The sequence below is a fragment of the Pseudomonas sp. 22082 genome, from assembly GCF_052046055.1.
In the GTDB taxonomy this organism is placed as follows: domain Bacteria; phylum Pseudomonadota; class Gammaproteobacteria; order Pseudomonadales; family Pseudomonadaceae; genus Aquipseudomonas; species Aquipseudomonas pharyngis.
The window spans coordinates 54245-169587 of record NZ_JBQEQB010000004.1 but is presented as its reverse complement, the minus strand read 5'-3'; the positions used below and the strand labels follow the sequence as shown (position 1 = coordinate 169587).

General features: G+C 61.2%; 98 protein-coding genes, 1 pseudogene and 1 riboswitch (2 of these 100 running past the window's edge). Of the genes and pseudogenes, 49 read left to right on the top strand and 50 right to left on the bottom strand.

Features of this window, described 5'->3' with window-relative positions; all coding sequences use genetic code 11:
- The 7 genes from ACTJK9_RS06700 to ACTJK9_RS06670 form a co-directional block, all read right to left on the bottom strand.
- Positions 1–1983, bottom strand: the 5' portion of a protein-coding gene (locus ACTJK9_RS06700) for a GMC family oxidoreductase N-terminal domain-containing protein (RefSeq protein ID WP_440813005.1). 1470 nt of this gene lie to the left of the window's left edge; the window shows 1983 of its 3453 coding nt (coding positions 1–1983); it begins with the start codon at positions 1981–1983; its stop codon lies beyond the left edge, outside the window.
- Positions 1984–2977: 994 nt separating this feature from the next.
- The gene (gene etfB, locus ACTJK9_RS06695; RefSeq protein WP_221398239.1) at positions 2978–3748 is read right to left on the bottom strand and encodes an electron transfer flavoprotein subunit beta; all 771 of its coding nucleotides are present in this window, start codon (positions 3746–3748) and stop codon (positions 2978–2980) included.
- A 9-nt stretch (positions 3749–3757) separates the two neighbouring features.
- A complete protein-coding gene (etfA, locus tag ACTJK9_RS06690) occupies positions 3758–4978 on the bottom strand; it encodes an electron transfer flavoprotein subunit alpha (protein ID WP_007959785.1) in 1221 nt (406 codons plus the stop codon).
- Positions 4978–6927, bottom strand: coding sequence for a dimethylglycine demethylation protein DgcB (dgcB, locus tag ACTJK9_RS06685; RefSeq protein WP_440813002.1), 1950 nt, complete (start codon positions 6925–6927; stop codon positions 4978–4980). Before dgcB ends, etfA begins: the two co-directional genes overlap by 1 nt.
- A gap of 159 nt (positions 6928–7086) precedes the next feature.
- The gene (gene dgcA / locus ACTJK9_RS06680) at positions 7087–9147 is read right to left on the bottom strand and encodes a dimethylglycine demethylation protein DgcA (protein ID WP_011336289.1); all 2061 of its coding nucleotides are present in this window, start codon (positions 9145–9147) and stop codon (positions 7087–7089) included.
- 15 nt (positions 9148–9162) lie between these two features.
- Positions 9163–9693, bottom strand: coding sequence for a DUF5943 domain-containing protein (locus tag ACTJK9_RS06675; RefSeq protein WP_011336290.1), 531 nt, complete (start codon positions 9691–9693; stop codon positions 9163–9165).
- Between the two features lie 77 nt (positions 9694–9770).
- Positions 9771–10748: a dipeptidase gene (locus tag ACTJK9_RS06670; protein WP_039768004.1), complete on the bottom strand. Its 978-nt coding sequence runs from the start codon at positions 10746–10748 to the stop codon at positions 9771–9773.
- A 234-nt stretch (positions 10749–10982) separates the two neighbouring features.
- On the opposite strand from ACTJK9_RS06670, the gene ACTJK9_RS06665 reads away from it, so the two are divergent.
- The 3 genes and pseudogenes from ACTJK9_RS06665 (at position 10983) to ACTJK9_RS06655 (ending at position 12068) form a co-directional block, all read left to right on the top strand.
- The gene (locus ACTJK9_RS06665; RefSeq protein ID WP_064599962.1) at positions 10983–11384 is read left to right on the top strand and encodes a lysozyme inhibitor LprI family protein; all 402 of its coding nucleotides are present in this window, start codon (positions 10983–10985) and stop codon (positions 11382–11384) included.
- 16 nt (positions 11385–11400) lie between these two features.
- A pseudogene (locus ACTJK9_RS06660) lies at positions 11401–11619 on the top strand (helix-turn-helix domain-containing protein); the annotation flags it as partial.
- A 32-nt stretch (positions 11620–11651) separates the two neighbouring features.
- Positions 11652–12068, top strand: coding sequence for a DUF3010 family protein (locus ACTJK9_RS06655; protein WP_085612989.1), 417 nt, complete (start codon positions 11652–11654; stop codon positions 12066–12068).
- On the opposite strand, the gene ACTJK9_RS06650 is transcribed toward ACTJK9_RS06655, so the two are convergent.
- Both ACTJK9_RS06650 and ACTJK9_RS06645 read right to left on the bottom strand, forming a co-directional pair.
- Positions 12069–13241 carry a hypothetical protein gene (locus ACTJK9_RS06650; protein WP_440812997.1) on the bottom strand — a complete coding sequence of 391 codons (1173 nt, stop codon included), beginning with the start codon at positions 13239–13241 and terminating at the stop codon, positions 12069–12071.
- Positions 13242–13309: 68 nt separating this feature from the next.
- Entirely contained in the window at positions 13310–14254 is a 945-nt protein-coding gene (locus ACTJK9_RS06645; protein ID WP_011336294.1) for a GlxA family transcriptional regulator, read from the bottom strand.
- A gap of 193 nt (positions 14255–14447) precedes the next feature.
- Here ACTJK9_RS06645 and ACTJK9_RS06640 point away from each other — a divergent pair, with 193 nt between their 5' ends.
- From ACTJK9_RS06640 to ACTJK9_RS06615, 6 genes are all read left to right on the top strand, one after another.
- A complete protein-coding gene (locus ACTJK9_RS06640; RefSeq protein WP_440812993.1) occupies positions 14448–15392 on the top strand; it encodes a choline ABC transporter substrate-binding protein in 945 nt (314 codons plus the stop codon).
- 75 nt (positions 15393–15467) lie between these two features.
- Positions 15468–16355 carry a 3-keto-5-aminohexanoate cleavage protein gene (locus ACTJK9_RS06635; protein WP_285354365.1) on the top strand — a complete coding sequence of 296 codons (888 nt, stop codon included), beginning with the start codon at positions 15468–15470 and terminating at the stop codon, positions 16353–16355.
- A gap of 143 nt (positions 16356–16498) precedes the next feature.
- Positions 16499–17464, top strand: a complete 966-nt coding sequence (locus ACTJK9_RS06630) for an L-carnitine dehydrogenase (protein WP_440812990.1) — start codon at positions 16499–16501, stop codon at positions 17462–17464.
- Positions 17465–17721: 257 nt separating this feature from the next.
- Positions 17722–18198: a thioesterase family protein gene (locus ACTJK9_RS06625; protein ID WP_440812987.1), complete on the top strand. Its 477-nt coding sequence runs from the start codon at positions 17722–17724 to the stop codon at positions 18196–18198.
- Positions 18199–18221: 23 nt separating this feature from the next.
- Positions 18222–19385 carry a gamma-butyrobetaine dioxygenase gene (locus tag ACTJK9_RS06620; RefSeq protein WP_440812984.1) on the top strand — a complete coding sequence of 388 codons (1164 nt, stop codon included), beginning with the start codon at positions 18222–18224 and terminating at the stop codon, positions 19383–19385.
- A gap of 401 nt (positions 19386–19786) precedes the next feature.
- Positions 19787–20050 (top strand): hypothetical protein, encoded by a 264-nt coding sequence (locus ACTJK9_RS06615; protein WP_039767996.1) that lies wholly within the window; start codon positions 19787–19789, stop codon positions 20048–20050.
- An 87-nt stretch (positions 20051–20137) separates the two neighbouring features.
- On the opposite strand, the gene ACTJK9_RS06610 is transcribed toward ACTJK9_RS06615, so the two are convergent.
- Positions 20138–21241: a GlxA family transcriptional regulator gene (locus tag ACTJK9_RS06610; protein WP_011336300.1), complete on the bottom strand. Its 1104-nt coding sequence runs from the start codon at positions 21239–21241 to the stop codon at positions 20138–20140.
- Positions 21242–21781: 540 nt separating this feature from the next.
- Positions 21782–23158 carry an L-serine ammonia-lyase gene (locus ACTJK9_RS06605; RefSeq protein ID WP_007959754.1) on the bottom strand — a complete coding sequence of 459 codons (1377 nt, stop codon included), beginning with the start codon at positions 23156–23158 and terminating at the stop codon, positions 21782–21784.
- Positions 23159–23592: 434 nt separating this feature from the next.
- Between ACTJK9_RS06605 and ACTJK9_RS06600 the strand changes: the two genes are divergently transcribed.
- From ACTJK9_RS06600 to choV, 3 genes are all read left to right on the top strand, one after another.
- Entirely contained in the window at positions 23593–24540 is a 948-nt protein-coding gene (locus tag ACTJK9_RS06600) for a choline ABC transporter substrate-binding protein (RefSeq protein WP_440812981.1), read from the top strand.
- 66 nt (positions 24541–24606) lie between these two features.
- Positions 24607–25452: a choline ABC transporter permease subunit gene (gene choW / locus ACTJK9_RS06595; RefSeq protein ID WP_007959749.1), complete on the top strand. Its 846-nt coding sequence runs from the start codon at positions 24607–24609 to the stop codon at positions 25450–25452.
- On the top strand, positions 25449–26627 hold the full coding sequence (gene choV / locus ACTJK9_RS06590) for a choline ABC transporter ATP-binding protein (RefSeq protein WP_041063385.1): 1179 nt from the start codon (positions 25449–25451) through the stop codon (positions 26625–26627). The genes choW and choV overlap by 4 nt, the downstream gene beginning before the upstream one ends.
- A gap of 90 nt (positions 26628–26717) precedes the next feature.
- On the opposite strand, the gene ACTJK9_RS06585 is transcribed toward choV, so the two are convergent.
- Entirely contained in the window at positions 26718–28658 is a 1941-nt protein-coding gene (locus ACTJK9_RS06585; RefSeq protein WP_223290698.1) for a BCCT family transporter, read from the bottom strand.
- Between the two features lie 483 nt (positions 28659–29141).
- Between ACTJK9_RS06585 and betI the strand changes: the two genes are divergently transcribed.
- From betI to yccS, 9 genes are all read left to right on the top strand, one after another.
- On the top strand, positions 29142–29735 hold the full coding sequence (gene betI / locus ACTJK9_RS06580) for a transcriptional regulator BetI (protein WP_011336305.1): 594 nt from the start codon (positions 29142–29144) through the stop codon (positions 29733–29735).
- 108 nt (positions 29736–29843) lie between these two features.
- On the top strand, positions 29844–31316 hold the full coding sequence (gene betB / locus ACTJK9_RS06575; protein ID WP_064599979.1) for a betaine-aldehyde dehydrogenase: 1473 nt from the start codon (positions 29844–29846) through the stop codon (positions 31314–31316).
- 178 nt (positions 31317–31494) lie between these two features.
- Complete coding sequence (gene betA, locus ACTJK9_RS06570; RefSeq protein WP_440812976.1) at positions 31495–33198, top strand: choline dehydrogenase; 1704 nt, start codon at positions 31495–31497, stop codon at positions 33196–33198.
- A 267-nt stretch (positions 33199–33465) separates the two neighbouring features.
- Positions 33466–34908 (top strand): TldD/PmbA family protein, encoded by a 1443-nt coding sequence (locus ACTJK9_RS06565; protein ID WP_085612998.1) that lies wholly within the window; start codon positions 33466–33468, stop codon positions 34906–34908.
- Complete coding sequence (locus tag ACTJK9_RS06560) at positions 34908–36245, top strand: TldD/PmbA family protein (protein ID WP_440812974.1); 1338 nt, start codon at positions 34908–34910, stop codon at positions 36243–36245. Before ACTJK9_RS06565 ends, ACTJK9_RS06560 begins: the two co-directional genes overlap by 1 nt.
- A 186-nt stretch (positions 36246–36431) precedes the next feature.
- Positions 36432–37859 (top strand): multidrug transporter subunit MdtD, encoded by a 1428-nt coding sequence (gene mdtD, locus ACTJK9_RS06555; protein ID WP_039767988.1) that lies wholly within the window; start codon positions 36432–36434, stop codon positions 37857–37859.
- 121 nt (positions 37860–37980) lie between these two features.
- On the top strand, positions 37981–39366 hold the full coding sequence (gene dbpA / locus ACTJK9_RS06550) for an ATP-dependent RNA helicase DbpA (RefSeq protein WP_007959732.1): 1386 nt from the start codon (positions 37981–37983) through the stop codon (positions 39364–39366).
- Between the two features lie 151 nt (positions 39367–39517).
- The gene (locus ACTJK9_RS06545; protein ID WP_440812972.1) at positions 39518–40696 is read left to right on the top strand and encodes an NAD(P)/FAD-dependent oxidoreductase; all 1179 of its coding nucleotides are present in this window, start codon (positions 39518–39520) and stop codon (positions 40694–40696) included.
- 162 nt (positions 40697–40858) lie between these two features.
- Positions 40859–43042 carry a YccS family putative transporter gene (gene yccS, locus ACTJK9_RS06540; protein ID WP_085611943.1) on the top strand — a complete coding sequence of 728 codons (2184 nt, stop codon included), beginning with the start codon at positions 40859–40861 and terminating at the stop codon, positions 43040–43042.
- A gap of 6 nt (positions 43043–43048) precedes the next feature.
- On the opposite strand, the gene ACTJK9_RS06535 is transcribed toward yccS, so the two are convergent.
- The gene (locus tag ACTJK9_RS06535; RefSeq protein ID WP_039767985.1) at positions 43049–43786 is read right to left on the bottom strand and encodes a substrate-binding periplasmic protein; all 738 of its coding nucleotides are present in this window, start codon (positions 43784–43786) and stop codon (positions 43049–43051) included.
- Between the two features lie 255 nt (positions 43787–44041).
- On the opposite strand from ACTJK9_RS06535, the gene ACTJK9_RS06530 reads away from it, so the two are divergent.
- Positions 44042–44494 (top strand): GNAT family N-acetyltransferase, encoded by a 453-nt coding sequence (locus ACTJK9_RS06530; RefSeq protein WP_064599990.1) that lies wholly within the window; start codon positions 44042–44044, stop codon positions 44492–44494.
- Positions 44495–44536: 42 nt separating this feature from the next.
- On the opposite strand, the gene ACTJK9_RS06525 is transcribed toward ACTJK9_RS06530, so the two are convergent.
- The 3 genes from ACTJK9_RS06525 to ACTJK9_RS06515 are packed head-to-tail and all read right to left on the bottom strand — an operon-like array spanning position 44537 to position 47514.
- Positions 44537–44833, bottom strand: coding sequence for a winged helix-turn-helix domain-containing protein (locus tag ACTJK9_RS06525; protein ID WP_064380184.1), 297 nt, complete (start codon positions 44831–44833; stop codon positions 44537–44539).
- Positions 44834–44857: 24 nt separating this feature from the next.
- Entirely contained in the window at positions 44858–45349 is a 492-nt protein-coding gene (locus ACTJK9_RS06520; protein WP_440812968.1) for a M48 metallopeptidase family protein, read from the bottom strand.
- Positions 45350–45390: 41 nt separating this feature from the next.
- On the bottom strand, positions 45391–47514 hold the full coding sequence (locus ACTJK9_RS06515) for a putative bifunctional diguanylate cyclase/phosphodiesterase (protein WP_064599992.1): 2124 nt from the start codon (positions 47512–47514) through the stop codon (positions 45391–45393).
- A gap of 351 nt (positions 47515–47865) precedes the next feature.
- Between ACTJK9_RS06515 and ACTJK9_RS06510 the strand changes: the two genes are divergently transcribed.
- The 8 genes from ACTJK9_RS06510 to ACTJK9_RS06475 all read left to right on the top strand — a co-directional run bounded on the left by ACTJK9_RS06510 (position 47866) and on the right by ACTJK9_RS06475 (position 57757).
- Entirely contained in the window at positions 47866–48534 is a 669-nt protein-coding gene (locus ACTJK9_RS06510) for a polysaccharide lyase family 7 protein (protein WP_011336318.1), read from the top strand.
- A gap of 364 nt (positions 48535–48898) precedes the next feature.
- Positions 48899–49258 carry a DUF6124 family protein gene (locus ACTJK9_RS06505; protein ID WP_440812965.1) on the top strand — a complete coding sequence of 120 codons (360 nt, stop codon included), beginning with the start codon at positions 48899–48901 and terminating at the stop codon, positions 49256–49258.
- Positions 49259–49531: 273 nt separating this feature from the next.
- Entirely contained in the window at positions 49532–50722 is a 1191-nt protein-coding gene (locus ACTJK9_RS06500) for an AAA family ATPase (RefSeq protein ID WP_047596531.1), read from the top strand.
- A 16-nt stretch (positions 50723–50738) separates the two neighbouring features.
- Positions 50739–53156 carry a S8 family peptidase gene (locus ACTJK9_RS06495; protein ID WP_440812963.1) on the top strand — a complete coding sequence of 806 codons (2418 nt, stop codon included), beginning with the start codon at positions 50739–50741 and terminating at the stop codon, positions 53154–53156.
- 149 nt (positions 53157–53305) lie between these two features.
- Positions 53306–54283, top strand: a complete 978-nt coding sequence (locus ACTJK9_RS06490) for a caspase family protein (protein WP_440812961.1) — start codon at positions 53306–53308, stop codon at positions 54281–54283.
- Positions 54280–55563: a hypothetical protein gene (locus ACTJK9_RS06485; protein ID WP_440812959.1), complete on the top strand. Its 1284-nt coding sequence runs from the start codon at positions 54280–54282 to the stop codon at positions 55561–55563. The genes ACTJK9_RS06490 and ACTJK9_RS06485 overlap by 4 nt, the downstream gene beginning before the upstream one ends.
- 15 nt (positions 55564–55578) lie before the next feature.
- Positions 55579–56628 carry a ComEC/Rec2 family competence protein gene (locus ACTJK9_RS06480; RefSeq protein WP_440812956.1) on the top strand — a complete coding sequence of 350 codons (1050 nt, stop codon included), beginning with the start codon at positions 55579–55581 and terminating at the stop codon, positions 56626–56628.
- A gap of 337 nt (positions 56629–56965) precedes the next feature.
- A complete protein-coding gene (locus ACTJK9_RS06475; protein ID WP_440812955.1) occupies positions 56966–57757 on the top strand; it encodes a hypothetical protein in 792 nt (263 codons plus the stop codon).
- 329 nt (positions 57758–58086) lie between these two features.
- Here ACTJK9_RS06475 and ACTJK9_RS06470 read toward each other — a convergent pair whose 3' ends face one another.
- From ACTJK9_RS06470 to tkt, 8 genes are all read right to left on the bottom strand, one after another.
- A complete protein-coding gene (locus tag ACTJK9_RS06470; RefSeq protein WP_052032671.1) occupies positions 58087–58371 on the bottom strand; it encodes a hypothetical protein in 285 nt (94 codons plus the stop codon).
- Positions 58372–58568: 197 nt separating this feature from the next.
- Positions 58569–59342 carry a hypothetical protein gene (locus ACTJK9_RS06465; protein WP_440812953.1) on the bottom strand — a complete coding sequence of 258 codons (774 nt, stop codon included), beginning with the start codon at positions 59340–59342 and terminating at the stop codon, positions 58569–58571.
- 869 nt (positions 59343–60211) lie between these two features.
- Positions 60212–61276, bottom strand: a complete 1065-nt coding sequence (gene fba / locus ACTJK9_RS06460; RefSeq protein WP_440812951.1) for a class II fructose-bisphosphate aldolase — start codon at positions 61274–61276, stop codon at positions 60212–60214.
- Positions 61277–61401: 125 nt separating this feature from the next.
- The gene (locus tag ACTJK9_RS06455; protein WP_085611947.1) at positions 61402–61734 is read right to left on the bottom strand and encodes an MliC family protein; all 333 of its coding nucleotides are present in this window, start codon (positions 61732–61734) and stop codon (positions 61402–61404) included.
- 56 nt (positions 61735–61790) lie between these two features.
- A complete protein-coding gene (locus tag ACTJK9_RS06450) occupies positions 61791–62012 on the bottom strand; it encodes a hypothetical protein (RefSeq protein ID WP_007959706.1) in 222 nt (73 codons plus the stop codon).
- Positions 62013–62046: 34 nt separating this feature from the next.
- On the bottom strand, positions 62047–63210 hold the full coding sequence (locus ACTJK9_RS06445; RefSeq protein ID WP_440812949.1) for a phosphoglycerate kinase: 1164 nt from the start codon (positions 63208–63210) through the stop codon (positions 62047–62049).
- A 12-nt stretch (positions 63211–63222) separates the two neighbouring features.
- Positions 63223–64275: an erythrose-4-phosphate dehydrogenase gene (gene epd / locus ACTJK9_RS06440; protein ID WP_064600007.1), complete on the bottom strand. Its 1053-nt coding sequence runs from the start codon at positions 64273–64275 to the stop codon at positions 63223–63225.
- Positions 64276–64466: 191 nt separating this feature from the next.
- On the bottom strand, positions 64467–66464 hold the full coding sequence (tkt, locus tag ACTJK9_RS06435) for a transketolase (protein ID WP_085611949.1): 1998 nt from the start codon (positions 66462–66464) through the stop codon (positions 64467–64469).
- Positions 66465–66735: 271 nt separating this feature from the next.
- Here tkt and ACTJK9_RS06430 point away from each other — a divergent pair, with 271 nt between their 5' ends.
- The 4 genes from ACTJK9_RS06430 (at position 66736) to ACTJK9_RS06415 (ending at position 71253) form a co-directional block, all read left to right on the top strand.
- Positions 66736–67731, top strand: coding sequence for an ArsR/SmtB family transcription factor (locus ACTJK9_RS06430; RefSeq protein ID WP_085611950.1), 996 nt, complete (start codon positions 66736–66738; stop codon positions 67729–67731).
- 18 nt (positions 67732–67749) lie between these two features.
- Entirely contained in the window at positions 67750–68940 is a 1191-nt protein-coding gene (gene metK / locus ACTJK9_RS06425) for a methionine adenosyltransferase (protein WP_011336330.1), read from the top strand.
- 143 nt (positions 68941–69083) lie between these two features.
- Entirely contained in the window at positions 69084–70760 is a 1677-nt protein-coding gene (gene ligB / locus ACTJK9_RS06420) for an NAD-dependent DNA ligase LigB (protein ID WP_440812946.1), read from the top strand.
- 97 nt (positions 70761–70857) lie between these two features.
- Complete coding sequence (locus tag ACTJK9_RS06415; RefSeq protein ID WP_039767970.1) at positions 70858–71253, top strand: DUF1090 domain-containing protein; 396 nt, start codon at positions 70858–70860, stop codon at positions 71251–71253.
- A 42-nt stretch (positions 71254–71295) separates the two neighbouring features.
- Here ACTJK9_RS06415 and ACTJK9_RS06410 read toward each other — a convergent pair whose 3' ends face one another.
- Positions 71296–71745 carry a c-type cytochrome gene (locus ACTJK9_RS06410; protein WP_064600014.1) on the bottom strand — a complete coding sequence of 150 codons (450 nt, stop codon included), beginning with the start codon at positions 71743–71745 and terminating at the stop codon, positions 71296–71298.
- A 128-nt stretch (positions 71746–71873) separates the two neighbouring features.
- On the opposite strand from ACTJK9_RS06410, the gene mltA reads away from it, so the two are divergent.
- Entirely contained in the window at positions 71874–73046 is a 1173-nt protein-coding gene (gene mltA / locus ACTJK9_RS06405) for a murein transglycosylase A (protein WP_410236632.1), read from the top strand.
- A 49-nt stretch (positions 73047–73095) separates the two neighbouring features.
- On the opposite strand, the gene ACTJK9_RS06400 is transcribed toward mltA, so the two are convergent.
- Both ACTJK9_RS06400 and ACTJK9_RS06395 read right to left on the bottom strand, forming a co-directional pair.
- On the bottom strand, positions 73096–73479 hold the full coding sequence (locus ACTJK9_RS06400; RefSeq protein ID WP_039767967.1) for an MAPEG family protein: 384 nt from the start codon (positions 73477–73479) through the stop codon (positions 73096–73098).
- A gap of 39 nt (positions 73480–73518) precedes the next feature.
- Positions 73519–74352: an EamA family transporter gene (locus ACTJK9_RS06395; RefSeq protein WP_064600018.1), complete on the bottom strand. Its 834-nt coding sequence runs from the start codon at positions 74350–74352 to the stop codon at positions 73519–73521.
- 219 nt (positions 74353–74571) lie between these two features.
- On the opposite strand from ACTJK9_RS06395, the gene ACTJK9_RS06390 reads away from it, so the two are divergent.
- The gene (locus tag ACTJK9_RS06390) at positions 74572–75741 is read left to right on the top strand and encodes an MFS transporter (protein WP_007959692.1); all 1170 of its coding nucleotides are present in this window, start codon (positions 74572–74574) and stop codon (positions 75739–75741) included.
- 105 nt (positions 75742–75846) lie between these two features.
- The gene (locus tag ACTJK9_RS06385; protein WP_085611954.1) at positions 75847–77112 is read left to right on the top strand and encodes a cation:proton antiporter; all 1266 of its coding nucleotides are present in this window, start codon (positions 75847–75849) and stop codon (positions 77110–77112) included.
- Here ACTJK9_RS06385 and ACTJK9_RS06380 read toward each other — a convergent pair whose 3' ends face one another.
- Positions 77113–78018 (bottom strand): formate/nitrite transporter family protein, encoded by a 906-nt coding sequence (locus ACTJK9_RS06380; protein WP_085646948.1) that lies wholly within the window; start codon positions 78016–78018, stop codon positions 77113–77115.
- Positions 78019–78179: 161 nt separating this feature from the next.
- Positions 78180–78587: an acyl-CoA thioesterase gene (locus ACTJK9_RS06375; protein WP_011336338.1), complete on the bottom strand. Its 408-nt coding sequence runs from the start codon at positions 78585–78587 to the stop codon at positions 78180–78182.
- A 197-nt stretch (positions 78588–78784) separates the two neighbouring features.
- Positions 78785–78883, top strand: a riboswitch (S-adenosyl-L-homocysteine riboswitch).
- Positions 78884–78906: 23 nt separating this feature from the next.
- Here ACTJK9_RS06375 and ahcY point away from each other — a divergent pair.
- The 4 genes from ahcY (at position 78907) to ACTJK9_RS06355 (ending at position 84284) form a co-directional block, all read left to right on the top strand.
- The gene (ahcY, locus tag ACTJK9_RS06370; protein ID WP_085611955.1) at positions 78907–80316 is read left to right on the top strand and encodes an adenosylhomocysteinase; all 1410 of its coding nucleotides are present in this window, start codon (positions 78907–78909) and stop codon (positions 80314–80316) included.
- A 70-nt stretch (positions 80317–80386) separates the two neighbouring features.
- Positions 80387–81232, top strand: a complete 846-nt coding sequence (gene metF, locus ACTJK9_RS06365) for a methylenetetrahydrofolate reductase [NAD(P)H] (protein ID WP_007959683.1) — start codon at positions 80387–80389, stop codon at positions 81230–81232.
- 148 nt (positions 81233–81380) lie between these two features.
- Entirely contained in the window at positions 81381–82193 is an 813-nt protein-coding gene (locus tag ACTJK9_RS06360) for a substrate-binding periplasmic protein (protein ID WP_085611956.1), read from the top strand.
- A 222-nt stretch (positions 82194–82415) separates the two neighbouring features.
- Positions 82416–84284: a DEAD/DEAH box helicase gene (locus tag ACTJK9_RS06355; RefSeq protein WP_440812939.1), complete on the top strand. Its 1869-nt coding sequence runs from the start codon at positions 82416–82418 to the stop codon at positions 84282–84284.
- 138 nt (positions 84285–84422) lie between these two features.
- Here ACTJK9_RS06355 and ACTJK9_RS06350 read toward each other — a convergent pair whose 3' ends face one another.
- From ACTJK9_RS06350 to ACTJK9_RS06340, 3 genes are all read right to left on the bottom strand, one after another.
- Positions 84423–85001: a YceI family protein gene (locus tag ACTJK9_RS06350; RefSeq protein WP_085612093.1), complete on the bottom strand. Its 579-nt coding sequence runs from the start codon at positions 84999–85001 to the stop codon at positions 84423–84425.
- Between the two features lie 32 nt (positions 85002–85033).
- Positions 85034–85585, bottom strand: coding sequence for a cytochrome b (locus ACTJK9_RS06345; protein ID WP_440812936.1), 552 nt, complete (start codon positions 85583–85585; stop codon positions 85034–85036).
- A 215-nt stretch (positions 85586–85800) separates the two neighbouring features.
- Positions 85801–87573 carry a flavin monoamine oxidase family protein gene (locus tag ACTJK9_RS06340; RefSeq protein WP_440812934.1) on the bottom strand — a complete coding sequence of 591 codons (1773 nt, stop codon included), beginning with the start codon at positions 87571–87573 and terminating at the stop codon, positions 85801–85803.
- A gap of 223 nt (positions 87574–87796) precedes the next feature.
- Between ACTJK9_RS06340 and ACTJK9_RS06335 the strand changes: the two genes are divergently transcribed.
- Together ACTJK9_RS06335 and ACTJK9_RS06330 are read left to right on the top strand one after the other, a co-directional pair.
- Positions 87797–89203 carry an adenosylmethionine--8-amino-7-oxononanoate transaminase gene (locus ACTJK9_RS06335; protein WP_085611958.1) on the top strand — a complete coding sequence of 469 codons (1407 nt, stop codon included), beginning with the start codon at positions 87797–87799 and terminating at the stop codon, positions 89201–89203.
- Positions 89204–89355: 152 nt separating this feature from the next.
- Complete coding sequence (locus ACTJK9_RS06330) at positions 89356–90075, top strand: 16S rRNA (uracil(1498)-N(3))-methyltransferase (RefSeq protein ID WP_440812931.1); 720 nt, start codon at positions 89356–89358, stop codon at positions 90073–90075.
- A 4-nt stretch (positions 90076–90079) separates the two neighbouring features.
- Here the strand turns inward: ACTJK9_RS06330 and ACTJK9_RS06325 are convergent, their stop codons facing one another.
- The gene (locus ACTJK9_RS06325) at positions 90080–90982 is read right to left on the bottom strand and encodes a transporter substrate-binding domain-containing protein (RefSeq protein WP_085611960.1); all 903 of its coding nucleotides are present in this window, start codon (positions 90980–90982) and stop codon (positions 90080–90082) included.
- A gap of 41 nt (positions 90983–91023) precedes the next feature.
- Positions 91024–92265, bottom strand: a complete 1242-nt coding sequence (locus ACTJK9_RS06320) for a D-amino acid dehydrogenase (RefSeq protein WP_085611961.1) — start codon at positions 92263–92265, stop codon at positions 91024–91026.
- Between the two features lie 108 nt (positions 92266–92373).
- On the opposite strand from ACTJK9_RS06320, the gene ACTJK9_RS06315 reads away from it, so the two are divergent.
- On the top strand, positions 92374–93285 hold the full coding sequence (locus tag ACTJK9_RS06315; RefSeq protein ID WP_440812927.1) for a LysR family transcriptional regulator: 912 nt from the start codon (positions 92374–92376) through the stop codon (positions 93283–93285).
- Between the two features lie 51 nt (positions 93286–93336).
- On the opposite strand, the gene trhA is transcribed toward ACTJK9_RS06315, so the two are convergent.
- Positions 93337–93954 (bottom strand): PAQR family membrane homeostasis protein TrhA, encoded by a 618-nt coding sequence (gene trhA / locus ACTJK9_RS06310; protein WP_011336351.1) that lies wholly within the window; start codon positions 93952–93954, stop codon positions 93337–93339.
- A 142-nt stretch (positions 93955–94096) separates the two neighbouring features.
- Here trhA and ACTJK9_RS06305 point away from each other — a divergent pair, with 142 nt between their 5' ends.
- Positions 94097–95017 carry a LysR family transcriptional regulator gene (locus tag ACTJK9_RS06305; protein WP_064380129.1) on the top strand — a complete coding sequence of 307 codons (921 nt, stop codon included), beginning with the start codon at positions 94097–94099 and terminating at the stop codon, positions 95015–95017.
- A gap of 37 nt (positions 95018–95054) precedes the next feature.
- Here the strand turns inward: ACTJK9_RS06305 and madM are convergent, their stop codons facing one another.
- From madM to pilG, 15 genes are all read right to left on the bottom strand, one after another.
- The gene (gene madM, locus ACTJK9_RS06300) at positions 95055–95819 is read right to left on the bottom strand and encodes a malonate transporter subunit MadM (protein WP_007953314.1); all 765 of its coding nucleotides are present in this window, start codon (positions 95817–95819) and stop codon (positions 95055–95057) included.
- 1 nt (position 95820) lies between these two features.
- Positions 95821–96237 carry a malonate transporter subunit MadL gene (gene madL / locus ACTJK9_RS06295; RefSeq protein WP_008063455.1) on the bottom strand — a complete coding sequence of 139 codons (417 nt, stop codon included), beginning with the start codon at positions 96235–96237 and terminating at the stop codon, positions 95821–95823.
- Positions 96238–96301: 64 nt separating this feature from the next.
- Positions 96302–97222, bottom strand: a complete 921-nt coding sequence (gene mdcH / locus ACTJK9_RS06290) for a malonate decarboxylase subunit epsilon (protein ID WP_440812924.1) — start codon at positions 97220–97222, stop codon at positions 96302–96304.
- A complete protein-coding gene (locus ACTJK9_RS06285) occupies positions 97219–97839 on the bottom strand; it encodes a malonate decarboxylase holo-ACP synthase (protein WP_440812921.1) in 621 nt (206 codons plus the stop codon). Before ACTJK9_RS06285 ends, mdcH begins: the two co-directional genes overlap by 4 nt.
- Entirely contained in the window at positions 97833–98618 is a 786-nt protein-coding gene (gene mdcE, locus ACTJK9_RS06280; RefSeq protein WP_085611964.1) for a biotin-independent malonate decarboxylase subunit gamma, read from the bottom strand. The genes ACTJK9_RS06285 and mdcE overlap by 7 nt, the downstream gene beginning before the upstream one ends.
- Positions 98615–99466: a biotin-independent malonate decarboxylase subunit beta gene (locus tag ACTJK9_RS06275; RefSeq protein ID WP_440812918.1), complete on the bottom strand. Its 852-nt coding sequence runs from the start codon at positions 99464–99466 to the stop codon at positions 98615–98617. The genes mdcE and ACTJK9_RS06275 overlap by 4 nt, the downstream gene beginning before the upstream one ends.
- Positions 99459–99758 (bottom strand): malonate decarboxylase subunit delta, encoded by a 300-nt coding sequence (locus ACTJK9_RS06270; protein WP_039767948.1) that lies wholly within the window; start codon positions 99756–99758, stop codon positions 99459–99461. Before ACTJK9_RS06270 ends, ACTJK9_RS06275 begins: the two co-directional genes overlap by 8 nt.
- On the bottom strand, positions 99758–100630 hold the full coding sequence (locus ACTJK9_RS06265) for a triphosphoribosyl-dephospho-CoA synthase (RefSeq protein ID WP_440812915.1): 873 nt from the start codon (positions 100628–100630) through the stop codon (positions 99758–99760). Before ACTJK9_RS06265 ends, ACTJK9_RS06270 begins: the two co-directional genes overlap by 1 nt.
- On the bottom strand, positions 100630–102300 hold the full coding sequence (mdcA, locus tag ACTJK9_RS06260) for a malonate decarboxylase subunit alpha (RefSeq protein ID WP_440812913.1): 1671 nt from the start codon (positions 102298–102300) through the stop codon (positions 100630–100632). Before mdcA ends, ACTJK9_RS06265 begins: the two co-directional genes overlap by 1 nt.
- Positions 102301–102399: 99 nt before the next feature.
- Positions 102400–102870, bottom strand: coding sequence for a chemotaxis protein CheW (locus ACTJK9_RS06255; RefSeq protein WP_221398265.1), 471 nt, complete (start codon positions 102868–102870; stop codon positions 102400–102402).
- Entirely contained in the window at positions 102863–108778 is a 5916-nt protein-coding gene (locus ACTJK9_RS06250) for an Hpt domain-containing protein (protein WP_440812909.1), read from the bottom strand. The genes ACTJK9_RS06255 and ACTJK9_RS06250 overlap by 8 nt, the downstream gene beginning before the upstream one ends.
- Positions 108779–108813: 35 nt before the next feature.
- Entirely contained in the window at positions 108814–110874 is a 2061-nt protein-coding gene (locus ACTJK9_RS06245; RefSeq protein WP_440812906.1) for a methyl-accepting chemotaxis protein, read from the bottom strand.
- 13 nt (positions 110875–110887) lie between these two features.
- A complete protein-coding gene (locus ACTJK9_RS06240; protein ID WP_007953327.1) occupies positions 110888–111427 on the bottom strand; it encodes a chemotaxis protein CheW in 540 nt (179 codons plus the stop codon).
- A gap of 10 nt (positions 111428–111437) precedes the next feature.
- On the bottom strand, positions 111438–111803 hold the full coding sequence (gene pilH, locus ACTJK9_RS06235) for a twitching motility response regulator PilH (protein ID WP_011336365.1): 366 nt from the start codon (positions 111801–111803) through the stop codon (positions 111438–111440).
- A gap of 60 nt (positions 111804–111863) precedes the next feature.
- Entirely contained in the window at positions 111864–112268 is a 405-nt protein-coding gene (gene pilG, locus ACTJK9_RS06230; RefSeq protein ID WP_007953330.1) for a twitching motility response regulator PilG, read from the bottom strand.
- 224 nt (positions 112269–112492) lie between these two features.
- On the opposite strand from pilG, the gene gshB reads away from it, so the two are divergent.
- The 4 genes from gshB to ruvX form a co-directional block, all read left to right on the top strand.
- Positions 112493–113443: a glutathione synthase gene (gene gshB / locus ACTJK9_RS06225; RefSeq protein ID WP_085611972.1), complete on the top strand. Its 951-nt coding sequence runs from the start codon at positions 112493–112495 to the stop codon at positions 113441–113443.
- A 107-nt stretch (positions 113444–113550) separates the two neighbouring features.
- Positions 113551–114450 carry an energy transducer TonB gene (locus ACTJK9_RS06220; RefSeq protein WP_039767939.1) on the top strand — a complete coding sequence of 300 codons (900 nt, stop codon included), beginning with the start codon at positions 113551–113553 and terminating at the stop codon, positions 114448–114450.
- Positions 114451–114509: 59 nt separating this feature from the next.
- On the top strand, positions 114510–115082 hold the full coding sequence (locus ACTJK9_RS06215; protein WP_011336368.1) for a YqgE/AlgH family protein: 573 nt from the start codon (positions 114510–114512) through the stop codon (positions 115080–115082).
- Positions 115082–115343, top strand: partial view of a Holliday junction resolvase RuvX gene (ruvX, locus tag ACTJK9_RS06210; protein ID WP_007953334.1) — the 5' portion only. Its footprint extends 176 nt past the window's final position; only the first 262 of its 438 coding nucleotides appear in the window; it begins with the start codon at positions 115082–115084; the stop codon falls past the right edge of the window. The genes ACTJK9_RS06215 and ruvX overlap by 1 nt, the downstream gene beginning before the upstream one ends.

Here is a 115343-nt window from a genome sequence, read left to right as displayed (position 1 = left end):
CGGTTCCGGCGACAGCGCCGGGGCAATCACCGTGCCGACGATGGTCGCGGCGTGCTCCGGCTCCTTGATCATCCGGTTGAGGTCGTTGGCGGTGATGGTCAGGGTGAAGTCGATCGGCGAGTTGTCCGCCTCGCCGCGTTTGGCAGCCGCCTCGTAAACCTTCAGGTCGGTGCTTTGCGCGGCGGTGAAGGCGCGGGAGAAGTAGCCTTTCATGGTTTCAGTGAACTGCACGCCAAGGGTCGGCGGCGCGGTCTGTTTGCGCGGCGCCGACGGCAGCGTGTAGTCGATCGTCCAGCCTCGGTCTGCCGCCAGCAGGCCCATGTTGCGCTCGCTCACGGCGGAGATGGTCAGCAGCGGATTGACCGCCAGTGACGTCGGGATCACCGCGCCGTCGGTCACGTACAGGTTGGCGTAGACATCGGAGCCACTGGCACCGCTGAACACCTGGCCCTTGTGGTTGACCACGCCTTGCGCGGCGTCTTCACCCATCACGCAACCGCCCAGCGGATGCACCGAGACGATGCTGTGCTTGAGCAGCTTGGTCCAGATCGGATTCTCGACCCAGATCCCGCCCAGGGCCTTGGTGCTCTGGTACAGGCGTTGGTTGCCGATCTTGAAGTTTTCCTGCTCGCCGACGCCCGGCCAGTCGATGCGCAGTTGATCCTTGCTGTCGAGAACCATGCGTCCCTGGCCGCTGTCGTGGCTCATGATCAGGTAGGTCTGCATGTTGTGCAGCGCGCCGTGGTACGGGCCGCGCAGGAAGCTTTCGGCTTCGCGCTCCTTGTACTTCACCTTGCCACTGAAGCTGTCGTCGGTGGGCTTGCCGATCATCTCGGCGAACCCGGCCATCGCCGGCACCATCGGCCGGCCTAGAGCGCCGGGGATCGAGCCTTCCTCGATGACCATGCGACTGCTGCGGTCACCCTCGGTGCGCATGTCGATGATCGAGGTGATGCATGGGCCGACCGGTTGCAGTTCCTTGGCCGAATGCGCGCCGAAACCGATGCCGTTGATGGTCTGCTCGCAGTTGTGGCCGAAGCCGAGGATGTCGCCGTTGCCGCTCATGTTCTCGCCGAGCTGGCCGGACATCACCAGACCTTTGTCCCGTGAGCGCAGCAGAATTTCGGTAGAGCCGAGGGTGCCGGCGGAGACCACGACGATGTCGGCTTTCACAAACAGCGTCGGCGCGTCGAATTTCTCGCGACCGCTGTCCAGATACTGGAAGTGCACGATCCAGCCATTGCCGTCGCGCTCCAGATGCCGCACCTGGGCCTGGCAGAAAATCTCTGCGCCGTGGTTAGTGGCGTCCGGCAGGTAGTTCATCAGCGTGGTGTTCTTGGCCTTGTTGTTACAGCCCGAAACGCAGTCGCCACAGTGGTTGCACGGCAGTTGCTCGACGCCGACGTGGTTGAGGTTGTTCGGCAGTTTGTCGAAGGTCACGTTGATCGGCGGCTTGTAGAAGTGCGCGCCTTGCTTGAGGAAATCTGCGGATTTTTTGTTCGCATCGAGCTTCGGCAGGTTCGGCGCGGTGCTCGGGTAGGGATTGGGTTTGAGCATCTCCCGGGCTTTTTCGTAACCCGCCTTGAGCAAGCCGTCGTGGTCCTCGCGCACAGCCAATGGCCAACGCGGATCCTGGAATACCTCATCGGTCGGCTCGAGGGAAACGTTGGCATTGATCAGCGACGTGCCACCGAGGCCACAACCGACCACCACGTTCTGCTGCGCGTTGACGTGCAGATCGAACAGCCCGGTGCGCGAGCCGATGTGGCCGTCCGGGTCGTGCACCTGCAATTCTTCGGTCGCGGCGATCATGGTGTTGGGGTATTCGCCGGGCTGGATCTCCCGACCGCGTTCCAGCAGACAGACCCTTTTACCGGCCCGGGACAGGCGCGACGCGGCAATGCCGCCGCCGTACCCGGAGCCGATGACGATCACGTCGTAGTGTTCCTTGATTTCGCTGATGGGCGTTGCGATCCGTGTCATGAGGTGGTTCCTCTCTCAGGCAGATGGGGCAACTCTGCGGTTGCCTGCAATCGATGGGCGAACGGGCACCTGGCCTTCGGGTAATCCCGACGGCAGTACAGCGGTTTGGGCAGGAATCAGGCGCTACAGACGGGCGTGCTGATTGGCGGCACGACGCAACGTGCGCTTGCGCGGCGAAGGTGCCGGCAGAGCACGAAGCATGCAGGGATTGAGGGGTAAGCGGTGGGGCCGGGTATCCATCACGCGTTCTCCCTGAACCAGATGTGGATAAGTGACAGCTGTCCTTGTGCCATTGCAGTGAAGACAGGCACCGGATCGAAGTCAAGGAAGCCTCTTAGAACTGTATGAAATCTGATCAATCGCCTTTTGGACTAAGCCCGCCGGGGGTTGCAGGGTTTGGCGAACAAGTTATCCACATAGCCACCCACAGCTATTGGGGACAACTGTGAATGACCTGGAAAAATAATCGAGGTTTTGTGAAGAAAAACCGTGACTTATCCAGAAGCAGGGTTTCCATAAGCGATTGAGTGTTTTTTGATCAAGTCGCTACATGGCACGGATTACGTGGCTTGCAGAGGATGGCGAACACCTTATCCACAGAAGCGCCAACAGAGTTCGGGGGTAACTTGGCGGGTGCTGTGGAAAAGCGCTGGAGGCGTTGATAAATCGGGGTTTGCGTTGGGTTTGGTGGATTAAAAGGGTGGATTGATCGTTTTTTGATCAGGTCGTTGTAAGCCACGGTTTATAGGGCTCTCAGCGGATAGCGAACATCTTATCCACAGAAGCGCCAACAGAGATTGGGGGCAAGTCCGGGAGTTGTTCTGGAGAAAAACTCAGAAAAAACCGCTAGTTAGACTGGTTGTTTTTTGATCTGGGGGCTGGAGAGCTTGATTGGCGTGGGGTGCAGGGAGGGGCGAACACGTTATCCACAGATCCGCCAACAGGGATTGTGGGTAAAGCGCCCTCTCCCAAAGGGAGAGGGTCAGCAAAGGTCTCAGCGGACAACACCTTCTTCGATCAGCAGTTTGAGAATGGCTTCAGCACCGGCCTGCGCCGTCACGCCTTTCAGGACTTGCCCACCACCGCCACTGGCCTTGGCCGTCGCCGCCTTCATCCGGTCCGCCCCGCTCTTGGCCTTGATCACCTTCAACCGTTTCGGCCGGGGCTTGGCCGGTTGCAGGGTCGCCACCGCGAGCAGTTCGTCATCCACCACTTCCACGTCTTTCGCCTGAAGAACCCCACGCCGCGCCGGACCGTAAGCACTCTGCCGAGGCTTGGGCGCAGCGTTATCCACAGTCGCCAGAAACGGCAGCCGCACCTTCAACCGGCGCCGCTGCCCACGGGGCAACGCTTGCAGCACCAGCGCTGAACCGTCGTTGATCGACTCGACCTGCGCCAGACCCACCACCAATGGCCAACCCAGCCCTTCGGCCAGCAGGAACGGCAGCATCCCCGAACCTTCTCCGGTTTCCGCCTGACTGCCGGTCAGTACGACTTGCGCGCCAGCATCACGCAGATACTCGGTCAATGCCGGCAACGCATCGGCGCCGGCCGGTTGTTCCAGCACGTGCAACTGTTCCAGTCCCATGCCCAGATAGGCGCGCAGCGCCGGTTCCGCGATGTCGCCGGCGTGCAGCACTTGCAGGTTATCCCCCGCCAGTTGCAGGCCGAGCTCCACCGCACGGGCGTCCTGGTCGGCGCGGCGCGGGCGGCCGGAAGTCGGGTGGGCGCCGATTGAAACCAGACTGATGATCTTTGTGCTCATAACCGTTCCTTAAGCCGCATCGCGCTTGGCTTCGTTGCGGTAAGCCTCTACCGCCGCGATCAAGGCCTGAAGAATTTCCGCGCTTTCGCCGATCACCGACAGGTCGGCACGCTTGATCATGTCGCAACCCGGATCGAGGTTGATCGCCACCACTTTGTCGCAGGCACCGATGCCCTGCAGGTGCTGGATCGCCCCGGAAATCCCCACGGCCACGTAAACCCGCGCGGTGACCCAGGTGCCGGACGCGCCGACCTGACGGTCGCGGGCCATGAAGCCGTCGTCCACTGCCACCCGCGAGGCGCCTTCGGTGGCGCCGAGAGCGGCGGCGGTCCTGTGGAAAAGCTCCCAGTCCTTGACCCCGTTGCCGCCGGAGAAGATGAACTCGGCCTCGGCCATCGGAATAGCTGCCGGATCCACCGCCACCGCGCCCAGATCCTCGATCCGCGACAAGCTGCGCGCGACGGGTGTGGATAACTCCACCGGCAGCGCTTCGTGACGGGTTTCGCTGACCGGTTCGGCACATTCGGCGGACGCCAGAATCAACCGCGCCACCGGGCGGGCCAGATCCTGCAACCCGGCACCGGCGCGGCCGATGCACTCCTGATCCTTGACCTGCCACACCCGTGTCGCCGGGCGTTCACCCAGTGCAGCGGCAAAGCGCCGCCCGAGTTCGCCGCCACCGCTGCGGCTGTCCGGCAGCAGCCAGTGACGCGGGTTGAACTGGTTATCCACAGCCCGCAGGCCCTGGATCCGTTGCTCCGGTGCATAACCGCTGAATTCTTCGCCTTCCAGCACCAGCAAGCGGTCAACGCCTGCGGTGGCGAAAGCGTTCTCCTTGTGCTCGCCGAACACCACGGCCAGCACCGCGCCGTCGCTGCCGGCCAGCTGATGAGCCAGACCGAGCAGGTCACGGTCGTGGCTGCTCAAGCGGCCGCCGACCATGTCCGGCACCACGCTGATATAGAACGCCGGGGCCGGCACCTGATGCAGCGGCAATTGCACTTCGACCGCGGCCGAGCGTTTGACCGCCCCGCCCTGTTGAGCGCCGCTGCGGTCGATGCGCTTGATGCCGTTCGGTCCGATAAAGCCGATGCCGTGCAGGTTCTTGCGGATGATCCCGTTGGGGCCCATCCAGCTGTGTTGCGCCGGTTGCATGGCCGCGTGCAGCGGGTGCAGGCGGTTGCGTGCGATCCATTCGGCGCGGGGGTCGCGGCGGATAATGTCGCTCATCAGTGGGCCTCCGCGGGTTCACGTTTGGCCGGGGTGGCAGGCTTGTTCGGCGCGGCGTCTTCGAGCAGCGCGTCGGCCACCAGTTCGGCGATGTCCTTGATCAGCGGACGCGGTTCGACCACGCCTTCGAGCATCGCCGTGCACTGTGGACAACCCACGGCCACCAGCTCGGCGCCGGTCTCGCGAATGTCTTCCATGCGCATGTCGGGGATCCGCTGCTTGCCCGGAATGTCAGTGATCGGCGCCCCGCCACCGCCGCCGCAGCAGCGCGAACGGAAGCCGGAACGTTGCATTTCCTTGATCTCGATGCCGAGGGCGCGCAGCACTTCGCGCGGCGCTTCGTACTCGTCGTTGTAGCGTCCGAGGTAGCACGGATCGTGATAGGTCACGCTGTTGCCTTTGTGCTGACCGAGGTTCAGCGCGCCGGCCTGAATGATTTCCGCCAGATAAGTGCTGTGGTGCTGGACAAGGTAGTTGCCATCGAACGCGCCGTACTCGTTTTTCAACACGTGGAAGCTGTGCGGATCGCAGGTGACGATGCGGTTGAAGCTGTATTTGGCCAGGGTCTGGATATTGCGTTTGGCGAGCAACTGGAAAGTCGCTTCATCACCCAGACGTCGAGCCACGTCGCCGCTGTCGCGTTCCTCCAGACCGAGCACCGCGAAGTCGACCTTGGCCGCTTTCAGCACTTTGACGAACGCCCGCAGAGTGCGCTGGTTGCGCATGTCGAAGGCACCGTCGCCAACCCAGAACAGCACGTCGGTGGACTTCTTCTCGCTGAGCAGGTTGAGGTTCAGGTCCGCCGCCCAGTTCATCCGTCCGCCCGGGGCGAAACCGCCGGGGTTGTCGGTGGCAATCAGGTTTTCCAGGACTTCGGCGCCCTTGTTCGGGGTCGCGCCTTTTTCCAGAGTCAGGTGGCGGCGCATGTCGACGATGGCATCGACGTGCTCGATCATCATCGGGCATTCCTCGACGCAGGCGCGGCAGGTGGTGCACGACCACAAGGTTTCGGCGTCGACCAGACCGTTGACGATCGGTTGATGTGGATTGCCGCCGTGTTCGCCCACCGGTTTGCCCGGATACGGGCTGCCGGCGAACTTGGCATCGGTGCCGCCGGCGAGGCCGACGACCATGTCCTGAATCAGCTTTTTCGGGTTCAACGGCTGGCCGGCGGCGAATGCCGGGCACGCCGCTTCGCACTTGCCGCACTGCACGCAGGCGTCGAAACCGAGCAACTGGTTCCAGGTGAAATCCTTGGGTTTTTCCACGCCCAGCGGCGCGGTCGGATCATTCAGGTCCAGCGGTTTCAAACCGGTGGAACGGCCGCCACCAAAACGTTCGGCGCGGCGGTGCCAGGCCAGGTGCAACGCACCGGCGAAGGCGTGTTTCATCGGGCCGCCCCAGGTCATGCCGAAGAACAGCTCGGACACGCCCCACAGCACACCGATGCCGAGAATCGCTGCCAGCACCCAGCCACCGAAGTTCTCCGGCAGGATCCCGGCCACGGGCAAGGTCACCAGGAAAAACGACGCCGAGAACGCCAGCAGGCTTTTCGGCAGGCGCATCCACGGGCCTTTCGACAGCCGCGCCGGCGGGTTGAGCCGGCGCCGATAAACGAAGACCGCCCCGACGAACATCACCGCCGTCATCAGCAGCAACGCGTAGCCGAGAATGCGGTTATGCAGGCCGAAACCGTGCACCAGAATCGCCAGCACGATCGACGCCACCGCACCGCCCGCCGTGGCGACGTGGGTGTTGGCGATGTATTTGTCCCGCGCCACCACGTGGTGCAGATCGACCATGTAACGCTTGGGCATGGCGAACAGGCCGCCGATCAGATCGACCTTCGAGGCCCGGCCCCGGCGCCACATGGCCACCCGCCGCAACGCCCCCAGCACCGCGAGGGCCAGGGCTGCGAACAACAGGATTGGAAGAAGGGTGTTCAACATGGTGAAGCTCCCACCAGTACAGCCTGGAGAAACACGTGACGATCGTTCCCACGCTCTGCGTGGGAATGCCTCAATGGACGCTCTGCGTCCGCTTTGGGACGCGGAGCGTCCCGGGCTGCATTCCCACGCAGAGCGTGGGAACGATCAGTCCATCAGCGTTTAGAAGTCTTTGCACAACCGCAGGGCGTCGTAGATCGCAGCATGGGTATTACGCTGCGCCACGCAGTCACCGATGCGGAACAGCAAGTAACCGTCGCCGGTGCTGCTCAACGAAGGTTGCGGCTGGATCGCGAACAGCGCCTCGACGTCGATCTGGCCCTTGTTGCGCGAGCCGTCCTTGAGGGCGTAGTAGATTTCCTCGTCCGGGCGCACGCCGTTCTCGACGACCACCTGATCCACCACCCGCTCCTCTTTGGCGCCGGTGTATTCGTTCTCCAGCACGGCGACGAGTTTGTCACCTTCGCGGTAGACCTTTTCCAGCATCATGTCGCCGGTCATGATCACTTCTTTCGGGTACATGCTGCGGTAGTAGGTCGGGAACGACGTACCACCGATGGCCACGCCCGGCTTGATGTCGTCGGTGACGATCTCGACCTGGCTGCCCTTGTCGGCGAGAAAGTCGGCCACCGACATCCCGGTGAACTCGCAAATGGTGTCGTAGACCAGCACGTTCTTGCCCGGCGCCACTTTGCCGTCGAGCACGTCCCAGCTGCTGACCACCAGCCCTTCGGCGGCGCCCCAGTGTTCGTTCTGTTCCAGGTACGGATGACCGCCGACAGCCAGCACCACGATGTCCGGACGCAGGTCCATGATGGTGTCGGCGTCCGCCGCAGTGCCCAGACGCAGGTCGACTTTCAGGCGTGCAAGTTCCAGCTGGAACCAGCGGGTGATACCGGCAATCTGGTCACGCTGCGGCGCTTTCGAGGCGGTGGTGATTTGCCCGCCGATGAATTCCTTCTTCTCGAACAGGGTCACATCGTGGCCACGCTCGGCCGCCACACGGGCAGCTTCCATCCCCGCCGGACCGGCACCGACGATCACCACCTTGCGTTTCGGCCCGGTGGATTTCTCGATGATGTGCGGCACGCCCATGTATTCACGGGAGGTCGCGGCGTTCTGGATGCACAGCACGTCCAGACCCTGGTACTGACGGTCGATGCAGTAGTTGGCGCCGACGCACTGTTTGATCTGGTCGATCTGGCCCATCTTGATCTTGGCGATCAGGTGCGGGTCGGCGATGTGGGCGCGGGTCATGCCGACCATGTCGACGTAACCGCCCTCGAGAATCCGCGTGGCCTGGTTCGGGTCCTTGATGTTCTGCGCGTGCAGGACCGGAACCTTGACCACTTCCTTGATCCCGGCCGCCAGGTGCAGGAACGGCTCCGGCGGATAACTCATGTTCGGAATCACGTTGGCCAGGGTGTTGTGGGTGTCGCAACCCGAGCCGACGACGCCGATGAAATCGAGCATGCCGGTGTCGTCGTAATACTTGGCGATCTGCTTCATGTCTTCGTGGGACAGACCGTCCGGGTGGAACTCGTCACCGCAGATTCGCATGCCGACGCAGAAATCGTCACCGACCTCGGCGCGTACGGCTTTCAGGACTTCCAGACCGAACTTCATCCGGCCCTCGAAAGTGCCGCCCCATTCGTCGGTCCGCTTGTTGACGCGCGGGCTCCAGAACTGGTCGATCATGTGCTGGTGCACGGCTGACAGTTCGACGCCGTCCAGGCCACCGGCCTTGGCGCGGCGCGCGGCTTGCGCGTAGTTGCCGATCACCCGCCAGATTTCTTCCGGCTCGATGGTCTTGCAGGTGGCGCGGTGCACCGGTTCGCGGATACCCGACGGCGACATCAGGGTCGGCCAGTGGAAACCGTCCCAACGGGAGCGACGGCCCATATGGGTAATCTGGATCATGATCTTGGCGCCATGCTTGTGCATGGCGTCGGCGAGATTCTGGAAGTGCGGGATGATCCGGTCGGTGGACAGGTTCACCGAACTCCACCATTGCTGCGGGCTGTCGATCGCCACCACGGACGAACCGCCACAGATCGCCAGGCCGATGCCGCCCTTGGCTTTCTCTTCGTAATACTTGACGTACCGCTCGGTGGTCATGCCGCCGTCGGTCGCGTAGACCTCGGCGTGCGCGGTGCTGAGCACGCGGTTGCGGATGGTCAGTTTGCCAATTTGAATTGGCTGGAACATTGCTTCGAAAGCCATGGCGGGTTCCTCGACTTACAACGGCTTGACGGTGAACAGGCCGTCGTCGTGGCCTTCTTCGGAGCCACCGTAAACCTGCTCGGCCACGGTGCGGATCTGGCTGCCGCGCGCGGCTAGGATCTGGTCCATGGCACCGGCAAACCAGCCAGTGAACATGTAGTCGACCTTGCGCCCGACCTTGCCGTAGACGTAGACGAATGCGGAGTGTTCGAGCTTGACGCTGGCGGTGCCTTTGTCGAGGTCGATGTCCTGGATCTTGAACAGGCCCCAGCCGCGCTGCGACAGGCGCTTCATGTAGTGCTCGAACACCGCGACGCCTTCCAGGCCGTGGCACTCGGCTTCTTTTTCACACCAGTGCCAGGCGGACTTGTAGCCAGCCTTGTAGAGGATTTCGGCATAGGCGTCAGCGCCCAGCACTTCCTCGATGCCCATGTGGTTGTTGACGAAGAAATGGCGCGGCACGTACAGCATCGGCAGGGCGTCGGAGGTCCAGACACCGGTCTCGCTGTCGACTTCGATTGGCAATTGCGGGGCGATCTTGGCCATGGAAACTTAACTCCAGAAAAATTTTGGTGTTGCCCCCGGCGCGGACGGCCGGGGGAAAGTATTCGGGAAGCGGCGGCTTATTCGCCCCAGACGTCTTTCAGGACGTTCACCCAGTTTTCGCCCATGATCTTGCGTACCACGCGCTCGGAGTGGCCGCGCTTGAGCAGGGTTTCGGTCAGGTTCGGGAACTCGCCGACGGTGCGGATGCCCAGCGGGTTGATGATCTTGCCGAAGTTGGTCAGACGGCGGGCGTAGCCCTTGTCGTGGGTCAGGTATTCGAAGAAGTCCTGGCCGTGACCCTGGGTGAAGTCGGTGCCGATGCCGATGGCGTCTTCGCCGACCAGGTTCATGGTGTATTCGATGGCTTCGGCGTAGTCGTCGATGGTCGAATCGATGCCCTTGGCCAGGAACGGCGCGAACATGGTCACGCCGACGAAACCGCCGTGGTCAGCAATAAACTTAAGCTCTTCATCGGATTTGTTGCGCGGGTGCTCTTTCAGCCCCGACGGCAGGCAGTGGGAATAGCAGACCGGTTTTTTCGATTCGAGGATGACTTCCTCGGAGGTCTTGGAGCCGACGTGGGACAGGTCGCACATGACACCGACACGGTTCATCTCGGCGACGATTTCGCGACCGAAACCCGACAGGCCGCCGTCACGTTCGTAGCAACCGGTGCCCACCAGATTCTGGGTGTTGTAGCACATCTGCACGATGCCGACGCCGAGCTGCTTGAACACCTCGACATAGCCGATCTGGTCTTCGAACGCGTGGGCGTTCTGGAAGCCGAAGAGGATGCCGGTCTTGCCCTGCTCCTTGGCCTTGCGGATGTCGGCGGTGGTGCGGACGGGGATCACCAGGTCGCTGTTTTCGCGAATCAGTTTCTGGCTGGCAGCGATGTTGTTGACCGTGGCCTGAAAGCCCTCCCACACCGACACAGTGCAGTTGGCCGCCGTCAGACCGCCCTTGCGCATGTCTTCGAACAGCTCGCGGTTCCATTTGGCAATGATCAGACCGTCGATAACGATGCTGTCGGCGTGTAATTCGGCTGGGCTCATCAGGCGTCCCCTTATTGGCGATTCATGCGCCGAATCGTCTGCCGGCGCTTTGGGGCCAGCATATGCCTCGGTGCGCGACCAGCCGGGTGCAAAAACGACAGGGGAATTGCCGAAAGCGTCAATCCGCGACAAAGGGTCGCCAACCGGTCCGACCGGCCACCTGTTCAAGCCCGCGAGCTTGAGCCAGAATCTGCCGCATCCCGGAAACACCACTGGATTAGAGCGGCGACATCAATGAAATCGATCTTCCTGGCCCTGGCCCTGATTGCGACCGGCGTACACGCCGCCGAAGAGTCCGACAACAACCCGTGCGACGCGGTGGAAAACGACATCCAGACCCTGGAATGCTCGGCCTACAGCCGCACCACCGCCGAAGACCTGCTCAAGGACAACTACGCCAGCCTCAACGAGCGCATGCAGACCGCCTACGGCAAGAACCCGGCACAACTGGCCGACATCACCGCCAAACTCAAGACCGCCCAGCAACAATGGCTCAAGACCCGCGACGCCGACTGCGCCGTCGAAGCCTTCCCGGCGACGGACGGCAGCAAGGCGTTCAAGATTGCGCAGAATGATTGCGTGGCGCGGATGAGTGACGAGCGGTCGGAGTTTTTGGAGTCGATTGGGCAGGAGTGAGTCGAAGATGGAAAGCATGATTCCCCACGAAGTCGTTAGCCGCATCGTTGACGGCGCCCTCCCGGTTCGCGCTTGGCGCGAACATCTCAACCTGACTCAGGAAGAAGTGGCGAAACGCATGGGTATTTCGCAGCCAGCCTTTGCCCAACAGGAAACCGTTGCAAAGCCGCGCAAGGCCACTCGCGAGAAGATTGCAGCGGCGTTTGGTATCACCGCCAACCAGCTTGAGCTGTAAGCTGCACCTCTTCAGCCAATCAAGGGATTCACATGAATATCTGCGGTATCGAAATCAAAGGCAGTGAAGCGATCATCGCCGTGGCGTCCCTCGATGGTTCGGGGCTGAGCCATGTGGCTCTGAGCATCAAGAAAATCGCCCTGGACGATGACGACGAGGCGGCCAACGTGAAGCTGTTCGCCGCTCAAGTGGCGTCGTTCGTGCGCGAGAACTCCATCGATCGCATCGCGATCAAGAAGCGCAGCAAGAAGGGCGAGTTTGCCGGTGGGCCGACCACGTTCAAGATCGAGGGTGTGTTTCAGTTGCTGGACGGTTGCGAGGTGACGCTGCTGTCGCCGCAGACGATCAATGCGCAGGCCAAGAAGCACAACTTTGAGCTGCCGGGCACGCTGAACAAGTATCAGCATGAAGCCTACAAGGCAGCGTGTTCGGCTTTGGTGAAGAAGTAACTAGCGCGCTTTACGTGCGCTCAGCCAGTCGCCGAAGGACTTGTCTTCCAGCGCATAACCACCACGGCTCGACTTCCACACCAGTTCCTTGTCGCGCAGGGCATCGATGCAGGCCTGAATGGTCTGGGTGCCCGGCACCACGTCGCTGCCCATGTTTTCCAGTGCCTTGCCGACTGCCATGAGTGTGCTGTCGGTGAAAGGGGCAAAAGGCTCGTTGTTCTGTGAGCGCTCCACCATCACCTCCAGCACGGCGCGCTGAGGGATGGTAAGAGCGTTCCAGGCGCTCTCGAACTCGGTCCACACGCCGGCGCGCAACAATTCGGCGCGGCTCTGCAGCAATTGGCCCAGATTGCTGGCCTCGCCCAGCTCCAGCGCGACTTCGCCGATGATGGTGCGCAACATTTCCGGGCGCCGCCCCACCAATTCAAAGGCATCGTCGATATCGGCCGCACTGAACTGGTTGGTCTCGGCCAGATGGGCGTTGAGGTGCGAGGTGTACGCCTGGGTGAACTCTTTCCCCAGCAACGGAAAGGGCGTGATGCTCGAGCCGAAAAACGGTTGGCTTTTGCCCAGTACCAGGTGGGCGAGTTTGTCGCGATTGGAACCGGTGAACACCAGATGCAAACCGCTGCCCTCGCCTTCACGTCCCTGATTGAGCTGGTCCCGTGCGGCCTTCAGGGCAAACATTGCGTTAATGCCTGCGGCGGTGGTGAGCGCGTGCTGGGCCTCGTCGATCACCAGCACTACGGATTTTTCGGCGGCGCTGTGGAGCAGTTCCAGCGCTTGAGTCAGGGTCGCGCCCGCCGGCAGTTGCGGCTTGGTGAAATCCCAGGACAAGGTGCGCAGGAAGCTGAGTTTTTCGATGCCGATATTCTTCGCCAGTTTGCGGATGCCCTTTTCAAAGGGGACCAACGCACCTGCAATGGCACTGGCGATCAAGTCTGCAGGGTCTTTTTCCTTGTCGGCCCACAGGTCGACGTAAACCGTCAGCCAGCCTCGGGCCTGGCATTCCGGGATCAGGTCCTCGCGCAGAAAGGTACTTTTGCCTGTGCGACGCGGCGCTGCCAGAAACAGGCCGGAGGTGAAATCCTGCAGGCCCGCACCCACCAGACCATCAGCAACGCTGCGGGCCAGAGCGGGGCGGCGGAAAACGAAGCCGTTGTTTCGGGACATGGTTTTACACTCAATTATTCAAACGACTGTAATTTATACCTTAAAGTATAATTAACTATAATCGTCCGTCAAACGGCCTCCCGTCGCCGATCCTCCCGCGGACACCGGGCAAACTTCGCCCGGTAGCTGCGGGTGAAATACGACGGGGATTCAAACCCGCAGGCGATGCTGACTTCCAGCACGCTCATGTCGGTCTGGCGCAACAGCTGCCGGGCCTTTTCCAGCCTTAAGCGCAGATAGAAATTGCTCGGTGTGTCGTTCAGGTGCAGACGGAACAACCGCTCCAGTTGCCGCCTTGTCACCTTGATCGATTCCGCCAGTTCCAGCGTGGTCAGCGGCGGTTCGCTGTGCTGCTCCATCTCGCCGATCACATGCACCAGCTTCTTGTTGCTGATGCCGTAGCGCGTGGCGACCTCCATGCGCTGGTGGTCCTTGCGCGGACGAATCCGCCCCAATACAAACTGCTCGCTGACCTGGATCGCCAGTTGCGGGCCGTGGGCCTGGGCGATCAGGTCGAGCATCAGGTCGATGGACGCGGTGCCGCCGGCCGACGTGATGCGCCGACGGTCGATCTCGAACAGCTCCTGGGTGACGCTGAGCTGTGGATAAGATTCCTTGAAGGCGTCGATGGCCTCCCAGTGCAGAGTCAGGCGATGACCATCGAGCAGGCCCGCCTCGGCAAGGACGAAGCTGCCGGTGTCGATGGCGCCGAGGGTCACGCCTTCGTTGTCCAGCCGTCGCAGCCAGTGCTCCAGCGCCGGGGTGGCGAACTTCAGCGGTTCGAACCCGGCGACCACCAGCAGCGTCGCCCCTTTCTTCAGCGGCTCCAGCGCCGCATCGGCGTTGACCGACATCCCGTTGCTCGCCAGCACCGCCCCGCCATCGGCGCTCAACACGTGCCAGCGGTACAGCTCGCCGCGAAAGCGGTTAGCCACCCGCAGCGGTTCGATCGCAGAGATGAACCCGATGGCGGAAAAACCCGGCATCAACAGAAAGTAGAAATCCTGGGACATGGCGCGCACTCGGTCAGCGGGTAGCGTGCAACGTTGATACGCCAGTTGTCGGCGGCATTCAAGAGCACAGGTCGCTGCAGTGCAAGAGCTGGTCGCCGCAGTGCGCTTTTACGGGGACGTTGCTGCGTAATTTGAGCATCACCGGAGCATCAGACACCGGAACCCACAATAACGACCTGCCGAGGAACCCGACATGAAACGACTGATCAGCAGCTGTGTTCTCGCACTCAGCGGTACCGCGTTTTTAAGCGCCAGTGTCATGGCGGCCGATTCCGCATCGTGTCAGAACGTGCGCATGGGCGTGGTGAACTGGACCGACGTGATCGCCACCAGCGCCATGGCCCAGGTTCTGCTCGACGGCCTCGGCTACAGCACCAAACAGACCAGCGCCTCCCAGCAGATCGTCTTCGCCGGCATCCGCGACCAGCGTCTGGACCTGTTCCTCGGCTACTGGAACCCGCTGATGACCCAGACCATCACCCCGTTCGTCGAGGCCAACCAGGTCAAGGTGCTTGAAGCGCCGAGCCTCAAGGACGCCCGCGCCACCCTCGCCGTGCCGACCTATCTGGCGGACAAGGGCCTGAAAACCTTCGCCGACATCGCCAAGTTCGAGAAAGAGCTGGGCGGCAAGATCTACGGCATCGAGCCTGGCTCGGGCGCCAACACCCAGATCAAGGCGATGATCGCCAAGAACCAGTTCGGCCTCGGCAAGTTCCAGCTCGTGGAGTCGAGCGAGGCCGGCATGCTCGCCGCCGTCGATCGCGCCGTGCGCCGCAAGGAAGCCGTGGTGTTCTTCGGATGGGCGCCGCACCCGATGAACGTCAACGTGCAGATGACCTATCTGACCGGCAGCGACGACGCCCTCGGCCCGAACGAAGGCATGGCCACCGTGTGGACCGTCACCGCGCCGAAATACGCCGAACAATGCCCGAACGTCAGCCGCCTGCTGAGCAACCTGACGTTCACCGCCGAAGACGAGAGCCGGATGATGCAGCCGCTGCTCGATCACAAGGACGCTTTCGAATCAGCCAGGCAGTGGCTCAAGGATCACCCGCAGGACAAACAGCGCTGGCTCGAAGGCGTTACCACTTTCGATGGCAAACCGGCGGCTGAAAACCTCCAGCTCACCAGCAAATAAACCGCAACGAATGAACCACTTCGCAGCCCGCCACGGGCTGCGAACAGACCCATCACGCCTGAAGGAAAACGCACCATGAATCACGACGTCATCATCACCTGCGCACTCACCGGTGCTGGCGACACGACCGCCAAAAGCCCACACGTGCCGGTCACTCCAAAACAGATCGCCGCAGCCGCAGTAGAAGCGGCCAAGGCCGGCGCCACGGTCGTGCACTGCCACGTCCGTGACCCGCAGACCGGCAAGTTCAGCCGTGACGTGGCGCTGTACCGCGAAGTCATGGAGCGCATCCGCGAAGCCGACGTCGACATCATCGTCAACCTCACCGCCGGCATGGGCGGTGACCTGGAAATCGGCCCTGGCGAGAGCCCGATGGAGTTCGGTCCGAATACCGATCTGGTCGGCCCGCTGACCCGTCTGGCCCACGTCGAAGAACTGCTGCCGGAAATCTGCACCCTGGATTGCGGCACCCTGAACTTCGGCGACGGCGACACCATTTACGTCTCCACCCCGGCCCAACTGCGGGCTGGCGCCAAACGCATCACCGAACTGGGCGTTAAAGCGGAGCTGGAGATTTTCGACACCGGTCACCTGTGGTTCGCCAAACAGATGATCAAGGAAGGCCTGCTCGACAACCCGCTGTTCCAGCTGTGCCTGGGCATCCCGTGGGGCGCGCCGGCCGACACCACCACCATGAAAGCCATGGTCGACAACCTGCCCGCCGACGCGGTGTGGGCCGGGTTCGGCATCGGCCGGATGCAGATGCCGATGGCGGCGCAAGCGGTACTGCTCGGCGGCAACGTGCGGGTCGGCCTGGAAGACAACCTGTGGCTGGACAAAGGCGTGCTGGCGACCAACGGCCAACTGGTCGAACGTGCCAGCGAGATCCTCAGCCGCCTCGGCGCACGTGTGCTGACCCCGGCTGAAGGTCGCAAGAAGATGGGCCTGACCCAGCGCGGCTGATTCGAATTCACCTCTGACCCTGTGGGAGCAGGCTTGCTCGCGAAGAGGCTGGTACATCCGAAGCATCTTCATCAGCAGTGCCGCCGCATTCGCGAGCAAGCCCGCTCCCACAGGGAATCACCGAATTTTCCTAGGAAATCACCATGAGCTTTATCACCGAAATCAAAACTTTCGCAGCACTGGGCAGCGGCGTCATCGGCAGCGGCTGGGTCGCCCGCGCCCTCGCCCACGGCCTCGACGTGGTGGCCTGGGATCCGGCGCCGGGTGCCGAAGCGGCGCTGCGCAAACGCGTGGCCAATGCCTGGGGCGCGCTGGAGAAAAACGGTCTGGCGCCGGGCGCGTCGCAGGATCGCCTACGCTTTGTGGCGACCATTGAAGAGTGCGTGCGCGATGCGGATTTCATCCAGGAAAGCGCCCCGGAACGCCTCGAACTGAAACTGGATCTGCACAGCAAAATCAGCGCGGTGGCCAAGCCGAATGCGTTGATCGGTTCCAGCACTTCCGGCCTGTTGCCAAGCGAGTTCTACGAGAGCTCGACCCACCCGGAACGCTGCGTGGTCGGTCACCCGTTCAACCCGGTTTACCTGCTGCCGCTGGTGGAAGTCGTCGGCGGCAAGAACACCGCGCCGGAAGCCGTGCAGGCCGCGATGAAAGTCTACGAATCCCTCGGCATGCGCCCGCTGCATGTGCGCAAGGAAGTCCCGGGCTTCATCGCCGACCGCCTGCTCGAAGCGCTGTGGCGCGAGGCGCTGCATCTGGTCAACGACGGGGTGGCAACCACCGGTGAAATCGACGACGCGATCCGCTTTGGCGCCGGTCTGCGCTGGTCGTTCATGGGCACGTTCTTGACCTACACCCTGGCCGGTGGCGATGCCGGTATGCGCCACTTCATGTCGCAGTTCGGCCCGGCGTTGCAGTTGCCGTGGACATACCTGCCGGCACCGGAACTGACCGACAAGTTGATCGACGATGTGGTGGACGGCACCAGCGATCAGTTGGGCCGGCACAGTATTTCGGCGCTGGAGCGCTATCGTGATGATTGCCTGCTGGCGGTGCTTGAGGCGGTGAAGACCACCAAAGAGAAGCATGGGATGAGTTTCAGCGAGTGATGTGTCTGGCTTGAAACCGCAGCCCTCACCCTAACCCTCCCGAAACGTCGGACCGCCCAAGGGGAGAGGGGGACTGACCGCAGTGAATGTACGAGCTACACCGACCTGAAAGTCCCGAGTCGAACTCAGCTCTCGAAAAGCTTGAAGATCGGCTCCCTTTCCCCCTCGCCCCCTTGGGGGCGGTCCGACGTTTCGGGGGGGCTGGGGTGAGGGGGTAAATCTCACAACCACCAAACATCCAACTGCTGGAATCCGATATGCCCTCTCTAACCACCTACCAAACCAAAATAATCCCCGACTGGGTCGACTACAACGGCCACCTGCGCGACGCCTTCTACCTGCTGATTTTCAGCTACGCCACCGACGCCCTGATGGATCGCCTGGGCATGGACAGCAACAACCGCGAAGCCAGCGGCCACTCGCTGTTCACCCTCGAGCTGCACCTCAACTACCTGCACGAAGTGAAGCTCGACGTCGAAGTCGAAGTGCGCACGCAGATCATCGGCCACGACCAGAAACGCCTGCACCTCTATCACAGCCTGCACCTGGCCGGCGGTGACAAGGAGCTGGCCGGCAACGAACAGATGCTGCTGCACGTCGACCTGGCCGGGCCGCGTTCCGCGCCGTTTACCCCGGACACCCTGGGCCGCCTGCAAGCCATCGTCGCCGAGCAGGCCGATCTGCCCACTCCCGCTTACATCGGCCGGGTCATCGCCCTGCCCCCAGGCCGGTAAACCATCCATCACAAGGAGCCGCCATGCAAACCGCCGTTGCCGTTGCCGATTTCCGTACTTATCCGTTGATCAGCGCGCTGAACGGCGTGCAGAACCTGGCGGATCGCGTCCTGATTGAATGGGCCGACGGGCGCGTCAGCCCCTTCCACCACGTGTGGCTGCGGGACAACTGTCCGTGTCCGCACTGCGTCTACAGCGTCACCCGTGAGCAGGTGTTCGAGATCATCGATGCGGCTCCCGACCTGACGCCATCCGCGGTGCACATCGACACCGATGGCTGCCTGCGTATCGACTGGCAGGACGGCCACCTCAGCCGCTTCGATGCCGGCTGGTTGCGCGCCCACGCCTACGATGATGAATCGCGCACCGAACGCCTCGCCTCCAGGCCGAAACCCTTCCTGTGGCGCAGTGATTTGCAGTTGCCGGTGTTCGACTATGCGGCGCTGATGAACGACAACGCCGCACTGCTGCAATGGTTGCTGGCGGTACGCGACATCGGCCTGACCCAAGTGCGAGGCGTACCCACCGAACCCGGTTCGCTGAAGCTGATCGCCCAGCGCATTTCGTTCATCCGCGAGAGCAACTTCGGCGTGCTGTTCAACGTGCAATCCAAGGCCGACGCCGACAGCAACGCCTACACCGCTTTCAACCTGCCATTACACACCGACCTGCCGACCCGCGAGCTGCAACCGGGCCTGCAATTTCTGCATTGCCTGGTGAACGACGCCGAGGGTGGCGAGAGCATTTTCGTCGACGGTTTTGCGATTGCCGAAGCCTTGCGTCAGGAAGACCCCGCGTCGTTTCAGGCGCTGTGCGAGATCCCGGTGGAGTTTCGCAACAAGGACCGCCACAGCGACTATCGCTGCCTCGCACCGATCATCGCCCTGGATGCGTTGGGCCGGGTCGCGGAAATCCGCATGGCCAACTTTTTGCGCGGGGCGTTCGACACGTCCGTGGAGCAGATGCCCCTGCTGTATCGCGCTTATCGGCGCTTCATCGCCATGACCCGCGAGCCACGCTTTCGGGTGATGCAGCGGCTCAATCCGGGCGAGCTGTGGTGCTTCGACAACGGCCGCACCCTGCACGCGCGCAATGCGTTCGACCCGGCCACCGGGGCCCGGCATTTTCAGGGCTGCTACATCGATCGGGATGAGTTGCTGTCGCGGATTCTGGTGTTGCAACGCTAGACCGCGTCAGCCTTATTCGCGAGCAAGCCCGCTCCCACATTTCACCGCGTTCCCATGAATGAACGCGGTCACCTGTGGGAGCGGGCTTGCTCCGGGCGGCGTTCCGACGAAAGCGTCAGATCCGGCAACACACCTCTCCCGGATTCGCAGGCAAAAAAATCCCCGATACAAGCCGTGACAGGATCGGGGCGAGGGTACTGTTGAGGAGCTGCCGTGGCGAGGGTGACCAAACCTTCGTGAAGCGAGCTGAGGCCAGTGTGCCCACTCCCCTTGACGGCGAGTTAGCCGAAAACGACCTGTTCATAGCCGTCGCGGCCACTGCGACAAATCGCCCTTGCCGTGCCTGGGCAGGCCTACCAGAATCGAGCCACGACCTCCGTTGCCGAAGAAGGATTCGCGTCATGATGTATGCCGATTTGATCGATCAGGAAGACCTGTTGGGCCAACTCAAGTCGTTGGGTTTTCAAGTGCCGAGCGGTTCAACTGCCGAGCAGGCCTGTGAGTATGCGGTGCGCGGTCTGGATAACGTTCGCGCCTTTGAACTGCGCAAGATGGTCAAGGACATGTACACCAGCGGCGCCAGCATCCAGCCTGCAGTGCGTCAGGCCATCGACAAACAATTGTTGCCGGCATTGGCGCAATACCAACAAACCCATAGCGCCTGAAAAATTCATTCGCGAGCAGGCTCGCTCCCACATTGGAATGCATTCCCGTGTGGGAGCGAGCCTGCTCGCGAAAAACGATGACCCGGTCTACAGCCTTACACTGGCGAATGTGGATTCGTTGCGTGCCTGACTCAGCGCCGACATCGGCCCGGACAGCGGCGACATCACGATGGCCTGCGGCAGCGGCATCATCGCCACCTGCTGGGTGGTGTTGGAGCCGACGCGCTCGTCACGCGGCGGAATGCCGAAGTATTCGCGGTAGCACTTGGAGAAGTGCGGCGTCGACACAAACCCGCAGACCGACGCCACTTCGATGATCGACATCGGCGTCTGCTTGAGCAGTTGCCGCGCGCGGATCAGGCGCAGCTTGAGGTAGTAGCGCGACGGCGAGCAGTGCAGGTATTTCTGGAACAGACGCTCGAGCTGGCGACGGGACACGGCGACGTACACCGCCAGTTCGTCAAGGTCGATCGGCTCTTCCAGGTTGGCTTCCATCAGCGCGACGATTTCCTGCAGTTTCGGCTGGTTGGTGCCGAGCATGTGCTTGAGCGGCACACGCTGGTGATCCTGCTCGTTGCGGATGCGCTCGTAGACGAACATCTCGGAGATCGCGGCTGACAGTTCACGACCGTGATCGCGGCTGATCAGGTGCAGCATCATGTCCAGCGGCGCGGTGCCGCCGGAGCTGGTGAAACGGTTGCGGTCGAGGGTGAACAGACGGGTGCTCATCGCAACGCGCGGGAAAGCTTCCTGCATCGCCGCCAGACATTCCCAGTGCACGCTGCAATCGAAACCGTCGAGCAGGCCGGCGCAAGCCAGGGCCCAACTGCCGGTGCACACGGCACCGAGGCGGCGGGACTGGCGCGCCTGGCTTTGCAGCCACGACACGTGTTCACGGGTAACGGTGCGTTGAATGCCGATCCCGCCGCACACGATGACGGTGTCGAGGGCCGGGGCTTTGTGCATGGAAGCGTCGGGGGTGATCTGCAGACCGTCACTGGCCCAGACCTGGCCGCCGTCGACGGTGAGGGTGGTCCAGCGATACAGCTCGCGACCGGACAACTGGTTGGCCATGCGCAGCGGTTCGACTGCGGAAGCCAGGGAAATCAGCGTGAAATTGTCCAGCAGCAGAAAGCCGATGGATTGAGGCGCACGGTTCTGGGGTTGAGCCCCGGAGTTGAACGACGTCATCGCGGTATCTCCTCACACAAAGCGGGTGATGGCCTCAGGCGGAGGCTCTTGTTATTGCCATCGTTCTCTTGCGTGAGACGGGCTTTGTTATGACAGAGCAATTGCCATGCCTAAAATTGAATGGCTGTTCAATAACTCCTGAAAACGACGTCGCGACGCGTCTATACAAGCGCTCCGCCGGAGGGTAATTCGAAGTGCCATCAGCGGCCGCGAAAGCCCTGTCCCGGAGCGTGTGAGCAAATCGGTAGCACTTGTGGGAACTGGCCTGCGCGCGATTGTCCTACAGTGTCACCGCAGGCACGGGTGACGGACGGTAGCGCCTGCGAATCAGGCGCTGGAGGCAGGAAAGACTCTTATCCGATAGCGACGCGCCAAAAGGTGGCGCGTTTTGATTCCGGTGTGCACTTAACGCGCAGTTTTGACTGGTCCGGCTTCATCGCTGGCAAGCCAGCTCCCACAATTGAGCGGGTTCCTCTGCCGGAATGCGATCGAATGTGGGAGCGGGCTTGCTCGCGAAGGCCACACCTCGGATTTACTGACTCAACATTCAACCGCGCTGACCGCCAACCCGCCCCGCGAAGTCTCTTTATATTTGTCATGCATATCCGCGCCGGTATCGCGCATGGTCCGGATCACCCGGTCCAGCGAGATGAAGTGCTGACCGTCCCCGCGCAAGGCCATCTGCGCGGCATTGATCGCCTTCACCGCCGCAATCGCATTGCGCTCGATGCACGGCACTTGCACCAGGCCGCCCACCGGATCGCAGGTCAGACCCAGGTTGTGTTCCAGGCCGATTTCCGCCGCGTTGCACAATTGCTCCGGACTTGCGCCGAGAATTTCCGCCAGCCCTGCCGCCGCCATCGCACAGGCCGATCCAACCTCTCCCTGGCAACCCACTTCAGCACCGGAGATCGAGGCGTTCTTCTTGCACAGAATCCCCACCGCCGCCGCCCCGAGGAAGTAATCGACCACGTTGGCGTCGGTCACCGCCTCGCTGAATTTCATGAAGTAGTGCAGCACCGCCGGAATGATCCCCGCCGCGCCGTTGGTGGGTGCCGTGACCATGCGCCCGCCGGCGGCGTTTTCCTCGTTCACCGCCAGGGCGAACAGGTTGACCCACTCCATCGCGCTGAGGGTCGAGCCGATCACGTTGGGCTTGTTCAATTCCTGAAGACTGCGGTGCAACTTCGCCGCGCGGCGGCGCACGTTGAGGCCGCCCGGCAGGATGCCTTCGTGCTTGAGGCCCTGCTCGACGCAATCCTGCATCGCCCGCCAGAGCTTCATCAGGCCGGCGCGGATTTCTTCTTCGCTGCGCCAGACCTTCTCGTTGGCCATCATCAATTCGGCCACGCGCAGGTTATGGGTCTTGCACAGCTCCAGCAGCTCCACCGCGCTGGAAAAGTCGTAAGGCAACTCGGTGCGATCCAGATCCACCACGCCGCTGGAGGCCTGCGCCTCGTCCACCACAAAACCGCCGCCGACCGAATAGTAGGTGTCGCGATGCAACTCGCCGTGATCGCCTTCGGCAACCAGGGTCATGGCGTTGGGATGGAACGGCAGGTTCTCGTCGATCAGGCGCATGTCCCGGCCCCATATAAAGGGCACCGACAAACGACCGTCGAGCAACAGCGTATGGGTTTCACGCAAGGCCTGGATCCGCGGGCCGATCTGCGACGGGTCGATCGCGTCCGGCCACTCGCCCATCAGGCCCATGATCACCGCGTTGTCGCTGCCGTGACCGACACCGGTGGCCGACAGCGAACCGAACAGCTGCACCTCGATGCGACGCACCTGCTCCAGCAAATGTTTGTCGCGCAATGACTCGACGAACAGGGCGGCGGCGCGCATGGGCCCGACGGTGTGGGAACTGGAAGGGCCAATGCCGATTTTGAACAGGTCGAAAACGCTGATAGCCATTGCTGCAGAGCTCCTGAAAGTGCCGGTCCGGGGCGTGAAGCGCCCGCTGGCGGAGCTGCTACGCTCAAGCTGCGATCCGCCGGAATGCCCGCATCATCGGGCTTTTCCCCGGTCGCTCGGCGTCTGACACCGACGCACTCATGCCCACTAACGCCGTGCCGGTTTCAGCCCGTGTTTTCGCCGTTTTTATGCGGTTCAGATGGCCAGAAAGGGCAGAAAAAAGCTGTAAACGACGTCACTGACACTGGATGCGACCATCCCTGTACTGGATACGACGCACCCTGTAGGCGTCAGATTTTCACTGGTACATGATCGTATCGACTCGATTGCAAGGCGCTGCGGTAGAGCTGTCTCCAGAACGCCATCCAACCGCAACCCATAAGTGCGGTGGTCCAATCGGAACACTGCCAAAAAAAACACCAAGGAGTCCATTCATGAAAGGTTCCCCGTCGTTGTTGTTGGCCGCCATGCTGAGTCTGCCGTTACTGGCTCAAGCCGCAGAACCGGCGCAGTGCAGTACCGTGAACTTCTCCGATGTCGGCTGGACCGACATCACCGCAACCACCGCCACCACCTCCGTCGTGCTTCAGGCCCTCGGCTACAAGACCAAGACCACCATGATCTCCGTACCCGTGACCTACAAGTCGCTGGCCGACGGCAAGAACATGGACGTGTTCCTCGGCAACTGGATGCCGACCATGGAAAACGACATCAAGGCCTACCGCGACGCCGGCACCGTGGAAACCGTGCGCACCAACCTCAAGGGCGCCAAGTACACCCTCGCCGTTCCCCAGGCTTTGTATGACAAGGGCCTGCACGACTTCGCCGACATCGCCAAATTCAAGAAGGAACTCGACGGCAAGATCTACGGGATCGAGCCGGGCAACGACGGCAACCGTCTGATCCAGAGCATGATCGACAAGAACGCCTTCGGCCTGAAAGACGCCGGCTTCAAGGTCGTCGAATCCAGCGAGGCGGGCATGCTGTCGCAGGTCGACCGCGCACAGAAACGCGACACCGCCGTGGTGTTCCTCGGCTGGGCGCCGCACCCGATGAACAAGCGCTTCAAGATTCAGTACCTGACCGGCGGCGATGACTTCTTCGGCCCGGATTTCGGCGCCGCCACCGTGGCGACCAACACCCGCAAGGGCTACGCCGAGGAATGCAGCAACGTTGGCCAACTGCTGAAAAACCTGGAGTTCACCGTCGACATGGAAAGCGAACTGATGGGCAACATCCTGGACGACAAGATGAAGCCTGACGCGGCCGCCAAGGCCTGGCTGAAAAAGAATCCACAGGTGCTCGATACCTGGCTCGCTGGCGTGACCACCATTGACGGTAAACTTGGCCTGGAGGCCGTGAAAGCCAAGATTGCCCAGTAATCGCTTATGCCGGACGGCTCACGCCGTCCGGGCTGTTTATTTCCTTGCATGCGGACGTTCACTACCATGCTGATTGATCAGAAAATCCCTTTAGGCCAGTACATCGCGGGCTTCGTTGAATGGTTGACGCAACACGGCGCCAACACCTTCGACGCAATCGCCGTGACACTGGAAACGATGATCCACGGCGTGACGTTTGCGCTGACCTGGTTCAACCCGCTGGTGCTGATCGGCCTCATCGCCCTGCTGGCCCACTTCATTCAACGCAAATGGGGCCTGACCGCGTTCGTGGTCGCCTCCTTCCTGCTGATCCTCAACCTGGGGTACTGGCAGGAAACCATGGAAACCCTCGCCCAGGTCATGTTCGCGACCCTCGTCTGCGTGGTCATCGGCGTGCCGCTGGGCATCGTCGCCGCGCACAAACCGATGTTCTACACTTTGATGAGGCCGGTACTCGATCTGATGCAGACCGTACCGACCTTCGTTTACCTCATTCCTACCCTGACCCTCTTCGGGCTGGGTGTGGTGCCGGGCCTGATCTCGACAGTGGTGTTCGCCATCGCCGCGCCGATCCGCCTGACCTACCTGGGCATCCGCGATGTCCCGCAAGAACTGATGGACGCCGGCAAGGCCTTCGGCTGCTCGCGTCGCCAACTGCTTTCACGGATCGAACTGCCTCACGCCATGCCGAGCATCGCGGCCGGCATCACCCAGTGCATCATGCTGTCGCTGTCGATGGTGGTGATCGCGGCACTGGTGGGCGCCGACGGACTCGGCAAACCGGTGGTCAACGCACTGAACACTGCTGATATCGCCCTGGGCTTCGAAGCGGGCCTGGCGATCGTACTGCTGGCGATCATGCTCGACCGTATCTGCAAACAACCCGACGCCAAAGTAGGGGGTGACGCATGAGCATAATTCGCTTCGATAACGTTGACGTGATCTTCACCAAGGATCCGCGCGAAGCACTGAAACTTCTCGATCAAGGCCTGACGCGCAGTGAGATCCTGAAAAAGACCGGGCAGATCGTCGGCGTTGAAAAGGCCAGCCTGGACATCAACAAAGGCGAGATCTGCGTGCTGATGGGCCTGTCCGGCTCGGGCAAGTCGAGCCTGCTGCGCTGCATCAACGGCCTGAATACCGTGAGCCGCGGCAAGCTGTTCGTCGAACACGAAGGCAAGCAGATCGACATCGCCTCCTGCACCCCGGCCGAGCTGAAAATGATGCGCACCAAACGCATCGCGATGGTGTTCCAGAAATTCGCCTTGATGCCCTGGCTGACGGTGCGCGAGAACATCAGTTTCGGTCTGGAAATGCAGGGCCGTCCGGAGAAGGAACGGCGCAAACTGGTCGATGACAAACTCGAACTGGTGGGCCTGACCCAATGGCGCAACAAGAAGCCCGACGAGCTGTCCGGCGGCATGCAGCAGCGTGTCGGCCTGGCCCGCGCGCTGGCGATGGACGCCGACATTCTGCTAATGGACGAGCCGTTCTCGGCCCTCGACCCGTTGATCCGTCAGGGCCTGCAGGATGAACTGCTGGAACTGCAACGCAAGCTGAGCAAGACCATCGTGTTCGTGAGCCACGACCTCGACGAGGCGCTGAAACTCGGTAGCCGCATCGCGATCATGAAGGACGGCCGGATCATCCAGTACAGCGTGCCGGAAGAGATCGTGCTCAACCCTGCGGACGATTACGTGCGCACCTTCGTCGCCCACACCAATCCGCTGAACGTGCTGTGCGGTCGCAGCCTGATGCGCACCCTCGACAACTGCAAACGCATCAACGGTTCGGTGTGCCTGGATCCGGGCGGCGATTCGTGGCTGGACCTGGCAGAGGGCAACACCATCAAGGGTGCGCGGCAGAACGGTTCGGTGCTGAACCTGCAGAACTGGGCACCAGGGCAAGCCGTGGAAGGTCTGGAGCGCAAGCCGACGCTGGTGGACTCGAACATCGGCATGCGCGACGCGTTGCAGATCCGTTACCAGACCGGCAACAAACTGGTGCTGCACGACAACAACCATGTGGTGGGGATTCTTGGGGACAGCGAGCTGTATCACGCGCTGCTCGGCAAGAACCTGGGGTAAAGAGAGCAGACACAAAAACGCCGCGAGAGGATCGCGGCGTTTTTGTTTTCATCAATCCCACGCATCGCGTGGGATTGATCACTTCACAACTCAGCTATAAACCCGGCCGAGGAGCTGCCGATGGCTTTCAAACTGATCGAGCACATCACGCGTGATCTGATCCTGTGTGAAGCCCATCAGGTCGTAGTCCTGGCTGCCGTTGTGCAGGTACACCTCGGCGCGGTAGAAACGCTGGCGCGCTTCATCGGACTGGACCGACTCGCTCGGGGTCGCCAGGTAGCCGTCCAGGCTCACTTCGTAGACAAAAGGGTTGCCCTCTTCCATCTCGACCCGCACGCCCATGCAGCGCTTGGATTTGCCCAGCAGCGTCTGCACTTCCAGACCCTGTGCACGCATTTGCGCCGCGGCATCTTCCAGCGCCGGGCTGACGTGTTTGTCCATGAAGCGCTGAACCACCGACTGACTCGGTTGCAGGTCCAGCTGGGTCAGGCGCTCGCTGAAACCACGACGACCGCGTTCAGCCAGTTGCGCCTGCTCCTGTTCGATCTGCATGTCCTGGCGCATCGCCTTGTGCAGGCCGAACATGAAGCACACCAGCACCACCGAGAACGGCAGACCGGCCAGCACCACCATGGTCTGCATGGCTTCGAAGTTACCGGCGAACAGCAGGCCGATGGTCACCAGGGTGATCACGACCGACCAGAAGATTCGCAGCCAGTGCGGAGCGTCTTCGTCGACGTTGCCGCCCTTGCAGGACAGGTTCGCCATCATCACCGCGCCGGAGTCCGCCGGGGTCAGGAACAGCACGAAACCAACGAAGATCGACACGCCGATCACGACTTTCGACGCCGGGTAGTGTTCCAGCAACTGATAGATCGCCATGGACGGCTGTTCCAGCGCCGTCTTGCCGAGTTCCACCGCGCCCTGGTTCATTACCAGATCCAGCGCCGAGTTACCGAAAATCGACAGCCACGCCAGGGTGAAACCCAGCGGAATCAGCAGCACGCCCGCCACCAGCTCACGCACGGTACGACCACGGGAAATACGCGCGATGAACATGCCGACAAATGGGGCCCAGGAAATCCACCAGGCCCAGTAGAACAGCGTCCACAGACCCAGCCAGCGGTCGGACTTCTCGCTGTCGCCTTCATAGACGTACAGGTCGAAAGTCTTCAGTACCACGCCGTTAAGGTAGTCCCCGATGTTCTGCACGAAGCCGTTGAGCAAGTGCAGGGTCGGGCCGAACAGCAGGACGAAAATCAGCAGGCCGCTGAACAGGATGATGTTGAGGTTGGACAGACGACGGATGCCGTTTTCTACACCGGACACGGCGGCGATGGTGGCCACGGTGCTCATCACGATGATCACGATCAGCAGGTTGGTGTTGCTGTGTTCCATGCCGAACAGGTTTTCCAGACCCGAAGACACTTGCAGCGAGCCGATCCCCAGGTTGGTCACCAGACCCAGCAGGGTCACGAACATGCCGAAACCGTCTACCGCATGACCGGCAGCGCCCTTGACCCAACGCTCGCCCACCAGCGGGTACAGTGCCGAACGCAGGGCCAGCGGCTGGTTATGACGGTAAGCGAAATAGGCCACGGCCAGACCGACCAGTGCGTAGATCGCCCAGCCGTGCAGGCCCCAGTGCAGGAAAGTCAGCTGAACAGCCTGACGTGCCGCCATGTTGGTAGCGGACGCGCCTTCCGGCGGATTGAAGTAGTGATCCAGCGGCTCAGAGGCGCCAAAGTACAACAGCGAAATACCGATACCCGACGAGAACAGCATCCCCGCCCAGGCGCCGTAACTGAAATCCGGGGTGTCGTCCTTGCTGCCCAGTTTGAGTTTGCCGTACGAGGAAAACGCCAGGCCCACCACAAATACCAGGTAAGCGGCGATCACCACCATGTAGTACCAGCCGAAGCTGCGGGACAACCAGGCCTGAGCCACTCCCAGCATTCTGCCGGCCTCTTGCGGGGCGATGATCAGAATGGCGGTCAACAACAGAATCAGCGCGGTAGAGGTGTAAAACACCCAACCGTTGACCGTCACCTTCTCGGGCGGGGTCTTTATAAGCGAGGCAGAACTCATGGCACAAATGCTCCAGGCAGTGCGAGAGAAGAACACAAGGCAACACGGAACCCGACCAATCGGTTAGTTGGCAGCCGACCGGCGGGTGATATAAAGACACCCCGAAAAAAGCCCGAACCTGCAGAGATGGCACCGCGAATCGCCGTCGTGGCCGAGGCATGGACGTTCATCCGAAACCTGGCCTTGAGCGTCTTGCCCATTCAACACGTCCATCGAACGTCGAACCGCGCCTTGCCCCGCGCAGGTTTCGAGCCTTTTCGGATGTCGGTTTTATCGCCACTTACACGTAAGAAAATTCTGTAGGCAGCGACGATTTGTCGCAGATCTTATTCTTTGTTGATTGAACGTTCAATCAAAACAAAATAGACTGGCCCTCAATCCGATAGGCGTCATTCGCCCGTCGGAAGGCCTAAGGAGATGTGCAAGATGCCCAAGGTCGGTATGCAACCCATCCGCCGCCAACAACTGATCGAAGCCACTTTGCAGGCGGTTGATCAGGTCGGAATGGGGGACGCCAGCATTGCGCTGATCGCCCGTTTGGCCGGTGTCTCGAATGGCATCATCAGTCACTATTTTCAGGACAAGAATGGCCTGATCGCCGCCACGATGCGGTATCTGATGAGCGTCCTCAGCGAGAACGTCACCGCGCGCCGTCAGGCGCTGGCAGACAGCAGCCCCCGGGCGCATCTGCAGGTGATCATCGAAGGCAACTTCGACGCCAGCCAGGTCAATGGCCCGGCAATGAAAACCTGGCTGGCCTTCTGGGCCACCAGCATGCACCAGCCGTCTTTGCACAGGTTGCAGCGGATCAACGATCACCGTCTGTATTCCAACCTGTGCTGCGAGTTCCGCCGTGTGTTGCCGCTCGAAGATGCGCGCACCGCCGCCCGTGGACTGGCAGCTCTGATCGACGGCTTGTGGTTGCGCGGCGCGCTGTCGGGAGACGCTTTCGACACTGCGCAGGCGCAACAGATCGCTTACGAATACATGGATTTCCAATTGGCCAAGCAGGTGAGCTAGAGCACAGAGAAAACGCTCGGCCCCTGAACTGTCACCGACCCGCGATGCCACAGCTATATGGCTCACCCGGTGACCAACGCCAACCACTAATGCACTTGCGAGGACACTATGGCCCGTTTCGAACTGCAAAAACTCTACATCGATGGCGCGTACTCCGACGCCGGCAGCGATGCCACCTTCGAAGCCATCAACCCGGCTAACGGTGAAGTCCTCGCACTGGTGCAACGTGCGACCAAGGAAGACGTCGAGCGCGCTGTGGTCAGCGCCGAAAAGGGCCAGAAAATCTGGGCCGCGATGACCGCCATGGAGCGTTCGCGCATCCTGCGTCGCGCCGTCGACATCCTGCGCGAGCGCAACGATGAACTGGCAGCCCTGGAAACCCTGGACACCGGTAAAGCCTTCTCCGAAACCAAGTATGTCGACATCGTCACCGGCGCCGACGTGCTGGAATACTACGCAGGCCTGGTACCCGCCATCGAAGGCGAGCAGATCCCGCTGCGTGACACTTCCTTCGTCTACACCCGTCGCGAGCCGCTGGGCGTTGTCGCCGGTATCGGCGCATGGAACTACCCGATCCAGATCGCCCTGTGGAAATCCGCGCCAGCCCTGGCGGCCGGTAACGCGATGATCTTCAAGCCAAGCGAAGTCACCTCGCTGACCACCCTGAAACTGGCCGAGATCTACACCGAAGCCGGCGTTCCGAACGGTGTGTTCAACGTGCTGACCGGCAGCGGCCGTGAAGTCGGCACCTGGCTGACCGAGCACCCGCGCATCGAGAAGATCTCCTTCACCGGCGGCACCGACACTGGCAAGAAGGTCATGGCCAGCGCTTCGGCTTCGTCGCTCAAAGACGTGACCATGGAACTGGGCGGCAAGTCCCCGCTGATCATCTGCGACGACGCCGACCTGGATCGCGCCGCCGACACCGCCATGATGGCCAACTTCTACAGCTCCGGTCAGGTCTGCACCAACGGCACCCGCGTGTTCGTGCCGAGCCACCTGAAAGCCGCTTTCGAAGCCAAGATCGTCGAGCGCGTTGCGCGCATCCGCATCGGCAACCCGGAAGACGAAAACACCAACTTCGGCCCGCTGGTCAGCTTCCCGCACATGGAAAGCGTGCTGGGCTACATCGCCAAGGGTAAAGAAGAAGGCGCCCGCGTTCTGTGCGGCGGCGAGCGTCTGACCGACGGCGAATTCGCCAAGGGCGCGTTCGTGGCTCCAACCGTGTTCACCGACTGCACCGACGACATGACCATCGTCCGTGAAGAAATCTTCGGCCCGGTGATGGCGATCCTGAGCTACGAAACCGAAGAAGAAGTGATCCGTCGCGCCAACGACACCGACTTCGGCCTGGCCGCCGGCATCGTCACCCGCGACCTGAACCGCGCGCACCGCGTGATTCATCAACTGGAAGCCGGTATCTGCTGGATCAACGCCTGGGGCGAGTCCGACGCAAAAATGCCGGTTGGCGGTTACAAACAGTCGGGCGTCGGCCGTGAGAACGGCATCAGCTCGCTGAACAACTTCACTCGCATCAAATCGGTACAGGTCGAGCTGGGCGATTACGTCTCGGTGTTCTAAGACCCGAGCGCTCTATCGCCTGCGAGGCCGCCTTCGCTGGCAAGCCAGCTCCCACAGATTGGATGTCGTCCACCCAATCTGTGGCAGCCCCGATCCCTGTGGGAGCGGGCTTGCCCGCGAATCGAGTGCAAAGCACTCGCCAGGCCTGACCTGACCAACTTCAAAGAGGGTGCATCCAATGTCCCAAGAATTCGATTACATCATCGTCGGTGCCGGCTCTGCCGGTAACACCCTGGCGACCCGTCTGACTGAAGACGAAGGCGTCACCGTCCTGCTGCTTGAAGCCGGCGGCCCGGACTACCGTCTCGACTTCCGCACGCAGATGCCGGCAGCCCTGGCATTCCCGCTGCAAGGTCGTCGCTACAACTGGGCCTACGAAACCGATCCGGAGCCACACATGGACGGCCGCCGGATGGAATGCGGTCGCGGCAAGGGCCTCGGCGGTTCCTCGCTGATCAACGGCATGTGCTACATCCGTGGCAACGCAATGGACTACGACGGCTGGGCCAAACTGCCAGGTCTGGAAGACTGGTCGTACCTCGATTGCCTGCCGTATTTCCGCAAAGCGGAAACCCGCGACATCGGCCCGAACGACTACCACGGTGGCGACGGCCCGGTCAGCGTGACCACGCCGAAAGCGGGCAACAACCCGCTGTTCCACGCCATGGTTGAAGCCGGCGTGCAGGCCGGTTACCCGCGCACCGAAGACTTGAACGGCTACCAGCAGGAAGGCTTCGGCCCGATGGACCGCACCGTGACGCCGAACGGCCGTCGTGCTTCCACCGCCCGTGGTTACCTGGACGTGGCCAAGAAGCGTTCGACCCTGACCATCGTCACTCACGCCCTCACCGACAAGGTTCTGTTCGAAGGCAAGCGTGCCGTTGGCGTGCGTTACCTGGTCGGCGCGGCTGAAGAGCGCGTTGAAGCCCGCGCCCGCAAGGAAGTCATCGTCTGCTCCGGCGCGATCGCTTCGCCGCAACTGCTGCAACGCTCCGGCGTCGGCCCGGCGAAACTGCTGGAAAGCCTCGACATCCCGGTGGTACACGATCTGCCGGGCGTCGGTGAAAACCTGCAGGATCACCTTGAGCTGTACCTGCAATACGCCTGCACCCAACCCGTTTCGCTGTACCCGTCGCTGCTCTGGTACAACCAGCCGGCCATCGGTGCCGAGTGGCTGTTCAACGGCACCGGCATTGGCGCCAGCAACCAGTTCGAAGCCGGCGGTTTCATCCGCACCCGTCCGGAATTCGAGTGGCCGAACATCCAGTACCACTTCCTGCCAGTGGCGATTAACTACAACGGCAGCAACGGTGTGAAAGAGCACGGCTTCCAGGCGCACATGGGTTCCATGCGTTCGCCGAGCCGCGGTCGCATCCAGGTCAAATCCAAGGATCCGCGCCAGCACCCGAGCATCCTGTTCAACTACATGGCCACCGAGCAGGACTGGCAGGAATTCCGCGACGGCATCCGCCTGACCCGTGAAATCATGCAACAGCCTGCACTGGACGCGTTCCGTGGCCGTGAAATCAGCCCGGGCATCGAAGTGCAAACCGATGAGCAGCTGGACAAGTTCATCCGCGAGCACGCCGAAACCGCGTTCCACCCGTCCTGCTCGTGCAAGATGGGCACGGACGACATGGCGGTAGTGGACGGCGAAGGCCGCGTGCATGGCATGCAGGGTCTGCGTGTGGTCGATGCGTCGATCATGCCGATCATCACCACCGGCAACCTGAACGCGCCGACGATCATGATCGCCGAGAAAATCGCCGACAAGATCCGTGGCCGCCAGCCGCTGCCGCGCAGCAAGGCGCCGTACTACGTCGCTGGCGATGCGCCGGTGAAAGGCAAGCCGATGCGTGATGTGAGTACTGTTGCTCAGTAATTCAGCTACTGAGCATCAAGGCTAATCGCGAGCAGGCTCGCTCCCACATTTGGAATGTATTTCAANCAACTGTGGGAGCGAGCCTGCTCGCGATGAGGCCCTACTAATCACCACCTATCTCCCTGCTTCCTACAGTAAATTCCCCTACACCCCCTCTTCACTTGATCCTACACCCCACGCAGGCCTACTCTAGTCCTCGCCCGATCGTTTCACCCCCTCCCCGCCGAATCCGCTTCGCCGCTGCTCCCATGACAAGGAGGTTCCCTGATGTTCGATTTCCACCCCCAGCTCAAGCAGCGCTTCGCTGCCTTGCGCACGGGCGCCGAATTTTTTTCCCTGCGGTATGTGCGCGAATCCGGGCAGTACCTGTCGGTGCGCAAGAACGTCGCCGAACCGCCGAGCCTGAGCCGCGACGAAGGCGCGATGCTGACTGTCCGGGTCAATGGCGTCGAGGCCTACGCAGCGACCAATGACCTGTCGCAACAAGGCCTGCAAGCCGCTCTCGAGCGTGCCGAGCAACAGGCCCGGCGGCTCAAGCCCCATGCCCTGCTCGACCTGAGCCAGCAGCCGGTTTCCAGCGACCGCGCCGATTACTTTTCACCCAATCTCGAACAACCCTTCCCGTCCCTGAGCGAATGCTTCGAGCTGCTCGGCGCGGAATCCGCCTCGGTGCCAAGGGATGAGCGCCTGGTGAATTGGCAAGTGAGCATCGGCATCACCCACGTCGAACAGATCTACCTGAGCAGCGCCGGCGCCGAATTGCGCCAGGCCCAACGCTTCGTCTACCCGAGCCTGGACGTCACCGCCTACGACGGCAACGACAGCCAGACCCGCAGCCTCGGCCGCGAGAACTTCGGCCAGCAGGGCGGCGCCGACGTAATCAACCGTTGCGGCCTGATCGGTGCCGGCCCGCAAGTCGCCGATCAGGCGCTGCAATTGCTGCTCGCGCCGAACACCCCGCAAGGCCCGCGCGACCTGCTGCTGATGCCCGACCAGATGATGCTGCAGATCCACGAATCCATCGGCCACCCGCTGGAGCTCGACCGGATTCTCGGCGACGAGCGCAATTACGCCGGCACCAGTTTCGTCAAAGCCGCGGATTTCGGCAGCCTGCAATACGGCTCGAAACTGCTCAATGTGACGTTCGATCCGGACATTCCCGAAGAACTGGCGAGTTACGGTCACGATGACGACGGTTCCAAAGCCAGCAAACAATTCCTGATTCGTGAAGGCCTGCTGGTCCGTCCGTTGGGCGGTGCCCTGTCACAGTTCCGTGCGGGTCTGAACGGCGTCGCCAACAGCCGCGCCTGCAGTTGGAACCGACCGCCGATCGACCGCATGGCCAACCTCAACATCGAGCCGGGCGACCAGTCGCTGGAGCAACTGATCGGCGGTATCGAAAACGGCATTCTGATGAGCACCAACCGCTCATGGTCGATTGACGATGCACGCAACAAATTCCAGTTCGGCTGCGAATGGGGCCAGTTGATTGAAAACGGCGAACTCAAGGGCGTGGTGAAAAACCCGAACTACCGGGGTATTTCCGCGCACTTCTGGAAGAGTCTGCGCGCCGTCGGCAACGCCGCCACCACCCAGGTGCTGGGCACGCCGAACTGCGGCAAGGGCGAACCGAACCAGGTGATCCGCGTCGGCCACGCTTCACCGGCCTGCGTGTTCAGCAATGTTGATGTGTTTGGGGGAGACGCCTGATGAGTATTTCCAAGAGCCAGTCCGAGGCGTTCAAGCTGCTGGTCAACTGGCTGCGCGATGCCGTGCGCGAGCCGGAACAGTTCACCCTGAGTTACGACGCCGAATCGTCGGCCTTCGTCCGTTTCAACCACGCCAAGGTGCGTCAGGCCGGGCAAGTTCAGCAAGCCGGTATCGGTCTGAAACTGATCGACGACGGTCGCCATGCCGACCTGCAGATCACCTTGTCCGGCGATCAGGAAGCCGACCTGCAACGCCTTGCCGAAGGCCTGCAACAGCTGCGTGAAACCCTGCCGCTGTTGCCGCAGGATCCGTACCTGTTGCTCAACCACAACGGCTGGCAGAGCCAGAATGTGCAGGAGCATCCGCTGCCGGACACCGAGCAGGTCGTGGCGCAAATCGCCCAAGCGGCAGAAGGTCTGGATCTGGTCGGCTTCTATGCCGCCGGCCCGATCAGCCGTGGTTTTGCCAGTTCTTCCGGGGCGTTCGGCTGGCATCAGGCCAACAGCTTCAACTTCGACTTCAGCCTGTTCCACGAGAACGGCGAAGCGGTGAAGGCCAGCTACGCCGGACATGACTGGAACAGCGAAGACTTCGCCCGCCGCTTCCAGCAGGCCCGCGAGCAACTCGAATTTCTCGGTCGCCCGCTGCGCACCTTGCCGCCCGGCCAGTACCGCGCCTATCTGGCGCCGGCGGCGCTGGAAGAAATCATGGGCATGTTGTGCTGGGGCGGTTTCTCGGCGCAGTCGATTGCCAGCAAGAGCAGCCCGTTGCAGAAGCTGTATGCCGGCGATCAGGCGTTCAGCCCGCTGGTGTCCCTCGACGAAAAAGTCAGTGGTTCGCTGAGTCCGGCGTTTTCCGGCGAGGGTTACCCGCGCAGCGATCTGCGGCTGATCATCGAAGGTCAGGCCGGCGAGCAACTGGTCGGTTCGCGCAGCGCCGCCGAATACGGCCTGACCGCCAACGGCGCCGGCGGCGGTGAATCGCCCAGCGCGCTGAACATGGCCGCCGGCGACTTGTCCCAGGCCGAGATCCTCAAGCAGTTGGGTACCGGGTTGTATATCAGCAACCTTTGGTACCTGAACTTCTCGGATCAACCGGCGGCGCGCCTGACCGGCATGACCCGATTTGCCACGTTCTGGGTGGAAAACGGCGAGATTCAGGCGCCGGTCAGCACCATGCGTTTCGACGACAGCGCCTACAGCCTGCTGGGTTCGCAGCTGGAAGCGTTGACCGCCGAGCGTGAGTTGCTGCTGTCGGCGAGCACCTATAGCCAGCGCAGTACCTCGTCGGCGTTGTTGCCCGGGGCGCTGGTGAGCCGTTTGACCCTGACCCTGTAACCCCCGGATCGGCGGAACACCGCAGATCTACTGTGGGAGCGGGCTTGCTCCGGGCGGCGATCCGACGAAGAGGCCACTTCATTCAACATTGATGTCGACTGATTTACCGCTTTCGCGAGCAAGCCCGCTCCCACATTGACCGTGCTCGACCATGGATATGCATTAACCCCAACCACAAGAGGTTCCATGCCCAACCGCCCGCCTCTCGACGCCATCACCGCCCGCTGGTTGCCATGGGTCGTCGCCATCGCTTTCTTCATGCAGTCCCTCGACGGGACTATCCTCAACACCGCCTTGCCGGCCATGGCCCGGGACCTGGCCGAAGACCCGCTGCGCATGCAGGGCGTGATCATCGCCTACATGCTCACCGTGGCCCTGCTGATCCCGGCCTCGGGCTGGATCGCCGACCGCTTCGGCACCAAGAAGATCTTCTTCGGCGCAATCCTGCTGTTCAGCCTCGGCTCGCTGCTCTGCGCCTTGTCGAGCAGCCTGAGCATGCTGATCGGCGCGCGCGTGATCCAGGGCCTCGGCGGTGCCCTGATGCTGCCGGTCGGACGTTTGGTGGTGCTGCGCGCCTACCCGCGCTCGGAACTGGTGCGGATCATGGGCTTCATCACCATTCCCGGCCTGCTCGGCCCGCTGATCGGCCCGACCATGGGCGGCTGGATGGTGGAATACCTGACGTGGCACTGGATCTTCCTGATCAACCTGCCGGTCGGCGTCATCGGTTGCTATGCGGTGTGGAAGTTCATCCCCGACCTGCGCGGCACCGAGCGCACGCGTTTCGATAGCCTGGGGTTCCTGCTGTTCGGCGCGGCGATGGTGCTGATCACCATCGCCATGGAAGGCCTCGGCGAACTGCACCTGCCGCACCTGCGAGTGATGCTGTTGCTGTTCGGCGGCATGGCCTGTCTGGCGGCGTACTGGCTGCGCGCCGGGCACATTGAAAACCCGCTGTTCGCGCCGTCGCTGTTCAAGACCCGCACCTTCGCGGTCGGCATCCTCGGCAACCTGTTCGCCCGCCTGGGCAGCGGCGCCCTGCCGTTTCTGGTGCCGTTGCTGCTGCAAGTGGCGCTGGGTTATTCGCCGTCCCAGGCCGGGATGAGCATGCTGCCGCTGGCGGCTGCGGCGATGGTCGCCAAATGGGGCGCGCGGCCGCTGATCGAGCGTCTGGGCTATCGCATCGTGCTGACCGGCAACACCCTGTTTCTGGGGATCATGCTGGCGAGCATGGGGCTGGTCAGCGAGCAGACGCCGTACTGGCTGCTGCTGTGCCTGCTGGCGGTTCTCGGGGCGATCAACTCGCTGCAATTCACCGCGATGAACACCGTGACCCTGATCGACCTCGACGACGCCAGCGCCAGCAGCGGCAACAGCCTGCTGTCGGTGGTGGCGCAGTTGTCGCTGAGCCTTGGCGTGGCGTGTGCCGGTGCGCTGCTCGGCGGCTTTACGGCGGAGATCGGCAACGATGGCGTCGAGACCGTGTTGGGCGCTTTCCAGCTCACGTTCGTGACCGTCGGGATCATGGCGATGCTGGCGGCGACCATTTTCTCGCAGCTCTCGAAAGAGGACGGACGGCGCGCCAAGCGCCGGGAGGAACACATCGAGCATTGACCGGGGTCTGCGTGGCGAGGGGACCGGCCCTCGTCACAGGCTTTGCGTTCGTCCAGAACTTTCGAGGAAAGTGGCCAGAGGCTGCTACACTGCGCGACATTTTGTTTTGCAGGCCAGTCCCGTGACCACCATCGCCACCGCTTTTAATACTTTGCCGCTGTCCGCCGCCATGCTGGCTAACCTCGACTCCCTCGGTTATGCCCAGATGACGCCGATCCAGGCGCAGAGCTTGCCGGTGATCCTCAAGGGGATGGACCTGATCGCCCAGGCCAAGACCGGCAGCGGCAAGACCGCCGCGTTCGGCATCGGCCTGCTGAACCCGATCAATCCGCGCTACTTCGGTTGCCAGGCGCTGGTGATTTGCCCGACCCGCGAGCTGGCCGACCAGGTCGCCAAGGAAATCCGTCGTCTGGCCCGTGCCGAAGACAACATCAAGGTCCTGACTCTGTGCGGCGGCGTGTCGTTCGGCCCGCAGATCGGCTCGCTGGAGCACGGCGCGCACATCATCGTCGGCACCCCGGGCCGCATCCAGCAACATCTGCGCAAGGGTTCGCTGGTCCTCGACGGCCTCAACACGCTGATCCTCGACGAAGCCGACCGCATGCTCGACATGGGTTTCTACGACGCCATCGAAGACATCATCGAACAGACCCCGGCCCGCCGTCAGACCCTGCTGTTCTCGGCGACCTACCCGGTGGGCATCAAGCAGCTGGCGTCGAAGTTCATGCGTGATCCGCAAACGGTGAAAGCCGAGGCGTTCCACGACGACACCCAGATCGAACAGCGCTTCTACGAGATTTCCCCGGAAGAACGCATGAGCGCGGTGACCAAGGTCCTGCACCACTTCCGTCCGGCCTCCACCGTGGCGTTCTGCTTCACCAAGCAGCAAGTGCAGGAAACTGTCGATCACCTGACCTCCAAAGGCATTTCCGCCGTCGGCCTGCACGGCGACCTGGAACAGCGCGACCGCGATCAAGTACTGGCGATGTTCGCCAACCGCAGTACTTCGGTACTGGTCGCCACTGACGTTGCCGCCCGTGGTCTGGACATCGATGCACTGGACATGGTGATCAACGTCGAACTGGCCCGCGACTCGGAAATCCACATTCACCGCGTCGGCCGTACCGGTCGTGCCGGCGAGAAAGGCATCGCGGTCAGCCTCGTTGCGCCGTCCGAAGCGCACCGCGCGCAAGCCATCGAACAACTGCAGAAAACCCCGCTGAACTGGGATCAGGTGGATAACCTCAAGTCCCAGGGCGGTGCCCCGCTGCAACCACCGATGAGCACGCTGTGCATCGCTGGCGGCCGGAAAGACAAGGTACGTCCGGGCGACATTCTTGGCGCACTGACCGGTGAGGCCGGGATTCCGGGCGCTCAGGTCGGCAAGATCGCGATCTTCGACTTCCAGTCCTATGTAGCCGTTGAACGCACCGTGGTCATGCAGGCGCTGCAGCGCTTGAACAACGGCAAGATCAAGGGCCGTTCGCTGCGCGTTCGGGTCTTGTAAACGATCTACCATCCAAAGTAGATCCTTGTGGGAGCGGGCTTGCTCGCGAAAGCGGTCACTCAGGCGACATAAGTGTCAACTGACACACCGCCTTCGCGAGCAAGCCCGCTCCCACAGTTTGTTTTGTGGTGAACAACGTGAGGACACCGTTTTGCGCTCTACCGAAGTCGTGATCATTGGCGCTGGCGCCGCAGGGTTGATGTGTGCACTGACCGCCGCGGGGCGCGGGCGTCAGGTGTTGCTGCTCGACCACGCGAACAAGGCCGGCAAGAAAATCCTGATGTCCGGCGGTGGACGCTGCAACTTCACCAACATGTACACCGAGCCGAGCAATTTCCTCTCGCAGAATGCGCATTTCTGCAAATCCGCGCTGGCCCGCTACACCCAGTGGGATTTCATCGGCATGGTCGCCAAGCACGGCGTGCCGTATCACGAGAAGAAACTCGGCCAACTGTTCTGCGATAACAAATCCAGCGACATCCTCGGCATGCTGCTGGACGAGTGCGATCAGGTCGGCGTCAACCTGCACCTCGACACCTCGATCCAGACCATAGAGAAAATCGAGGGCGGTTACCTGCTCGACACGACTCTCGGCCAGATCCAGTGCCAGTCGCTGGTAATCGCCACCGGCGGCCTGTCGATCCCGACGCTGGGCGCGACCGGTTTCGGATATCAGGTCGCCAAACAGTTCGGCCATGAACTGCTCCCGACCCGCGCCGGTCTGGTGCCGTTCACCATCACCGATCAGCTCAAGGACTTGTGCACCGAGCTGTCCGGCACCTCGGTGGATTGTCTGGTCAGCTGCAACAACCAGAGCTTTCGCGAGAACATCCTGTTCACTCACCGTGGTCTGAGCGGGCCGGCGATTCTGCAGATTTCCTCGTTCTGGGAGCCGGGCGACACGGTCGAGATCAACCTGCTGCCCGATCACGACGCCGCGAGCTGGCTGCAACAGCAAACCGCCGAGCGTCCGAACAGCGAACTGAAAACCCTGCTCGGCGAAATCTTCACCAAGAAGATGGCCAACCTGCTGGCGGACAACTGGTTCGTCTCCAAACCGATGAAGCAGTACACCCATGCCGAACTGGCGGACATCGCCGAAAAGCTCGGCAGCTGGAAAGTCGTCCCGGCCGGCACCGAAGGTTACCGCACCGCCGAAGTGACGCTGGGCGGCGTCGACACCCGCGAAGTGTCGTCCAAGACCATGGAGTCGCTGAAAAGCCCGGGCCTCTACTTCGTTGGTGAAGTGCTGGATGTCACCGGGCATCTGGGCGGTTTCAACTTCCAGTGGGCCTGGGCCTCTGGCTACGCTGCCGCGCAGTACGTCTGACCCAAAGCCATACACAAAACCCTGTGGGAGCGGGCTTGCTCCCACAGTGGTGTGTGGTGCATGAAAGGAACACTTTTTGCTGTCAGATGTGATCGGCGCCATTGCGTCGGCGTCATTACTGGCTCAATTTAGCGGCATCGCCTCGGAAGGCCTTCGCACTTCATGTCCTCGACCTCGTTTCGTCAGTCTTTGCGGCGCCTGTGGGCGCTGGATAAATTCAGCTACAGCGTGCGGGTATTCATCGCCCTGACCGGCAGCATGGCGCTGTGCTGGTATCAGGATGAAATGGGGCTGCTGATCCCGCTGTTCCTCGGGATTATCGCCAGCGCCCTGGCCGAGACCGACGACAGTTGGCAGGGCCGCCTCAACGCACTGGCGGTGACGCTGGTGTGTTTCAGTGTCGCGGCGCTGTCCGTGGAATTGCTGTTCCCCTACCCCATCGTGTTCGTCATCGCGTTGGCACTGGCCAGTTTCAGCCTGACCATGCTCGGCGCGCTCGGCGAACGTTACGGGGCGATTGCTTCGGCGACGCTGATTCTTTCCGTCTACACCATGATCGGCGTGGATCAGCGCGGTGGCGCGGTCACGGATTTCTGGCACGAGCCGATGCTGCTGGTGGCCGGCGCCGCGTGGTACGGCCTGCTGTCGGTGCTGTGGCAGGCGATGTTTTCCAATCAGCCGGTGCAGCAGAGTCTGGCGCGGCTGTTCCGCGAACTCGGCTATTACCTGAAGCTGAAATCCTCGCTGTTCGAGCCGATCCGTCAGATGGACGTCGAAGCACGGCGACTGGAGCTGGCCCAGCAAAACGGCCGGGTCGTCGCAGCCCTGAACAGCGCCAAGGAAATCATCCTGCACCGGGTCGGCAACGGTCGTCCGGGCTCGAAAGTCAGCCGTTACCTGAAGCTGTACTTCCTCGCTCAGGACATTCACGAACGCGCCAGTTCTTCGCACTACCCGTACAACGCCCTGGCTGATGCGTTTTTCCACAGCGATGTCTTGTTCCGCTGCCAGCGCCTGCTGCGCCAGCAAGGCAAGGCCTGCCGGGCGCTGGCGGAATCGATCCAGATGCGCCAACCGTTCACCTACGACGCGAGTTTCGCCGAAGCCCTGAGCGACCTGCACGCCTCCCTCGAACACCTGCGCATCCAGAGCAACCCGGCCTGGCGCGGACTGCTCCGTTCGTTGCGCGCACTGGCGGCCAACCTCGGCACCCTCGACCGTTTGCTCAGCGACGCCAGCAACCCCGATGCCCTGGCAGATGCCACCGACAGCAGTCTGCTTGACCGCTCGCCGCGCAACTTCAAGGACGTGTGGATTCGTCTGCGCACGCAGCTGACGCCGACCTCGCTGCTGTTCCGCCATGCCCTGCGCTTGCCGCTGGCGTTGAGCATCGGCTACGGCATGGTGCACCTGATACACCCGTCGCAGGGTTACTGGATCATCCTCACCACGCTGTTCGTCTGCCAGCCGAACTACGGCGCCACCCGGCGCAAACTCGGCCAGCGGATTTTCGGCACGGCGATCGGCCTGACGATTGCCTGGGCGCTGTTCGATCTGTTCCCAAGCCCGCTGGTGCAGTCGTGCTTCGCCATCGCCGCCGGCGTGGTGTTCTTTACCAACCGCACCACCCGCTACACCGTGGCCACCGCCGCGATCACGATCATGGTGCTGTTCTGCTTCAACCAGGTCGGTGACGGCTACGGGCTGTTCGTGCCGAGACTGTTCGATACCTTGCTCGGCAGCCTGATTGCGGGGCTTGCGGTATTCCTGTTCCTGCCGGACTGGCAAGGTCGGCGCCTGAACAAAGTGCTGGCCAACACCCTCACCTGCAACAGCATCTACCTGCGCCAGATCATGCAGCAATACGCCGCCGGCAAGAGCGACGACCTCGCCTATCGCCTGGCCCGGCGCAACGCGCACAACGCCGACGCCGCACTATCAACAACCCTGGCGAACATGCTGATGGAGCCGGGGCATTTCCGGAAGGAAGCCGATGTCGGCTTCCGCTTCCTGGTGCTGTCGCACACCTTGCTCAGCTATCTGTCAGGCCTCGGCGCGCACCGGGAAACCCAACTGCCGGCGGAAGTGCGCGAACACCTGATCGACGGCGCCGGGGTGAGTCTGGCGTCGAGCATCGATGAGATCGCCCAGGGTCTGGCGAGCAAACAGCCGATTGCCATTCAAAGCGATGAGGAAGAAGCGCTGGCCAATGAGCTGGAGCAGATGCCGGACGAAATCGACGAAGGCCAGCGACTGGTGCAGACGCAACTGGCGCTGATCTGCCGCCAGCTCGGCCCGTTGCGCACGCTGGCGGCGCATCTGATCAAGGACACAGCCGAAGATTGAGCCGCCTCACATCCCGTGCTGCCTGAGCAACTTGTCATAGCTGCCATCGGCCTTCATCGATGCAATCGCCTTGTCGAACCCGGCCACGATCTGTTCGTGCTGCGGGTTCTTCAGGCTGACCAGAATATGCAGGCTGTTCTCGCTCAGCGGCTTGGGCAGAAACTCCACCGCGTTACGTACCTTCTGTGATTCCCGGGCCAGGTAATAGCGGGCCACGTATTCGTCTTCCAGGGTCAGCTTGACCCGGTCCGCCGCGAGCATGCGCACGGCCATGGCGAAGTTATGCACAGGGACTTTCTGCAACGCGGTGTCGGCATCGAACGGCGCCGAATAGGCATAGCCGCGCACTACCGCAACCGGATAGGTGTGCAGTTCCTGCAGGTTGTTGTATTCGATGGGCGCGTCTTTGCGCTTGAGGAAGCGCACGCGATTGAGCAGGTACTCGGCGGAAAACTGCCCGATCTTCGTGCGCTCGTCGTTGTACCAGGCGTTGACCAGCACGTCGTAACGCCCTTCGCCAACACCCAGCAACGCCCGCGCCCACGGCACCTGCTCATAACCGCTGGCATAACCGGCACGGGCCAGGGCCGTGCTGACGATGTCGGTCGCCAGCCCACCGTTGACCAGCGTGTCATCGGTAAAGGGCGGCCAGACGTCGAACACCAGACGCAATTTCTCCGCTGCCGCGCTTTGACCCAGCAACAGCAATCCGATCAAAGCAAAGGCTCGATGCAATCGCGGCATGCTTGAAAATCCTTAGCGGGCGGGCCGCCCGGCGTGTTTTCAGTCAAAACCCCAAGGCCCTTTACGGCGAATCCCAGGCCCTAACCTTAGCTCATTGAAGCCATTGCACAGTGCTTCCCAGCAGATTACACAAAGTACGGCGAGCCGCGATATTGGAATGATGGCATTTTGGCCTTTGTCACAGATTTCTCAGCCATACAGACATATTTCGGCGGGACGCTTAGTATCGGGCGACGTTGTTCAAGGAATCGGAAGATGACAATCGAGTGGGTCTGCAAACATCACAGCGATCTGGGACTGGAGCAGCTGTACGCCATCTTGAAATTGCGCTCGGAAGTGTTCGTGGTCGAACAGCGCTGCGCGTACCTGGATCCGGACGGTCAGGATCTGGACGGTGACACCTGCCATTTGATGGGCTGGGACGATGATCAACTGGTGGCGTACCTGCGCCTGCTGGACCCGGAATCCCAGGGTGGCGACGTGGTGATCGGCCGCGTGCTGACCGCGCCGGCCGGGCGTGGCAAAGGGTTGGGGCATGAAATGATGGAGCAGGCGCTGAAACAGGCGCAGAAGCGTTGGCCTGAAGTGCCGATCTATCTGTCGGCGCAGGCGCATTTGCAGGGGTATTACGGGCGGTATGGGTTTGTGGTGGCGGGTGAGGAATATCTTGAGGATGACATTCCGCATATTGGTATGCGGCGGTCTTGAGATTTCCCCTTCGCGGGCTTGCCCGCGAAGGCTCTGCTGAGGTCAGGGATACTCGAGAACAGCCTTGATCTGCCGCAAATTCCGCTCGATCCACCCCCGATCAATCGCCCCCCAGTCGCGAATCCGATAGCGCCCCGCATGATTGCGCGCGCCCTCTTCCTGTTCGAACTCACAGACGATATCCAGATCCGCCAGCGCCGCAATCGTGTCCTGCGCCGTACGCCGGGGCATGCCGGTGACCTCGGTCAACGCCGGCACGCTGCTGGCCAGGCCGCTGTCGATAAGGTACGCCACGTACAAGCGCCGGTAGAAACTGCTCTTGGTCTTGCTCACGTCCATGCATGCGCTCCGTTGTTTGATGTCTTATTGCATGTCCCGCCACGTCAGGTACACCCGCAGGTCGAACTCGACCTGGTGGTAGCCCGGCAGCATGTGCTCACATAACTTATAGAACGCCTTGTTGTGATCCGACTCCTTGAAGTGCGCCAGCTCGTGCACGACGATCATCTTCAAAAACTCCGGCGCGGCGTCCTTGAACAGCGAGGCGATGCGAATCTCTTTCTTGGCCTTGAGCTTGCCGCCCTGCACCCGCGACACCGTGGTGTGCAGGCCGAGGGCGCGATGGGTCAGGTCGAGGCGGTTGTCGAACAGCACCTTGTCAATGGCCGGGGCGTTGCGCAGGTATTCCTGCTTCAAGTCCAGCGCGTAGCCGTACAACGCCTTGTCGCTCTGCACATCGTGGCGGCCCGGGTAGCGTTGGCTCAGGTAATCACCGAGGCGTTTGTCGGCGATCAATTGGCGCACCTGATCCTGCAGATTCGCGGGATAGGCCTGGAGGTATTTCAACGCAGTCATGGGGCGGCACGGGTCATGAAAAGGCCGCCAGTGTAGCGAATTCAACCGGCCAACGCGCTCCAGTCGAACGGCTCGGTAAAGCGTGCGGTGTCCTCGGCGACCAACGGCCGCGCCACCAGGAAGCCTTGCACGTACTGACAACCATGGGCTTGCAGCCACTGGTATTGCTCGACGGTTTCCACGCCTTCGGCAATCACCAGCAAGCCGTATTCCTTGCATAAGTCGATGACCGTGCGCACCAGTGAAGCGTCGCGGGACGAGTCCGGCAATCGGGCGATCAGGTGGCGATCGAGTTTGAGGGTATCCAGCTCCAGATCGCGCAGATGCGCCAGCGAGCAGGCGCCGGAACCGAAATCATCCAGCGCCACCCGCACCCCGAGATTGCGCAGCAGCTTCAGCTGCTTGCGGGTCTCGTCCGGGTTGACCGTCAGCGCCTCTTCGGTGACTTCCACTTCCATCTGGTGCGGCTGCAAACCATGGCGCTCCAGCACCTGGCGCAATTCAGTCACCAGATTCGGCAGGCCGAACTGAGTGTTGCTCAGGCTCACGCCGATCACCAGATCCTTGGAGAACTCGGCCTCCCACGCCTTACGCTGCCCGGCGCTGCGGTGATAGATCCAGCTGCCGAGGCGGCTGATCAACGTCGCCTCTTCCAGCAACGGCAAAAACAACCCCGGCGGTACGTCGCCGACGCTCGGGTGCTGCCAGCGCAGCAACGCCTCGAAACCACGAACGCGACCATCGCCAATGGCCACCTGCGGCTGATACACCAGATTGAAATCGCGGTTCTCGATGGCATTACGCACGCTTTCTTCCAGCATCAGCCGCGACCGCGCGCGGCCGTTCATTTCATGATCGTAGAAGCGATATTGCTGACGACCAGCCCGCTTGGCCTCGTACATGGCGATGTCCGAGGCGCGCAGCAAACCGTCGAGATTGTTGCCGCAATCCGGGTAAGTGGCGATGCCGATACTCGCACCCAGCGCAATATCCAGCCCTTCAATCTGCTGACAGATCGACACCCGCTCGATGAGCTTCTCGGCGATCTTCGCCGCTTGCTCGGGGAATTCCAGATCCAGCAGCGCGGTGAACTCGTCACCGCCCATCCGCGCCAGAATGTCGAACGGCCGCAGGCAGGCTTTCAATTGTTCGGAGACCCAGCGCAACACCCGGTCCCCGGCATCATGGCCGAGGGAATCGTTGACCCTTTTGAAGCCGTCGAGATCGAGGTACATCAACACCCAACTGCTGTCCGTGCGCTCGCCGCGCAACAGCAGGTTTTCCACAGTCTGGTAAAAACCCCGGCGATTGAGCAGCCCGGTCAGCGGGTCGGTGACCGCCTGAAATTCCAGCTGTTGATGCAGATGACGCACCACCGACATGTCCAGCACCGTCACCACCATCGCGTGCTGTTCACTCGGCAGCGGCGCACAGGACAAGGCCACCGGCACCTGCTGCCCCGGTGCGGTTCGTAGCGATGCATCGTGTAGACGCAGCGTCTCGCCACGTTTGTAACCGGCGTAAAACTCGGAATCGGCCCACAGCGGAATATGCGGTTTCTGCAGGTAATCGAGAAACTCCTGCCCTTCCAGCTCCTTCACCGGCGCATTGAGCAACCGGGAAATCGCCGGATTGGCGAAGCGGATCAAGCCATCCTCACCCAACACCAGAATCCCTTCGGCAGCGTTATCCAGCACCGAAGCATTGAAGGCCCGCGCCGATTCCAGATCCTGACTCAAGCGCTGCAAGGCCCGGCGATTGCGCTGGTGTTCCAGCAGCGCCTGGACTTTGGGTTTGAGAATCTGCGGATCGAAGGGTTTGAACAGGTAATCCACCGCCCCGCTGGCGTAACCCTTGATCACGGCGTCCTGGGACTGCTCGTTGGCGGTGAGGAAAATGATCGGGGTCAGGCGCGTGCGCTGACTGCCGCGCATCAGCCGCGCGACTTCGAAACCGTCCATGCCCGGCATCTGCACATCCAGCAGCACCAGGTCGATGTCGTGTTCGAGCAACAGGTTGAGGGCTTCGTAACCGGAAGCGGCAGTCAATACCTGCCAGTCCTGGCGCTGCAGCAACGCGCGCATGCTGATCAGGTTTTCAGGGTAATCATCGACGATCAAAAGGACTGAGCTGCCTTCACCTGGCTGGGGTTGCGCGCATTCCATGCTGCTTCTCTTGTCGGGACAACTCGTGTCGGGGCATCTCGGGTCAGTGTTCCGGGCGGCTTCTCGTGAAAACCGTACAGTCACCGAGTCTTCACTCTAGTCCGGGATCTGTAAAAGCAATAGCTGTCATCCAGCCATCATTTAAACAAACCAGCAGGCAGCCGACTAACGGTCACCGCTGAAGCCCCCGAAAACCGGGAAAGGTGGCATTTCGACAGGATGTTGACGCCAATCATCTGCCGGACGGCCATTAACAAAAAATCCCTCTACGCTTATAAAGGCCGCCCCCAAGAGGCGCGGGCTAGAGCTTCTGGCACGCGCGTGCAAGAGAAATAGAGTGGAAGAACCGACATGATCGACCTCGCAACCTGGAACCTCAGCGTTCCCGTTGGCAGCCCGCCCTACACCGTCGAAACCTCCAAACTGGTGAACGGCTTCAAGGATCAGTACTTCCATTCCGACACCGGCACCCTGTTCTTCTGGTCGCCGGTGACCGGCTCGAAAACCGAAAACGCCATCTACCCGCGTACCGAACTGCGTGAAACCTACAGCAACGGAACATTGCGCAACTGGTATTACCCCGACGCCGACAACCTGCTGCGCGCGACCCTTTCGGTCAACAAGGTGCCCAGCTCGGGCAAGATCGTCATCGGCCAGATCCACGCCTACGAAAGCCAGAAGCCGATGCTCAAGCTTGAGTACCAATACAAAGAAAAAACCGAGACCGGCAACCTGGTGATCAAACTGCGCACCCATCCGGATCAGGACGAAAGCCGCGTCATCACCCTCGCCACCGGGATCAAACTCAATCGCGAGTTCAACTACCTCATTCACCTGAGCCCCGGCGGTGCACTGGGCGTGAGTGCGGCCGGGTATCAGTGGGATTCGCAGATCAGCGCGACGTGGCGGAACAAGCCGCTGTACTTCAAGGCGGGCGTGTATGTGCAGGACAACACCGGGTACACCAGCGAGGGTGGGCAGGTGACGTTCAGCAAGCTGGATATCGATCACGATAAATAGCAGCCGCGCGACCGTTTAAGGCTTCTGTTTAAAGGCAGTGCGCGTAACGTCCCGAAGCCTACAACGGCTTGCGTCACGGCCTACCGGTACGCCAGAATCCGCCGGCTTGTGCGCCTGGAGGGCCATCGGTAACTTGATTCGGGTCACTGATTCGCAGTGATCGGGTTTAGTAGCCCGTGGCTTCGAGCTTGTGCACAAGCATCTATCAGTCAGGAATTTCGATTCCTGCACCTGATGGCGACTGTGCGCAGGGCACCTTCGGGTGCGCCGGCTTGCTCGAAACCCCGGTCTACTAACCTGCGTACAGTTGCCTCCACTTTGATTAGTAGCCAGAGCGGGGGCACTCCAATCAGGTTTCGAGCAAATGACTAAATCTACGCCTCATCCGCCGGTCACAGACCCGGCCTCCCCCTACGACTCCATCGACCCCAAAAAACTCAACGAAGCCGCCGAACGCGCCCTCGACCACTACCTCTGCCCCGGCGCCCGCATCATGGCCACGGTCAACGAACCGGACCGCATGTACTTCGCCAACCCCGCCTACAACACCGAATCCCTGCTGGCCAACGCCAGCGAAACCCTCGGCTCCGCCAGCGAAATGCTCAACAACTTCGCCGCCTCCCTCGCCCCCTCCGACCGCAAGACCGCGATTGGCATTGCGCAGTTGGTAATGCTTGGAGAACTGGCGGTGAATCAGGCGCTGGATCACGTAGAGCCGAAATAACCAGCTCTATATAAGGAACCCGCTTCAGGGCGGGTTTCTCGGGAGCGTCAGCTCAAGGCTCGCAGGCGGCCGTTTCTGCACAATGCATCGCACGCAGAGTGACTCGGAGAACTGCCGACGGTCGTAAAAAGTAGCAATCCGCCACCCACACAATAAACCGTCAAATCGCATACAAAACATCAAAAACGCAATATTTTATTGCTTTAATGCATCATAAATCACCATCACCGTATATAGTACTGCCAAATCAGCATATTAATTTGAGAGTTTTGAATGGAGAATTTCCCTATCGTCCTGGCAATGCTGCGCGCCTCGGTCCGGGACAAATCCAGCGCCGTTTTGCAGCACGCCGAGCGCCTGCAAGGGGCTCTGAAGAAAGCAGGAGCCTTGGATGAGGCGCAGGCGATCGCAGATGTTCTTGAAGGGTCAAAAAAGTCGGGAGCGGGCAAGCTTATCCCTTCCCGCGTCGTGAGATCTCGGTTTGTCTCCTCTGGAGAAATGATGTCCCCCAATACATCCCCACCGGTAGACAAGGAAACAAGCGCCCCTCTGGCAGAGATTTTTATGCCTGGCCATCTTGAAGAGCTGGCCCCACCAATTCTCAGCGATCGCCTCGAACGCGCCATTTCCCATCTACAGGAACAATGGGCAGGCGCAGATCAGCTGCAGGCGGCCGGCATCAAAATTCCACGCACTGCTCTTTTTTTCGGGCCGCCCGGCACCGGCAAAACGAGATTGGCCTTGTGGGCTGCGTCAAAACTAGGTTTACCCGTTGTCCTCGCTCGACTGGATGGTTTAACGAGCTCATTTCTTGGAACAACGGCGCGAAACATACGAGCTCTGTTCGACTTTGCTAATCGCTATCAATGCCTCCTTTTGCTGGACGAATTTGACGGGATCGCGAAGCTTCGCGATGACCCGCAAGAGCTTGGGGAAGTGAAGCGCGTGGTAAATGCTGTGCTGCAGGCAATCGACGCACGTGCGCCGCTTGGACTGACTATTGCGATCACCAACCACGAGGCCCTGCTGGATCCCGCGGTATGGAGACGTTTTGATGCGCGCATTGAAATAGGCCTACCTGATGCAACGACCCGTCTACAGATCATCGAACGGTACACCGAAGGTTTTGCTATCAAGCCTGGCGCAGTGAAGGTCTTGGCATGGTTGACCGAGGGTTACAGTGGCTCGGACATCGAAACCATGTGCGACTTCATCAAAAGGCATATGACATTGCGTGCAGGCCAGAAGCCATCAGTGATAGATTCTGTGCAGCTATTCTTGGATTTATCAGCAACTAACGCTCCTTCGGCGGCTCGAGAAGCGATATTGCGCGGAGAGAGCTCTTGGATGCATCAAGTGCTGACCTACAAGGATATAAAAATCGTCCAAGCGGATATCGCGGATGCGATTCACTCGACGCAATCGAAGGTAAGCCGGCGCCTTAAGTCTACCGAGCGAGCCTAAATAAAAGGGATTTAGCATGGCCAACAACCCCGTTCAGGTCGTCCTCCAAACAGATCAGTACATGAAGCTGCCTGAGGGCGGCGGCGGCGGTGGAGCGAAGGATTTTTACGAAGATCGCGATGAAGAATTCAAGCGTCACAAGCAGCAACTCCTCAAACAAGTGGAATCCATCCGGACGGCACTGTCGCGCACAGGGCCTCGTCAGGTGGGTTACGTCAAGGTGCGACTTCAGTCCAACGCGTTGGCCAAAAGCCATCGGCCAGTAGATGCGCTTTTCAAACCCAAAAGCCTCCCTCTGGTCGGTTCCGGAGCCCTGGGGGAGCTTTACTTTGAGGTCACCCCAGACACCTTAGAGTCGGTTGCGGATGCAATCAGCGGCGCCGAGGAAAAGGTCACCAAAAGGGATGCGAAGAACAAGCTTCAAGCCAGCGCTGCCCGGTCAGAGACGGGAGCCATCGAAGAGATTGCATTGCCGTCTCTACAAGACAAACGCGCATTCAGCTTTGAAACCGCTATTGACCACTTTGAGAGATGGCCGGGGGCTCGTTACTTCACTGTCGAACTCTTCGTCGATGAAGAGTCTTTAGACGGGAGCAGCAGGAACCGTGCCGCCGCATTGGCGGAGCTTCAGAGATTCCGTACTGGCCTGGAAGGCGTTTCTCGACACCTAAAAACTTGGGCGTCAGGAGAAGAGTGGCGAGATCTGCATATCACGACGGTTCAAATTCCGGCGTCGACGGTGAAAAGCAGACAATTCAACGGGATACTGGAAGCTGTCATCCAGTACCTGGATCACTCGCCCTTGGTTCGCCGCTACGCCTTGGGTGCAGTTGTCACACGCGGGCAACAATCGGTACGCACATCAACCAGGACGGCACCCGCCTTAAGTGCCGCGCTACCCAAACCTCAGCCCGGAATTGACTATCCCATTGTCGGGGTTGTCGATGCCGGGATCAGCCGACAAAAATCCATTTCAGCATGGTCTGCAGGCACTGTGGACTACATGCGCGAGCCTGATAGCGATCGAGATCATGGAACATTTATCGCGGGCTTATTGATCAATGGCGCATCCTTCAATCCTAACCAGCGGATTGAGCAAGATCCCTGCAAATTTTTCGATTATGACCTCTTCACCGAAGATGAAGACAAATTCGAAGGCAACTTCCAGCAAGGCTTCATCGACATGATGCGTCAGCTCGATCAGGAGCTGAGCGGGTCCAAGCCTGAAAATATGAGGGTAATCAACCTTAGCCTTAACCCTGAGTCCATGACTGACCAGAATGGATACAGCCCCTACGCGGCGATTCTTGATGAGATCGCGGACAAACACGATGTCATTTTTGTCATTTCCGCCGGCAATCTGGAAAGCGCTAAATCGCGTAGCCGCTGGCCAGATAGTGCAACTCCTGCGCTTCAGCAACTTGCCACCTATAGGCAGCTTGGTGCGGACAGAATTTACGTCCCCGGGGAAACAGCCCGCAACCTTACAGTAGGCGCACTTGAACCCATCGACCATTTGGGCCTGACGAGGCCGGCGCGGTACTCACGACGTGGGCCGGCTACCTCTGCAGGAATCAAGCCTGACTTCGCGCATGTGGGTGGATGTTTAGCGACCAACAATCCCCTTAAATCTCTCGATCATGCCGGTGATCTCATCCCGGACGAGGGTACAAGCTTCGCCGCACCTCTAGTTGCCAAAACGCTCGCGATCCTCGATCACAGGATTGAAGGTCGCCAACCCCGTGACGTGCTCATGGCGCTGATGTACCACTTTGCCAAAATGCCAGCGTTGCTAGATGACAAACTGCTGAACGCAGTCAGCAAAGACTTTGCCGGTTTCGGTATCCCGGGCTCAGTCGACGATATGCTCGCAACCGATGACACGTCCATTACCTTGGTGTTTCAGGACACGCTGAAACCTCGGATGGAGCTGTCCTTTGATTTTGAGTGGCCTTCAGTCTTGGTCGAAAATGGCTCAACTCGCGGCGAAGTTGAACTGACCATCGTTTACTCACCGCCGTTTGATCGTCGGCATCAAGCTGAATTTACCCGCGTTAACCTGGACGCGTACCTGCGCCAAGAGACCGTGAACAAAAGAACGGGCAAGTTCTCTTACAGCGGGCGCCTCAAGCCAGATCATCCCGGTGTGCTGGAAAAAAACCTGATTGCTCACGGTGCGAAGTGGTGGCCAGTCAAGCGCTACAGTCGAACCTTTAGCCGCCTTGAGGGGACGAGTAACTGGCGATTAGTTGTCGACTCACTGACACGCGCAGGCGCGGACTATCCTGAGTCAGGCGTCACCTTCGCGGTCATTCTGACGATCTCCGACCCCGAAAAAAGGGCCGACGTCTTTGCCAGCGCTCGCAGAGCGCTCGTCACTAAAGGCGTGAACTTACGAGACGTCAGAACGCAGGCGAGAGCACGCGCACGATGACTACATTCAGACTGGACAACACAGACGGACCTGGCACCCATGTATTCATCATAGGCGTGGGAAACTATCCGCATTTAAAAGGTGGCACAGGCCCGGTCAGCGCTAATCCCCGAAACATGGGTCAGATCACATCGCCTCCAGTTTCTGCCATGGAAATGCTGAAGTGGGTTGACACCACCCTTCACAACCCGGAAGCACCACTCAAATCCATTGAAGTGCTGATCTCCCAAGTCGGCACGGCTCAATTTACCGACAAAGCAGGTCTTCATCAGCAAATCGACGCGGCGACCTGGGATAACTACGAAGCCTCAATATCGGCATGGAAGAAAAGGGCAAATTCCAACCCTAAAAACGTGGCCATTTTCTATTTCTGCGGGCATGGCATGGGAGATGGGGTAAACACACATCTGCTGCTGGCAGACGCCGGAAAATCGGCGAAGCTACTTCGACACGCCGCCCATGTAGGGGATTTACGGCTTGCAATGTGGAGCTGTGTCGCCCAGAAACAGCTTTACCTCATTGATGCGTGTCGGACGGTCGATTTGGCGACTGTCATGGATCCGAACGACTTAGGGCAGTCCGGGTTGCCTGAAGCCAACGTGATGCAAACTTTCAATGGAGAGAATCCCGTTCTCTTCTCTGCCAGGTTGGGTGAACAGGCATTTGGCATGCCGGGACAGATCAGCACATTCACTCAGGCGCTGCTGGATGGCTTGAACCGCTGTGCAGTGTTCCAGCCCAGCGGCCGGCACTGGGCGGTTTCTCCCCACCAGCTTCAAAAAGCCATTGCGGCCTTAATGGATGATTTCAGCGGTGCTCCTCAGTGCCCAGCCGATGGAATATCGGGGGTGGGTTTCCAGATACACGTTCTCACCCAGCCACCGCAGGTGGTTGTGCATGTGTGTCTGGATAACGAAGCGGCAAACGATTCCGCCCAAATCAGCTACATGTCGGCAGGCAAAAGTCGAGTAATGCGACCCGATCTCGCCAATCCTTGGCGAACCTTCATTCCACATGGTCCTTGCAGCGTCGAGGCAACTTTCGCCCCTGCGGTGAAGTACAAGGTCTTGCCAATCCAGATCTACATGGTTCCACCGTTCCAGAACATTACGTTGGAGGTGATATGAATCCGACTATCACTATTGAAACAGGCAAGGGTGAGGTTTCCGGACCGCCACGTGAAGTGCTTTGCTCGATATGGCCCCTGTCTCAAAAAAACGATGAGCTAACCATTGGAAATCCGATCTTCTCTAATCATATGGTGCTGATCGGAGATAAGCTCAGCGAGAAGTCGGCCAACACGTTAACCCTGCCTGAAGCGGGTAACTATCTCGTAGACGTGGGTTATCCGAATGGCCAGTCGCAGCGTACTACCATTTCCGTTGATGAAAATCAGAACTATCGGCTTATCGTGCAGGCACCCAAACAAATATCAAATTTTTATAGAAATACAAAAAGCCAATACAACTGGATCCCAAGAGTTGTCAGTGCCGCTCCAAGACGCTTATCCACAAGAAAGATCGAGCTTGAAGTAAGCATTGCAACACAGCCGAACATAATTTCTCTTTCAGAGCTTTATGAGTTTGCCAGCGACCTAAGACGCTCGAGCGACCAAAGTAAAACCATATTTGAATACGCAATAAACACCGAACGCCATCATGAGTTACCGTTGCCCGCTGCGACATGGGACGAAGTACGCGACTTCGGGAGGACAACCAAACGCAAATGGCTTATTGTTAGTTGCAAAGGAAAACCTCAAACCTTAGTTTCTTATCCTTATGGTTGGTTTAGTGAGAACCTTGAGCCTTTCAAACTCATGCTGGAAAAGGGCAAAGAGGGCAGCGAAACATTCAAGTGGTCGGTTTCACTAAAATTGACGGACCCGGTATACGGGTCACTTATTGAATACTTAACGAGGCGTGATCTATTTTCCAGTCTTTCAATTTCCGAAAGTGAGCGAGGAAAAGCGACTACCGCGCTGTACAGAAAAATCGGGAATCCATTTTCCGCTGCAGCGGCGGCGTATTTATTCGCACTCGGGACAACCGTTGAGTCGGAACATATAACTTGGATGAAGACACTCAGCTCTAGGTATAACTTCCTACCCGATGGTGCCATCGCATTAGGCTGGAAGACTCTGCGCGACGGTAGAAACGACGCCAATTCGTGGAAAACAGCAAAAGATCTTTTTACATTAGCCTGGTCTCGTGGCTTGCCTTATTACACCATCGGCCTCCATCTCCTGGTAGATGCACTCACGCTGCTGATCAAAGTGTTTCCCGCTGACCATCATGTTCGCGAGATGCTGGCTGCAGCGAAGGCTGCTGATGTTGCATGCGTAAGAACTGAGCCCTTTACGACGCTGCAGATTGCAAGATATCTCGGCTTACCAATGAAGCAAAAATAGCAGAGGGATCCGATAATGTTCAGATTGACTGCTTTACCGGCAAGTTTCGGTGACTGCTTGTGGATTGAGTACGGTGAAGAACATAGCCCGAGCGTGATTCTCGTGGATGCTGGCCCTTCTGCTCCCAAGTCCTTAAAAAAACGACTTGAGCAACTATCGGCTCGGGGCGGCCACCTTGAGTTGGTTGTCGTTACTCACGTCGACCGCGACCACATTGGCGGTATGTTGAGCCTTCTTGAGAAAAACTTCTATGACGTGCCAGTTCGTGATTTCTGGTTCAACGGTTTCCGCCATCTTTCCGCGAAGGAGGCCTTTGGAGAAAAACAAGGCGAGCGTTTAACCGGACTTCTACTCGAGAAAGGCGTGCCTTGGAACGCAGCAATTAAAAATTCTGGTTTTATGGTGACGCAAGAAGCCTGCCCTACTTTCGAGATTCCCGGCGGCGCAAAGATCACTTTGCTTTCTCCCGACGCGGAGCAGCTAGAAAATCTTAGAGCAAGTTGGGTCAAGGTATGCGGCGAAGCAGATCTATACGCTGATGTTCCCGCTGAAACTGAGTATTTTGGTAAGGACGGTCTAGAGGCCTTCGGCGCAGCCGCACCATTGAACGTCCAAATGTTGGCATCTGAAGCCTTCAGTGAAGATACAACCGTGGCCAACGGTAGCAGTATTGCGTTTGTAATCGAATACGAGGGCAAGAGGGTTCTGCTTGGCGCCGACGCGTACCCGTCACGGCTAATAAAGTCATTGATACAGACATGGGGAAAACCACCATTTCAATTTAATCTAATAAAAGTTCCTCACCATGGTAGCGAGAACAATGTTTCCAAGGAGTTTATAGAGGCGCTAGACTGCAAACAATATTTGTTTAGCTCTAATGGCGCGAGTTATCACCACCCCGCTCAACAAGCCGTTGCTCGCGTAATTCACTATGGCACTCAGCCGGAACTTTTATTTAACTACAGAAGCGCTTATTCAGAAATTTGGGACGATCAGTTTTTGAAGGCTATTCACAAGTACTCGACTACATATGGAAACGACGAGGGAATTTCAATCATTATTTAAATAGCGAGTTCTCACACCATTAGCTGACACGTCAGTCATGCGCTATTTGACTGCGTTGAATTGTGCCAGGCAATCGCATATCTCATAGCTGTCTCGGCCTGCAATCACCCACTACTGAATGAGCGCATTCAGGTTTTCAAGGACTGATTGGAAAGTGCGAGCCGAATAGCGGAACAGCTGGGCGCAAACCGATTTATTACGCTGGGCTAATGCATGTATCCGTGAATCCACCCGTGTAGATTCCTGGGCTTTTAGAAGAACGTATTGCCAGGATAGGTACGATCTTGTCACCGGGCGATCGTTCGCAAACATTCGCATACTATACAGGATTTACTTGATGTTACTTCTTGAACAGCAGTTAGATGCCCTCAGTCTGAGAGAGACTTGGGAGCTCTTACCATTGAGCCTTCGCGTTATTCCGGAACAAATTTTTGAGTCAACAGGGATCGAGCTTGAGATTTTGCATAAGGCGGAATGTGTTGATCCTGTGTTTGATATCAAAAAGGCAATTGCGTCGTTCGAAATCGACGGTTACCAGCAGAGGGTGGTGATCTGGTGCGATCCGTCCACCGCCACTACTTCGGTAATCGGGCACGAACTGCTTCATCTCCGTCGCGATCTCTGCGAGGGTCAAATCAAACTCATGCCTACCAAATATTGCCACCCCTCCATTGCTCAGTTCTCTCTTCAGCTAGAAAATGAAATGGAGCACATCTTCATCATCCCCGAGGAGATCAAGCTCTTTCCAGAGGCTGAGCAACGTTGGGTAGAGGCGTACGAGGATCTCATCACTAGAATCATTGCTTGCGATGAGCCGGACAAAACGGAAACGGTTTTGGCCTGGATGCAGCTTAGAACCTCCCTGCCAAACCAGCTCGAACTTGCAAAAAAATTTGGTCCATACATCTTCGCACAAGGTGAAATGTGGGCGCGTGAGTCCCAAGATTTTCATGATGTAGCAAGGGATGCAAAAAACCAAAACAACAAAAGAGGCCTGCTCAGTTGGATGATGGAGGCCATTCACACCTGGCATCCAGAATATAGCGACACTATTGCTTACGGTAACTGGCAGGTTACAAGTGCGGGTCTGGAATTCAAACCAATGGGTATTGGCTTGCTGCCCAGCTAAGAAAGGTCGTCATCCTACCCACGCAGAAATTCTATTTAACGGGCTGAAGGCTATGAGCTTGCTGGAGAGTGCTTACCCCTTTCTGTTCCTGTACCAACAGGTGGATAACGAGATAATCGCGAAGATCCTGGAGGCCTTCGCCGCCAAACCTTACGACTAACGGGCAGGTTGGCCTGATTTGATCGTGCTCGGCGATGATGCGATCAAGGGCGTCTAGTGTCTTCCGCGCCAGTGTGGAGACTACAATCGGTCAGATTTGACGATTGGAAGGTGCAACCCCTTACTTCTGCTTGAAGGCAGAAGTATGGGGTCGCGAGTGCAGCGAACGGTTAGGCTGGGCTAGGAACAGCGCGAGTGTTTGCCTTTTCCTTGCGCTGTCTCTCCAGGCAGCGATTAACCGCAGTCGTGATGGGCGTATCGCCCTCTTTCACTGCGCTCATGTACATAACCGCAGCAGCGGCCTGCATTACGGATTGAGCAGAACCTGGGTTTGCCATGTCCTTGACCATTTCTTGGACAATTTCAGCGTCGGTCACGCCATTTTTCTCCGCACGACCGAGAGCTTTGAACTCTTTTCTCGCACGGGTTTGCTGCGTTTGAATCGGATTTCTCATGGTACATCCCTTTCGGTGATTAGGACTCGGGATCGAGACCTAACCTGCAGATATGGGGGATAGGCTGAGTATTTTCAATTGGATCCTGCGGCCGACTTCTGCTCAGCGAGGCACTGGGATGGCCATTTCAGTCGCATTAATTTCACAATCCGACATCATTCCCAGTCGATGGCACCCTTTATAGTCAAAGGAGCCACTCATTGGGGGCAATGATCTAGGTCGCGGGCGAAGTAGTAGTCAATGCTGGCATCAATGGCGAGGCGATTAATGGCCGCCACACCATCACAGTGCAGACTGGATGGGTTCACTTCAGGATGCGCGCAAAAGCAGACGGTGGGCGAAAGCGGTACAAACAGCCATTTGAAAAAGTTGTCCGGCACGACGAACTCTCCCTCGACAGCATGCAGGAGCTGCCACGTTTCGCCGCTCATTGCCCTGACCGCGTCGGTAAGGTTGAGGCGTATCGACGGCGCAACCAGCGAGCGGCTTGGAATCGTGAGGTCGGGGCGGATATAGCCGATACCTCCGGCCTCCAGTTGCTCCTGTTCATCCTGGGTGTAGTGACTTAGGAGACCGATTACCTCAGAAGCGCTGCCGATTGACGGGTCGGCCAGCCGTTCAGTCATCTTCCACTGCGCTCGGATGTTCCATAGGCAGTAGAATTCGTTGATCACGTTGAAATGCTGGCGGCCCAAGCGAAAAGCAGGATCATCGAGAATGACTCTGGCCAGAGCCTGGTAGGCGTCCTCGATACCTTTCATGAATCCGCCTTCGGCCTGCTGATCCCAAACCCTTTGGGCACAGAATATTCGGTCCGCCGGCCTGGCATGAAAGACCTTTTCAGACGCTTTGCGCAGCACCTGAACCGCCCCTTTCTCGTTCGCGAAGCGGGAAATGCTGGCGCTCGGGAAGGTATGTTGGTTCATCGTCAGCTGATGCGGATTACCTTTCTGCGGTGGCTCAAAGGTCATGGAATGGGCTCGCATGTGAAGGGGATGTAACGCCAGAAAACGGGGTGGTCTTGCTAATGTAACTGAGCCCATCCTGCATGAGCCGACAGCTTACACAGCAGGATCTTCCGCCAAACGGATCCCTCGAGGCAATCGAAGGCAAAGTAGTCGCCGTAGAAGGTGTTGAGGTAGAGCTTGCCCCCCGAGATGACGTGCGCTTGAGGTAAACCCCCAAAAACAAATAACCAGAACTTCAGAATGAACTGTATTCACTATTGCTGGATGTGCCGGCTGTCACGAACTCGTCGGGAGTCAGAGGGTCAGTCTACGGTTGTCCTTCCAGAGTCCGACCGCCCGACGCGCACCGTCCCTTTTAATACCCATCAATGATCTTAAAGAGTCAGTGCTGACACCGACGTTGGTGATGAGGAGGTGATTCGCGGCCGCTTCAACCTCCTCGTACGATGGAAGGTATGGCCTGGTATCGAGGTGAAGTGAAACCTGACGTTGTAGCCAATACGGATATATTCGAAGGCTTTCGTCAAAGTATGATCGAGTGAAACGCGCATCTTTGAAAACCTCTAGAAAACGCGATGGCTACTCAGAAGTCAGCCACAAACCAGCTGCCAGCATGTTAAAACGTCTCATAGTATTCTGGTACTCAAAGTCTCGATTCGGCTCGATGTCGAAGCAAACGCCTATGCGCTCATTAAGAGCCGCCCGGAGCAAGGTCCGATTACAATTGTTGCCAGAACAAACAATAATGGCGCCACCTCAGGCTGGAGTGACGCATTTTCAACCAACGTTCTTTAGGCGCTGCACTTGTATTAAACAAAAATAAAAAACCCGCCTCACGGCGGGTTTCTTTCAAATCAGCTAAACACCCAGTCTCAATTGACCTTTGCGTTCAACTCACCCTTCAGGTAACGCTGATACATGCTTTCCAGCGAGATCGGCTTGATCTTCGAAGCGTTGCCGGCAGTGCCGAAAGCTTCGTAACGAGCGATACATACATCGCGCATCGCCCTCACGGTTTCGCCGAAGAATTTACGTGGGTCGAACTCGCTCGGGTTGGTGGCCATCAGGCGACGCATGGCGCCGGTGGATGCCAGACGCAGGTCGGTGTCGATGTTGACCTTGCGCACGCCGTGCTTGATGCCTTCGACGATTTCTTCAACCGGTACACCGTAGGTTTCTTTGATGTCGCCGCCGTACTGGTTGATGATCGCCAGCCACTCTTGCGGAACCGACGAGGAACCGTGCATCACCAGGTGAGTGTTGGGGATGCGTTTGTGGATTTCCTTGATGCGGTCGATGGCCAGCACGTCACCGGTAGGTGGCTTGGTGAACTTGTAGGCGCCGTGGCTGGTGCCGATGGCGATGGCCAGGGCATCAACCTGGGTCTTCTTGACGAAGTCAGCGGCTTCTTCCGGGTCGGTCAGCATCTGGCTGTGATCCAGAACGCCTTCGGCGCCGATGCCGTCCTCTTCACCGGCCATGCCGGTTTCCAGCGAACCCAGGCAGCCCAGCTCGCCTTCAACCGAAACGCCGCAGGCGTGAGCCATGGCGACGGTTTGTTGGGTCACGCGGACGTTGTACTCGTAGTCGGTCGGGGTCTTGCCGTCTTCGCCGAGGGAGCCGTCCATCATGACCGAGCTGAAGCCCAGTTGAATGGAGCGCTGGCAGACGTCAGGGCTGGTGCCGTGGTCCTGGTGCATGCACACCGGGATGTGCGGGAATTCTTCGATCGCGGCCAGGATCAGGTGACGCAGGAACGGGGCGCCGGCGTATTTGCGGGCACCGGCCGAAGCCTGGACGATCACCGGGGAGTCAGTCTTGTCAGCGGCTTCCATGATGGCGCGCATCTGCTCAAGGTTGTTGACGTTGAAGGCTGGAACGCCGTAGCCGAACTCGGCTGCGTGGTCCAGCATCTGGCGCATGCTGATAAGTGCCATTGTGTGTGTCTCTCCCGGTTTGGGTCGTTAATCGTGCCAGCCTGCCGGAGCGGCGGCGGCTATTCAAGTGATTGCAGATCGGGGGTTGAGGCCCGGCCTGGTGATTCGATAAAGCAAATTCTGTTTTATTCGGCTTTGCAGCCCCGACCGATCAGATCATTGGTGGCGACCCAGTAAACCAGGCCTTCCTCACCTTTGATGTGAAACGCCAGCATGTCATCGCTGTACAACGCGCCCGAAGCGCCCGGCTCTTCTTTCAGGTGATAGACCTGATCACCGCCGCCCAGACGCACATCGACTTCCTTGCGGGCGGCATCGGTGAAGCGCCACAGCACCCTGGCCTGGCTGTCGCAGGTCCAGGTGGTCCAGTTATCCACAGGGGCGGACGACTGGAACGGGTTCCACTGCGCGCAACCACCCAACAATCCCAGTGCCGCAACGGCGATCAAGCCTTTCATCCGTGTTCCTCGACCGACGGCGCACGCCGCCGGACTTGAGTAAAGAGTCAGACCGGTCAAGGACAACCATGTTCCTTGGCCGGGGTTTGCGTCTCGTATTTGTCCAGACCGTCCGGGCCCGAGCGCTTGTTCAGCACCGGGTTGGTTTCGGCCTGCCAGTCGGCCTGGTAGCAGCCTTTCTGGGCCTCGCCCGGTGCCGGTGTCGGCTCGGCCTTCGGGTTGCTCCCGCAGGCCGCCAGCGTACCGGTCAGCAGCAACAGCGCTAACGACTTGACCATCTGAACACTCCTTTGCCTGGCCAATCGGGCGGCCTCAGGCCTTGGCCCGGCTTTCCAGGACTTCAACGGCCGGCAGCACCTTGCCTTCGACGAATTCGAGGAACGCGCCACCGCCGGTGGAAATGTAGGAGATCTTTTCAGCCACGCCATATTTATCGATGGCCGCCAGGGTGTCGCCACCGCCGGCAATCGAGAACGCCGCGCTTTCGGCGATGGCTTCGGCGAGCACTTTGGTGCCGTTGCCGAACTGGTCGAATTCGAACACGCCGACCGGACCGTTCCACAGGATGGTTTTCGACGACTTCAGCAGTTCGGCGAAGTTGGCCGCGGTTTGCGGGCCGATGTCGAGGATCATGTCGTCGGCAGCCACGTCAGCGATCAGCTTCACGGTCGCTTCGGCGCTTTCAGCGAATTCCTTGGCAACCACCACGTCCACCGGCAGCGGCACGCTGACCTTGGCGGCGATGGCGCGCGCGGTGTCCAGCAGGTCCGGCTCGTACAGCGACTTGCCGACCGGGTGACCGGCCGCAGCCAGGAAGGTGTTGGCGATACCGCCGCCGACGATCAGTTGATCGCAGATTTGGCTCAGGCTGTTCAGCACGTCGAGTTTGGTCGACACCTTGGAGCCGGCAACGATGGCCGCCATTGGCTTGGCCGGGGCGCCCAGGGCTTTGCCCAGTGCGTCCAGCTCAGCGGCCAGCAGCGGGCCGGCAGCGGCGACCTTGGCGAACTTGGCGACGCCGTGGGTCGAACCTTCGGCGCGGTGAGCGGTGCCGAAAGCGTCCATCACGAACACGTCGCACAGGGCAGCGTATTGCTGGGCCAGTTCGTCGGCGTTCTTTTTCTCGCCCTTGTTGAAGCGCACGTTTTCGAACAGCACGATGTCGCCGGCCTTGACGTCAACGCCGCCCAGGTAGTCGGCCACCAGCGGCACTTCGCAGCCCAGGGCCTTGCTCAGGTAGTCGGCGACAGGCTTGAGGCTGTTCTCGGCGGAGAATTCGCCTTCGGTCGGACGACCCAGGTGCGAGCAGACCATCACGGCCGCGCCTTTTTCCAGGGCCAGCTTGATGGTCGGCAGCGAAGCCAGGATACGCGCATCGCTGGTGACAACACCGTCCTTGACTGGGACGTTGAGGTCTTCGCGGATCAATACGCGCTTACCTTGCAGATCGAGGTCGGACATCTTCAACACGGTCATGGGTCGCACTTCCTACGGTTTTTTTGAAGTCGCTGTCTGCAGATAGTGCTCTGCAACATCCAGCATTCGGTTGGCAAAACCCCATTCGTTGTCGAACCAGGCCAGGATGTTCACCAGCCGAGGGCCGGAAACGCGGGTCTGACTGGCATCGACGATGGCCGAATGTGGGTCATGGTTGAAATCACAACTGGCGTGAGGCAATTCGGTGTAGGCCAACAGACCTTTGAGCGGGCCGCTGGTGGCGGCATCGCGCAGGATCCGGTTGACCTCGCCGGCGTCGGTGTCGCTCGCGGTCTGCATCGTGATGTCGAGGCAGGACACGTTGACCGTCGGCACGCGTACGGCTTTGGCCTGAATTCGCCCGGCAAGTTCCGGCAGCAGGCGCTCGATGCCACGCGCCAGACCGGTGGACACCGGGATCACCGACTGGAACGCCGAACGGGTGCGGCGCAGGTCTTCGTGGTGATAGGCGTCGATCACCGGCTGATCGTTCATCGCCGAGTGAATCGTGGTGATCGACACGTAATCCAGGCCGACCGCCTGATCCAGCAGACGCAACAGCGGCACGCCGCAGTTGGTGGTGCAGGAGGCGTTGGACACCAGCAGTTCGTCGCCGGTCAGGCAATCCTGATTGACGCCGTAGACGATGGTGGCATCGACATCCGCCTCGCTGGCCATCGGCTGCGAAAACAGCACACGCGGCGCGCCGGCGTCGAGGAAACGCTGGCCGTCTGCGCGGGTGTGCCAGGCGCCGGAGCATTCGAGCACCAGATCGACGCCCAGCGACGCCCAATCGATGCCTTCGGGGGTGGCACTGCGCAGGACCTTCACGCAGTCGCCATTAATATGCAGACAATCGCCGTCGACCTTCACTTCGCCGGGAAACCGGCCGTGGGTGGAGTCGAAGCGTGTCAGGTATTCGATGCTGGCCATGTCGGCCAGATCGTTGATCGCGACAATTTCAAACCCTGCCGCCGGGCCTCGCTCGAACAACGCACGCAAGACGCAACGACCAATCCGGCCGTAGCCGTTGAGTGCAACTTTGTAGGGACGCGGTTGAGGCATGGGGTTCTCGATTACCGTGGTAAATCAGGCAGTGCAATGTCGCCTGAACCACCGCTTTCGCGGGCAAGCCCGCTCCCACAGGTTCTTTGGTGTACACAAAATGTGTGATCAACCTAAAACACTGTGGGAGCGGCGGTGCGACGATTCGACTTGCTCGCGAATACGCCAGTTCAGGCGACACCTTTTCTGGATCAGTCTTCCAGCAGCTCTTCAGCCTGACCCAGGATGTTTTCCAGGGTGAAGCCGAACTCTTCGAACAGTGCCGAAGCCGGAGCTGATTCGCCGTAGGTGGTCATGCCGATCACGCGACCTTCCAGACCCACGTACTTGAACCAGAAGTCGGCGTGGGCCGCTTCGATCGCGATACGCGCGCTGACCTGCAACGGCAGGACCGATTGCTTGTAGCTGGCGTCCTGAGCGTCGAACGCGCTGGTGCATGGCATGGAAACCACGCGCACCTTGCGGCCCTGCTCGGTCAGCTTGTCGTAGGCCTGAACGGCCAGACCGACTTCCGAACCGGTCGCGATCAGGATCAGCTCAGGCTCGCCTGCGCAGTCCTTGAGCACGTAACCACCACGGCTGATGTCGGCGATCTGGCCGGCATCACGGGTCTGATGCTGCAGGTTCTGACGCGAGAAGATCAGCGCCGACGGGCCGTCCTTGCGTTCCAGAGCGTTTTTCCAGGCCACGGCCGATTCAACGGCATCGGCTGGACGCCAGGTGTCGAGGTTCGGCGTGCTGCGCAGGCTGGTCAGTTGCTCGATCGGCTGGTGCGTCGGGCCGTCTTCGCCCAGACCGATGGAGTCGTGGGTGTAGACGTGGATCACACGCTGCTTCATCAGAGCGGACATGCGTACCGCGTTGCGGGCGTATTCCATGAACATCAGGAAGGTCGCGCCGTAAGGCACCAGACCGCCGTGCAGGGCAACGCCGTTCATGATCGCGGTCATGCCGAATTCGCGCACGCCGTAGTACATGTAGTTGCCGCTGGCGTCTTCGGCGCTGACGCCTTTGCAGCCTTTCCACAGGGTCAGGTTGGAACCGGCCAGGTCAGCCGAACCGCCCAGCACTTCCGGCAGCAGCGGGCCGAACGCGTTCAGGGCGTTCTGGCTGGCCTTACGGCTGGCGATGGTTTCGCCTTTGGCCGCAACGTCGGCGATGTAGGCGTCAGCCTTCTCGGAGAAGTCGGCCGGCAGCTCGCCGCTCAGGCGACGGATCAGTTCGTTGGCTTCGGTCGGGAACGCGGCGGAGTAGGCAGCGAAACGCTGGTCCCACTCGGCTTCGGCGGCGCGGCCTTTTTCCTTGGCATCCCACTCGGCATAGATGTCGGCCGGGATTTCGAACGGGCCGTGGTTCCAGTTCAGCGCCTGACGGGTCAGGGCGATTTCCGCGTCACCCAGCGGGGCGCCGTGGCAATCTTCCTTGCCTTGCTTGTTCGGCGAACCGAAACCGATGGTGGTCTTGCAGCAGATCAGGGTCGGCAGCGGGCTCTTGCGAGCGGTCTCGATGGCGGTCTTGATCTCTTCCGGGTCGTGACCGTCGACGTTGCGGATCACTTGCCAGTTGTACGATTCGAAACGCTTCGGCGTGTCGTCGGTGAACCAGCCTTCGACTTCGCCGTCGATTGAAATGCCGTTGTCATCGTAGAAAGCGATCAGCTTGCCCAGGCCCAGAGTGCCGGCCAGGGAAGCGACTTCGTGGGAAATGCCTTCCATCATGCAGCCATCACCCAGGAACACGTAGGTGTGGTGGTCGACGATGTTGTGGCCGGGACGGTTGAACTGCGCGCCCAGTACCTTTTCAGCCAAGGCGAAGCCCACAGCGTTGGCCAGACCCTGACCCAGCGGGCCGGTGGTGGTTTCAACGCCCGGGGTGTAACCGAATTCCGGGTGGCCCGGCGTACGGCTGTGCAATTGACGGAATTGCTTCAGGTCGTCGATCGACAGGTCGTAGCCGGTCAGGTGCAGCAGCGAGTAGATCAACATCGAGCCGTGGCCGTTGGACAGCACGAAGCGGTCACGGTCGGCGAACGATGGATTGCTCGGGTTGTGCTTGAGGTAGTCGCGCCAAAGCACTTCGGCGATATCTGCCATACCCATAGGGGCACCGGGATGGCCGCTGTTGGCTTTTTGCACGGCATCCATGCTGAGGGCACGAATGGCGTTGGCACGCTCACGACGGCTAGGCATCGCTGATCTCCTGGGTGTGAATAGATTGAAACGGAAAAAAGGAGGGCATTTTCCCTCACCCGAGCGCCTCGGGGCAATGACAGATAGTCATCCGGAGGCGTTTTTCCAATGGATAACATCGGTTTCGGTTGGTGAAACCTTTCCGCTGTTCGTTTGTAGAGTTAACCGGGCGGTGAGAAGTGCAATCGAATGCGCCATCCATCGAGCAATATCAAAACTTTTTGATATAGACCTTGCGATGCTTCCGGGCCGTCACTAGACTGCCAGCCCTATGAACTTACGCGTGCCTTCCATTCGCCATGACGATTGCGACGAGCTGGCGGCCCTGTGCAAGGCCGGCGGCGATCCGCTGCGGCTGAATGTATTGCGCGCCCTGGCCAACGACTCGTTCGGCGTACTGGAACTGGCGCAGATTTTCGATATCGGCCAGTCCGGCATGAGCCATCACCTTAAAGTGCTGGCGCAGGCGGATCTGGTGGCGACTCGCCGCGAAGGCAATGCGGTGTTCTATCGCCGCGCCCTGCCCCACACCGAGTTGCTGGGCGGCAAGCTGCACGCGGCGTTGTTAGAAGAAGTCGACAATCTGCCGCTGCCGGCCGACGTGGAAACCCGGATCGCACAGGTTCACGGACAACGCGCGGCCAACAGCCAGGACTTTTTCGCCCGGGTCGCGGAGAAATTCCGCGCCCAGCAGGATTTGATTGCCGGCCTGCCGCAGTACCGTGAAAGCGTGCTGGCCCTGCTCGACAAACTGAATTTCGATGGCGCAGCCACGGCCATTGAAGTCGGCCCCGGCGATGGAGCTTTCCTGCCGGAACTGGCGCGTCGCTTCGGCACCGTAACCGCACTGGACAACAGCGCGGCGATGCTCGAACTGGCCCGTCAGGTATGTGAACGTGAACAGCTGGCTAACGTCAGCCTGCAATTGGCCGATGCATTGAATGGCGTGAGCCTTCAGGCCGATTGCGTGGTGTTGAACATGGTGTTGCACCATTTCGCCGCGCCGGCCGAAGCGCTCAAGCACATGGCCAGCCTGCTGCAACCGGGCGGTAGCCTGCTCGTGACAGAGTTATGTAGCCACAACCAGAGTTGGGCCAGGGAGGCCTGCGGTGATCTGTGGTTGGGGTTTGAACAGGACGATCTGGCCCGTTGGGCCACCGCTGCGGGACTCGTTCCCGGGGAAAGCCTCTATGTAGGCTTACGTAATGGTTTCCAGATCCAGGTTCGCCATTTTCAGCGACCGGCTGGCGACACTCACCATCGGTAAATTCAGGAAAACATCGAGATGAGCGAATACTCCCTCTTCACCTCCGAGTCCGTGTCTGAAGGACATCCGGACAAAATCGCCGACCAGATTTCCGATGCAGTGCTGGACGCCATCATTGCCCAGGACAAGCACGCACGCGTTGCGGTGGAAACCCTGGTCAAGACTGGCGTGGCCATCGTTGCCGGTGAAGTGACCACCAGTGCCTGGGTCGACCTGGAGCAGATCGTTCGTGACGTGATTTGCGACATCGGCTACACCAGCTCCGACGTCGGCTTCGACGGCGCAACCTGCGGCGTGATGAACATCATCGGCAAGCAGTCCCCTGACATCAACCAGGGTGTTGACCGTGCCAAGCCTGAAGATCAGGGCGCCGGCGACCAGGGCCTGATGTTCGGCTACGCCAGCAACGAAACCGACGTGCTGATGCCGGCACCGATCACCTTCTCGCACCAGCTGGTGCAGCGTCAGGCCGAAGCCCGTAAATCGGGTCTGCTGCCTTGGCTGCGCCCGGACGCCAAGTCGCAAGTGACCTGCCGTTACGAAGGCGGCAAGGTTGTCGGTATCGACGCCGTGGTTCTGTCGACCCAGCACAACCCTGAAGTGTCGTACAACGACCTGCGCGAAGGCGTGATGGAGCTGATCGTCAAGCACGTGCTGCCTGCCGAACTGCTGAGCAAGGACACCCAGTTCCACATCAACCCGACCGGCCAGTTCATCATTGGCGGCCCGGTAGGTGACTGCGGTCTGACCGGTCGCAAGATCATCGTCGACAGCTACGGCGGCATGGCCCGTCACGGCGGCGGCGCGTTCTCCGGTAAAGATCCATCCAAGGTTGACCGTTCGGCTGCCTACGCTGGCCGTTACGTTGCCAAGAACATCGTGGCGGCCGGCCTGGCCGAGCGTTGCGAGATCCAGGTTTCCTACGCGATCGGTGTGGCCCAGCCTACCTCGATCTCGCTGAACACCTTCGGCACCGGCAAGATCAGCGATGACAAGATCATCAAACTGGTCCGCGAAGTGTTCGACCTGCGTCCATACGCGATCACCACCATGCTCGACCTGCTGCACCCGATGTACCAGGAAACCGCAGCCTACGGCCACTTCGGCCGCGCTCCGCAGACCAAGACCGTTGGCGAAGACACCTTCTCCACGTTCACCTGGGAAAAAACCGACCGCGCCGACGCTCTGCGTTCCGCCGCCGGCCTGTAATTTTCCTGGCGGTACAAGAAGCCCCGCACGGTTCGCCGTGCGGGGCTTTTTCATGGCCGCGAAACAACCGGCAAAACAGCCGCCCGGCCCGCTTCAAAATCCCGGCTAGCCTTGAGGTATCTCTCTGAGCAAGGACGCTCACAATGCTTGCCACACTGCGCCTGTTTCTGTTTTTCCTGCCGGTTTTCCACCTCAACGCCTTCGCTGACGACTGCCCCGACTGGGCCGCCGCCCGGGCATCGAGCGAAGTCGCTGCCCTGCAACAACAGATCGACCGCTGGGACGACGCCTATCATCGCGAAGGCCGGTCGGTGATCGCCGATGAGCTCTACGATCAGTCACGCCTGCGCCTGAACGAATGGCGCCGGTGCTTCAAGCTTCCCGCACCGCCCGAGCCGGTGCGCACCGCATCAGGCCCGGTTGCGCACCCGGTCGCTCACACCGGTCTGGACAAACTTCATGACGCGGCGGACATCGCCACCTGGCTGCACGACCGCCAAAACGTATGGGTGCAACCCAAGGTCGACGGCGTGGCAGTCACCCTGATCTATCGCAACGGCCGACTGCATCAGGCGATCAGTCGCGGGGATGGGGTTCGCGGGCAGGACTGGACCGTATCGGCAAAAAGGATCGGAGCCATTCCGCAACAGCTGACGCAACCGCAGGATCTGCTGGTGCAAGGCGAACTCTACTGGCGTTTGAACGGCCATAAGCAGGCACGTGCCGGCAGCGCCAACGCCCGCGCCACCGTGGCCGGTTTGTTGGGGCGCAAGGAAATCGACGCGGAACACGCTGCCGGCATCGGGCTGTTTGTCTGGGACTGGCCGCAAGGGCCGAAGGACTTGCCGGAGCGAATCGCGGCCCTTACGCAGTTCGGTTTTCCTACCACGGAGCCCTACACCCAGGCCGTCGCCAGCCTGAACGACGCGCAACACTGGCGCGATCACTGGTATCGCTCGCCACTGCCATTTGCCACGGACGGAGTGGTTCTGCGCCAAAGCCTGCGGCCACCGGCAGAGCGCTGGCAGGCTCGTCCGCCCTACTGGGCTGTCGCCTGGAAGTACCCTTTTGCCCAGGCACTGGCCGATGTGCGCAAGGTGAACTTCAAGATCGGCCGCACCGGGCGCATTACGCCGGTGCTTGAACTGTCGCCGGTGATGCTCGATGACCGGCAGATCAAACGGGTCAGCGTCAGTTCGCTCAGACGCTGGCAGGAGCTGGACATTCGGCCCGGCGATCAGGTGGCAATCAGCCTGGCCGGGCTGACGATTCCGCGCCTCGACAGCGTGGTGCTGCGCAGCACTGAACGCGTGGATCTGAACGTTCCGCTCGCCCGCGACTTTCACGCCCTGAGCTGCTGGCAACCGACGCCGGGCTGCGAAAGCCAGTTTCTCGCCCGCCTGACCTGGCTCAGCGGCAAGCAGGGACTGGCCCTGCCCCATGTCGGTCGCGGCACCTGGGAGAAACTTCTGGAAACAGGCCGCCTGAACAGCCTGCTGGATTGGTTGACCCTCGACGGGCCGGAGCTTGCTAACATTGCCGGTCTCGGCGAGCGCAGCAGTGCCCGCCTGCTGCACAGTTTTCACAGCGCCCGCCAACGGCCGTTCCTGCAGTGGCTCAAAGCCCTGGGGCTGCCACCGACCGGTCAGGCAACACTCGCCGATTCATGGCAAGCGCTGGCACAACGCAACACCGAACAATGGCAGGCAGAAGCCGGAATCGGCCCGGGTCGCGCGGCACAATTGAGCGCCTTTTTTCGTGACCCGCAGGTACTGGCCCTGAGTAAAACCTTGCAAGCCGCCGGTGTCGACGGCTTCTGAACACGCAATCCCCGGCCCACCGGGAACCCAAGTCCGCCGGAGCGCTCCAACAGCGCAGTGCTTCACCGATACGATTGCCTTTGCACATGGAGCTTTTATGAAATTTCTCGCACCGCTCGCCCTGCTGTCTTTCTGCGCAGTCCTCGCCGCCCCCGTGATGGCCGACGAAGACGCGCCGGGCCTGACCGGTTGTGCTGCCAAGAAGCAGGGCATCATCAATCAGATTGAACAGGCCAAGTCCCGCGGCAATGCCGACCAGCAGGCCGGCCTCGAAACCGCCCTGCGCGAAGTCACCGAACACTGCACCGACGCCGGCCTGAAGAAAGAGCGGGAAAACAAGGTACTCGACGCCAAGCACGAAGTGAGCAGGCGTCAGGCTGATCTGGACAAGGCCATGAAGAAGGGCGATCCGGAGAAGATCGACAAGCGCAAGAACAAGCTCGCTGAATCGCGCAAGGAATTGCAGGACGCGCTGGACGAACTCGACAAGTAAGAAAGCCGGGGATCACGGCCAAAGGCTGTGATCCCTTGAACATCAGTGGTCGCGAAACTCTTTATGGCAGGCACTGCAGGCATCTTCGACTTTCTGCACGGCCGGCCCCAGGTTGCTGGCCTTGTAGGGTTGAACCTTGCTGGCGATCACCAGTTCACCGGTGGCCGCCTCAAGGGTGCGGGCCATTTCCTGGAAACGGGCCTGTTTCTGCCAGACATCGTCCTTGGCGCTGGTGTGATCTTCTTCGCGCACCTGCGGAAAATGTTTCCACGGCTCATGAGACAACGCATCGAGCTTGACCGCGCCTTCGGCGAATTTCGCTCCGTCGAACGGGATGCGCCCACGCAACATGCCACCCAGGTCTTCGCCGGTCCTGAGCATCTGCTTGAAGATCGCCTTGCGCTGACCCAGCGGGGAATTCGGGTCGACACCGCCACAGGCGGACAAGGTCAGACAGGCCAGCAATACAACAGAAATTCTTTTAAGAGTCATGGTGGCTTCAGGTCACGGAAATCGGCGGCCAGTATCCTCGGGTCACCGCCAAACACCAATAGCCCTATTAACAATAAGGGTTGCTTGAGCGCATGGAGCACTTCAGCAACCGGCACAGGAAATTCTCCATGAACAGCCGCTTCAAGGCCTGGCGTCATCCGCTCATCGTCACCCTGCCGCTGCTGGCGATCCTCGCCGGCTGCACCGGTGGCGACAGCGCCAAGCCGAAAACCCACGCCCTGGCCACCTACTCCAGCGCCACTTGGGAAGCGTTGCCTGCGGTGTCCGACAGCGATCTGGTGGCCGGTTTCGGTTCGTGGCGCAGCGCCTGCACCCGGCTCAAGGCTGACCCGGTCTGGGGCCCGACCTGTGCAGCCGCCGCCAATGTCCCGCAAAGTGCCGGCGACATCCGCGCCTTCCTCAAGCAGAACCTCGACGTCTTCGGCCTGCGCGCCGAAAACGACAATCCCAACGGCCTGATCACCGGCTACTACGAACCGGTCTATCCCGGCAGCCTGACGCAAACCGCCACCGCCAACGTGCCGGTGTATGGCGTGCCCGAAGACATGATCATTGTCTCGCTGGACAGTATTTACCCGGAACTCAAAGGCAAGCGCCTGCGTGGCCGCCTCGAAGGTCGCGTGCTCAAGCCTTACGACGACGCGGCGACCATCGAGAGCCAGGGCGTCAAGGCGCCGGTCGTGGCCTGGCTGACCGACCCGATGAACCTGCAATTCCTGCAGATTCAGGGTTCGGGGCGGATCCAGACCGATGACGGTCGCCAGCTGCGCATCGCCTACGCCGACCAGAACGGTCATCCGTACCGACCGATCGGCCGCTGGCTGGTGGAACAGGGCGAGCTGAAAAAAGAAGAAGTCACCATGGGTGCGATCAGCAACTGGGCCAAGGCCAACCCATCGCGCATTCCGGAACTGCTGGCGAGCAATCCGAGCTACGTGTTTTTCACCCGCAACCCGGACAGCAACGAAGGGCCGCGCGGCTCGCTGAATGTGCCGCTGACCGCCGGTTACAGCGCGGCAGTGGACCGCAAGGTGATTCCGCTGGGCAGCCTGTTGTGGCTGTCGACCACTCGCCCCGACGGCACGCCGCTGGTACGCCCGGTGGCTGCGCAGGACACTGGCGGCGCGATTGCCGGTGAGGTTCGCGCGGATCTGTTCTGGGGCACCGGCGATGCCGCCGGGCAACTGGCGGGCGACATGAAGCAGCAAGGACAGATCTGGATGCTCTGGCCGAAAGGCGCGGCGTTGCCGCAAGTGCCGCAGGTAGCCGACAAGCCGTAAGCACAATGCAAAAGATCGCAAGCCTCGTCAGCCTGCGATCTTTTCAGGTTCAGATCGAAACGAAGAAGAAGCTGGCAATCAGCACCATCCCGACAAACCAGACCAACGAGCGCAAAGCCGCCCAGTCCGCCAGATAGCAAATGATGTAGAGCAGTCGACTGGTGATGAACAGCACCGCCAGCACATTGACCGTCACCAGCTCTGCCGTGCCCACCAGGTGCGCGACGATCACCGCCGCCGCAAACGCCGGGGTCACTTCAAAACTGTTCAGTTGCGCCGCATGGGCACGGCGCGCCACGCCATCCACGCTGTCCAGAAAGTCCCGGGGATCATGATTGTCCCGCAGTCTGAAACCGCCCGAGGCCTTGGCCACGACGGTGCACAGATAGGGCAGAAAGATCGCGATCAACACACACCACAAAGCCACCGTCATAACACCGTCCTTCTTTCGAGTTTTAGAGTTGCCGGGCGGTCAGAACTTCATTACCAACATGCCGATCAGCACCAGCCCACAGGCTAAGAGCCGCGGCCGGCCGAAAGGTTCTTTCAGGTAACGCATGCCGAACAGCACCACCAGGATCACGCTGATTTCACGCAACGCCGCTGCTTCGGCAATCGAGCCCAACTGCATCGCCCACAGCACCAGAGCGTAGCTGAACAACACGCAGAACCCGACCGCCAGTCCCAGCTTCCATTGCTCGCGCCAGAACAGCTTGAACGCCGGCCGCTTGGCCACCCACGCCAGCAACGGGAAAGGCCAGGCACTGAGCAGCGTGACCCAGACCAGGTAATCCAGCGGATGCGACCAGCGCCGCAACGCCTGACCGTCGATGTAGGTGTAGCAACCGATGCACAAGCCGATCAGCGCCACTACCGGCAGCATCGCCCACGGCAAATGTTTCCCGCCGCCGCCCTGCCAGAGCAGGCAAGCCATGCCCAACGGGATCAGCAGGATCCCGAAGATTTGCTGGGTGGTCAGCACCTCGCCGGCGAAGATCAGGGTCAGCGCCAGTACCACCAGCGGCGACAATCCACGCATCAACGGATAGACCAGCCCCAGGTCGCCGACCCGATAGGCCTGAATCAACAGGTAGCGATAAAGCAGCTCGAACGCTGCCGACGCCAGAATCCACGGCCAGATTTCCGCCGGCGGCAGGCTGATGAAAGGCATCGCCAGCGCCACGAACAACAGCGCCACGGTGTCCATGCAGGCCACCACCAGCAGCCGTTCGGCGCTGAACTTGATCAACGTGTTCCACGCTGCGTGCAACAGCGCCGCCACCAACACCAGAGCTGTCGCCAGCACGTGCCACTCCTTTGTTCTTGTTGTTGAACCTGAGCCAATTAGTCAGATTATTGATTCGCGATGTGTCAGCAGCTGTTTATACTGCAAGCGACCACGCCGCACTCAGTTGCGCACAGATAAATTCCAATAATTCCTGCCTGCCCCGTTCTCGCCCGAGACCGGTCGCCGGCCTGCGTATGCCTGATCAAAGCGTCAAGACTACCGACAGAGACCTTGCGCATGCCACTCGCTTTGCTTGCACTCGCTGTTGCCGCTTTCGGCATCGGCACCACTGAATTCGTCATCATGGGCCTGCTGCCCGATGTCGCCCGCGACCTCGCGGTGAGCATTCCCCACGCTGGCCTGTTGATCACCGGCTACGCCCTGGGCGTGGTGTTCGGTGCGCCGATTCTGGCGATCGGCACCGCCAACATGCCGCGCAAGGCCACGCTGCTGGGCATGACGCTGATGTTCATCCTCGGCAACGTGCTGTGCGCACTGGCACCGAACTACGCAACGCTGATGGCGGCGCGAGTGGTCACCGCGCTGTGCCACGGGGCGTTCTTCGGCATCGGTTCGGTAGTGGCCGCCGGGCTGGTCGCACCGAACAAGCGGGCGCAGGCGATTGCCATGATGTTCACCGGCCTGACCCTGGCCAACGTTCTCGGCGTACCGCTGGGCACCGCGCTCGGCCAGTACGCCGGCTGGCGTTCGACCTTCTGGGCGGTCTCGGTGATCGGTGTGATCGCCGCCCTCGCCCAATGGCTGTGGTTGCCGAAACATATCCCGATGGACAAGGCCAACCTCGCCAGCGAATTCAAGGTGCTGGGCAAGGTCAACGTGTTGCTGGCGCTGGGCATGAGCGTGCTGGCATCCACCAGCCTGTTCAGCGTGTTCACCTACATCGCGCCGATTCTGCAGGACATCACCGGCGTAAGCCCTCACGGCGTGACGGTGATGCTGCTGTTGTTCGGTGTCGGTTTGACCGGCGGCAGCATGCTCGGCGGACGCCTGGCCGACAGCCGCCTGCTGCCGTCGCTGGTGGGTGTTGCGCTGGCGGTGGTGGTGATTCTGGCGGCGTTCAGCCAGACCAGTCGCTCGGTGGTTCCGGCGGCGATCACGCTGGTGCTGTGGGGGATTTTTGCCTTCGCCCTGTGCCCGATCCTGCAACTGCTGATCATCGATCAGGCTCACGAGGCACCGAACCTCGGTTCGACCCTGAACCAGAGCGCGTTCAACCTCGGCAATGCCGCCGGCGCATGGATCGGCGGGCTGGTGGTGGCCAGTGGCGCGGACCTGGCGGACCTGCCGTGGACCGGCGCGCTGGTGGGCGTGCTGACCGTGCTGACGGCGCTGTTTTTCATCTACCTGCAACGTCGGGGTGTCGCTGCGGTCAATGTCTCCGGCTGATTTTCCCGGGGGACACAATTGTGTCCCCACCCGGCGTCAGCCCATCCAACCCTTGCGTCCATGAATGGGCGCGCTGTCTTTCACCCCCCATCCAAAGGACCCCGGATGCTTGAACTCGTCGCCGCTTTCATCTGCCTCACCACCCTCCTCACCTTTGTGAATTTCCGCTTCATCGGCCTGCCTCCGACCATCGGCGTGATGGTTACCGCACTGATGTTTTCCCTGTTGCTGCAAGGCCTGAGCCTGCTCGGTTACCCCGGTCTGGAAGAGCGCGTGCAGCAACTGATCGGCCAGATCGACTTCGGCGATCTGCTGATGAACTGGATGCTGTCGTTCCTGCTGTTCGCCGGCGCCTTGCACGTGAACCTGAACGACCTGCGCAGCTACCGTTGGCCCATCGGCCTGCTGGCGACCTTCGGCGTACTGATCGCCACTGCCGTGATCGGCAGCCTCGCCTATTACATTTTTGCCCTGTTCGGCTGGCACGTGAGCTTCCTCTACTGCCTGTTGTTCGGCGCGCTAATTTCTCCGACCGACCCGATTGCGGTACTCGGTGTGCTGCGTACGGCCAACGCCTCGAAGCCGCTGAAGACCACCATCGTCGGCGAATCGCTGTTCAACGACGGCACCGCCGTGGTGGTGTTCACCGTGCTGCTGGGCATCGCGCAACTGGGCGAAACCCCGACCGTCGGCGCCACGGCCATGCTGTTCGTCCACGAAGCCGTTGGTGGCGTGCTGTTCGGCGGGCTGATCGGTTATCTGGTGTACCTGATGATCAAAAGCATCGAGCAGCATCAGATCGAAGTCATGCTGACCCTGGCGCTGGTGATCGGCGGTTCAGCGATGGCCACCGAGCTGCATGTCTCGGCGCCGATTGCGATGGTGGTCGCCGGGCTGATCATCGGTAACCTGGGTCGCAATCTGGCGATGAACGACATGACGCGCAAATACCTCGACGGCTTCTGGGAATTGCTCGACGACATGCTCAACGCGCTGCTGTTCGCACTGATCGGGATGGAGCTTTTGCTGCTGCCGTTCAACTGGCTGCACGTGGCGGCGGCGAGTTTGCTGGCGCTGGCGATTCTGCTGTCGCGCCTGCTCACCGTGGCCCCGGCCATCGTCTTGCTGCGGCGCTGGCGCACGGTGCCGCGCGGCACGATCCGGATCCTGACCTGGGGCGGATTGCGCGGCGGTGTTTCGGTGGCACTGGCCCTGGCCCTGCCGTTGGGCCCGGAGCGCGATCTGCTGCTGAGCATCACTTACATCGTGGTGCTGTCGTCGATCCTGTTGCAGGGCCTGACCATCGGCAAACTGGTCAAGCACGCAACCCGCGATGAGCCGGCGACCGCTGCCGAGCCCGCGCACCACTGATCATTTCTTGATCCGCTGCGGATCGGGCTTTTCGGCCTGGTCCGCAGATTCCTTCGGCGCATCCGTTTCTTTCGGCGCACCGCTTTCACTGCGGATCTGCGCATGACTGATCAGGGCAAAGATGAAACTGCCGCCGATGATGTTCCCCGCCAGGGTCGGCCCGGCAAACACCGCCCAGAAATCACTCCACGGCAACTCGCCGGCAAACACCAGATACGACACCTCCGCCGACCCCACCACGATGTGAGTGAAATCGCCCAGTGCCATCAGATAGGTGATGAGGATGATGATCCACATCTTCGCGCTTTCCATGGACGGGATCATCCAGACCATGGTGGCGATCATCCAGCCCGAGACGATGCCCTTGGCGAACATCTGACTCGCATGGTTCTCCATGACCTTGCGGCCGATTTCGAGGAAGGCCTCGTCGGTCTTGCTGTCGAAGATCGGCAGTTCGAGCATCACGTACGCCACCAGAATCGTCCCGCACAGGTTGCCGAACAGCACCACGGTCCAGAGCCGGATCAACCGGCCGAAATTGGCCAGGGTCGGCTTGGTCATCACCGGCAGCACGGCGGTCAGGGTATTTTCGGTAAACAGTTGCTGGCGGGCGAGAATCACCGCGAGAAAGCCTGCGCAGTAGCCGAAGCTGGCAATCACTTTGAATTCGTCGCCGTCGGGCAGACGCGAGTTGAGCAGGCCCATGCCCATCAGCGACAGGCCCATGGTCAGCCCGGCTGCCAGCGCCGACCACCACAGCGCGGCGATGCTGCGCTCCAGTTCCTGGTCGCCTTGTTTGCGGATGATTTCATGCAGGACCGCCGCCCGGGGCGGCTGGTTTTTCTCGACTTCGTGTTGTTCCTTGGCCGAGAGGTCGGGGGTCTTGCCGTCTGTTGGGGTGGTCATGGCGTGGGAACCGTAGAGGGGCTTTTAGCTACGACCCCTGCGGTTCATGGCTGTTCAGTAGCCAGATAAATCTTCGGTGACTGCACAACCGCTTTCGCGAGCAAGCCCGCTCCCACAGTTGACNGGGAGCGGGCTTGCTCGCGATGGGGGCACCGCCGATATCATTCGGTAACGGGCACGTCATCCTTGAACTGGTCTTTTACGTACCTGATTTCGGTTCGCCCGTGCGGCGCCGGCAGGCCGTCTTCGCCGAGGTTGACGAAGACCATCTTCTCGACGGTCAGGATGCTCTTGCGGGTGATCTTGTTGCGCACTTCGCAGGTCAGGGTGATCGAGGTGCGGCCGAACTCGGTGGCGGTGATGCCCAGTTCGATGATGTCGCCCTGGCGCGAGGCGCTGACGAAGTTGATTTCGGAAATGTACTTGGTCACCACACGCTGGTTGCCCAGTTGAACGATGGCGTAGATCGCCGCTTCCTCGTCGATCCAGCGCAGCAGGCTGCCGCCGAACAGGGTGCCGTTGGGGTTGAGGTCTTCGGGTTTTACCCACTTGCGGGTGTGGAAATTCATCTTCACTCCTGAGCGTCTTGCCGAATGATGGCGCCATCTTGGCAGACTGAGCGGTCATGCTCCATGAGGCTTCTACTATGGTCGCGATTGGCGATCTTCATCTGGCCGACAGAAACCCTTTGGAAGATCAGTCTAGACGGCTATAATCGCCCCCGTTTCAAAACGGTAACCTTCACTTGCTACCGTTTTCCCGCCACCTGTCCGAGGGGCGCTGCAGCAGGTTCAACCTGTCAGGCTCGGATGGGGCGTTGACCGGCTCAGGCCGGACACTAAACGCACAACGGCGCCCATTCGCATACATTACGAATGGAGGCTCTTCATGAGCGCTGTTATCACGCCTACAGATTTTAACGATTACAAAGTTGCCGACATGTCCCTGGCTGCCTGGGGCCGTCGCGAAACCATCATCGCCGAATCGGAAATGCCGGCCCTGATGGGTCTGCGCCGCAAGTACGCTTCCGAGCAGCCTTTGAAAGGCGCAAAAATCCTCGGCTGCATCCACATGACCATTCAGACCGCCGTGCTGATCGAAACCCTGGTTGCCCTGGGTGCCGAAGTGCGCTGGTCGTCCTGCAACATTTTTTCGACTCAGGACCAGGCCGCCGCTTCCATCGCCGCTGCCGGCATCCCGGTTTTCGCCTGGAAAGGCGAGACTGAAGAAGAGTACGAGTGGTGCCTGGAGCAGACCATCCTGAAGGATGGCCAGCCATGGGACGCCAACATGATCCTCGACGACGGCGGCGACCTGACCGAGCTGCTGCACAAGAAATACCCACAGGTTCTGGACCGCGTCCACGGCGTGACCGAAGAAACCACCACCGGCGTACACCGTCTGCTGGATATGCTGGCCAAGGGCGAGCTGAAAATCCCGGCCATCAACGTCAACGACTCGGTGACCAAGTCCAAGAACGACAACAAGTACGGCTGTCGTCACAGCCTGAACGATGCCATCAAGCGCGGCACCGACCACTTGCTGTCCGGCAAGCAAGCGCTGGTCATCGGCTACGGTGACGTGGGCAAGGGTTCGGCCCAGTCCCTGCGTCAGGAAGGCATGATCGTCAAAGTCTCCGAAGTCGACCCGATCTGCGCCATGCAAGCCTGCATGGACGGTTTCGAACTGGTTTCGCCGTTCATCGACGGTATCAACGACGGCACTGAAGCGAGCATCGACAAAGCGCTGCTGGGCAAGATCGACCTGATCGTGACCACCACCGGTAACGTCAACGTTTGCGACGCAAACATGCTCAAAGCCCTGAAGAAGCGCGCCGTTGTCTGCAACATCGGTCACTTCGACAACGAAATCGACACCGCTTTCATGCGCAAGAACTGGGCATGGGAAGAAGTGAAGCCACAGGTACACAAGATCCACCGTACTGGTGCTGGCTCGTTCGACCCACAGAACGACGACTACCTGATCCTGCTGGCCGAAGGCCGTCTGGTGAACCTGGGCAACGCTACCGGTCACCCAAGCCGCATCATGGACGGTTCGTTCGCCAACCAGGTGCTGGCGCAGATCTTCCTGTTTGGCCAGAAGTACGCCGACCTGTCGCCAGCCCAGAAAGCCGAGCGCCTGACCGTTGAAGTACTGCCGAAGAAACTCGACGAAGAAGTGGCCCTGGAAATGGTTCGCGGCTTCGGCGGTGTGGTCACTCAACTGACCAAGCAACAGGCTGACTACATCGGCGTGACCGTCGAAGGCCCGTTCAAGCCGCACGCTTACCGCTACTGATTGACGCGGCGGCCCGCTCCCACATCGGCGGTGCAAGCCTCACAGGCTTCGTGTTTCCAAGGGTATTCCCATGTCCCAAGACCGTCGCTACAGCTTCGAGTTCTTCCCGACCAAGACCGATGCTGGGCATGAAAAACTGCTCGCCACTGCCCGTCAGTTGGCCACCTACAACCCTGACTTCTTTTCCTGCACCTACGGCGCGGGCGGTTCGACCCGTGACCGCACGCTGAACACCGTGTTGCAGCTGGAAAGCGAAGTCAAAATCCCCGCCGCCCCGCACCTGTCGTGCGTCGGCGACAGCAAGGACGACCTGCGCGGCCTGCTGAACGAGTACAAGGCCGCCGGCATCAAGCGCATCGTCGCCCTGCGCGGTGACCTGCCGTCCGGCATGGGCATGACCAGCGGCGAGCTGCGTCACGCCAATGAACTGGTTGAATTCATTCGTGAAGAAACCGGCAATCATTTCCACATCGAAGTCGCCGCCTACCCGGAGATGCACCCGCAAGCGCGCAACTACGAGGACGATCTCGCCAACTTCGTGCGCAAGGCCCGTGCCGGCGCCGACAGCGCGATCACTCAGTACTTCTTCAACGCCGACAGCTACTTCTACTTTGTCGACCGTTTGCAGGCGCTGGGCGTGGACATTCCGGTCGTGCCGGGGATCATGCCGATCACCAACTACAGCAAACTCGCGCGTTTCTCCGATGCCTGCGGTGCGGAAATCCCGCGCTGGATTCGCAAGCAGCTGGAAGCCTACGGCGATGACAGCCAAAGCATTCAGCGTTTTGGCGAACAAGTCGTCACGGAAATGTGCGAACGCCTGCTGCAAGGCGGCGCACCCGGCCTGCACTTCTATTCCATGAACCAGGCCGAACCGAGCCTGGCGATCTGGAACAACCTGAAGCTGCCGCGCTAAAAAGACGTAATCGCAGAACCAGAAGATCGCAGCCACGACAGTGCCTACAGCGCTTTCGCCGCTGCGATCTTTTGCTTTTAAACGCCCGAAACAGAGCTTCTGCGGCCAGTTTCTGGCTCTTTGCCGTTTCTCGTCGTAATCTCAAGCCATGCCTTTGATCACGCAGTTATTCGCCGTGCTGGTTTTTGCTTGCCTGAGCTTTGCGGCTCGGGGCGAGAAGCTGCGTATCGTCACCGAACCGTGGGCGCCGTACGTCTATGAACAAGGCGGCAAGAACCTCGGTCTCGATTACGAAACCACCGCCATCGTGTTCAAGCGCCTGGGCATTGAAGTCGAATGGCAGTTCCTGCCGTGGAAACGCTGCCTGTCGATGCTCGAAACCGGCCAGGCCGACGGCGCGCTGGATATCTTCCACAGCGATGAACGCGACGCCACCCTGCTCTATCCGAGCGAACCGCTGTCGGACGTCGAGTTCGTGATGTTTTACGCCAACGACCGCCCGCACCCTTTTCGCAGCCTCGAAGACCTCAAGGGCCTGACCATCGGTACGTCGCCGGGCTATCTGTACAGCCCCGACTTTCGCGAATCGACGCTGTTCACCCGCGAGCCGGCCCCAACCCACGAAGCCAACTTCGGCAAACTGGTGCGCGGGCGTATCGACCTGCTGATTACCGACCGCCGCGTGGGCCAGCATTTGCTCGATGAATTGGATATCCGCAACCAGATCACTGAAAACCCCACGGTCATCAGCCGCCAGAGCCAGTTTCTGGCCGTGCGACGCAATGCGGGGATGGATTTGCTGGTGCAGCGTTTCGGTGCCGAACTGAAGCGTTTCAAGCGCGAACCGGCCTATGCGGAGCTCAGCGCCCGCTACGGCGCAGCCCCCGCCCTGGCGACACCGCTGGGCAACGCCACCGCCAGCGGCAAAACCGTTGAGCAGCAGGAAAGCGGCGCGCAGTGATTGCTCTGTTATACTCCGGCGTTCCCGCCAGGCTCACGCCCGGACGCCCGGAACCGTAACAGGCCTCCCGACCCGCTACAGCGCAGCTTTTCAGCCCGCGCGAGCGCTCCGGACGTGCCTTCGGAACCGCAGCAGGACCGGACGGGATTGCGTCCTCTTAAACGCCATTCGCGCCAGGCAAGACTCCCATTGGGCCAAGCCCTAACTAAAACAGGATTACTCATGTCCTTTGCTTCCCTCGGTCTCTCCGAGGCTTTGGTCCGCGCTATCGAAGATGCGGGCTATACCGAGCCTACTCCGGTGCAACAGCGGGCCATTCCCGCCGTGTTGCAAGGTCGCGACCTGATGGTTGCGGCTCAGACAGGTACTGGTAAAACCGGCGGTTTCGCCCTTCCGATCCTGGAGCGGCTGTTTCCCAACGGTCACCCGGACAAATCCCAGCGTCACGGCCCGCGCCAACCGCGCGTGCTCGTGCTGACCCCTACCCGCGAACTCGCGGCGCAGGTTCACGACAGTTTCAAGATCTACGCCCGCGACCTGAAATTCGTCAGCGCGTGCATCTTCGGCGGCGTCGGCATGAACCCGCAGGTTCAGGCCATGTCCCGTGGCGTTGACGTGCTGGTGGCGTGCCCCGGTCGTCTGCTCGACCTGTGCGGCCAGGGCAGCGTCGATCTGTCCCACGTCGAAATTCTCGTGCTCGACGAAGCCGACCGCATGCTCGACATGGGCTTCGTCCATGACGTGAAGAAAGTCCTCGCGCGCCTGCCGGCCAAACGCCAGAACCTGCTGTTCTCGGCGACCTTCTCCAAAGACATCACCGATCTTGCCGGCAAGCTGTTGCACAACCCGGAACGCATCGAAGTGACGCCGCCGAACACCACGGTCGAGCGCATCGAACAACGCGTGTTCCGTCTGCCGGCCAGCCACAAGCGTGCGCTGCTGGCCCACCTGATTACCGCCGGCGCGTGGGAACAGGTGCTGGTGTTCACCCGCACCAAGCACGGCGCCAACCGTCTGGCCGAGTACCTGGACAAACACGGCCTGCCGGCTGTGGCGATCCACGGCAACAAGAGCCAGAACGCCCGCACCAAAGCCCTGGCCGACTTCAAGGCCGGTGAAGTGCGCATTTTGGTTGCCACCGACATCGCCGCCCGTGGCCTGGACATCGACCAGTTGCCACACGTGGTCAACTTCGAACTGCCGAACGTCGATGAAGACTATGTGCACCGTATCGGCCGTACCGGCCGGGCCGGTCGTTCGGGCGAGGCGATCTCGCTGGTCGCGCCGGACGAAGAAAAACTGCTGAAAAGCATCGAACGCATGACCAAGCAGAAAATCGCCGACGGCGACCTGATGGGCTTCGATGCCAGCACCATCGAGGCCGAGAAGCCGGAAGCCCGTGAACGTCCGGACATGCGCAACCCGCGCAATGCCCGTGGCCCACGCGGCGACGGCCCGAATGGCGGCGGCGGTGGCGGCGGTCGTAAAGACAAAGGCAAAGACAAGGGCAAGGAAAAACCGGCCGGTGAGCGTGGCGAGCGTCCAGCCCGTCAACAGAAGCCGCGTGAAGGCACCCCGGCCCGCGAACAACGCCAGCCAAGCCAGCCGCCACGCGCCGCTGCTGACCGTGCTCCGGACGAGTTCCTCGACGACGATATCGATAACTTCGGCAACCGCGTCGACTACGTGCCGAAGCAGGCTCCGGCCGGTGGTCGCAACCGTCGCCCGGGCGCTCCGGCGCAAGGCGCAGGTGCGGGCGCACCGCGCGGCGGTCAGTCGCAAGGTCGCCAGAACGGCCCGCGCAACAGCAACGGTTCGAGCACCGGCACCCCGCCAGGCAAACGCAGTGGCCCACGCAACGGTGCTCCGCGTGACGGCCAGGGTCGTCGCGATGAGAACCCGCGCAACCGCCGTCCGGCCCGTGACGATCAGCAACGCGCTGAACCGGCCGTGCAGAACCCGCGCAGCAGCGGCCCGAAGATCATGCACAAGGAATCGAAAGCCGACCGCTTCCCGACGCCTGAGCAGCTGGATCAACTGCCAAGCCGCCCACGCGGTGAAAAACCGGCCTTGCTGACCCGCAATCGCTGAGTTTCGACTGCCATGAAAAATGCCCCGACCTGAAAACCGGGGCATTTTTTTGCGCGCCTCTAGGGCGAAGTTTGCTGCAGGCAATAAAAAACGCCCCCGTTCGCTAGACCGAGGGCGTTTTTGTGAGACCGGCGAAAATTACTTCGCTTTCACGCCTTCAAACGAAACATACAGCTCGACCGCGTCGGACTTCGGACCCAGGTCTTTCTGCTTGCCGAAATCGGAACGCTTGATGGTGGTGGTGCCTTCGAAGCCGGCACGGTAGCCGCCCCATGGATCCTTGCCTTCGCCCAGGAAGGTCGCCTTCACGACCACTGGCTTGGTGACGCCCAGGATGGTCAGGTCGCCGGTCACGTCAGCGGTGTTGGCACCGGTGGACTTGACGCTGGTGGAGACGAAGGTCGCCTTGGCGAACTTGCTGGCGTTGAGGAAGTCAGCGCTGGCGATGTGCTTGTCGCGCTCGGCGTGGTTGGTGAACACGCTGGCGGTGTTCACATTGAACTCGATCTTGCTGTCTTCAGGCTTGGCAGCGTCGAAGCTGAACTTGCCATCGATGTCCTTGAAGGTACCGGTGATATAGCTGTAGCCCAGGTGGCTGATCTTGAAGTCGACGAAGGCGTGCTGGCCTTCCTTGTCGACTACGTAGTCAGCGGCCATCACATTGGCGGACAGGACGGCGGAGCCGATTGCCAGAGCGGCCAGAGTCTTTTTCAACATGCTTTGTTTTCCTTTGGAGTCGAGGTTGAACATCAGGCTTTGCGTCCCAGCATTCGTGTCAGGGTCGCATCACGATCGATAAAGTGGTGCTTCAATGCTGCCAACGCATGGAGACCGGAAAAAATTACCAGCGCCCATGCCAGGTACAGATGAATCACACCGGCGGTATCTGCCTGATCCGGTAGTCCGGAAACCAGTGCAGGAACTTCAAACAGGCCAAACACCGGAATCCCGACACCGTCTGCGGTGGAAATCAGGTAACCGGCAATCATCACGGCGAACAGCGCAAGGTAGAGAAACCCATGGCCGAACTTGGCGCCGATGCGGGTCATGTGGCTGTAGCTCTGGAGCGTTGGCGGCGGTGGGCTGACAAAGCGCCACAACACCCGCAACACCATCACAGCCAACAGCACCAGACCGATGCTCTTGTGCAGATCCGGCGCGTCTTTGCGCCAGGTGCTGTAGTAATCCAGCCCCACCATCCACAGACCCAGCGCGAACAGCCCGAAGACCACCAGCGCCACACCCCAGTGCATGAAGATGCTGACCCAACCGTAGCGCGAAGAAGAGTTACGTAGCTGCATTGCCCAAATCCTGTGAGAACTGCGAACCAAGACTAGCGAGTTATCTATCGAATTAAAGCGGAAAATTTTGCTTTGAAATATCGAGAAATACGATCAAGAGTCTTGAACAGGGGAGTTAAGGAAAGATTAAAGACAAAAGTGTGGCGGGATGTTGTGAATCACGGGCAAAAAAAAGCGCGGCCTGAAAGCCGCGCTTTTTCATTCACCGCAAAGCCTTACTGCGCTTTGGTCTCGGTGCTTGCCGCCGGTTTAGCCGCTGGCTTCTTCGCCGGTTCAGCTTTTTTCGCCGCCGGTTTGGCCGGAGCTTTTTTCGCTTCGGTCTTCGCCGCCGGTTTTTTCGCTGCTGGCTTGGCTGCCGCTTTCTTCGCCGGCTCGGCTTTCACCGGGGCCGCTGGCTTCGGTGCTTCCACCGGGGCTGGCGCAGGGGCCGGGGTCGGTGCAGGCGCTGGGGCGGCTGGAGCGGGTGCCGGCTCTGGCGCTTTCACTGGCTCTGGCTTCTTGTCGTCGTCCGAACCGCCGAACAGATTGGTGAAGAAGTTGCCTTTCTTCGCCGCTACTGCCGCACCCGCCGCTGCGGCGGTGGCCGCTGCCGGGCCGACCTTGACCGGTTCGAAGGATTTGCCCGCCGCCAGGTCTTCAACCTGACTGGCCGCGCGCTGGCCGGTGCGCAGTGCGCCTTCCAGCGTGCCCGGGTACAAGGTGTCGGTGTGTTCGCCGGCAAACGCTACGCGCTGCAGCGGACGCTCCCACAGGCGCCAGAATTTGCTGATCTGGCCAGGACCGAAGGCCAGGTAGGAACCACCGGTCGATGGATCGGTGCTGTAGCGACGGATTTCATAACCGGTGAACGAGCCACGGGCCTGTGGATAAAACGTGTGCAGGCGAATCAGCACCTGATCGACCATCTGCTTGTCGCCGAAGGCCTGCATGACGCGAGCGTTGTCGCCGGACAGGTTGATCACCACGTTGGCGCCGCCCTTCAGGGCCGGCTCGATCCACAACATGCCAAGGCCGGTGTTGCTGTAGATCTCGCCGGACATCCGCGCCTTGCTTTCCCACACCGGCGTCTTGAACTTCAGCATGATCTGGTCGCGCCAGCCGTAGTTGGTGCCTTTGATCGCGGCCAGGTGCTGGGCGTCCAGCGCCGGAGTCAGCTGGATCTTGTTGAGGGCGCGCAACGGCACCGCCAGCACAACGTAATCGGCCTGGTAGCCGACGCTGCCGACCTTGACGGTCACGCCGTCCTTGTCCTGGGTGATGGCAGATACTGGCGAGTTGGTCTTGATGGTTTTCAGCTGTTTGACGAAGGCCTGGGCCAGCACCGGGCTGCCACCGACCAGACGCGAAGCGCGCAGGTCACGGTCGGACACGCCGCGATACACCCGGCTCTGCTGCGCGAAGTACAGCAGCGACAGGCGCGAAGGCTCGTCGTAGTGGGTGCGGATATCCTGGTTGATCAGCTGACGCGCGGTGGCCGGCAGGTTCTGCTTGTCGAGCCAGCTCGAGACGTTGATCTGATCAAGGGCGTGCAGAGTGTTGGTCGCCGCCGGGTTCTGCGGATCGTCGATCGAACGCGCCAGATCGTCACGGGTTTTCTCGTAACGCTTCAGCGCTTCGGCCGTGGCAGGTTGTTTGGCGGTCAGGTCGGCGGCGGAGAAATACTCGCCATCGATCAGGTAACCCGGGGTCCGTACGAATTCAGGCGCCGGCGTGGTGCTCAGCTTGAAGGTCGATACGTACTTGTTCAGCACCGGTTGAGTCTTGTCGTTGCCGATCCACTCGCTGGTGGCCATGCCCGAGCGACCGCCCAGACTCGGCTTGGCTTCGAGCAGCGTGACCTGCCAGCCCTTGTTCTGCAGTTCGTAAGCCGCCGTCAGGCCCGACAGGCCGCCGCCGATCACGATCGCGGTTTTATCCTTGGCCAGCGCCGTAACGCTGAACAGCCCCAACACCACCAGCGCACAGGCGCGCAGCCAACCGACAGACATTCAGCGAACTCCGGAAATACACGTAGGAAAAAGCAGTTTTGCGGGTCAGACGACCCAAAGAACCGCGAAGAATACGTCAGCCATCAAAACGCCGCCAGCGACGTCTATCGGTCCATACAAAGTAGCTCAATCGACACAATGGGTTGTTCCGGCGCGATGCATTGCATAGGCTTGCGCGATTGTTTGCCCGCGCCTGACGCGAGCCGCCTCGAGGAGACTGAACATGGGCCTGAACAACCAGTGGATGCAACGCGATCTCGCGGTGCTGTGGCATCCCTGCACCCAGATGAAAGACCACGAACAGCTGCCGCTGATCCCGATCAAGCGCGGTGAAGGCGTCTGGCTCGAAGACTTCGAAGGCAAGCGTTATCTGGATGCGGTCAGCTCCTGGTGGGTCAACGTGTTCGGCCACGCCAACCCGCGCATCAACCAGCGCATCAAGGATCAGGTCGATCAACTGGAACACGTGATTCTGGCCGGTTTCAGCCATCAGCCAGTGATCGAACTGTCCGAGCGTCTGGTGAAGATGACGCCGGAAGGCCTGAACCGGGTGTTCTACGCCGATAACGGTTCGTCCTGCATCGAAGTCGCGCTGAAAATGAGCTTTCATTATTGGCTCAACCGCGGTCAGCCGAACAAGAAACGCTTCGTCACCCTGACCAACAGCTACCACGGCGAAACCATGGCGGCGATGTCAGTCGGTGACGTGCCGTTGTTCACCGAAACCTATAAAGCGCTGCTGATGGACACCATCAAGGTGCCGAGCCCGGATTGCTACCTGCGCCCGCAGGGCATGAGCTGGGAAGAGCATTCGCGCAACATGTTCGCGGCCATGGAACAGACGCTGGCGGAAAACCATGACAGCGTCGCTGCGGTGATCGTCGAGCCGCTGATCCAGGGCGCCGGCGGCATGCGCATGTATCACCCGGTGTACCTCAAGCTGCTGCGCGAAGCCTGCGACCGTTACGGCGTGCATCTGATCCACGACGAAATCGCCGTCGGCTTCGGCCGCACCGGGACGATGTTCGCCTGCGAACAGGCCGGCATCCGCCCGGACTTCCTGTGCCTGTCGAAAGCCCTGACCGGCGGCTATCTGCCATTGGCCGCGTGCCTGACCACCGACGAGGTGTACAGCGCGTTCTACGACGACTACCCGACCCTGCGCGCCTTCCTGCATTCGCACAGCTACACCGGCAACCCGCTGGCCTGTGCGGCGGCGCTGGCGACTCTGGATATCTTCGAACAGGACAACGTGATCGAGAACAACCGGGCGCTGGCTCAACGCATGGCGTCGGCGACGGCGCATCTGGTGGATCATCCGAATGTTTCGGAAGTGCGTCAGACCGGCATGGTCCTGGCGATCGAGATGGTCAAGGACAAAGCCACGAAAGAGGCTTATCCGTGGCAGGAACGTCGCGGCCTGAAGGTGTTCCAGCATGCGCTGGAGCGTGGCGCGCTGCTGCGTCCGCTGGGCAGCGTGGTGTATTTCCTGCCGCCGTACGTGATCACCCCGGAGCAGATCGACTTCCTCGCCGAAGTCGCCAGCGAAGGCATCGACATTGCCACCCGTGACAGCGTCAGCGTGGCGGTGCCGAAGGATTTCCATCCCGGGTTTCGTGATCCGGGCTGATCCAAATTATTCAAGATCTGTGGTGCCTGGACTTCCGCTTTCGCGAGCAAGCCCGCTCCCACATTTGGAATGCATTTCCCTGTGGGAGCGGGCTTGCTCGCGAATGAAGTCGACACCGTTTTAACTGATTCACATCTTTCCAGAGACTCCGAATGAGACTGTCCCGCTTTTTTATCGACGCCCCGCTGAGCACTGGCGAACACGAACTGCCGGAAGCCCAGGCGCACTACATCAGCCGCGTGCTGCGCATGGCCGAAGGCGATGCGGTGCAGTTGTTCGACGGCTCCGGCCATGAGTTTCGCGGATCGCTGGTGGAAGTCGGCAAGAAGCGCGTGGTGGTGCAGATCGACGAGCAGTTCGCCGGTCAAGTCGAATCTCCGCTGCACATCCACCTCGGCCAGGGCCTGTCCCGGGGTGAGCGGATGGACTGGGCGATCCAGAAAGCCACCGAACTGGGCGTGACTGAAATCACCCCGATCTTCAGCGAGCGCTGCGAAGTCCGCCTCAAGGACGAACGCGCCGACAAACGCCTGCTGCACTGGCGTCAGGTGGCGATCAGCGCCTGCGAGCAATGCGGTCGTTCGCGGGTGCCGGTGATTCATCCACCACTGTTGCTGGCCGACTGGCTGAAACAGACGCAAGCCGAACTGAAACTGGTGCTGCACCCGGTGGCCGAGCCGCTGGTCAGCCATGCCAAGCCATCAACGCTGGCGTTCCTGATCGGCCCTGAAGGCGGTTTGTCCGACGCCGAAGTCGAGCAAGCCAAGGGCAACGGCTTCCACGCCGCCCGCCTCGGCCCGCGTGTGCTGCGCACCGAGACCGCGCCGGTTGTGGCACTGGCGGTGGCGCAGCAACTGTGGGGTGATTTCTAACCCGTCACTGCACCGGATCACTGGTTGGTCTGGCGATGATTGCCTTGAGTTCGCCGGTCATCGGGAATTCAAGGTTCAAACCCTTCGGCGGGATCGGCTGCTCGAACCACTTGCGGTAGATCCCGTTGATCTCCCCCGAGCTGTACAGGTCGGCCAACACGCCATTCACCAGCGCAAGAAACTGCGGATCATCCTTGCGCACCATGCAGCTGTAGATTTCCCGCGACTGCTCCTCCCCCACAACGACCCAGTTGTGCGGATCGCGTGCCTTGGCCCGCTCGCCGTAGAGCAACGCATCGTCCATGTAGAACGCCGCCGCGCGCCCCGATTGCAGCATCTGGAATGCCTCGCCGTGATCCTTGGCGCTGATGACGAACATGTTCAGTTTGTGGTCGAGGTTGTAGCTCTTCAGATAACGCTCGTTGGTGGTGCCGGCGGTGGTCACCACGTTCTTGCCGCGCAGGTCATCGAAGCTTTTGATGCCGCTGTCCCTGGCAGTCAGCAGCTGACCTTTGACGTAGATAAAACCGTAGGAGAACGCGACCTGCTTCTGCCGTTCGGCGGTTACCCCGGTGGAGCCGCATTCAAGGTCGACTGTGCCGTTCTGAACCAGCGGAATCCGCGTCTGCGACGTCACCAGGTTGTACTTCACCTTCAGCTCCGGCAGCGCCAGTTGCTGCTTGATGCGCTCGACGATCTTGCCCGCAAGCTCCACCGAATACCCCATCGGCTGCCCGGTGTGATCGCCCACATACGAGAACGGCACCGACGCATCGCGATACCCCAGGGTAATGCTGTTGGCGCTGGCAATCTTGCCAAGCGTACCGGTCAGCGGCACTTCATTGGCCTGAGCCTGAGCACCGAAAACCAGCGCCAGAGTGCAGCCGAGCAACGTGATTTTTTGCATTGTTATTCTCCGTTGTGGGTGGGGTGTTTTAGCAGAAACCGTCACGCCGCACGGGGATTGAACCCGTGCAGATCAATGGATGTGCGCTGCTGGCCGATCAGTTCGCTGAGCAACTGCCCGCTGCCGCAGGCCAGGGTGAAACCGAGCGCGCCGTGGCCGAGGTTGAGCCACAGATTGCGATAGGCCGTGGCGCCCAGCAGCGGAACGCCGGTGGGGGTGGCCGGACGCATGCCGGCCCATTCGACGGCGGCGTCATAGTGGCCGGCGTCGGGAAAGGTGTCGCGGGCCTGGCGCTTGATCAGCGCCAGTCGCTCGGGGTCCACCGCCGGGTCGAAACCGACGATGTCGACCATCGCCGCCACCCGCAGTTGTTCGCCGATACGCGCGTAGACGATCTTGCGGTCGTAGTCGGTGATGCTCACGCCCGGCGCCCGGTGCTCGTTGCCAATCGGCACGGTCAGGCTGTAGCCCTTCAGCGGATACAGCGGCAGGCGCAGGCCGGGCAGCGCGAGCAACGGGCTGCGATGGCCGGCGGCGATTACCAGTTGTTCGACCGGCAGGGTCTCTTCGCCAAGTTCAATGGCCGATACCGCGCCGTGGCTGTGACGAATGCCGGTGACTGCCTGACCGAGACGAAATTCGCAGCGGCCCGACGCTTCCAATCTCGCCGCCAACTGTTGGCAGAAACCGTGACAGTCACCGACTTCTTCATCCGGCGTGTAGATCGCGCCTACAAACGGCGCATCGGTCAGTGCCGTTTCCAGTTGCGCACATTCGGTGGCGGACAACACCTGCTGTTGCTGCGGATCGGCGAGGCCTTTGCGTGCATGCTCGAAGCTGGCGGCGTTGCGGAAGGTCACCAGTTTGCCGTTGCGCCGCCAATTGAAACCGGTGAGCCCGTCGTCCTCACGCCAGCGTTTCAGGGTGCTCTGGCTGAACAACGCCAGACGCAGCAGATGCGCAGCGTTCTCACGGTTGACCGAGGTGCGGCACGCGGCGAGAAACGAGGCCATCCAGCGCCACTGCGCCGGGTCCAGGCGCGGGCGCAATTTCAGCGGTGAATCGCCGCGCAGCATCCAGCCGATCGCCTGCAACGGCACGCCGGCATCGGCCAGCGGCGCGACGTAGCGGTAGGACAACTGGCCGCCGTTGGCGAAGCTGGTTTCGCTGCCCAGCGACTGCCGCGCCTCGACCACCGTCACCTCGAAGCCGTCGCGCACCAGCGCCCAGGCCGTTGCCAAGCCGATCACGCCGCCGCCGATGATGCACACACGCTGAGCCATGTCCGTCCTTAATCGTTCTTGAAGACGAGGCCGAGGTTAGGGCGAGGTGACAGGCGCCGAACAATGAATAAAGATGCCAAACCTATAAACAAAGGTTATGGGATCGTCATGCGCCTTCGACATATCGAGATTTTCCAGGCCATTCGCCAGACCGGCTCGATCAGCGCCGCTGCGCAGTTGCTGCACGTCTCGCAACCGGCGGTGACCAAGGTGTTGCAGCACGCCGAGCAGCAGTTGGGTTTTCCATTGTTTCTGCGGGTGCGCGGCAAGTTGCAGGCGACTCCGGAAGCGCTGGAACTTGAGCGCGAAGTCGACAAGGTCACCGAAAGCCTGCAAGGCGTGCGGCGTCTGGCCCAGAGCCTGCGCCGCGAACCCGGCCACAGCCTGCGGATCGGCGCGACCCCGGCGCTGGCGCTGTCGTTGCTGCCGCCGGCGATCCGGCAATGGACGGCACAGTTCCCGGACATCGCCTGCGAACTGTCGAGCGCCCACAGCCGCGAGCTGATGCAGAACCTGCTGATGCGCGAAGTGGACGTGGCCCTGACGTTGCAGTTGCCGGACCATCCGGGGCTGAAGGCCCAGGCATTGGCCTCGGGAGTTCTGGTGGCATTGGCACCGAGAGGTTATTGGCCGCAGGAAGATGCCGGTCAGCCGTTGCCGCTGATGGCGTTGGCGGGAGCGCCGCTGATCGGGCTGTCCAGCGCCGACCCGCTGGCCGCCCGCCTCGATAGTTATCTCGAAGCGGTCGAGCCACCGCCGCGTGTGCGGATTGCCGTGCAGACGTATTCGCTGGCGCGGGCGATGGTGGAGTCCGGCGCCGGGGTCGCGGTGATCGATCCGTTCACCGCGCTGGGTGCCTCATCGGCCACCACCACTATTCGCCCTCTCGCCCCGCCGCTGCCGATCACGCTTTACGCGGTGACCCGCGCCACCGAACCGCCGCCGCATACGCTGAATGGTTTGCTGGAGATCTTCAGTCAACGCGCCGGCGAACAACTCAACAACCTGAACCCTGCATAGATCTAATGTGGGAGCGGGCTTGCTCCCACAATGAATTGGGGATAACCCTGGTTAAAGGACGTAAAACAGAATCGCCACAAAATGCAGCAGGCTCCCGGCGATCACGAACAGATGCCAGATCCCGTGGGCATGCCGCAACCGATGGTCGAGGGCGAAGAAGATGATCCCCACGGTGTACAGCACGCCGCCCGACGCCAGCCAGGCAAACCCCGCCGTCCCCAGCGCCGCGATCAGCGGCTTGACCGCCACCAGCACGATCCAGCCCATCACCGCGTAGATCACGATCGACAGGATCCGCGCCTCCGAGCGTGGCTTGATCTCCTGCAGGATGCCGATCAGCGCCAGCCCCCAGACAATCCCGAACAGCGTCCAGCCCCACGGCCCGCGCAGGGTCACCAGGCAGAACGGCGTGTAACTGCCGGCGATCAGCAGGTAGATCGAAAAGTGATCGACCTTTTTCATGATCGCTTTCTTGCGCCCGCGCACGCTGTGGTACACGGTGGACGCGCTGTAGAGCACCAGCAACGTAAAGGCATAAATCGCCACGCTGACGATCTTCCAAGGGCTGCCGTCGAGGCTGGCAATCACCAGCATCCAGACGCCCCCGACAAACGCCGCTACCGCACCGACCAGATGCGTCCAGGCGTTCAGTTTTTCTCCGTGATACATGTGTCGCACACCTCGATTTCATTTACCGCAACGCGCAAGGCTCGGGCCTTGAGCGTAAAAGCGCAATGTTTCCGTTCAACGCAGGCAGGCACCTGTCCTGATATTTGGGCACAATCGAGCGATACCAAGAAGAGTTCGCGCCATGCTGATCGACGAAGAATTGACCCTGAAGAAACTCGAGGTGTTCCTCGCCTTCATGCGCACCGGCAACCTCGCCCGCGCCGCCGCCGAGTTGCAGACCAGCAACGTCAGCGTGCACCGCGCGATCCATTCGCTGGAAAGCGCCCTGCGCTGTCCGCTGTTCAAACACGAAGGGCGCAACCTGACACCGCTGGAAAGCGCCTACGTGCTCGAAGAGCGGGCGCAGAAGCTGATTCAGGACGTGGTCGAAAGCGTGCGCCTGACCCGCGAAGCCGCCGGGTTCTCGGCCGAGCGCTTCAAGCTCGGCTCGCTGTATTCGCTGACGGTGAAGACCGTGCCGCAATTGATCATGGGTTTGAAGATCCGCCGCAGCGAACTCAACATCGACCTGATCCTCGGCTCGAACATCGACCTGCTCTACAAGCTGAAAAACATGGAAGTCGACGCGATCCTGGTGTCGCTGGACGACACCGTCAACGACCCGGACTGCGAGCAGATTCCACTGTTTTCCGACGACATTTTCCTCGCCACCCCGGCCGATTCGCGCTTCGCCCAACGCAGCGAAGTGGACCTGGCGGAGGTGCGCGACGAAACCTTCATCACCCTCACCCAAGGCTTCGCCACCCACCAGGACGGCATCCGAGTGTTCCGGCAGGCGGGGTTCGAGCCGAAGGTAGCGATGCAGGTCAACGACATCTTCACCCTGCTGAGCATGGTCAGTTCCGGGGTCGGTTATGCGTTGCTGCCGGGGAGGATTGCGGCGGTGTACGAGAACCGGGTGAAGCTGATTCCGCTGCAGGAGAAGTACCGGTTGCAGCAGCACATTGGCGTGGTTTTTTTGAAGGCTAAAGAGCGGGATCCGAATTTGCTGGCGTTGCTGGCGGAGTGTCGGATGTATGCGAATCGCCAAGGCTCACAATGATCGTTCCCACGCGAAGCGTGGGAACGATCATCCAAACCTAACCCACAATCCCGCGCACGATGAAGAACAGCAACGAAGGCCCAAGCAGACAACCCAATCCGGTGTGGAAAGTAGCCGTCAACGCCCCATAAGGCACCAACCGCCGATCCGTCGCCGCCAGCCCCGCCGTCACGCCACTCACCGTCCCGGCCAGCCCGCCAAACACCATCGCCGAGCGCGGGTTATCCAGGCCCATCCAGCGCGCCGCCACGGGCGTGCCGACCATCACCAGAATCGCCTTGATCAACCCGGTGGCAATCGACAGCGCCATCACATCCGAAGTCGCGCCAATCGCCGCACCGGTCACCGGCCCGACAATGTAAGTCACCGCACCGGCGCCGATGGTGGTCATACTCACCGCATCGCGATAACCGAACGCGTAAGCCATGCACGCACCGACAATGAACGGCAGGATCGTGCCCAGCAGCAGCGCAATCACGCCGATCATCCCGGCCTTCTTCGCCTCGGTCGCCTGCACTTCAAACGCCGTGGCAACAATGGCGAAGTCCCGCAGCATCGCGCCACCCATCAGGCCGATGCCGGAGAACAGCGTCAGGTCCGCCAGGCCCTTCTGCCCGCCGGTCATGGTGCCGCCGACCCAGGCCAGCACCAGGCCGATGACGATGGCAATCGCCGAGCCGTGAATCCGCCCGAACGTCAGGCGTTTGGAGAGAATCACCGAGACCCACATGATCACGCCGACGAAGGCGAACGCGGTGATCAGACCGTTGTGTTCCAGACCCTTTTCAATGAGATCCCACATGTCAGCGACCTCCTACCGGTGTGCCGACCGGGGAGATTTCCGCCGGCTCGTCGGGCAAAGGCTCGCCTTTATGGGTGCGGCTGATCAAAGCAATCGTGCAGCCACAGACCACCACCGAACCGATCGCCGCCAGCACCGCCACCGGGCCGCCGTGCAGGGCGGTGACGACGTTCTGTTGCGCGGCCATCGCCACCACCACGGGAATGTACATGGCGCCCCAGAAGCCGACGCCCATCTCGCAATCCTTGGTCATGCCGCCGCGTTTCTGCATCCACAACCGCGCGCAGATCAACAGGATCATCGCGATGCCGACCCCGCCGACGTTGGATTTGACGCCCAGAAGAACACCGAGCATGTCACCCATGATCACCCCTGCCAGCGTACAGATCGCCAGCAGCGCCACACCGTAAATAATCATTGTTGTAGTCCTCAAAGTGCATCGTCGAATTGTTTTTGTTGTTCGAAGCCTGAGTCGCAGCGGTCTAGAGTCGGCGGCCCTCCTCTTCACGCAACAGCGCCTGCAAGGTGTCGAGCCGGGCACTGTCGAAGGCAGTGACAGTCCCCTGTTCGAACACCCGGCGCGCCAGCCCGGTCAGCACCGCACCGGGCGGCAGTTCGATCTGTAGACGTACGCCGCGCTCGTAGGCGCTTTGTACGGTGCCGCGCCAGTCCACCACGCGGCACATGTTGAAGGCGAGGTCGTCGCGCAGCGCTTCTACGTTGGTCACAGGCCTGGCGCGACTGCCGCTCAGGTAAGCGATGTTCGGTGTTTTCAGTTCTACCCTGGTGAACGCTTCGGCGAGGGTTTGCGCAGGCTCATCCAGCAACGGGCAGTGCGACGGCACGCTGACCGCCAGCCGTCTTGCCAGACCGGCGCCACGACTGCGCGCCAGCTCGGCGACCGCTTGCATCGCCTTGTCGCTGCCGGCAATCACCACCTGGTTATCGGCGTTGATATTGGCCAGGTACACCGGTGTTTCTGCGCCGTGCACCTGCGCCAGCAGCATTTCGACTGTGGATAATTGCAGGCCGATGATCGCGGTCATGCCGAAGCCCTGTGGATAAGCCTGCTGCATCAACTCGCCGCGCAGGCTGACCAGATGCAGCGCATCGCTGAAGCTCAACGCTCCGGCGACCACCGCTGCCGGATACGCTCCAATGGACAGGCCGGCGACGTAATCTGCGGTGAGTTCGTCCTGCAACAACTGCCGCGAGGCTGCAACGCCGGCGATCAGCAAGCAGAGCTGAACCGCCCGGGTGCTGCGCAGCGCTTCGCTGGAATCCAGCCGCAAGACATCTTCACCGAGCTCGTCGCTGGCCTCGATCAGCGTTTCCCGAGGCAAACGCTGAAGCATGCCGGGCTGTTGCGCGCCCTGGCCGGGAAACACCAGCAGGCTGCTCACGCTGCCTGCTCCTGCGGGTTCCACGGATCAGACACCAGACAGGCTTCATGGGCGTTTTTCAGCAGCACCCGTGAAGCATTCCCGGCCCATTCGCGCAGGGCGACGGCACCGAACGGCGTCTGCAATTGCAGGTCGACCCGGCAGATCGCCTGATCGAGATGCGCCACCAGTTTGCGCGCCTGGTTACGGGTGATGAGTTGCGGCGTACGCAGAATCAAGTCGAGATCGCTGCGCTCGTGCATTGCCGTAAATCCACTGGCCAGCTCAAACCCGACACTGCCACTGACACCCCAGATCCAACCGCAATCATCGAGCACCGGCCGCAGTTGCCGCAGCGCCTGCATGACCGGCAGATCACGCGCGCTCTCTACATGACAAAGCGCTTCCGGGCTGACCCGACAGGCAATCGAATCGACAGACATAAACGCCGCCAGCCGCTGCTCGCGCAACCGACCGCGCACGCCCACCGCCACGAATCCGTCTTCACTCAACGCCCGCCGCACCACCACCGGTTGCCCGCCAGCCAGCGAATCAATCGCCCACTGCGGCGCATCCGCCGGCAACTGCGCCGGCGTCATGCCCCACAGCAGGTCGTGGGCGAGAACGCTGTTCACCACTGCGCCCTCAGCAATTCACGTACACGGCTGGAGGCTTCGCGGTTTTTCGCGCCGAGACGATTGCTCAAATCAGTCGCACCAACATCTTCGATGGCTTGCTTCAGGCATTCGCCGACCCGCGCCAGATCCTCCGCCGTCGGCTGTTCGATCTGCTGCACCGACAAGGTTTCCCAGAGCAATCCGAGGCTGGCGTAGCTGTCGATGTCATAGGCCATCGGCGGCACGCTGGACGCCAGGGCTTCCAGTTCTTCAACGCTGCGCAACGTCACCCGCGCCGCCGACGCCTTGCCCATCGCATGCACCATCACCCCCGGATCACGCAGGGCGATCAAGCGATTGGCCTGATATCCGTGAGCGAGAAACGCCCCGGACATGGCCTTGCCCACCAGCAGCGCAATCACCGGATGCCCGGCCAGACGGGCGCGGGCATAAGCGTGCGCCGCACCCGCCAGGGCCTGATGAATGCCGAGGGCTTCTTCGCGGCGACCATAGGCCTGGCTCGGCACATCGACGATGGCGATCAAGGGGCGCTTTTGCGATTTGTCCTGGTCGGCGGTGATCGCGTCATCCACCGCCTTGGCCAGGCCCCAGCCTTCGAGCAAACCGACTTCGCCGTTGCGAGCGCGAGGGAAACGGTTTTGCGGATCGGCGACCACGGCGATAAAACGCCCGAGTGCCCCGTCGGCGACCTTCAGCGAGGGCGGTAAACCTTCAACGGCATTCGCGCCAGCGCTCAAGGCGTTGAACCAGTTCAAACCGCGCACGGAATAACCACTCATGAGCGCTCTCCTTGATACAGATCGCGAACCACCGAAGGCTCGATTTGCTTGTCAGTGTCCAGGCTCGTCAGGCGTTGCAGGAACCACTCGGCCCGTTGACTGCGCGGTTGCGCTGGCAGGCCCTGTTGCAGCAACTCGCCGACCTGCCCGCGAATCTGCGCCACGTCATCGGCGACATAGCGATCCACCAGGCCGCTGGCAAACCGTTGCTCGCCACCGGTCAGGCTCCAGATGAAGGGCCGGTCGCGAGAGTCGTACTCCTCGATCCCGGCTTCCTGCTCGATCACCTGCGGGCCGTTCAGGCCGAGGCGTGCTTCCTGGGTCACCAGCAAATAGCTGCACAGCGCGGCGGCAATCGACATCCCGCCAAAGCAACCGACGCTGCCGGCCACCACACCGACCACGGGTTGGTATTGCTGCAAGTCGACAATCGCCGCGTGGATATCGGCAATCGCCGCCAGCCCAAGGTTGGCTTCCTGCAGGCGCACGCCGCCGGTTTCCAGCAGCAGGATGGCGCGGGTCGGGATGCCTTTGCGGTTGTCCTCGGCGGCCAGTTCCAGCGCGCCGGCGATTTTCGCGCCGCCGACTTCACCGAGGCTACCGCCCTGAAACGCACCTTCGATGGCCGCGATCACCACCGGCAAACCATCGAGGCTGCCCTTGGCGATCACCACGCCGTCATCGGCCTGTGGCACCACGCCCTGACGTTCGAGCCATGGCGACATGACGCGTTGAAACGGGTCGAGCAGTTCGCGGAAGGTGCCGGCGTCGAGCAAGGCTTTCGCCCGCTGCCGTGCGCCAAGTTCGACGAACGAATGCTTGTGCAAAAGTGCCGAGGTGTCAGTCATGGCCGATCTCCTCGAAGCCTTGTTCCAGCCGCAGGCGCACCACACCCGGGGTCGCACCGAAGTCGTGGATATCGATGGCCATCGCCGGTGGCGTGGTGCCGTCGAACATCCGTGCGAACAGATGCTGCCAGCGCTGCTCGGCACCGTTGACTGAAGTCTGCACGTTGATCGTCAGCTTGCCGGCCAGGCCCGGTTCGATCAGCACTTCCAGATCGCCGGAGCCGACACAACCGACCAGCGCCCGACCGCGCGGCGGCTGCCCGGCGGGGAATTCAAAGGATAAGGTTTCCATCAAAACGCTCCCTGAAGGATGCCGTCGCGCTCGATTCGATCAAGCAACAACGTGGCGGCGAGCAAGTCGGCGGCGCCACCGGGCGAGGCATTCAATGCGATGAGTTGTTGATCGAGTTCGTGCAGGCGACGGCGACCGGTGAGGCTGGCGCTGCCGCCGACGTCAAGCACTGCCTGGGCGCCATGTTGCATGGCGTGCAGGCCCTGTTCGCCGGCGCGGTACAGCACGCAGGTGTCGGCCAGCTCAGTCATGATTGCGAGCAAGGCATCGAGCCGGGCGTTCTGTTCGCCATGGCCGGCGGCGCGGCTGCGTTTGAGCTGCGGCAGGCCACGCTGCACTACGGACGGGAAGCCGAGTTGCGCTTCTTCCCGGGCGCCGCGAGCGCCATAGCGTTGGGCGACTTGGGCGCCATGGCTCAGCGGACGCGGCGCATAACGGTCATCGAGCAACGCCAGACGCGCAACGCGCAGAGTGACGGCACTGGCGCTGGTGGATTTCGTGTCCAGCGCAGCCGCCGTGACCAACAGGCCCAGCGCCCAGATCGCCCCGCGATGGGTGTTCACACCGTGGGTGGTGGCGAGCATCGCTTGTTCGCCTTCTCGTCCGATGCGGCCGATGGCTTCGCGCAGCGGCAAGCCGATCTCGCCGAACTCGAGCGCGGCTTCGGCCATTTCCTTGAACGCCGGCCACAACGCCAGCGCCGAGGCATGCATCAATCCCAGGTGCAGATCGGTGTGCGCACCGTTGCCGCGACGGTCGACCAGCGCCGGTTTCGGCGACAGGTCGGCTTCGTCGATCAGCGCGTCCACGGCCAGGTCCGCCAGCCGTTCCGCAAGGGTGATGGTTTTCGGTTGCAGGTTGAATGCGTGCATTACCAGCTCCTGAACTTGGCGGGCGCGTTGTAGAGGCCGCCGGACCACTCGACCAGATCGGCCACGCTTTTCGCCGCCAGCAATTCGCGGGTGGCGTCGGTGCGACGGATGCCGAGGTCTTCGGGCAAGGCAATCAGGCCTTCGCGGCGCATGCGTTCGGTGTCTTTCGGGTTGTGGCGCAGGCCGATGGCGGTGACGCCGGCCACCGCTGCGATCATCGCCTGACGCTCCTCCAGCGAACGTGCCTTGTACAGGTAGGCGATGCCTTCTTCGGTCAGCAGGTGGGTGACGTCGTCGCCGTAGATCATTATCGGCGCGAGCGGCATGCCGCTTTTCTTCGCCACCTCAACCGCGTCGAGGGTTTCGACGAAGGTCGGTTTGCCGCCCTCCTGGAAGGTCTCGACCATTTGCACCACCAGTTTCTTGCCGCGTTCGAGCATCGGTTGCTGCGAATCGTCATGGCGCATATCGAGCCAGGCCGGAGTACCGTGACGACGGCCGCGTGGATCGTGGCCCATGTTCGGCGCGCCGCCGAAACCGGCGAGACGGCCACGGGTCACGGTGGAGGAATGGCCGTCGCCATCGACTTGCAGGGTCGCGCCGATGAACAGGTCCACCGCGTACTGCCCGGCCAGTTGGCAGAACATCCGGTTGGAACGCAGCGAGCCGTCACGACCGGTGAAGAACACATCAGGCCGGGCGGCAATGTAGTTTTCCATGCCCAGTTCGGTGCCGAAGCAATGCACGCTTTCGACCCAACCGCTTTCAATCGCCGGGATCAGGGTCGGGTGCGGATTGAGCGTCCAGTTGCGGCAGATCTTGCCCTTGAGGCCGAGGGATTCGCCGTAGGTCGGCAGGATCAGTTCAATGGCGGCGGTGTTGAAACCGATGCCGTGGTTCAGCGACTGCACATTGTGTTTTTCGTAGATCCCGCGGATCGCCATCATCGCCATCAGCACGTGCACCGGTTTGATGTGCCGAGGGTCGCGAGTGAACAGCGGCTCGATGTAGAACGGCTTGTCCGCCACCACCACGAAATCGACCCACGACGCCGGAATATCCACCCGGGGCAGTTCGCTGACGTCGTCCACCAGTTGATTGACCTGGACGATGACGATGCCGTCACTGAACGCGGCCGGTTCGATCAGCGCCGGGGTGTCTTCGGTGCTTGGGCCGGTGTAGATGTTGCCGGCACGGTCGGCCATGAATCCGGCCGAGAGCACGACGTTGGGGATCAGGTCCACCACCAGCCGGGCGTAGAGTTCGATGTAGGTGTGGATCGCGCCGATTTCCAGCAGACCGTCTTCGAGCAACTGGCTGATGCGCAGGCTCTGGGTGCCGGCGAAGGAGAAATCGAGCTTGCGGGCGATGCCGCGTTCGAACAGGTCCAGATGCTCGGAACGGCCGACGCTGGGCATGATCATGTGCAGGTCGTGGAGCTTTTCAGGATCGGCCTTGGCCAGAGAGCGCGAGAGGAAATCCGCCTGCTTCTGGTTGTTGCCCTCCAGTACCACACGGTCGCCGGGCAGGATCAGCGCCTCAAGTGCCGCGACGATTTTGTCGGTGGGCAACACCGCACCGTCGGCCAGCCCGCGCACCTTGTCGAGGCGCCGCTGCTTCTCGTCACGCCGCCGCGTCCAGCGCGAGTCGGGGGAAAGGGTTGTTGTCATGCTCACTCCACAGGGTTCGCTGTCGTGGAGCTACCTTAGGAGTGTGATCGAGGGGCATCAATCAAGCGCGGTGGCGAACCGTTACGGTGAGCGTAACGATCAGTGGACAAGCCCCGCATCCACCAACAATTTCTCCAATGCCAACAAATCCGGCACCTTCGCCACCTGCTCCCCGACCTGCACCGCCGCCTGCTCCAGCGCACACAACGGCACGTCGACATAACTCAACTGGCTGTCGAGCTTGTACGAGCGCGGAATCCCCTGCACCAGCAGCGCGATGAACTTCAACTCCGGCCGCCCGCCCAGGGCATTGAGGATGACGATCCGTGCCCGCTCGCCGATGACGATCCTGTTGCCGCACGCCGACTCGAAACTCAGCAGCGGAATCTGCCGCTCGCGCCAGGTCACCCGCCCCAGATACCACGGCGGCGTGTCGAGATCGAAGGCGCTGGACTGGTAGTCGATCAGCTCGGCGACGGCGACGTTGGGCAGGATCAGGTTGCGATCCGCCAGCGGCAGCAGCAGCCCGGTGAGCTGGCTGCTGCGTTGGTTGTGCCGGGTTTCATGCATGTTTTTTGCTCCACAGGGCGATGCTTTCGAGCAGCACCGATTCCTGGTACGGCTTGCCGAGGTAGTCGTTGACGCCGATGGCCATCGCGCGGTCGCGGTGTTTCTGGCCGGTGCGCGAGGTGATCATGATGATCGGCAGGTGTTGCAGGCGTTCGTCGTGGCGCACCTGAGTCGCCACTTCGAAGCCGTCCATGCGCGGCATTTCGATGTCGAGCAGCATCAGGTCCGGCATGTGCTCCTCCAGCAGCAGCATCGCATCGACCCCGTCCTTGGCGGTCAGCACGTTCATGCCGTGGCGTTCGAGCAAACGGCTGGTGACCTTGCGCACCGTCACCGAGTCGTCGACCACCATCACCAGCAACGGCTTGTGCGGTTCGCTTTCGATTTCGTGACTGGCCGGGCGCTGCGGCAACCGCGCCTGCATCGCGCGGATCGGCGCCAGCAGGTCGAGAATCAGCACCACCCGGCCATCGCCGAGGATTGTCGCCCCGGACACGCCCTGCACCGAGGCAAACTGCGGGCCGAGGCTCTTGACCACAATCTCGCGGGTGCCGGCCATCGTGTCGACCTGCACCGCGATGTACCGGTCGTTGCACTGCACCAGCAAGACCGGCACCGGCAGGCTCTGGCCGGATAGTTTCGGCCGTGGCGCGGTTTTCAGCAGCTCGCCCAGATAGCACAGTTCATAACGCTGGCCGCCGTACTGATAAGTCGGCGGGTCGAGACGGAAATGCCCGTCCAGTTCATTCGGCAGTACGCGGACGATGCCGTCGATGGTGTCCAGCGGAATCGCGTATTGATCCTCGCCGCACTGCACCATCAGCGCACGGTTGACCGAGACGGTGAACGGCAGGCGAATGCGAAAATGCACGCCTTGCCCCGGCACCGAATCAATGCTCATGGTGCCGCCCAGTTGCCGCACTTCTTCATGCACCACATCCATGCCCACGCCGCGCCCGGAAATCTGGGTGATTTTCTCGGCCGTGGAAAAACCTGGCTGGAGGATGAACTGCAACACCTCGCGGTCGCTGATCTCGGCGTCCGGCGCCAGCAGGCCGCGCTTGATCGCCTTGCGCCGCACGGCATCCAGCGGCACGCCGGCACCATCGTCGCGGATGTCGAACACGATGTCGCCGCCCTCGCGGGACAGGTCGAGGCTGATCTGCCCCTGCGCCGGTTTGCCCGCCGCCAGCCGGACTTCGGCGGACTCCAGGCCATGGTCGACGGCATTGCGCAGCATGTGTTCCAGCGGTGCCGCCATGCGCTCGAGGACGTTGCGGTCCATCTCGCCCTCGGCGTTGCCGACGCTGAACGCCACGTCCTTGCCCAGCTCTTCGGCGACCTGGCGCACGATGCGTTTCAGACGCGGCAACATGCGCTCGAACGGCACCATGCGCGTGCGCATCAGGCCTTCCTGCAACTCGGTGTTGATCCGCCCCTGCTGCTGCAACAGGTTCTCCGCGTCGTGGGTGCGCCGGTCGAGGGTTTCCTTCAAGTCCAGCAAGTCGGAAGCAGACTCGAACAGCGCCCGTGACAGCTGCTGCAACTGCGAATGGCGGTCCATTTCCAGCGGGTCGAAATCTTCGTAACCGAGGCGTTCGGCATCCACTTGCTGACGGCTGAGGATCCGCCCCTGGGTTTCGGTGTCGAGCCGGCGCAACTGGTCGCGCATGCGCTCGATGGTGGTTTCCATTTCGTGCAGGGCGGTCTGCGCATCGTTGACTTGCTGCTCGATGCGCCCACGGAAAATCGAGGTTTCGCCAGCGAGGTTGACCAGCTCGTCGAGCAGTTCGGCGGAGACCTTGACCATGTCCGCCCCGGTCTCGGGCGCCGGGGCCGCAGGCTCGGCCTTGACCGCAACCGGCGGCACGGGTGCCGGGGTTTGCACCAGCACGGGATGGCTGAAATTCTGGATCGCGCTGATCAGCCGGTCCGCCGGCGGACACGGCTGACCGGCGCGCACCCCGTCGAGCATCTGCGCCAAGCGGTCATGGCCGCGCTGCAACAGCGCGAACAGTTCGGCGCTGCCCTGCAGGGTGCCGGCAGACAGGCTTTCGTAGAGGTTTTCCAGCTCATGAGCAAGGTCGCCGATCGGGCCGATTTCCACCATCCGCGCACCGCCCTTGAGGGTGTGCAGATCGCGCAGCAGGGTTTCCACTTCCTGGCGATTGCCGGGTTCGGCCTGCCAGCGCAGCAACGCGGCGCCGGAGTTTTCGATGATGTCGAAACCTTCCTCAAGGAAGATCTCCAGCAGCTCCGGATCGTGTGCGGGGCCATCCTGCGTGGCGGAAGCGGTCGGCGTCTCAGGACTGGCGCTCGAGCCCTGGCGAAAGCGGCGGATCGCCTCGATCAGGTCCTGCGCCGGATCCAGCGGCTGGTGCCGGTGCAACTGTTCGAGGAACAGCGCCAGGCGCTCGTGGCTCTGGCGCAGCAATCGATCCAGGGCTTCGCTGTGGCTGTAACGACGATCCACCAGTCCTTGGTAAAGGCCTTCCAGTTCATGGGCCAGATCACCGACGGCCGCCACCTCGGCCATCCGCGCGCCGCCCTTGAGCGTGTGCAAATCCCGTTGCAGCGACGACAGCGGTGCGCCGTTTTCCGGATCCTTCAGCCAGCGCTGCAAGGCTTGGCCGGCGCTGTCGAGAATGTCCACCGCCTCTTCGAGGAAGATCTCGACGATCTCGTCGTCCGGCCCGCTGTCGGTGCTGTGTTGTTGCAGTTCGGCGGTGGCGCTGCCCAGTTCGCGGATGCTCGTGGTGCGGCTGCCATCGCTGCGGATCAGGCCCATGGCCGACGGGTCGAGGCTCTCGTCGAGCAGTTCGTGCAAGGCGCGGATGCGTTGCGGTTGCGGGGTGATTTCCTGGCCGGCGGCCAGTTCGTCGAGCATGTTGATCAGCGCTTCGTGGGCCTGCTGCGCCTCATGGAAAAACCGCTCGCTGACCGCCAGGCTGCTTTCCTCGACGGCGCCGTATAGATCGAGCAGTGCTTCGCACAGCACATCCACCGGCAGCAGATCCGCCAGGTGCGCGCCCTCGCCCAGGGTGGTCAGCTCATCGAGCAGCGCGCTGAGTTCCTGACGTTCGCCGGGGTGCTGCTGCCAGCGCTGCAAGAGGCTTTCGGCATCGAGCAGGATGTCCATGCCCTGGGCCAGAAAGTTGTTGATCAGTTGCGGATCGCGTTTGACCCGCAAGGCGCTGCTGGGGGCGCTGAGGATCGACTCCAAACGCTCGCCGAGCAGGGTTTCGGTGCGTTTGATCAGCGACTGCGCGCCGACAATCGGCGCCAGCGGATCGTGTTTGAGCTGACGCAGACCGACGCGAAACAGGCCCTCGGCTTCGAGCAGCAGTTCCACTTCGTCGAGGTCCAGCGCCAATTGATGGGCCTTGAATTCCCGGGCCAGTTTATCCAGCGGCGCCGCCAGTTCGGCAATCGGCGAAACTCCTGCCATCGAGGCGCTGCCCTTGAGGGTGTGCAGCGCGCGCTGCAACTCGTCGCTGGCCTGCAACGGCACATGCTCGGCAGCCTGATCGAGAAAACGATTGAGGCTGGCGAGGTGGGTTTCGGCTTCGTTGCGGAAAATCTCCAGCAACAGCGGATCGAGGGCCGCGACGTCTTCCACGTCTTCGGCCGGCAGCGGTGTGTCGCCCTTGGCCAGCGCATGGGCGCGGGCCGCCAGTTGATCGACATCGTGGCGCTGGCGCTGACCGTTGGTGGCGAATTCGGCGATCAGGTCCGGCAACAGCAGCAGCGTGTCGGCCAACAACTGGCGCACCGCCGGGCCGGGTTCGACACTGTGTTCCAGCACCCGGTTGAGCAGGTTTTCCACCGCCCAGGCCAGCTCGCCGAGGACCAGCGCACGCACCATCCGGCCGCTGCCCTTCAGCGTATGGAAGCCGCGGCGCAGCTCACTGAGGGCGGCGCGGTCATCGGGCTCGGCAGACCAGCGCGGCAGGTAGTCGCTCAGCACCTCGAGCACTTCCCCGGTTTCTTCGAGGAACACTTCGCGCAGCTCGTCATCCACCGGTTCTTCATCGGCCGGTGGTGGCAGCAGGCTGCCCGGCGTGGTCAGCGCCGGTGGGTTGACCGCCGAGACCGGGCTGGCCAGCACTTCGGCCAACGACTGCACGATCTGCGGGTCGTCCAGCTCCTGTAAATCCTGCATCACCAGCGCTTCGCTGGGGCTGAGCACATCGTCGAGCACCGGCACATGCGGCTCGCCAGGCTGTTCGTCAGGGAAGAAGCCGAGACTGGCGAGGCTTTTCTGCGCGATATCCAGCAAGTGTTCGCTGGGTGCCTGCGGGTCGTCGGTCAGGCGCTCGAGGTAATACTCGAGGCTGGTGATGGCGTCGGCGAGGTTGTCGAGTTGCTGCCAGCCCGGCTCGTGCGGGTCGAGCAACAGGTGCTCGCGGATAAATCCGTTGCAGGCTTCGAGCAGGCTGGCCGCGCGCGCCAGCGGAATCATCGCCAGCGCGCCGCGCACCTGGGTCAGCAGCGCCGGCAGGCTTTGCAGTTGCTGGCGATCCCAGTCGGCGTCGATGTAGTCGACGATCATGTCCTTGGCCTGTTGCAGACAGATACGCGCTTCCTTGATCACGATCTGATGAATCTGCGTCAGGTCGGTGGTCGGCAGCCGCGAATCTTCCGGGCTCTCCGGCTCCACCGTACCGACCATCCCGGCCAGCGTCGCTTCGACGTAGAGCAAGGCGCCGGCGACGTCCATCAGCGTGGCGTCGTTCGGTTCGCGCTGGCCCTGAGCGAGGCTGAGCACCACCGCCAGTTGATCGATGATCACCTTGCGCGGCTGACCGAAACCAAGCACCGCGAGGGTGTCGGCGATCTGCCGCAGCGGTGCCAGCAGGCTGTCCAGGTCCGAGGCGTGCTGGCGGTCGCTGCGCACGAACAGGTCGAGGCGTTCCTTGACCCGCACCAGCTCTTCGCACAGCGCCGCGAGCACCGAGCGCATGGCATCGCGGTCAGGGCCGGCCAGGCGCGCGCGTTCTTCGTCGACCATCGCGCTGTCGGGCAGCGCGTCGTCCAGGGAGTAGCGATCTTTCATGGTCAGCATCTGCCCGGTGGGGTGTTCGGCTTTGGCGATATAAAACAGCAGGCTTTTCAGCAGTTCAGGCGGTGGCGGCTGGTTGAGGCCGGGCATGCCCTGTTCGAGCAGGCGCTTGAGTTCCTTGTCGGCGTCCTTGAACAGGCTGCGCAGCGCCGGGCTGTTGGCGATTCGCCCTTCACGCATGCCTTCGACCAGCGCCGAGGCGACTTGCCACAACGGGCTCAGCGGCGCGTTACCGCTCAACGCTTCGAGGCGGGTGAAGACCTTGGCCAGATAACCGAGGTGCGTCTGGTCATCCTGTTCGCGGAGCAATCCGACCAGCGCCATTTGCAGCATCTGGCGCAATTTGCGCAGCACATTCGGCAGCTCTGCCGGCTCCAGCAGCGCCAGGGTTTCCTCGCCCAAAGACGCAAGTTCAGGCAACTGCGGGCTGAACAGGCTGGTTTCCGACAACAGGCTTTCGCCCCGGGCGCTGCGCAAGTCGTTGATCAGCGGCAGCACCACCAGCGGCAGGTCACGGCGGGCGCCCTGCACGCGGTCGAGGTAGATCGGCAACTGACCCAGCGCCTGCAACAGCAAGTGCAGCGCTTCGTCACGGTGGCTGACGCGGTCGCTCTGCAACGCTTCGACCAGGTGTTCCATTTCTTCGGCGAGCAATGCCGCGCCGTAGAACTCGACCATCTGCAGGCTGCCGTGCACCTGATGGATGCAGGCCAGGCATTCGTCCAGCCCGGGCACGGACTGCGGATCGTCGAGCACGGCTTCGATGGCCTGATGCGCCTGCCTCAGCGTCTCGGCGATTTCACCCTTGACCCATTCAAGGGCCACGTAATCGTGCCGGTCACCCATAACCACTCCGCTCGACATTGCCTCGCCCGCAGGCCTCACGCCTTGTCCGCGACGGGCGCAGACGCCGCCGGCAAGGTGAACCCGGACACCGAGCGACGCAACTGGCTGGCCATTTTCGCCAGGTTGCCGATGCTCTCGGCGGTGGCCGTGGAGCCGGACGAGGTCTGCGAAGTGATCTGCTGGATCACGTTCATCGTCAGGGAAATCTGCCCGGCCGAAGACGTCTGCTGCTGCGCCGCGTTGGAAATGCTCTGGATCAGCGCCGCGAGGGTCTTGGACACGCCTTCGATTTCTTCCAGGGCCACACCGGCATCCTGCGCCAGCCGCGCGCCGCGCACCACTTCGGTGGTGGTCTGCTCCATGGAAATCACGGCTTCGTTGGTGTCGGTCTGGATCGCCCGCACCAGCGTTTCGATCTGCCGGGTCGCAGCGGACGAGCGCTCGGCCAGCCGCTGCACTTCGTCGGCCACCACGGCAAAACCGCGCCCGGCATCACCGGCCATCGACGCCTGAATCGCCGCGTTGAGGGCGAGGATGTTGGTCTGGTCAGCAATGTCATCGATCAGGCTGACGATGTCGCCGATTTCCTGGGACGACTCGCCCAGGCGCTTGATGCGCTTGGCGGTGTCCTGGATCTGTTCGCGGATGTTGTCCATGCCGTGGATGGTGTTGTGCACCACTTCGTTGCCCTTGTTGGCAATCTCCACCGAACGTTCGGCCACCGCCGAAGATTCGGCGGCGTTGGCCGACACCTGATCGATGGATTGGGCCATGTCGCTGATCGCGGTCGAGGCTTCGGAAATCTGCTGGGCCTGATGCTCCGAGGCCTGGGCCAGGTGCATGGCGGTGGCCTGGGTTTCCTGCACCGCAGCGGCGACCTGGCCGGCGGTGAGGTTGATGGTGGCGACCAGATCGCGCAACTGGTCGACCGAATAGTTGATCGAGTCGGCGATGGTCCCGGTGAAGTCTTCGGTCACCGAGGCGGTTACGGTCAGGTCGCCGTCGGCGAGATCTTCGATCTCGTCGAGCAGGCGCATGATCGCGTTCTGGTTGCGCTCGTTCTTCTCGGCGGTCTCGCGCAACTGACGGTTGGTTTCCCGGACCATGACCAGGCCGATCAGGATGATCGAGGCCAGCGCCAGCAGGCCCAGTACGTAGCCGCCGATGGTGTCGGTGTTACGCCCGCCGGCAAGGTTTTCGAAACGGCTGGCCAGGTGCGAGGCTTCGTCGAGCAAGGTCTGCGACAGGCTGAAAATATTGGTGGCCGATTCACGGACCTTGAACAGCTCCGGCGAGGTTTCGAGGATTTCATCCACGGAACCTGAGACAAACTGAAACAGCTCGGAAATCTCGCTCAAGCGAGCGCGGGCGTCGCGGTCTTCCACCTGGCTGACTTTCAGCGCCGGGTTGCCTTGCAACATGCCATTGAGCACCTGACCGAAGCGCGCGGCATCGCGACCAAAAGCGTCGGCGGCTTGCTGGGAGTTTTCATCGCCCGACAGCACGGTGTTCACCGCGCCGAGAATCCGCTCGGCCAGCAGCGACTGACGCTGGGCCATCGCCACCTGCGCCGCCGGCGCACCGCGTTGCAGGAGGATTTCCACGACCTTTTCGTATTCGATCTGCAACTGCGGCACGGTTTCGGCCAGGGTCGCGGCCACCTGATGCAGGGACAGCACGGTCTGCTCGCTGGAGAGAATCGCGTCGGTGTTTTTCAGCAGGCGTTCCCAGTCCAGCTGCACGGCGCGCATTTCCGGGCGCACGACGGACGGCGCCGGCGGCAGGCCGGTGCTCGGGTCGCCCTTCTTGAGGTAACCCCAGCGTTGGGCAAAATCGTTGCGCGCATCGCTGAGCAGCTTGAACGCGGCGGCTTTGCCGGCGGCAGCCTCGGTGGCGTTCTTGGCGATCCGCTGCGACAGCACCCGCAGCTCGCCGGCGTGGCCGATGTACTGCTTGTCGTAGTTGGCCTGGGTGTTGAGGTAAGCGAAGTTGGCGAACAGCAGCATGATGAACACGATCAGTGCGATGAACAGCACGATGATCTGCGAGCGGCTGCGCGAGCCTTCTGCGGGCTTGCCTGTTTTTGCTTTGATCATCGGTCCTCGCCTGTTAAACCGCGACGTGCATGAAACTCGGTGACTGCGCCAGCGCAAACAGGCTGAACACCCGCCAGTTCTGCTCGCGCCGGAAATAGCCCTTGATGAACTCGCCTTTGGAGCCTTGCCGTTTACTGATCGAGACGGATTCGAAACTGTCCTGCTCGAAGTGCTGCAGGCCGAAGACTTCATCGACCAGCAACCCGGCAAACACGTCCTGATGCTCTACCACCAAGACCCGCCGCTGTTTGCGCATCGGTGACAGTTCATGGCCGAAAAAGCCGCACAGGTCCATGACCGGCAGCAGCCGCCCGCGCAGGTTGGCCACACCCTTGACCCACGGCTTCACGCCCGGCAGCTGGGTGACACGCAGTTCGGGCAGCACTTCGCTGACTTCGCCCATCGGCGTGACGTACCAGTGCTCGCCCAGACGAAAGCCGATGCCGCTCCAGCGATCCTGGCGCGCCGGTTGCGACGGCAGGTCCGCCGCCAACAGGCGACAGCGCTGGTCGATCTGCCACAACAGTTCGAACGCGGTCAGCGACTCGCTCATGGCGGCGCGATCAACCGGCCAGCACGTTGTTCAGGGTCTTGATCAGCGTGTCTTCGTCGACCGGTTTGGTCAGGTAGTCCCTGGCGCCCTGGCGGGTGCCCCAGACCTTGTCGGTCTCCTGATCCTTGGTGGTGATGATGATCACCGGGATGTGGCTGGTTTCCGCATCCTTGGTCAACTGGCGGGTAGCCTGAAAGCCGTTGAGGCCGGGCATGACAATGTCCATCAGCACCGCGTCGGGTTTTTCCTGGCGGGCCAGGGCCACGCCGTCGGCGCCGTTTTCGGCTTTGAGCACTTCGTGCCCGTGCTTTTCCAGCATGCCGGTGAGTTTGTACATTTCGGTCGGCGAGTCATCGACGATCAGGATACGTGCCATGGTCTTCCCCATTTTTCTTGTCGACACCGGGCCCGCTGGCCGAGCGTCTCTGTGCGTGTCTTACTGCGGCAAAGCGGCAGCGAAGCCCGGAACATGGGCCGAGATCGCGTCGAGCAGTTCTTCCTTGCTGAAAGGCTTGGTCAAAAATTGATCGGAACCGACAATCCGCCCCTTGGCCTTGTCGAACAGCCCGTCCCGGGACGACAGCATGATCACCGGCGTGCCCTTGAACGCGTTGTTGTTCTTGATTAAAGCGCAGGTCTGATAACCATCCAGACGCGGCATCATGATGTCGACGAAGATGATCCCGGGATGGTGGTCGGCGATCTTCGCCAGGGCGTCAAAACCGTCGATCGCGGTGATGACTTCGCACCCTGCATTTTTCAACAGGGTCTCGGCGGTGCGACGAATCGTTTTCGAGTCGTCGATCACCATGACCTTCAAGGCGCTGGACTGCTGTTCCATAAGGGGGCTCTACCGTCGCCTTTGCGAATCAATTTGTCCGTTTTGCGATGACTGATGGCTGGAAACCCTTGATGCTCAAGGGCCAGCACGGCTGGGAGCCTTTTTAGCACAGTCTCCAGACGCAATCTATCGACGGGTTTTTCCTTGACCGAAAACCCGCCCGGCGCCACTCTGGCGGCACTTTTTTCATACCGATCCGGTAGCCAATTTTCGAGGAAAACCCAATGAGCGTTCGCGTCGGGATTGTCATGGACCCTATCGCCAGCATTTCCTATAAAAAGGATAGCTCGCTGGCCATGCTGCTGGCGGCGCAGAAGCGCGGCTGGGAACTGTTCTATATGGAACAGAAAGACCTTTACCAGGGTGAAGGCCAGGCACGGGCGCGAATGAAGCCGCTGAAAGTCTTCGCCAACCCGGAAAAATGGTTCGAACTGGGCGCCGAGCAGGATTCGCTGCTCAGCGATCTGAACGTGATCCTGATGCGCAAGGATCCACCGTTCGACATGGAGTTCGTCTACTCCACCTACCTGCTCGAACAGGCCGAGTCCGCCGGGGTGCTGGTGGTCAACAAACCGCAGAGCCTGCGCGACTGCAACGAAAAGCTGTTTGCCACGCTGTTCCCGCAGTGCACGCCGCCGACCGTGGTCAGCCGCCGCGCCGACGTGCTGCGTGAATTTGCCGCCAAACATGGCGACGTGATCCTCAAGCCGCTGGACGGCATGGGCGGTACTTCGATCTTCCGTCACCGCGCCGGCGACCCGAACCTGTCGGTGATCCTGGAAACCCTGACCGCCCTCGGCGCCCAGCAGATCATGGGCCAGGCCTACCTGCCGGCGATCAAGGACGGCGACAAGCGCATCCTGATGATCGACGGCGAGCCGGTGGATTACTGCCTGGCGCGGATTCCGGCCCAGGGCGAAACCCGTGGCAACCTCGCGGCTGGCGGTCGTGGCGAAGCCCGTCCGCTGACCGACAAGGATCGCTGGATCGCCGCCCAGGTCGGCCCGACCTTGCGCGAGAAGGGCCTGCTGTTCGTCGGCCTGGACGTGATCGGCGAGCACCTGACCGAAATCAACGTCACCAGCCCGACCTGCATCCGCGAAATCGACAATGCCTTCGGCACCGACATCGGCAGCCTGCTGATGGATGCCATCGAGAAAAAGCTGCAAGCTTGATGTGCATCACATGCAGCCTGTCGCTTGATGCTTGAAGCCCAAGGCGTGAAACCAACATTGCGTTATCATGCGCGGCCTGTGAAAAACGCGATGTTGGTTTTCTTGTCATGACACTTCCGTCCGATCTGCCCGCTGAACTCGCCCATAAAGGCGTGCGCCCGGTCGATCGCCTCGGATTTACCCTGTTTCTCGCGGCGCTGATCCACCTGGCGCTGCTGCTCGGCGTGGGTTTCACCATGGTCGAGCCCAAGCAGATCAGCAAAACCCTGGAAATCACCCTCGCCACCTTCAAGAGCGAAAAGAAGCCGGCGAAGGCCGATTTCCTAGCCCAGGAAAACCAGGAAGGCAGCGGTACCCTCGACAAGAAGGCGATCCCCAAGACCACCGAAGTCGCGCCGTTCCAGGCAAACGAAGTCAAGAAAGTCACCCCGCCACCGGCCGCCAAGCCGGAAGTGCAGGAAGCCGCGCCCAAGGCGGCCGTGACCACCGTCGCGCCGAAACCGAAAAAGGCGCCGACCAAGAAAGAAGAAGCCAGGACCGAGACCAAACCGACGGTCGATGCGCCGACTTTCGACAGCTCGCAGCTCTCCAGCGACATCGCCAGCCTCGAAGCCGAACTGGCCAACGAACAACAGCTGTACGCCAAGCGCCCGCGCATCCACCGCCTCAGCGCTGCGTCGACCATGCGCGACAAGGGTGCCTGGTACAAGGACGAGTGGCGCAAGAAGGTCGAGCGCATCGGCAACCTCAATTACCCTGACGAAGCCCGGCGCAAGCAGATCTACGGCAATCTGCGCCTGATGGTGTCGATCAACCGCGACGGCTCGCTGTATGAAGTGCTGGTGCTGGAGTCTTCCGGCCAGCCGCTGCTGGATCAGGCGGCGCAACGTATCGTGCGACTGGCGGCACCGTTTGCACCGTTTACCGGGGACCTGTCGGACATCGACCGGCTGGAAATCATCCGCACCTGGAAATTCGCCCGGGGTGACCGGCTGTCCAGTAACTGAGTCGATCTTTTGCCCGCTCCAGCTTGTCAGTTCGCCCCCCGAACGCCACACTAGCGCACATGAAAAACGTCAGCCCCAGCTACCTCAAGCATCACTTCCTGATCGCCATGCCACACATGGCCGACCCGAACTTTGCCCACACCTTGACCTACATCGTCGAGCACACGGCCAATGGGGCCATGGGGCTGGTGGTCAACCGACCGCAAGAGCTGAATCTGGCCGACATCCTCGAGCAATTGCGCCCGGACATCGATCCGCCAGCGCTGTGCCAGCATGTGCCGATCTTCATCGGCGGCCCGGTGCAGACTGATCGCGGTTTTGTCCTGCACCCGGCGGGCAAGACGTTCCAGGCCACCGTCGAGCTGGAGGGCGATCTGGCCCTGTCCACCTCGCAGGACGTGCTGTTCGCCATCGCCGACGGCGTGGGCCCGGCCAAAAGCGTGATCACCCTCGGTTATGCCGGCTGGGAAGCGGGACAACTGGAAGCCGAGCTGGCCGACAATGCCTGGCTGACCTGCCCGTACGACGCCGACATCCTGTTCAACACCAGCAGCGAACTGCGCCTGGAAGCGGCGGCCAGGCACCTGGGGATCAACCTCAGCCTGCTGACCAGCCAGGCAGGACACGCCTGATGGCCCTGCGCCTGATCCTCGGCTTCGACTACGGCACCAAACAGATCGGCGTGGCGGTCGGCCAGGTGATTACCGGCCAGGCCCGCGAACTGTGCACCTTGAAGGCGCAAAACGGTGTGCCGGACTGGAATCAGGTCGAAGCCCTGATAAAGGAATGGAAGCCCGACGCCGTGGTGGTCGGCCTGCCGCTGAACATGGACGGCACGCCCAGCGAGATGTGCGCCCGCGCCGAGAAATTCGCCCGCCGCCTCAACGGCCGTT

What these genes read in the sequence shown, in the direction of transcription:
- etfB (WP_221398239.1), bottom strand. Translation starts at nt 3,748, where the DNA reads ATGAGCACAAAGATCATCAGTCTGGTTTCAATCGGCGCCCACCCGACT.
- etfA (WP_007959785.1), bottom strand. Translation starts at nt 4,978, where the DNA reads ATGAGCGACATTATCCGCCGCGACCCCCGCGCCGAATGGATCGCACGC.
- dgcB (WP_440813002.1), bottom strand. Translation starts at nt 6,927, where the DNA reads ATGTTGAACACCCTTCTTCCAATCCTGTTGTTCGCAGCCCTGGCCCTC.
- dgcA (WP_011336289.1), bottom strand. Translation starts at nt 9,147, where the DNA reads ATGGCTTTCGAAGCAATGTTCCAGCCAATTCAAATTGGCAAACTGACC.
- ACTJK9_RS06675 (WP_011336290.1), bottom strand. Translation starts at nt 9,693, where the DNA reads ATGGCCAAGATCGCCCCGCAATTGCCAATCGAAGTCGACAGCGAGACC.
- ACTJK9_RS06670 (WP_039768004.1), bottom strand. Translation starts at nt 10,748, where the DNA reads ATGAGCCCAGCCGAATTACACGCCGACAGCATCGTTATCGACGGTCTG.
- ACTJK9_RS06665 (WP_064599962.1), top strand. Translation starts at nt 10,983, where the DNA reads ATGAAATCGATCTTCCTGGCCCTGGCCCTGATTGCGACCGGCGTACAC.
- ACTJK9_RS06655 (WP_085612989.1), top strand. Translation starts at nt 11,652, where the DNA reads ATGAATATCTGCGGTATCGAAATCAAAGGCAGTGAAGCGATCATCGCC.
- ACTJK9_RS06650 (WP_440812997.1), bottom strand. Translation starts at nt 13,241, where the DNA reads ATGTCCCGAAACAACGGCTTCGTTTTCCGCCGCCCCGCTCTGGCCCGC.
- ACTJK9_RS06645 (WP_011336294.1), bottom strand. Translation starts at nt 14,254, where the DNA reads ATGTCCCAGGATTTCTACTTTCTGTTGATGCCGGGTTTTTCCGCCATC.
- ACTJK9_RS06640 (WP_440812993.1), top strand. Translation starts at nt 14,448, where the DNA reads ATGAAACGACTGATCAGCAGCTGTGTTCTCGCACTCAGCGGTACCGCG.
- ACTJK9_RS06635 (WP_285354365.1), top strand. Translation starts at nt 15,468, where the DNA reads ATGAATCACGACGTCATCATCACCTGCGCACTCACCGGTGCTGGCGAC.
- ACTJK9_RS06630 (WP_440812990.1), top strand. Translation starts at nt 16,499, where the DNA reads ATGAGCTTTATCACCGAAATCAAAACTTTCGCAGCACTGGGCAGCGGC.
- ACTJK9_RS06625 (WP_440812987.1), top strand. Translation starts at nt 17,722, where the DNA reads ATGCCCTCTCTAACCACCTACCAAACCAAAATAATCCCCGACTGGGTC.
- ACTJK9_RS06620 (WP_440812984.1), top strand. Translation starts at nt 18,222, where the DNA reads ATGCAAACCGCCGTTGCCGTTGCCGATTTCCGTACTTATCCGTTGATC.
- ACTJK9_RS06615 (WP_039767996.1), top strand. Translation starts at nt 19,787, where the DNA reads ATGATGTATGCCGATTTGATCGATCAGGAAGACCTGTTGGGCCAACTC.
- ACTJK9_RS06610 (WP_011336300.1), bottom strand. Translation starts at nt 21,241, where the DNA reads ATGACGTCGTTCAACTCCGGGGCTCAACCCCAGAACCGTGCGCCTCAA.
- ACTJK9_RS06605 (WP_007959754.1), bottom strand. Translation starts at nt 23,158, where the DNA reads ATGGCTATCAGCGTTTTCGACCTGTTCAAAATCGGCATTGGCCCTTCC.
- ACTJK9_RS06600 (WP_440812981.1), top strand. Translation starts at nt 23,593, where the DNA reads ATGAAAGGTTCCCCGTCGTTGTTGTTGGCCGCCATGCTGAGTCTGCCG.
- choW (WP_007959749.1), top strand. Translation starts at nt 24,607, where the DNA reads ATGCTGATTGATCAGAAAATCCCTTTAGGCCAGTACATCGCGGGCTTC.
- choV (WP_041063385.1), top strand. Translation starts at nt 25,449, where the DNA reads ATGAGCATAATTCGCTTCGATAACGTTGACGTGATCTTCACCAAGGAT.
- betI (WP_011336305.1), top strand. Translation starts at nt 29,142, where the DNA reads ATGCCCAAGGTCGGTATGCAACCCATCCGCCGCCAACAACTGATCGAA.
- betB (WP_064599979.1), top strand. Translation starts at nt 29,844, where the DNA reads ATGGCCCGTTTCGAACTGCAAAAACTCTACATCGATGGCGCGTACTCC.
- betA (WP_440812976.1), top strand. Translation starts at nt 31,495, where the DNA reads ATGTCCCAAGAATTCGATTACATCATCGTCGGTGCCGGCTCTGCCGGT.
- ACTJK9_RS06565 (WP_085612998.1), top strand. Translation starts at nt 33,466, where the DNA reads ATGTTCGATTTCCACCCCCAGCTCAAGCAGCGCTTCGCTGCCTTGCGC.
- ACTJK9_RS06560 (WP_440812974.1), top strand. Translation starts at nt 34,908, where the DNA reads ATGAGTATTTCCAAGAGCCAGTCCGAGGCGTTCAAGCTGCTGGTCAAC.
- mdtD (WP_039767988.1), top strand. Translation starts at nt 36,432, where the DNA reads ATGCCCAACCGCCCGCCTCTCGACGCCATCACCGCCCGCTGGTTGCCA.
- yccS (WP_085611943.1), top strand. Translation starts at nt 40,859, where the DNA reads ATGTCCTCGACCTCGTTTCGTCAGTCTTTGCGGCGCCTGTGGGCGCTG.
- ACTJK9_RS06535 (WP_039767985.1), bottom strand. Translation starts at nt 43,786, where the DNA reads ATGCCGCGATTGCATCGAGCCTTTGCTTTGATCGGATTGCTGTTGCTG.
- ACTJK9_RS06530 (WP_064599990.1), top strand. Translation starts at nt 44,042, where the DNA reads ATGACAATCGAGTGGGTCTGCAAACATCACAGCGATCTGGGACTGGAG.
- ACTJK9_RS06525 (WP_064380184.1), bottom strand. Translation starts at nt 44,833, where the DNA reads ATGGACGTGAGCAAGACCAAGAGCAGTTTCTACCGGCGCTTGTACGTG.
- ACTJK9_RS06520 (WP_440812968.1), bottom strand. Translation starts at nt 45,349, where the DNA reads ATGACTGCGTTGAAATACCTCCAGGCCTATCCCGCGAATCTGCAGGAT.
- ACTJK9_RS06515 (WP_064599992.1), bottom strand. Translation starts at nt 47,514, where the DNA reads ATGGAATGCGCGCAACCCCAGCCAGGTGAAGGCAGCTCAGTCCTTTTG.
- ACTJK9_RS06510 (WP_011336318.1), top strand. Translation starts at nt 47,866, where the DNA reads ATGATCGACCTCGCAACCTGGAACCTCAGCGTTCCCGTTGGCAGCCCG.
- ACTJK9_RS06505 (WP_440812965.1), top strand. Translation starts at nt 48,899, where the DNA reads ATGACTAAATCTACGCCTCATCCGCCGGTCACAGACCCGGCCTCCCCC.
- ACTJK9_RS06500 (WP_047596531.1), top strand. Translation starts at nt 49,532, where the DNA reads ATGGAGAATTTCCCTATCGTCCTGGCAATGCTGCGCGCCTCGGTCCGG.
- ACTJK9_RS06495 (WP_440812963.1), top strand. Translation starts at nt 50,739, where the DNA reads ATGGCCAACAACCCCGTTCAGGTCGTCCTCCAAACAGATCAGTACATG.
- ACTJK9_RS06490 (WP_440812961.1), top strand. Translation starts at nt 53,306, where the DNA reads ATGGAAATGCTGAAGTGGGTTGACACCACCCTTCACAACCCGGAAGCA.
- ACTJK9_RS06485 (WP_440812959.1), top strand. Translation starts at nt 54,280, where the DNA reads ATGAATCCGACTATCACTATTGAAACAGGCAAGGGTGAGGTTTCCGGA.
- ACTJK9_RS06480 (WP_440812956.1), top strand. Translation starts at nt 55,579, where the DNA reads ATGTTCAGATTGACTGCTTTACCGGCAAGTTTCGGTGACTGCTTGTGG.
- ACTJK9_RS06475 (WP_440812955.1), top strand. Translation starts at nt 56,966, where the DNA reads ATGTTACTTCTTGAACAGCAGTTAGATGCCCTCAGTCTGAGAGAGACT.
- ACTJK9_RS06470 (WP_052032671.1), bottom strand. Translation starts at nt 58,371, where the DNA reads ATGAGAAATCCGATTCAAACGCAGCAAACCCGTGCGAGAAAAGAGTTC.
- ACTJK9_RS06465 (WP_440812953.1), bottom strand. Translation starts at nt 59,342, where the DNA reads ATGACCTTTGAGCCACCGCAGAAAGGTAATCCGCATCAGCTGACGATG.
- fba (WP_440812951.1), bottom strand. Translation starts at nt 61,276, where the DNA reads ATGGCACTTATCAGCATGCGCCAGATGCTGGACCACGCAGCCGAGTTC.
- ACTJK9_RS06455 (WP_085611947.1), bottom strand. Translation starts at nt 61,734, where the DNA reads ATGAAAGGCTTGATCGCCGTTGCGGCACTGGGATTGTTGGGTGGTTGC.
- ACTJK9_RS06450 (WP_007959706.1), bottom strand. Translation starts at nt 62,012, where the DNA reads ATGGTCAAGTCGTTAGCGCTGTTGCTGCTGACCGGTACGCTGGCGGCC.
- ACTJK9_RS06445 (WP_440812949.1), bottom strand. Translation starts at nt 63,210, where the DNA reads ATGACCGTGTTGAAGATGTCCGACCTCGATCTGCAAGGTAAGCGCGTA.
- epd (WP_064600007.1), bottom strand. Translation starts at nt 64,275, where the DNA reads ATGCCTCAACCGCGTCCCTACAAAGTTGCACTCAACGGCTACGGCCGG.
- tkt (WP_085611949.1), bottom strand. Translation starts at nt 66,464, where the DNA reads ATGCCTAGCCGTCGTGAGCGTGCCAACGCCATTCGTGCCCTCAGCATG.
- ACTJK9_RS06430 (WP_085611950.1), top strand. Translation starts at nt 66,736, where the DNA reads ATGAACTTACGCGTGCCTTCCATTCGCCATGACGATTGCGACGAGCTG.
- metK (WP_011336330.1), top strand. Translation starts at nt 67,750, where the DNA reads ATGAGCGAATACTCCCTCTTCACCTCCGAGTCCGTGTCTGAAGGACAT.
- ligB (WP_440812946.1), top strand. Translation starts at nt 69,084, where the DNA reads ATGCTTGCCACACTGCGCCTGTTTCTGTTTTTCCTGCCGGTTTTCCAC.
- ACTJK9_RS06415 (WP_039767970.1), top strand. Translation starts at nt 70,858, where the DNA reads ATGAAATTTCTCGCACCGCTCGCCCTGCTGTCTTTCTGCGCAGTCCTC.
- ACTJK9_RS06410 (WP_064600014.1), bottom strand. Translation starts at nt 71,745, where the DNA reads ATGACTCTTAAAAGAATTTCTGTTGTATTGCTGGCCTGTCTGACCTTG.
- mltA (WP_410236632.1), top strand. Translation starts at nt 71,874, where the DNA reads ATGAACAGCCGCTTCAAGGCCTGGCGTCATCCGCTCATCGTCACCCTG.
- ACTJK9_RS06400 (WP_039767967.1), bottom strand. Translation starts at nt 73,479, where the DNA reads ATGACGGTGGCTTTGTGGTGTGTGTTGATCGCGATCTTTCTGCCCTAT.
- ACTJK9_RS06390 (WP_007959692.1), top strand. Translation starts at nt 74,572, where the DNA reads ATGCCACTCGCTTTGCTTGCACTCGCTGTTGCCGCTTTCGGCATCGGC.
- ACTJK9_RS06385 (WP_085611954.1), top strand. Translation starts at nt 75,847, where the DNA reads ATGCTTGAACTCGTCGCCGCTTTCATCTGCCTCACCACCCTCCTCACC.
- ACTJK9_RS06380 (WP_085646948.1), bottom strand. Translation starts at nt 78,018, where the DNA reads ATGACCACCCCAACAGACGGCAAGACCCCCGACCTCTCGGCCAAGGAA.
- ACTJK9_RS06375 (WP_011336338.1), bottom strand. Translation starts at nt 78,587, where the DNA reads ATGAATTTCCACACCCGCAAGTGGGTAAAACCCGAAGACCTCAACCCC.
- ahcY (WP_085611955.1), top strand. Translation starts at nt 78,907, where the DNA reads ATGAGCGCTGTTATCACGCCTACAGATTTTAACGATTACAAAGTTGCC.
- metF (WP_007959683.1), top strand. Translation starts at nt 80,387, where the DNA reads ATGTCCCAAGACCGTCGCTACAGCTTCGAGTTCTTCCCGACCAAGACC.
- ACTJK9_RS06360 (WP_085611956.1), top strand. Translation starts at nt 81,381, where the DNA reads ATGCCTTTGATCACGCAGTTATTCGCCGTGCTGGTTTTTGCTTGCCTG.
- ACTJK9_RS06355 (WP_440812939.1), top strand. Translation starts at nt 82,416, where the DNA reads ATGTCCTTTGCTTCCCTCGGTCTCTCCGAGGCTTTGGTCCGCGCTATC.
- ACTJK9_RS06350 (WP_085612093.1), bottom strand. Translation starts at nt 85,001, where the DNA reads ATGTTGAAAAAGACTCTGGCCGCTCTGGCAATCGGCTCCGCCGTCCTG.
- ACTJK9_RS06345 (WP_440812936.1), bottom strand. Translation starts at nt 85,585, where the DNA reads ATGCAGCTACGTAACTCTTCTTCGCGCTACGGTTGGGTCAGCATCTTC.
- ACTJK9_RS06340 (WP_440812934.1), bottom strand. Translation starts at nt 87,573, where the DNA reads ATGTCTGTCGGTTGGCTGCGCGCCTGTGCGCTGGTGGTGTTGGGGCTG.
- ACTJK9_RS06335 (WP_085611958.1), top strand. Translation starts at nt 87,797, where the DNA reads ATGGGCCTGAACAACCAGTGGATGCAACGCGATCTCGCGGTGCTGTGG.
- ACTJK9_RS06330 (WP_440812931.1), top strand. Translation starts at nt 89,356, where the DNA reads ATGAGACTGTCCCGCTTTTTTATCGACGCCCCGCTGAGCACTGGCGAA.
- ACTJK9_RS06325 (WP_085611960.1), bottom strand. Translation starts at nt 90,982, where the DNA reads ATGCAAAAAATCACGTTGCTCGGCTGCACTCTGGCGCTGGTTTTCGGT.
- ACTJK9_RS06320 (WP_085611961.1), bottom strand. Translation starts at nt 92,265, where the DNA reads ATGGCTCAGCGTGTGTGCATCATCGGCGGCGGCGTGATCGGCTTGGCA.
- ACTJK9_RS06315 (WP_440812927.1), top strand. Translation starts at nt 92,374, where the DNA reads ATGCGCCTTCGACATATCGAGATTTTCCAGGCCATTCGCCAGACCGGC.
- trhA (WP_011336351.1), bottom strand. Translation starts at nt 93,954, where the DNA reads ATGTATCACGGAGAAAAACTGAACGCCTGGACGCATCTGGTCGGTGCG.
- ACTJK9_RS06305 (WP_064380129.1), top strand. Translation starts at nt 94,097, where the DNA reads ATGCTGATCGACGAAGAATTGACCCTGAAGAAACTCGAGGTGTTCCTC.
- madM (WP_007953314.1), bottom strand. Translation starts at nt 95,819, where the DNA reads ATGTGGGATCTCATTGAAAAGGGTCTGGAACACAACGGTCTGATCACC.
- madL (WP_008063455.1), bottom strand. Translation starts at nt 96,237, where the DNA reads ATGATTATTTACGGTGTGGCGCTGCTGGCGATCTGTACGCTGGCAGGG.
- mdcE (WP_085611964.1), bottom strand. Translation starts at nt 98,618, where the DNA reads ATGAGTGGTTATTCCGTGCGCGGTTTGAACTGGTTCAACGCCTTGAGC.
- ACTJK9_RS06275 (WP_440812918.1), bottom strand. Translation starts at nt 99,466, where the DNA reads ATGACTGACACCTCGGCACTTTTGCACAAGCATTCGTTCGTCGAACTT.
- ACTJK9_RS06270 (WP_039767948.1), bottom strand. Translation starts at nt 99,758, where the DNA reads ATGGAAACCTTATCCTTTGAATTCCCCGCCGGGCAGCCGCCGCGCGGT.
- ACTJK9_RS06265 (WP_440812915.1), bottom strand. Translation starts at nt 100,630, where the DNA reads ATGCACGCATTCAACCTGCAACCGAAAACCATCACCCTTGCGGAACGG.
- mdcA (WP_440812913.1), bottom strand. Translation starts at nt 102,300, where the DNA reads ATGACAACAACCCTTTCCCCCGACTCGCGCTGGACGCGGCGGCGTGAC.
- ACTJK9_RS06255 (WP_221398265.1), bottom strand. Translation starts at nt 102,870, where the DNA reads ATGCATGAAACCCGGCACAACCAACGCAGCAGCCAGCTCACCGGGCTG.
- ACTJK9_RS06250 (WP_440812909.1), bottom strand. Translation starts at nt 108,778, where the DNA reads ATGGGTGACCGGCACGATTACGTGGCCCTTGAATGGGTCAAGGGTGAA.
- ACTJK9_RS06245 (WP_440812906.1), bottom strand. Translation starts at nt 110,874, where the DNA reads ATGATCAAAGCAAAAACAGGCAAGCCCGCAGAAGGCTCGCGCAGCCGC.
- ACTJK9_RS06240 (WP_007953327.1), bottom strand. Translation starts at nt 111,427, where the DNA reads ATGAGCGAGTCGCTGACCGCGTTCGAACTGTTGTGGCAGATCGACCAG.
- pilH (WP_011336365.1), bottom strand. Translation starts at nt 111,803, where the DNA reads ATGGCACGTATCCTGATCGTCGATGACTCGCCGACCGAAATGTACAAA.
- pilG (WP_007953330.1), bottom strand. Translation starts at nt 112,268, where the DNA reads ATGGAACAGCAGTCCAGCGCCTTGAAGGTCATGGTGATCGACGACTCG.
- gshB (WP_085611972.1), top strand. Translation starts at nt 112,493, where the DNA reads ATGAGCGTTCGCGTCGGGATTGTCATGGACCCTATCGCCAGCATTTCC.
- ACTJK9_RS06220 (WP_039767939.1), top strand. Translation starts at nt 113,551, where the DNA reads ATGACACTTCCGTCCGATCTGCCCGCTGAACTCGCCCATAAAGGCGTG.
- ACTJK9_RS06215 (WP_011336368.1), top strand. Translation starts at nt 114,510, where the DNA reads ATGAAAAACGTCAGCCCCAGCTACCTCAAGCATCACTTCCTGATCGCC.